The 115,343-nt window shown below is 51.9% G+C and carries 94 protein-coding genes, 3 tRNA genes and 1 rRNA gene (1 of these 98 running past the window's edge); 35 read left to right on the plus strand and 63 right to left on the minus strand.

The window, feature by feature from the left end:
• Together GW590_RS00005 and gmhB are read right to left on the minus strand one after the other, a co-directional pair.
• Nucleotides 1-199, minus strand: a 16S ribosomal RNA gene (locus GW590_RS00005); the annotation flags it as partial.
• Nucleotides 200-618: 419 nt separating this feature from the next.
• A complete protein-coding gene (gene gmhB, locus GW590_RS00010) occupies nt 619-1,185 on the minus strand; it encodes a D-glycero-beta-D-manno-heptose 1,7-bisphosphate 7-phosphatase (RefSeq protein WP_169400990.1) in 567 nt (188 codons plus the stop codon).
• 176 nt (nt 1,186-1,361) lie between these two features.
• On the opposite strand from gmhB, the gene metN reads away from it, so the two are divergent.
• The 6 genes from metN to proS all read left to right on the plus strand — a co-directional run bounded on the left by metN (nt 1,362) and on the right by proS (nt 7,256).
• Nucleotides 1,362-2,393, plus strand: a complete 1,032-nt coding sequence (metN, locus tag GW590_RS00015) for a methionine ABC transporter ATP-binding protein MetN (RefSeq protein ID WP_169400991.1) — start codon at nt 1,362-1,364, stop codon at nt 2,391-2,393.
• Nucleotides 2,386-3,039, plus strand: a complete 654-nt coding sequence (locus GW590_RS00020; protein WP_169400992.1) for a methionine ABC transporter permease MetI — start codon at nt 2,386-2,388, stop codon at nt 3,037-3,039. Before metN ends, GW590_RS00020 begins: the two co-directional genes overlap by 8 nt.
• Before the next feature lie 71 nt (nt 3,040-3,110).
• Complete coding sequence (locus GW590_RS00025; RefSeq protein ID WP_169400993.1) at nt 3,111-3,926, plus strand: MetQ/NlpA family lipoprotein; 816 nt, start codon at nt 3,111-3,113, stop codon at nt 3,924-3,926.
• A 329-nt stretch (nt 3,927-4,255) separates the two neighbouring features.
• The gene (rcsF, locus tag GW590_RS00030; RefSeq protein ID WP_169400994.1) at nt 4,256-4,663 is read left to right on the plus strand and encodes an Rcs stress response system protein RcsF; all 408 of its coding nucleotides are present in this window, start codon (nt 4,256-4,258) and stop codon (nt 4,661-4,663) included.
• Nucleotides 4,660-5,367: a tRNA (N6-threonylcarbamoyladenosine(37)-N6)-methyltransferase TrmO gene (gene tsaA, locus GW590_RS00035; protein ID WP_169400995.1), complete on the plus strand. Its 708-nt coding sequence runs from the start codon at nt 4,660-4,662 to the stop codon at nt 5,365-5,367. Before rcsF ends, tsaA begins: the two co-directional genes overlap by 4 nt.
• A 170-nt stretch (nt 5,368-5,537) precedes the next feature.
• Nucleotides 5,538-7,256, plus strand: coding sequence for a proline--tRNA ligase (gene proS / locus GW590_RS00040; protein WP_169400996.1), 1,719 nt, complete (start codon nt 5,538-5,540; stop codon nt 7,254-7,256).
• A gap of 73 nt (nt 7,257-7,329) precedes the next feature.
• On the opposite strand, the gene nlpE is transcribed toward proS, so the two are convergent.
• From nlpE to GW590_RS00055, 3 genes are read right to left on the minus strand one after another with little or no spacing between them, the layout of a single operon-like run.
• Nucleotides 7,330-8,007 (minus strand): envelope stress response activation lipoprotein NlpE, encoded by a 678-nt coding sequence (gene nlpE, locus GW590_RS00045; protein ID WP_169400997.1) that lies wholly within the window; start codon nt 8,005-8,007, stop codon nt 7,330-7,332.
• Between the two features lie 49 nt (nt 8,008-8,056).
• Entirely contained in the window at nt 8,057-8,473 is a 417-nt protein-coding gene (arfB, locus tag GW590_RS00050; protein WP_169400998.1) for an alternative ribosome rescue aminoacyl-tRNA hydrolase ArfB, read from the minus strand.
• Between the two features lie 2 nt (nt 8,474-8,475).
• Nucleotides 8,476-9,039, minus strand: a complete 564-nt coding sequence (locus tag GW590_RS00055; RefSeq protein ID WP_169400999.1) for a YaeQ family protein — start codon at nt 9,037-9,039, stop codon at nt 8,476-8,478.
• 270 nt (nt 9,040-9,309) lie between these two features.
• On the opposite strand from GW590_RS00055, the gene GW590_RS00060 reads away from it, so the two are divergent.
• Together GW590_RS00060 and rof are read left to right on the plus strand one after the other, a co-directional pair.
• Nucleotides 9,310-9,516 carry a YaeP family protein gene (locus tag GW590_RS00060; RefSeq protein ID WP_169401000.1) on the plus strand — a complete coding sequence of 69 codons (207 nt, stop codon included), beginning with the start codon at nt 9,310-9,312 and terminating at the stop codon, nt 9,514-9,516.
• A 240-nt stretch (nt 9,517-9,756) separates the two neighbouring features.
• A complete protein-coding gene (gene rof, locus GW590_RS00065) occupies nt 9,757-10,017 on the plus strand; it encodes a Rho-binding antiterminator (protein WP_169401001.1) in 261 nt (86 codons plus the stop codon).
• A 64-nt stretch (nt 10,018-10,081) separates the two neighbouring features.
• On the opposite strand, the gene GW590_RS00070 is transcribed toward rof, so the two are convergent.
• From GW590_RS00070 to rpsB, 21 genes are all read right to left on the minus strand, one after another.
• Nucleotides 10,082-10,408, minus strand: a complete 327-nt coding sequence (locus GW590_RS00070) for a c-type cytochrome (protein WP_169401002.1) — start codon at nt 10,406-10,408, stop codon at nt 10,082-10,084.
• Nucleotides 10,409-10,443: 35 nt separating this feature from the next.
• A complete protein-coding gene (gene tilS / locus GW590_RS00075; RefSeq protein ID WP_169401003.1) occupies nt 10,444-11,775 on the minus strand; it encodes a tRNA lysidine(34) synthetase TilS in 1,332 nt (443 codons plus the stop codon).
• A gap of 51 nt (nt 11,776-11,826) precedes the next feature.
• Entirely contained in the window at nt 11,827-12,219 is a 393-nt protein-coding gene (locus GW590_RS00080; protein WP_169401004.1) for a VOC family protein, read from the minus strand.
• Between the two features lie 67 nt (nt 12,220-12,286).
• Nucleotides 12,287-14,434, minus strand: coding sequence for a lysine decarboxylase LdcC (locus GW590_RS00085; RefSeq protein WP_169401005.1), 2,148 nt, complete (start codon nt 14,432-14,434; stop codon nt 12,287-12,289).
• 279 nt (nt 14,435-14,713) lie between these two features.
• Nucleotides 14,714-15,673: an acetyl-CoA carboxylase carboxyl transferase subunit alpha gene (accA, locus tag GW590_RS00090; RefSeq protein ID WP_169401006.1), complete on the minus strand. Its 960-nt coding sequence runs from the start codon at nt 15,671-15,673 to the stop codon at nt 14,714-14,716.
• A 12-nt stretch (nt 15,674-15,685) separates the two neighbouring features.
• On the minus strand, nt 15,686-19,168 hold the full coding sequence (gene dnaE, locus GW590_RS00095) for a DNA polymerase III subunit alpha (RefSeq protein WP_169401007.1): 3,483 nt from the start codon (nt 19,166-19,168) through the stop codon (nt 15,686-15,688).
• Nucleotides 19,169-19,344: 176 nt separating this feature from the next.
• A complete protein-coding gene (gene rnhB / locus GW590_RS00100; protein WP_169401008.1) occupies nt 19,345-19,953 on the minus strand; it encodes a ribonuclease HII in 609 nt (202 codons plus the stop codon).
• Complete coding sequence (gene lpxB, locus GW590_RS00105; RefSeq protein ID WP_169401009.1) at nt 19,950-21,098, minus strand: lipid-A-disaccharide synthase; 1,149 nt, start codon at nt 21,096-21,098, stop codon at nt 19,950-19,952. Before lpxB ends, rnhB begins: the two co-directional genes overlap by 4 nt.
• Before the next feature lie 41 nt (nt 21,099-21,139).
• Entirely contained in the window at nt 21,140-21,928 is a 789-nt protein-coding gene (gene lpxA, locus GW590_RS00110; RefSeq protein WP_169401010.1) for an acyl-ACP--UDP-N-acetylglucosamine O-acyltransferase, read from the minus strand.
• A gap of 3 nt (nt 21,929-21,931) precedes the next feature.
• Nucleotides 21,932-22,411: a 3-hydroxyacyl-ACP dehydratase FabZ gene (gene fabZ / locus GW590_RS00115; protein WP_235955816.1), complete on the minus strand. Its 480-nt coding sequence runs from the start codon at nt 22,409-22,411 to the stop codon at nt 21,932-21,934.
• Nucleotides 22,412-22,704: 293 nt separating this feature from the next.
• Nucleotides 22,705-23,727 (minus strand): UDP-3-O-(3-hydroxymyristoyl)glucosamine N-acyltransferase, encoded by a 1,023-nt coding sequence (lpxD, locus tag GW590_RS00120; protein ID WP_169401011.1) that lies wholly within the window; start codon nt 23,725-23,727, stop codon nt 22,705-22,707.
• 2 nt (nt 23,728-23,729) lie between these two features.
• Entirely contained in the window at nt 23,730-24,230 is a 501-nt protein-coding gene (gene skp / locus GW590_RS00125; protein ID WP_169401012.1) for a molecular chaperone Skp, read from the minus strand.
• A 153-nt stretch (nt 24,231-24,383) separates the two neighbouring features.
• On the minus strand, nt 24,384-26,807 hold the full coding sequence (gene bamA / locus GW590_RS00130) for an outer membrane protein assembly factor BamA (protein WP_169401013.1): 2,424 nt from the start codon (nt 26,805-26,807) through the stop codon (nt 24,384-24,386).
• Nucleotides 26,808-26,844: 37 nt separating this feature from the next.
• A complete protein-coding gene (gene rseP, locus GW590_RS00135) occupies nt 26,845-28,200 on the minus strand; it encodes a sigma E protease regulator RseP (protein WP_169401014.1) in 1,356 nt (451 codons plus the stop codon).
• A gap of 29 nt (nt 28,201-28,229) precedes the next feature.
• Nucleotides 28,230-29,078 (minus strand): phosphatidate cytidylyltransferase, encoded by an 849-nt coding sequence (gene cdsA / locus GW590_RS00140; RefSeq protein WP_169401015.1) that lies wholly within the window; start codon nt 29,076-29,078, stop codon nt 28,230-28,232.
• A 9-nt stretch (nt 29,079-29,087) separates the two neighbouring features.
• Nucleotides 29,088-29,846, minus strand: a complete 759-nt coding sequence (gene ispU / locus GW590_RS00145; RefSeq protein WP_169401016.1) for a (2E,6E)-farnesyl-diphosphate-specific ditrans,polycis-undecaprenyl-diphosphate synthase — start codon at nt 29,844-29,846, stop codon at nt 29,088-29,090.
• Nucleotides 29,847-30,084: 238 nt separating this feature from the next.
• Nucleotides 30,085-31,281: a 1-deoxy-D-xylulose-5-phosphate reductoisomerase gene (ispC, locus tag GW590_RS00150; RefSeq protein WP_169401017.1), complete on the minus strand. Its 1,197-nt coding sequence runs from the start codon at nt 31,279-31,281 to the stop codon at nt 30,085-30,087.
• A gap of 202 nt (nt 31,282-31,483) precedes the next feature.
• Nucleotides 31,484-32,041, minus strand: a complete 558-nt coding sequence (gene frr, locus GW590_RS00155; protein ID WP_169401018.1) for a ribosome recycling factor — start codon at nt 32,039-32,041, stop codon at nt 31,484-31,486.
• A gap of 199 nt (nt 32,042-32,240) precedes the next feature.
• Nucleotides 32,241-32,972 carry a UMP kinase gene (gene pyrH / locus GW590_RS00160; protein ID WP_169401019.1) on the minus strand — a complete coding sequence of 244 codons (732 nt, stop codon included), beginning with the start codon at nt 32,970-32,972 and terminating at the stop codon, nt 32,241-32,243.
• A gap of 184 nt (nt 32,973-33,156) precedes the next feature.
• Nucleotides 33,157-34,008: a translation elongation factor Ts gene (gene tsf / locus GW590_RS00165; RefSeq protein ID WP_169401020.1), complete on the minus strand. Its 852-nt coding sequence runs from the start codon at nt 34,006-34,008 to the stop codon at nt 33,157-33,159.
• Nucleotides 34,009-34,279: 271 nt separating this feature from the next.
• Complete coding sequence (gene rpsB / locus GW590_RS00170; RefSeq protein WP_169401021.1) at nt 34,280-35,005, minus strand: 30S ribosomal protein S2; 726 nt, start codon at nt 35,003-35,005, stop codon at nt 34,280-34,282.
• A gap of 471 nt (nt 35,006-35,476) precedes the next feature.
• Between rpsB and map the strand changes: the two genes are divergently transcribed.
• From map to GW590_RS00190, 4 genes are all read left to right on the plus strand, one after another.
• The gene (gene map / locus GW590_RS00175) at nt 35,477-36,283 is read left to right on the plus strand and encodes a type I methionyl aminopeptidase (protein ID WP_169401022.1); all 807 of its coding nucleotides are present in this window, start codon (nt 35,477-35,479) and stop codon (nt 36,281-36,283) included.
• A gap of 168 nt (nt 36,284-36,451) precedes the next feature.
• Nucleotides 36,452-39,148 carry a bifunctional uridylyltransferase/uridylyl-removing protein GlnD gene (gene glnD / locus GW590_RS00180; RefSeq protein ID WP_169401023.1) on the plus strand — a complete coding sequence of 899 codons (2,697 nt, stop codon included), beginning with the start codon at nt 36,452-36,454 and terminating at the stop codon, nt 39,146-39,148.
• A 150-nt stretch (nt 39,149-39,298) separates the two neighbouring features.
• Nucleotides 39,299-40,123, plus strand: a complete 825-nt coding sequence (gene dapD / locus GW590_RS00185; protein ID WP_169401024.1) for a 2,3,4,5-tetrahydropyridine-2,6-dicarboxylate N-succinyltransferase — start codon at nt 39,299-39,301, stop codon at nt 40,121-40,123.
• Nucleotides 40,124-40,346: 223 nt separating this feature from the next.
• Entirely contained in the window at nt 40,347-40,736 is a 390-nt protein-coding gene (locus GW590_RS00190; RefSeq protein WP_169401025.1) for a DUF3461 family protein, read from the plus strand.
• A gap of 135 nt (nt 40,737-40,871) precedes the next feature.
• On the opposite strand, the gene GW590_RS00195 is transcribed toward GW590_RS00190, so the two are convergent.
• Genes GW590_RS00195 through GW590_RS00205 form a run of 3 tightly spaced genes read right to left on the minus strand, consistent with a single transcriptional unit; the run spans nt 40,872 to nt 42,441 of the window.
• Entirely contained in the window at nt 40,872-41,321 is a 450-nt protein-coding gene (locus GW590_RS00195; RefSeq protein ID WP_169401026.1) for a flavodoxin, read from the minus strand.
• An 18-nt stretch (nt 41,322-41,339) separates the two neighbouring features.
• Entirely contained in the window at nt 41,340-42,125 is a 786-nt protein-coding gene (gene truC, locus GW590_RS00200) for a tRNA pseudouridine(65) synthase TruC (protein WP_169401027.1), read from the minus strand.
• Nucleotide 42,126: 1 nt separating this feature from the next.
• Entirely contained in the window at nt 42,127-42,441 is a 315-nt protein-coding gene (locus GW590_RS00205; protein ID WP_169401028.1) for a YqcC family protein, read from the minus strand.
• Between the two features lie 225 nt (nt 42,442-42,666).
• Here GW590_RS00205 and GW590_RS00210 point away from each other — a divergent pair, with 225 nt between their 5' ends.
• A complete protein-coding gene (locus GW590_RS00210; protein WP_169401029.1) occupies nt 42,667-43,914 on the plus strand; it encodes an MFS transporter in 1,248 nt (415 codons plus the stop codon).
• A gap of 622 nt (nt 43,915-44,536) precedes the next feature.
• Here GW590_RS00210 and syd read toward each other — a convergent pair.
• A complete protein-coding gene (gene syd / locus GW590_RS00215; protein WP_169401030.1) occupies nt 44,537-45,085 on the minus strand; it encodes a SecY-interacting protein in 549 nt (182 codons plus the stop codon).
• An 82-nt stretch (nt 45,086-45,167) separates the two neighbouring features.
• On the opposite strand from syd, the gene queF reads away from it, so the two are divergent.
• From queF to xni, 3 genes are all read left to right on the plus strand, one after another.
• Nucleotides 45,168-46,016, plus strand: coding sequence for an NADPH-dependent 7-cyano-7-deazaguanine reductase QueF (gene queF / locus GW590_RS00220; RefSeq protein WP_169401031.1), 849 nt, complete (start codon nt 45,168-45,170; stop codon nt 46,014-46,016).
• 240 nt (nt 46,017-46,256) lie between these two features.
• Nucleotides 46,257-47,621: a nucleotide 5'-monophosphate nucleosidase PpnN gene (ppnN, locus tag GW590_RS00225; RefSeq protein ID WP_169401619.1), complete on the plus strand. Its 1,365-nt coding sequence runs from the start codon at nt 46,257-46,259 to the stop codon at nt 47,619-47,621.
• 85 nt (nt 47,622-47,706) lie between these two features.
• Nucleotides 47,707-48,462 carry a flap endonuclease Xni gene (gene xni / locus GW590_RS00230; protein ID WP_169401032.1) on the plus strand — a complete coding sequence of 252 codons (756 nt, stop codon included), beginning with the start codon at nt 47,707-47,709 and terminating at the stop codon, nt 48,460-48,462.
• 51 nt (nt 48,463-48,513) lie between these two features.
• Here xni and rlmM read toward each other — a convergent pair whose 3' ends face one another.
• The 4 genes from rlmM to GW590_RS00250 all read right to left on the minus strand — a co-directional run bounded on the left by rlmM (nt 48,514) and on the right by GW590_RS00250 (nt 51,696).
• Nucleotides 48,514-49,620: a 23S rRNA (cytidine(2498)-2'-O)-methyltransferase RlmM gene (gene rlmM, locus GW590_RS00235; protein WP_169401033.1), complete on the minus strand. Its 1,107-nt coding sequence runs from the start codon at nt 49,618-49,620 to the stop codon at nt 48,514-48,516.
• Nucleotides 49,613-50,008, minus strand: a complete 396-nt coding sequence (locus GW590_RS00240) for a DUF423 domain-containing protein (protein ID WP_211186573.1) — start codon at nt 50,006-50,008, stop codon at nt 49,613-49,615. The genes rlmM and GW590_RS00240 overlap by 8 nt, the downstream gene beginning before the upstream one ends.
• Before the next feature lie 82 nt (nt 50,009-50,090).
• On the minus strand, nt 50,091-51,017 hold the full coding sequence (locus tag GW590_RS00245) for a transcriptional regulator GcvA (protein WP_169401034.1): 927 nt from the start codon (nt 51,015-51,017) through the stop codon (nt 50,091-50,093).
• 457 nt (nt 51,018-51,474) lie between these two features.
• On the minus strand, nt 51,475-51,696 hold the full coding sequence (locus GW590_RS00250; protein WP_169401035.1) for a YgdI/YgdR family lipoprotein: 222 nt from the start codon (nt 51,694-51,696) through the stop codon (nt 51,475-51,477).
• Between the two features lie 174 nt (nt 51,697-51,870).
• Here GW590_RS00250 and csdA point away from each other — a divergent pair, with 174 nt between their 5' ends.
• Together csdA and csdE are read left to right on the plus strand one after the other, a co-directional pair.
• Nucleotides 51,871-53,088, plus strand: a complete 1,218-nt coding sequence (csdA, locus tag GW590_RS00255) for a cysteine desulfurase CsdA (RefSeq protein ID WP_169401036.1) — start codon at nt 51,871-51,873, stop codon at nt 53,086-53,088.
• Nucleotides 53,089-53,121: 33 nt separating this feature from the next.
• Nucleotides 53,122-53,556 carry a cysteine desulfurase sulfur acceptor subunit CsdE gene (gene csdE / locus GW590_RS00260; RefSeq protein ID WP_169401037.1) on the plus strand — a complete coding sequence of 145 codons (435 nt, stop codon included), beginning with the start codon at nt 53,122-53,124 and terminating at the stop codon, nt 53,554-53,556.
• Between the two features lie 19 nt (nt 53,557-53,575).
• On the opposite strand, the gene tcdA is transcribed toward csdE, so the two are convergent.
• Both tcdA and mltA read right to left on the minus strand, forming a co-directional pair.
• Nucleotides 53,576-54,415 carry a tRNA cyclic N6-threonylcarbamoyladenosine(37) synthase TcdA gene (gene tcdA, locus GW590_RS00265; protein ID WP_169401038.1) on the minus strand — a complete coding sequence of 280 codons (840 nt, stop codon included), beginning with the start codon at nt 54,413-54,415 and terminating at the stop codon, nt 53,576-53,578.
• Between the two features lie 83 nt (nt 54,416-54,498).
• On the minus strand, nt 54,499-55,608 hold the full coding sequence (mltA, locus tag GW590_RS00270) for a murein transglycosylase A (RefSeq protein WP_169401039.1): 1,110 nt from the start codon (nt 55,606-55,608) through the stop codon (nt 54,499-54,501).
• Nucleotides 55,609-55,956: 348 nt separating this feature from the next.
• On the opposite strand from mltA, the gene GW590_RS00275 reads away from it, so the two are divergent.
• The 3 genes from GW590_RS00275 (at nt 55,957) to GW590_RS00285 (ending at nt 56,347) form a co-directional block, all read left to right on the plus strand.
• Nucleotides 55,957-56,033: transfer RNA gene (locus GW590_RS00275), tRNA-Met, on the plus strand.
• 83 nt (nt 56,034-56,116) lie between these two features.
• Nucleotides 56,117-56,193 (plus strand) — tRNA-Met (locus GW590_RS00280).
• 77 nt (nt 56,194-56,270) lie between these two features.
• A tRNA-Met gene (locus tag GW590_RS00285) sits at nt 56,271-56,347 on the plus strand.
• A gap of 73 nt (nt 56,348-56,420) precedes the next feature.
• Here the strand turns inward: GW590_RS00285 and amiC are convergent.
• Nucleotides 56,421-57,671 (minus strand): N-acetylmuramoyl-L-alanine amidase AmiC, encoded by a 1,251-nt coding sequence (gene amiC / locus GW590_RS00290; protein ID WP_169401040.1) that lies wholly within the window; start codon nt 57,669-57,671, stop codon nt 56,421-56,423.
• Between the two features lie 321 nt (nt 57,672-57,992).
• Here amiC and GW590_RS00295 point away from each other — a divergent pair, with 321 nt between their 5' ends.
• Together GW590_RS00295 and argA are read left to right on the plus strand one after the other, a co-directional pair.
• Nucleotides 57,993-58,409, plus strand: a complete 417-nt coding sequence (locus GW590_RS00295) for a cupin domain-containing protein (RefSeq protein WP_235955817.1) — start codon at nt 57,993-57,995, stop codon at nt 58,407-58,409.
• 168 nt (nt 58,410-58,577) lie between these two features.
• Nucleotides 58,578-59,903 (plus strand): amino-acid N-acetyltransferase, encoded by a 1,326-nt coding sequence (argA, locus tag GW590_RS00300; RefSeq protein WP_169401042.1) that lies wholly within the window; start codon nt 58,578-58,580, stop codon nt 59,901-59,903.
• 96 nt (nt 59,904-59,999) lie between these two features.
• Here argA and recD read toward each other — a convergent pair whose 3' ends face one another.
• The 12 genes from recD to rppH form a co-directional block, all read right to left on the minus strand.
• Nucleotides 60,000-61,877, minus strand: a complete 1,878-nt coding sequence (gene recD, locus GW590_RS00305; RefSeq protein WP_169401043.1) for an exodeoxyribonuclease V subunit alpha — start codon at nt 61,875-61,877, stop codon at nt 60,000-60,002.
• The gene (gene recB / locus GW590_RS00310) at nt 61,874-65,446 is read right to left on the minus strand and encodes an exodeoxyribonuclease V subunit beta (RefSeq protein ID WP_169401044.1); all 3,573 of its coding nucleotides are present in this window, start codon (nt 65,444-65,446) and stop codon (nt 61,874-61,876) included. The genes recD and recB overlap by 4 nt, the downstream gene beginning before the upstream one ends.
• A complete protein-coding gene (gene ptrA / locus GW590_RS00315; RefSeq protein ID WP_169401045.1) occupies nt 65,446-68,331 on the minus strand; it encodes a pitrilysin in 2,886 nt (961 codons plus the stop codon). Before ptrA ends, recB begins: the two co-directional genes overlap by 1 nt.
• A gap of 201 nt (nt 68,332-68,532) precedes the next feature.
• A complete protein-coding gene (recC, locus tag GW590_RS00320) occupies nt 68,533-71,904 on the minus strand; it encodes an exodeoxyribonuclease V subunit gamma (RefSeq protein ID WP_169401046.1) in 3,372 nt (1,123 codons plus the stop codon).
• Nucleotides 71,905-72,098: 194 nt separating this feature from the next.
• On the minus strand, nt 72,099-72,452 hold the full coding sequence (locus tag GW590_RS00325) for a prepilin-type N-terminal cleavage/methylation domain-containing protein (protein WP_408014894.1): 354 nt from the start codon (nt 72,450-72,452) through the stop codon (nt 72,099-72,101).
• The gene (locus GW590_RS00330) at nt 72,445-73,035 is read right to left on the minus strand and encodes a YgdB family protein (RefSeq protein ID WP_169401048.1); all 591 of its coding nucleotides are present in this window, start codon (nt 73,033-73,035) and stop codon (nt 72,445-72,447) included. Before GW590_RS00330 ends, GW590_RS00325 begins: the two co-directional genes overlap by 8 nt.
• A gap of 20 nt (nt 73,036-73,055) precedes the next feature.
• Nucleotides 73,056-73,655 carry a prepilin peptidase-dependent protein gene (locus GW590_RS00335; protein WP_235955818.1) on the minus strand — a complete coding sequence of 200 codons (600 nt, stop codon included), beginning with the start codon at nt 73,653-73,655 and terminating at the stop codon, nt 73,056-73,058.
• On the minus strand, nt 73,649-74,140 hold the full coding sequence (locus tag GW590_RS00340) for a prepilin peptidase-dependent protein (protein ID WP_169401049.1): 492 nt from the start codon (nt 74,138-74,140) through the stop codon (nt 73,649-73,651). Before GW590_RS00340 ends, GW590_RS00335 begins: the two co-directional genes overlap by 7 nt.
• A 253-nt stretch (nt 74,141-74,393) precedes the next feature.
• On the minus strand, nt 74,394-75,188 hold the full coding sequence (gene thyA, locus GW590_RS00345) for a thymidylate synthase (protein WP_169401050.1): 795 nt from the start codon (nt 75,186-75,188) through the stop codon (nt 74,394-74,396).
• Between the two features lie 6 nt (nt 75,189-75,194).
• Entirely contained in the window at nt 75,195-76,064 is an 870-nt protein-coding gene (lgt, locus tag GW590_RS00350; protein WP_169401051.1) for a prolipoprotein diacylglyceryl transferase, read from the minus strand.
• Nucleotides 76,065-76,258: 194 nt separating this feature from the next.
• Nucleotides 76,259-78,505 (minus strand): phosphoenolpyruvate--protein phosphotransferase, encoded by a 2,247-nt coding sequence (ptsP, locus tag GW590_RS00355; RefSeq protein ID WP_169401052.1) that lies wholly within the window; start codon nt 78,503-78,505, stop codon nt 76,259-76,261.
• Nucleotides 78,506-78,516: 11 nt separating this feature from the next.
• Nucleotides 78,517-79,044 (minus strand): RNA pyrophosphohydrolase, encoded by a 528-nt coding sequence (rppH, locus tag GW590_RS00360; RefSeq protein WP_169401053.1) that lies wholly within the window; start codon nt 79,042-79,044, stop codon nt 78,517-78,519.
• Nucleotides 79,045-79,739: 695 nt separating this feature from the next.
• On the opposite strand from rppH, the gene mutH reads away from it, so the two are divergent.
• Both mutH and GW590_RS00370 read left to right on the plus strand, forming a co-directional pair.
• Entirely contained in the window at nt 79,740-80,426 is a 687-nt protein-coding gene (mutH, locus tag GW590_RS00365; RefSeq protein ID WP_169401054.1) for a DNA mismatch repair endonuclease MutH, read from the plus strand.
• A 92-nt stretch (nt 80,427-80,518) separates the two neighbouring features.
• Nucleotides 80,519-80,737 carry a YgdI/YgdR family lipoprotein gene (locus GW590_RS00370; RefSeq protein ID WP_169401055.1) on the plus strand — a complete coding sequence of 73 codons (219 nt, stop codon included), beginning with the start codon at nt 80,519-80,521 and terminating at the stop codon, nt 80,735-80,737.
• Between the two features lie 30 nt (nt 80,738-80,767).
• Here the strand turns inward: GW590_RS00370 and GW590_RS00375 are convergent, their stop codons facing one another.
• Genes GW590_RS00375 through GW590_RS00385 form a run of 3 tightly spaced genes read right to left on the minus strand, consistent with a single transcriptional unit; the run spans nt 80,768 to nt 83,897 of the window.
• Nucleotides 80,768-81,952: an MFS transporter gene (locus tag GW590_RS00375; protein WP_169401622.1), complete on the minus strand. Its 1,185-nt coding sequence runs from the start codon at nt 81,950-81,952 to the stop codon at nt 80,768-80,770.
• 35 nt (nt 81,953-81,987) lie between these two features.
• On the minus strand, nt 81,988-83,154 hold the full coding sequence (locus GW590_RS00380) for a cysteine desulfurase family protein (protein WP_169401623.1): 1,167 nt from the start codon (nt 83,152-83,154) through the stop codon (nt 81,988-81,990).
• A 38-nt stretch (nt 83,155-83,192) separates the two neighbouring features.
• Complete coding sequence (locus GW590_RS00385; protein WP_169401056.1) at nt 83,193-83,897, minus strand: hypothetical protein; 705 nt, start codon at nt 83,895-83,897, stop codon at nt 83,193-83,195.
• Nucleotides 83,898-84,440: 543 nt separating this feature from the next.
• Between GW590_RS00385 and GW590_RS00390 the strand changes: the two genes are divergently transcribed.
• Nucleotides 84,441-85,481 carry an NADP(H)-dependent aldo-keto reductase gene (locus GW590_RS00390; protein WP_169401057.1) on the plus strand — a complete coding sequence of 347 codons (1,041 nt, stop codon included), beginning with the start codon at nt 84,441-84,443 and terminating at the stop codon, nt 85,479-85,481.
• A gap of 217 nt (nt 85,482-85,698) precedes the next feature.
• On the opposite strand, the gene lplT is transcribed toward GW590_RS00390, so the two are convergent.
• From lplT to GW590_RS00405, 3 genes are all read right to left on the minus strand, one after another.
• A complete protein-coding gene (gene lplT, locus GW590_RS00395; protein WP_169401058.1) occupies nt 85,699-86,913 on the minus strand; it encodes a lysophospholipid transporter LplT in 1,215 nt (404 codons plus the stop codon).
• On the minus strand, nt 86,910-89,078 hold the full coding sequence (gene aas, locus GW590_RS00400; protein ID WP_169401059.1) for a bifunctional acyl-ACP--phospholipid O-acyltransferase/long-chain-fatty-acid--ACP ligase: 2,169 nt from the start codon (nt 89,076-89,078) through the stop codon (nt 86,910-86,912). The genes lplT and aas overlap by 4 nt, the downstream gene beginning before the upstream one ends.
• A 537-nt stretch (nt 89,079-89,615) precedes the next feature.
• Nucleotides 89,616-91,874 (minus strand): molybdopterin guanine dinucleotide-containing S/N-oxide reductase, encoded by a 2,259-nt coding sequence (locus tag GW590_RS00405; protein WP_169401060.1) that lies wholly within the window; start codon nt 91,872-91,874, stop codon nt 89,616-89,618.
• 393 nt (nt 91,875-92,267) lie between these two features.
• Here GW590_RS00405 and galR point away from each other — a divergent pair, with 393 nt between their 5' ends.
• A complete protein-coding gene (galR, locus tag GW590_RS00410; RefSeq protein ID WP_169401061.1) occupies nt 92,268-93,272 on the plus strand; it encodes an HTH-type transcriptional regulator GalR in 1,005 nt (334 codons plus the stop codon).
• 418 nt (nt 93,273-93,690) lie between these two features.
• Here galR and GW590_RS00415 read toward each other — a convergent pair whose 3' ends face one another.
• The 5 genes from GW590_RS00415 to GW590_RS00435 form a co-directional block, all read right to left on the minus strand.
• Nucleotides 93,691-94,149 carry a GNAT family N-acetyltransferase gene (locus tag GW590_RS00415; RefSeq protein ID WP_169401062.1) on the minus strand — a complete coding sequence of 153 codons (459 nt, stop codon included), beginning with the start codon at nt 94,147-94,149 and terminating at the stop codon, nt 93,691-93,693.
• Nucleotides 94,150-94,153: 4 nt separating this feature from the next.
• Nucleotides 94,154-94,927, minus strand: coding sequence for an FCD domain-containing protein (locus GW590_RS00420; protein ID WP_169401063.1), 774 nt, complete (start codon nt 94,925-94,927; stop codon nt 94,154-94,156).
• An 84-nt stretch (nt 94,928-95,011) separates the two neighbouring features.
• Nucleotides 95,012-95,329 (minus strand): PTS sugar transporter subunit IIB, encoded by a 318-nt coding sequence (locus GW590_RS00425; protein WP_169401064.1) that lies wholly within the window; start codon nt 95,327-95,329, stop codon nt 95,012-95,014.
• A 14-nt stretch (nt 95,330-95,343) separates the two neighbouring features.
• Nucleotides 95,344-96,780, minus strand: coding sequence for a glycoside hydrolase family 1 protein (locus GW590_RS00430; protein WP_169401065.1), 1,437 nt, complete (start codon nt 96,778-96,780; stop codon nt 95,344-95,346).
• A 20-nt stretch (nt 96,781-96,800) separates the two neighbouring features.
• Nucleotides 96,801-98,147 carry a PTS sugar transporter subunit IIC gene (locus GW590_RS00435; protein WP_169401066.1) on the minus strand — a complete coding sequence of 449 codons (1,347 nt, stop codon included), beginning with the start codon at nt 98,145-98,147 and terminating at the stop codon, nt 96,801-96,803.
• Between the two features lie 269 nt (nt 98,148-98,416).
• Here GW590_RS00435 and GW590_RS00440 point away from each other — a divergent pair, with 269 nt between their 5' ends.
• Nucleotides 98,417-98,788: a PTS lactose/cellobiose transporter subunit IIA gene (locus GW590_RS00440; protein ID WP_169401067.1), complete on the plus strand. Its 372-nt coding sequence runs from the start codon at nt 98,417-98,419 to the stop codon at nt 98,786-98,788.
• Nucleotides 98,789-98,912: 124 nt separating this feature from the next.
• On the opposite strand, the gene lysA is transcribed toward GW590_RS00440, so the two are convergent.
• Nucleotides 98,913-100,184 (minus strand): diaminopimelate decarboxylase, encoded by a 1,272-nt coding sequence (gene lysA / locus GW590_RS00445; RefSeq protein ID WP_169401068.1) that lies wholly within the window; start codon nt 100,182-100,184, stop codon nt 98,913-98,915.
• A gap of 162 nt (nt 100,185-100,346) precedes the next feature.
• On the opposite strand from lysA, the gene GW590_RS00450 reads away from it, so the two are divergent.
• Nucleotides 100,347-101,288, plus strand: coding sequence for a LysR family transcriptional regulator (locus tag GW590_RS00450; RefSeq protein WP_169401069.1), 942 nt, complete (start codon nt 100,347-100,349; stop codon nt 101,286-101,288).
• Nucleotides 101,289-101,306: 18 nt separating this feature from the next.
• Here GW590_RS00450 and GW590_RS00455 read toward each other — a convergent pair whose 3' ends face one another.
• A complete protein-coding gene (locus GW590_RS00455) occupies nt 101,307-102,026 on the minus strand; it encodes a tetratricopeptide repeat protein (RefSeq protein ID WP_169401624.1) in 720 nt (239 codons plus the stop codon).
• Between the two features lie 161 nt (nt 102,027-102,187).
• On the opposite strand from GW590_RS00455, the gene GW590_RS00460 reads away from it, so the two are divergent.
• The 3 genes from GW590_RS00460 (at nt 102,188) to GW590_RS00470 (ending at nt 108,546) form a co-directional block, all read left to right on the plus strand.
• Complete coding sequence (locus GW590_RS00460; protein ID WP_169401070.1) at nt 102,188-103,918, plus strand: ABC transporter ATP-binding protein/permease; 1,731 nt, start codon at nt 102,188-102,190, stop codon at nt 103,916-103,918.
• A gap of 785 nt (nt 103,919-104,703) precedes the next feature.
• On the plus strand, nt 104,704-107,553 hold the full coding sequence (locus GW590_RS00465; RefSeq protein ID WP_169401071.1) for a hypothetical protein: 2,850 nt from the start codon (nt 104,704-104,706) through the stop codon (nt 107,551-107,553).
• Between the two features lie 258 nt (nt 107,554-107,811).
• Nucleotides 107,812-108,546 (plus strand): GntR family transcriptional regulator, encoded by a 735-nt coding sequence (locus tag GW590_RS00470; protein ID WP_169401072.1) that lies wholly within the window; start codon nt 107,812-107,814, stop codon nt 108,544-108,546.
• Here the strand turns inward: GW590_RS00470 and GW590_RS00475 are convergent.
• On the minus strand, nt 108,543-110,138 hold the full coding sequence (locus GW590_RS00475) for a PTS transporter subunit EIIC (protein ID WP_169401073.1): 1,596 nt from the start codon (nt 110,136-110,138) through the stop codon (nt 108,543-108,545). The genes GW590_RS00470 and GW590_RS00475 overlap by 4 nt on opposite strands.
• Nucleotides 110,139-110,800: 662 nt before the next feature.
• On the opposite strand from GW590_RS00475, the gene GW590_RS00480 reads away from it, so the two are divergent.
• The 3 genes in view from GW590_RS00480 to GW590_RS00490 are tightly spaced (at most 10 nt apart) and all read left to right on the plus strand, a layout consistent with a single transcriptional unit that may run on beyond the window.
• Nucleotides 110,801-111,937: an efflux RND transporter periplasmic adaptor subunit gene (locus GW590_RS00480; RefSeq protein ID WP_169401074.1), complete on the plus strand. Its 1,137-nt coding sequence runs from the start codon at nt 110,801-110,803 to the stop codon at nt 111,935-111,937.
• Nucleotides 111,938-111,947: 10 nt separating this feature from the next.
• Complete coding sequence (locus tag GW590_RS00485; RefSeq protein WP_169401075.1) at nt 111,948-115,097, plus strand: efflux RND transporter permease subunit; 3,150 nt, start codon at nt 111,948-111,950, stop codon at nt 115,095-115,097.
• A protein-coding gene (locus GW590_RS00490; protein ID WP_169401076.1) for an efflux transporter outer membrane subunit crosses the window boundary here: on the plus strand, nt 115,090-115,343 show its 5' portion. It continues 1,159 nt past the right edge of the window; only the first 254 of its 1,413 coding nucleotides appear in the window; it begins with the start codon at nt 115,090-115,092; its stop codon lies beyond the right edge, outside the window. The genes GW590_RS00485 and GW590_RS00490 overlap by 8 nt, the downstream gene beginning before the upstream one ends.

Consider the following 115,343-nt stretch of genomic DNA (forward strand, 5'->3'; position numbering starts at 1 on the left):
ACTTTGCTCTTGCGAGGTCATGCGGTATTAGCTACCGTTTCCAGTAGTTATCCCCCTCCATCAGGCAGTTTCCCAGACATTACTCACCCGTCCGCCGCTCGCCGGCAAAGTAGCAAGCTACTTTCCGCTGCCGCTCGACTTGCATGTGTTAGGCCTGCCGCCAGCGTTCAATCTGAGCCATGATCAAACTCTTCAATTAAAAGTTCGATTTGCTTAAACAAGTTAAGCGATGCTCAAAGTTACTTCACATCATTCATAATGAATTACTGCTTGGTCACTCTAAGACTTGATATATTTTTTGCCACCGAAATGGCTGATATCGTCTTGTGAGTGCCCACACAGATTGTCTGATAAATTGTTAAAGAGCGTTCGTTACTGGACTATTTATCCGGTAACGTGGGAGGCAGATAATACGCTTTCCCACTGAAGAGTCAAGTCTTTTTCTCTTACGAGACGCGGTGTTTTCACCGGACTAACTCTTCACTGCCTGGCGACTTGGTTCTCGTTAGAGGAGTCGTTGTTCCCGGTCAGTGGAGGCGCATTATAGGGACCTGGCCGGGAATGGCAAGCGAATAAATACAGTTTTATTCTGTTTGCCTAGTTTTCAATCATAACGCTCTATTTAACGCCTTTTTTAATCGCATCCGGCAGCTGGGCCAGACTATCGAGAACCGCGTCCGCCAAGGCTTCACCCTCGCTAGTGACCGGTTTACCACTGCGCACAAGAATTTTGGTTCCTACGCCTGCATTGATTGCCGCCTGCATATCTTCAAGTTTGTCGCCTACCATATAAGAGGCGGCCATATCGATATTGAGCTCTTCTTTAGCAGTAAAGAACATCCCAGGCTGTGGTTTACGGCAATCACACACCTGCTTGTACTCTTCTACTACTGCTTCTGGGTGATGAGGACAGAAATAGATACCGTCAAGGTCAACGCCGCGATCGGCAAGTGACCAATCCATCCATTCGGTTAAACGGAAAAATTGATCTTCAGTGAATTTGCCGCGGGCAATGCCCGACTGGTTGGTGACCAGCACCAGAAGAAAGCCCATTTCTTTTAATTTAAGACAGGCTTCAATTGCGCCTTCAATAAACTCGAAGTTATCAATTTCATGAACATAGCCGTGATCGACATTAAGGGTACCGTCGCGGTCTAGAAATATTGCTGGAACTGTTTGTGCCACGTATTCGCTCCTGATGGCTGGATGACGCCCCAGTATCGCATGTTTTTACGGGCAGTGAGAATGCTAACCTGGTTGACTTAGACGTCTAGACGCCTTAGCATCCACGCCATGTTCTGGATCTCGCTCCGGAAAGTGACTTTTTATACGTTACGACAGCAAAACCACATAAGAAAAATATGATCAAACTTTCTAACATTAGCAAAGTGTTCAAGCAGGGCCAGCGCAATATCACAGCGCTGTCCAACGTGAGCCTTCACGTGCCTGCGGGACAAATATATGGTGTCATCGGCGCTTCCGGTGCAGGTAAAAGTACGCTGATTCGCTGCGTCAACCTGCTCGAACGTCCAACAGAAGGCACAGTTCTGGTCGATGGCCAGGATTTAACGGCTTTTTCAGAAAAAGCCCTGACCCGTGCCCGTCGCCAAATTGGCATGATCTTCCAGCACTTTAATTTGCTCTCATCCCGTACGGTGTCCGGCAATATCGCTCTGCCGTTAGAGCTGGACAACCTGTCAGGCAACGAAATCAAGCAGCGCGTCGGCGAGTTGTTAAAGCTGGTTGGTCTGGAAGATAAACAAGACGCCTACCCGGCCAACCTTTCGGGTGGACAGAAACAGCGTGTGGCCATTGCCCGTGCGCTGGCCAGCAATCCTAAAGTATTGCTATGCGACGAAGCCACCAGCGCGCTCGATCCGGCCACGACCCGCTCGATTCTTGAATTGCTGAAAGACATTAACCGTCGTCTCGGCCTGACCATTTTGCTGATCACCCATGAAATGGACGTGGTAAAGCGTATTTGCGATCAGGTTGCCGTGATCAGCGATGGCCAACTGATTGAACAAGATAAAGTCAGCGAAATGTTTTCACATCCAAAAACGCCGCTGGCCCAGCAATTTATTCAGTCAACGTTGCATCTGGATATTCCGGATGACTACGCCCAGCGCTTGCAAGCAGAACAGTCGCCTGGAAGCGTACCTTTATTGCGTCTGGAATTTACCGGTCAATCGGTTGATGCGCCTCTGTTATCGCAGGCAGTACGCCAGTTTAACATCAACAACAATATTATCAGTGCGCAGATGGATTATGCCGGCGGCGTGAAGTTCGGCATTATGCTGACCGAAATGCACGGCAGCGCCGCTGAAACTCAGGCAGCGATCCAGTTCTTGCATGAGAATCAAGTCAAGGTAGAGGTACTCGGTTATGTCTGAGGCAATGATGTGGTTAATGGGCCGGGGCATTTGGGAAACCGTGATAATGACCCTGACCTCAGGCTTTTTTGGTTTTGTACTGGGGCTGCCGATTGGCGTATTGCTCTACGTCACTCGCCCGGGCCAGATTGTGGAGAATAAAAAGGTTTATCGCACCATATCGGCGATGGTGAATATTTTCCGTTCTATTCCTTTTATTATTCTGCTGGTCTGGATGATCCCCTTTACCCGTATTCTCGTCGGCACCTCCATTGGTCTGCAGGCGGCGATTGTTCCCCTGACTGTCGGTGCAGCGCCCTTTATTGCCCGTATGGTAGAAAATGCGCTGCTGGAGATCCCCAGTGGTCTGGTGGAAGCAGCTCGCGCCATGGGTGCCACGCCAATGCAAATTATCCGCAAGGTGCTGTTGCCAGAAGCCTTGCCAGGTCTGGTTAACGCCGCCACTATTACCCTGATCACGCTGGTTGGCTACTCGGCAATGGGCGGCGCCGTCGGTGCCGGTGGCCTTGGCCAGATTGGCTATCAGTATGGCTATATCGGTTATAACGCCACGGTAATGAACACGGTATTGATATTATTGGTAGTATTGGTGTACTTGATTCAACTTTGTGGCGATCGCCTGGTTAAAGCGGTGACGCATAAGTAAAGCAACAAGGGCGACAAAGTTTTGCCGTCGCCTATAATTAATTTCGATAAAAAATGTATAGAGGAAAGGACATGTCCATCAAATTTAAATCTCTTGCAGTAACGGGTGTACTTCTGGGAACGCTGGCTGTTGTGGCTTGTGGTCCGAAGAAAGAAGATGTTAACCATATCAAGGTAGGTGTTATCGTCGGCGCAGAGCAACAGGTTGCCGAAGTCGCACAAAAAGTAGCAAAAGAGAAATACGGCCTGGATGTTGAGCTGGTGACCTTTAACGATTATGTGCTGCCAAACGAAGCGTTAAGCAAAGGCGACCTCGATGTTAACGCCTTCCAGCACAAACCTTACCTCGATCAGCAAATCAAGGATCGCGGCTATAAACTGGTTCCAGTCGGCAATACCTTTGTTTACCCGATTGCCGGTTACTCTAAAAAAATCAAGTCGATCACTGAGCTGAAAGATGGCGACCAGATTGCACTGCCAAATGACCCGACTAACCTGGGTCGTTCTTTGCTGCTGCTGCAAAAACAGGATCTGATTAAACTGAAAGACGGTGTCGGCCTGCTGCCAACCGTGCTGGATGTCACTGCCAATCCAAAAAATCTGAAACTGGTTGAGCTTGAAGCACCACAGTTGCCACGTTCTTTAGATGATAACAAGATTGCGTTGGCGATCATCAACACCACCTATGCTAGCCAAATTGGTCTGACGCCTGCGAAAGACGGTATTTTCGTTGAAGACAAAAACTCACCTTACGTGAACCTGATTGTTGCCCGTGAAAACAATAAAGATGCTGAAAACGTGCAGAAATTCGTCAAAGCTTACGAGTCTGACGATGTTAACGCTGCAGCCAACAAAATCTTTAACGGCGGTGCAGTTAAAGGCTGGTAAGTCGGCTTAAGTAGTAAAAATCGGTTTAATTTTATCCTGCGGTGATAACTGCAACGTAACTGGCAACATGTTGGTTACAGATAAAGCGCAATAAACCGATTCTTACATAATTTAATTATAAGGCGGGCTTATGCCCGCCTTGTTATTTGTTCAATACCTTGCTTCAATAACGCCTCTTTCTTTCACTAAATATACCCAAAAGCATTCATAATGCCGTAGGCAGCCACTGAGTGGATCCGCAGTGACTTACCAAAATAAGTTATCTGGATGAATAAACCGGTCAAGCCACGCATACTGAAGGATGAAGGGTATAGAGCAGAGGACATATTATGCGTGCCTTACCTCTCTGTTTGTTAGCCCTTTTGCTAGCTGGATGTTCCGCGCCTCATAAAACGCAGCCCATCATTACCGAAAGCCCGACACCAGAACCTCCTAAACCGGTTAAAGCGAAACCTGTTGCCGTTCGTGCTGCCCCGGTCAAACTTTATAAAAATGCCGAAGCCCTGGTGGGAAAACCTTTCCGCGACCTGGGTGAAGTGTCCGGTGAGTCTTGCCAGGCTACCGCTGACGATAATGCGCCAAATATGGCCAGCGCACGTAAAAGAATGCTGGCGCATGCTTCCAGCATGAAGGCTAACGCTGTATTGCTGCATCAGTGCCAGATTGTCTCTGGCGTAGCGGGATGCTATCAGCAGGCGCAATGCCAGGGCTCTGCACTTAACGTCAGTAGTAAATGACCACCTATACCTTTAATGAAATAGGGATAATCCACTCTCCCTATAAAGAAAAATTCGCCGTTCCTCGTCAACCGGGTCTGGTGGACGACGGCGGCGGAGAGCTGCATTTACTGCCTCCCTATAACCAACCCGAAGCCGTGCGCGGTTTGGAAGACTTTAGTCACCTGTGGGTGATGTTTATCTTTCATCAAACCATGGCGGGTGGATGGCGGCCAACAGTGCGTCCCCCGCGACTGGGGGGCAATGCCCGCGTCGGCGTGTTTGCCACGCGTTCGACCTTCCGCCCCAACCCGCTGGGTATGTCGCTGGTTGAGCTGAAAGGGATACGTTGTCAGGGCAAAGACGTGATTTTGCAGCTCGGCAGCCTGGATTTGGTTGACGGTACGCCGGTGGTGGATATCAAGCCTTATCTGCCTTTTGCCGAAAGCCAACCGCAGGCGCTGGCAAGTTTTGCCCAGTATGCCCCGCAGGCGGATATGCCGGTCATCTTTTCGCCGTTGGCCGAAAGCCAGTTAGCAGCCAATTTGACTCGCTATCCGCACCTTCGCCGCTTTATTAGTCAGGTGTTAGGGCAAGATCCACGCCCAGCCTATCGCAAGGGCGAAGATATCGAGCGGGATTACGCGGTGCGTCTGCTCGATTTCAACGTACGCTGGCGCGTAGTCGGCGATCAAAACCAGGTTATTGCCCTCGAAGCGGACTAAAATTCGGCTGCTTCTCTTTTGACTCTGGTCGCTCACTGGTAAACTAGTGCGCCGCAGGCTATAGAGATCAAGCATAGTCGCGGGTGACGACCGATTATTCGATAATTTTCACGTCCTGGCAGACCAACGGGTCGACGGACGATTTGCAGTGCTAACGGAATCAACACATCATGCGTACAACACAATATCTGCTCTCCACCCTGAAAGAGACGCCAGCCGACGCCGAAGTTATCAGCCATCAGTTGATGCTGCGCGCTGGTATGATCCGCAAACTGGCTTCAGGTCTCTATACCTGGATGCCAACCGGTCTGCGTGTGCTTAAGAAAGTCGAAAACATCGTGCGCGAAGAAATGAACAACGCCTGCGCGATCGAAGTCTCCATGCCGGTGGTGCAACCCGCCGACCTGTGGCAGGAGAGCGGACGTTGGGAACAGTATGGTCCGGAGTTACTGCGTTTTGTCGATCGCGGCGAACGTGCTTTCGTCCTCGGCCCAACGCATGAAGAAGTCATTACTGATTTAATGCGCACAGAAATTAGCTCATACAAACAGCTGCCGCTGAATTTCTTCCAGATCCAGACCAAATTCCGTGACGAAGTGCGCCCACGCTTTGGCGTTATGCGCTCCCGCGAGTTCCTGATGAAAGACGCCTACTCTTTCCACACCACTCAGGAATCGCTGCAGGAAACTTACGACACCATGTACGGGGCCTACAGTAAAATCTTTAGCCGTATGGGTCTCGATTTCCGTGCGGTACTTGCCGACACCGGTTCTATTGGCGGCAGTGCCTCCCATGAATTCCAGGTACTGGCTTCCAGCGGCGAAGACGATGTGGTGTTCTCTACCGATTCCGATTATGCCGCCAATATCGAATTTGCTGAAGCTGTGGCTCCGTCAACCCCGCGCGCTGCACCAGGCGAAGAGATGCGTCTGATCGACACGCCAAACGCCAAAACTATCGCTGAGCTGGTTGAGCAATTCCAGTTGCCAATCGAGAAAACCGTCAAAACCCTGATGGTTCACGCCAGCGAAGGCAGTTCACACGCGCTGGTTGCCCTGCTGGTTCGCGGCGATCATGAGCTGAACGAAATCAAGGCCGAGAAACTGCCGCAGGTTGCCGCGCCGTTAACCTTCGCTACCGAAGCGGAAATTCGCGAGCTGGTTAACGCCGGTCCGGGTTCTTTGGGTCCGGTCAATCTGGCCATGCCAGTGGTGGTTGACCGCAGCGTCGCCGTTATGAGCGATTTCAGTGCCGGTGCCAATATCGACGGTAAACACTACCTGGGCATTAACTGGGAACGCGATCTGCCACTGCCGCAAGTTGCCGACCTGCGTAACGTGGTCAACGGCGACGTCAGCCCGGATGGTAAAGGTACGCTGCTAATCAAGCGCGGTATCGAAGTGGGTCATATCTTCCAGCTGGGGACCAAGTACTCACAGGCGATGAACGCCACCGTTCAGGGCGAAGATGGTCGTAACCAGGTGATGACTATGGGTTGCTACGGTATCGGTATTACCCGCGTTGTTGCCGCCTCCATTGAACAGAATCACGACGATCGTGGCATTATTTGGCCAGATGCTATCGCACCTTTCCAGGTGGCGATCCTGCCAATGAATATGCATAAATCATTCCGCGTAAAAGACGCCGCTGAAGAGTTGTATCAAACCCTGCGTGCCAAAGGCATTGATGTGATCCTCGACGATCGTAAAGAGCGTCCGGGTGTGATGTTTGCGGATATGGAACTGATTGGTGTGCCGCATCAGGTGGTGATCGGCGATCGCAATCTTGATGCCGAAGAGCTGGAATACAAAAACCGCCGTAGCGGAGAAAAACAGATGATCAAACAGAGCGATATCGTGGACTATCTGCTAAGCCAGATCCCACGCTAAACCCTCCGCGGGCAACGCCCGCGATGATCACTGCCCGCCCTTGCAGCACTGCATCGGCGGGCATTTTTTTAGGCTACTGACAGCCCTTGTTGGCATCAAGCAAAATATGCCCATCGGCCACCAGCAGCTTTTTGCCCTCATTGCTGTCACCACTCGGCTCCAGGGTAAAGTGCCCGTCCATAGAAACAAACAGCAACTGGTCAGGGGTAGTACGCATAGCCGTATACTCTTTTTGTAATTTGCTGCTGGTAGCCATCGGCGTGATCTTGCCGGTGACACAGTCGGTAAATAACAGCGTATCCGCCTGATAGCGCACCATACCGCTTAAGGTCATCGGCGTTTGCGGCATAGGTTGTTCCACCGGTTTCAACTGATATCTGGCCGGTATATGCAGCCGATTACCGTGCAGATCCAGCATCTCCAGATTATCCCCTAGCGGGCGGAAATAGCGTTTCTCGCCTCCGGCGGCGGTCAGCACCAGTTTATCGGCGGTACGCGCCCATTTGCCATAGTAGGCATAGGTCATTTGGCCCTGGGGTTTGACCTGATACACTTCGCGCAGAATATAAGTGCCGTCTTGTTGTAAAAACAGCGACGTCTCAATCCCCCCGCAGTCGGCACAAGGCAGCACACCTTTATAACTCTGCTGCATGGCCTCAAAAGGTTGCTCTTGAGCAAAAATTTTATTGTGACAACCAATCAGTGACAACAGGCTGAAAGTCAGCCCCATAACAATCATTATTTTTTTCACAGCTTTCTCCCACTGCGTTTTAATTCTCGTTGCGCCCTGCCCCTGTATGTCAGGATTGACGAATTTTCCCGCGCAATGCTTTAGTGGTCCCTTTGCGAACCTTGCTTTCTACCCGGCGGATCTTCGAGCCTCGGGTCGGTTTGGTTGCCCGGCGCGGCTTTTCGATGATCATCGCCTGGTCGATCAATGCCGATAATCGCGCCAATGCCGCTTCGCGGTTTTGTTCCTGGCTGCGGTATTCCTGCGCTTTAATGATCACCACGCCGTCCGCAGTGATTAAATGATTTTTAAATGCCAACAGGCGTTGCTGATAATATTCCGGCAAACTCGAGGCTTTAATATCAAAACGCAGGTGGATCGCCGTGGAGGTTTTATTAACATTTTGCCCCCCGGCCCCCTGCGCACGAATGGCAGTAAGTTCAATTTCGCCGTCTGGGATCTCCAGTCTGCCGGATAAGATCAACACCGTTATTGTCCCGCCTGTTTCCAGCCGCCGTCCTGCCACTCCTGGAAATGGATCTCCAGATTATTTCCGGCATCGGACAACCAGATGGCATCATCCTGCAATGTCGCCTGCAGCACCATATTGCGCTGGCCAAAAGCCACCAGTTGCGTCAGTAATTCATCGTCAATATAACGTACACTCAGATTGGCAAAGCCACTGACTTTGTTTTGCAGCTGTGACCACCAGACTTTTGCAGCTCGCTCACCATACGCGTAAAGCACCACAGTGCGCGACTGGTTGCAGGCTTTTTTCAGACGCTTCTCATCCGGTAAACCCAGTTCGATCCACAGCTCAATACCGTTGTGATCGTTTTTACGCCAAATTTCCGGTTCATCTTCCGCGCTCAGGCCACGGGTAAAGCTTAAACGTTCATGAGCATGGCAAATCCAGGCCAGCAAACGCAGCATCATTCGCTGCTCTGTTTCCGAAGGATGCTGGGCAAGCGTCAGGTTGGCATCGTAGAAGAAGTTACGATCCATATCGGCAATATTCACTGCGGCTTTATAAATTGTTGCTTTTAACGCCATGGGAAACCTCTAATTAATGGACGTCCATTGTACTTGATAATGGCGAAACTCTCGCGGCTTAAGCAAGGCACAGCGCTCAATTAGCTTATTGCAGAAATCGTCCAAAGCTTGATTACACTGCGGACCTATGCCGGTCGCTCGTGTTATAGTCTTTGAATATCCACAGGTTATCGGGAAATACCCGGCCATAGTGATAGGCAAGAGGACCCAGCAGCCGCCACCGCGACTCAGTCCATAAGAAAAGTCCCCCACCCTGAGACAGGAGGAATGATGCAACAATATTCTGAATTGGTTCGCCGTAAGTATTCTGAGATTGGCAGTGGCGATCTGGGTTATATGCCCAATGCCCTGGAGTGTGTACTCAAGGCATTGGACGATGTGGCCGCCAATACTGAACTCCCCGTTGCCGTCAGGGAAAACGCAGCCTATGCCGCTGCCAATTTGTTGATGAGCGATTATGCGGATGATGTGAAATAACCCTGGGACAGGTTGTCGGGATGGTTCAGGCATCAGTCTGATGCGGCAAGTCCATGAACTGCATAAAATTCAACACATCAACTCTATGAAATTAAATGCATATGTTCATCACTGGGGTTTATTCCTAATTTAGAGTACATTATCAACATAGAAGGACATCGACTATACTGTAGGGAATGGGAGATTAGGGCAAGCCAAGCTAAGTGATTGAATTTATAGCTACTTATTTTAGGAGACATTATGTCGATGAATGATGAGTACCAACCCATCAATTGCGATGACTACGATAATCTCGAGCTTGCCTGTCAGGACAACCTGGTTCTGACGCTGAAAATGCGCAATGGGGAGCTTGTTGAAGCCAAAGCCAAAGATCTGTTGATGCGGAAAAAAGTAGAATACCTCATTGCTGAGGCTGGTGGTCAACAGTTAGAACTGCGGCTCGACTATATTGAAAGCTTCAGTAACCCAAAGATTGGCACCGTGGTTGTCAGCGTAGAATAGTCTCAGGCTATCATCGCGCTGCTGACGGGCAATCCCCAGGATTGCCCGTTTTTATTGGCTGCTATCAAGGCTTTTGGCTGGCATAGTACGCCGAGAGATCGCTGATATCCTGATCGGACAGTGCTGAAGTAAACGCCTGCATAATCCCCGCCTGCCCTCCGCTTCTGCCGCCCTTTTTGTAATCATGCAACGCCAACGCCAGATAAGCGGCATTTTGCCCGGCCAGATTGGGATAAAGCGCGTTGTTGGCCTTACCGGTCGCCCCATGGCAAGCGGCACAGCTGGCCGATTTGGCCTGGCCATCGGCCACGTTCCCTTCTGCCATCACCGGCAGACTGATCACACCACACAGCAGGGTAAAACCCGCTGCACAGTTTTTCCAATAATGCATCACCACTCCCAAACCGGTTTATGCCGGTAAACAGATTAATTATTTTTGTGGGACCACTGTAACCACCAGGTGGCTTCCTGCCCATCGCTGCTCAGAGCTTCACGGGTAATAAACAGTCCCGCAGCGGCAATCAACTGCTGATTGTAAAAAATCAGCGGGATACGATCGCGCTGCCATGGGGGAATATTCAGCTCTTGCCACAGTTTTTTTATCGGTCTGCGGCGATCGCGTCCAACTTTGTGTACGTCACCGCTGGCGTGAAATCGCACGGTAACGGTTTCATCGGCGCGCGGTTGTCGTAGCTGCAATCCTTCAGCCGAGGATGTAACAAAACGCAGGCTACCGAGACCGTCCGGCAAACTCAGGGGTTCAACGCCGGACCAGGCAATGACCCGATCGCCAAGAGCCTGCATCGGCGGCAACCAGTACAGCCGCTGACGAAAACGCCGCACGCTGAAAGCTCCCAGTTGCAACCGGGGTTCGGCATCGTCACGGCTAAGCGCCACCTCGTCCCATAGCCGCTGCAGCTGCTGGCGGGAAGGCATTTGTGCGCCACAGTTGGCCAGCCAGCGGCGCAGCAGCGCGGATCGCCGTGGCGCAGACAGCCCTTGCAGACCGTCGATCGATAGGCTGTTCTGTTGATCGGTCAGCGCCGCCAGCGACTCTTGCAACAATTCATCCAGCAGGGCTTCCTGTTCAGCGCAAAGCTCGGCGCTGCGCGCCGTGGCGGCGGCAAAATGCGGCCAGCGCTGATAGAGCAGCGGCAACACCTCAAGGCGCAGGAAATTGCGATCAAAACGCGCGTCCTGGTTGCTGTCGTCATCTATCCATTGCAACTGATGCTGAAGGGCATAGGCCTCCAGCTGTGGCCGCGACAACGACAATAAAGGGCGCAGCCAGGAGTGACCGGCAAGCTGCGTACTGGCGGCCATGGCAGAAAGCCCGGCCGGGCCGCTGCCGCGTTTAAGCGCCAGCATAAAAGTTTCGCACTGATCGTTGAGATGCTGTGCCGTCAGCAAGGTTTCCCCGGCCAGCAGTTGCGCAGCCAGTGCCTGGTAGCGGGCGCTGCGTGCCGCGGCTTCGATACCGCCTTGACTGGCATCGACGCTGACGGTCAGCGGCAGAAACGCCACCTGCCAAAGCTGGCAAAGCGCCTGACAGTGGGCCGTCCAGCCATGGGCAAAGGCGCTCAAACCGTGATTGACATGTATCGCCCGCAGCTGCAAATCGGGCAATCGGCTGGCGCGCAGTTGCAGCAATGCATGCAGCAGTACGGTGGAGTCGAGGCCACCGCTAAAGGCAACGCATAACTGGCGTTTCTCACCCAGTTGCGCCAGCAGATGGTCCGGCAAGCTAAGTGCAGACATCAGCGAGCTCTCCGAGACCAGGTCAGCGGCGGGCATTGCTCACCGTCGAGATTAAGCAATTTCATAAAGCTCTAAAGGCAAATGATCAGGATCGGCAAAGAAGGTAAATTTTTTGCCGGTGTAAGGGTCAATCCGTACCGGTTCACAGACGACGCCCGCCGCCGTTAAACTGGCTATCGCTTCATTGATATCCTCTACGCTAAAGGCCAGATGGCGCAGGCCGCAGGCTTCTGGCTGGCTTACCCGTGCGGGTGGTGCCACAAAGCTGAACAGTTCAATCTGGTACAGGCCATTGATGGCCAAATCGGCCTTCCAGGATTGCCGCGCCTCGCGATAAACCTCGGACAACAGCGTAAAGCCCAAAATATCGCAATAAAACTTTTTGCTGGCCTGATAGTCGCTGGCGATAATGGCGATATGGTGAATGTTAGCTAATTTAAGCATAGTGAACTCCTGTTTTGTCGGCCCAGCGGGGTCACGGCGATCGCTTAACGGGCCGCCCCCCTTGCGGCTATGGCTGCTCGGGCAGTTTCAAGACTTTAACCAGATATTTCCCTTCGTCCGTCAGCCTGGCGCCATGAATATCGGTTTCAAAACCGGGGAAATGTTCGCCAATGGAACAGAGCATCAGCAGAAAATCCAATACTGGCCGGCTTTGTTCGGTGATCATTTCCCCCGGCATCACCACCGGCACTCCCGGTGGGTAAGGCAGGAGCATATTGGCGGCAACTTTACCTACCAGTTGATCGATGGAACACTCTTCAATATGCCCGCGCACCTGGTGCTGAAACATTTCATAGGGGGTCATCTTCATCTCTGGCAAGACGTCAAACGCCCTGAGCATTAACGTCGGCAGATCGTGATGGACGATCAGCTTATGGATCCCCTGCGCCAGATCCTGAATACGCATATGACGATAAAAATCCGGATCTTCGGCATAGAGATCCGGCAGCATATTCTTGACCCGTAAATTAAGATCGTAGGCGCGTTTAAAATCGGTCAGCCCGCGCATCAGGCTCATTGACTTGGTTTTGTCGATGCCAATACTGAACAGGAACAGCAGATTATAAGGCCCGGTTTTTTCGACAACCACCCCGCGCTCATCGAGAAATTTGGCAACCAGCGCCGCAGGAATGCCTTCCGCCGCCAGATTGCCATTTTCATCCATACCGGGCGTGAGGATCGTTACCTTGATGGGATCAAGGAACATATGATTGCTGTCAGCGTTGGCAAAACCGTGCCAGTTGTCATCCGGGTTGAGCGGCCAACATTCCGCTTCGTCAATCACCGCCGGTTGCCAGATATCATAAAACCAGCCATCGGTTTCGGCGCGCAGCCGCTGGATCTCTTTACGGAAATGCAGCGCACGTTCAACCGAACGGTTGATCAATCTACGCCCCGGATTACCACGCAGCATAGCGGCTGCGGTTTCTGCCGAGGCGACAATGCCGTAATTGGGTGAAGTGGTGGTGTGCATCATATAGGCTTCGTTAAAGGTGTTTTCGTTATAGTCCCCTTTAATATGGATCATCGATGCCTGGGAGAAGGCCGCCAGCAGCTTGTGCGTCGACTGGGTTTCATAGAATACCTTGCCGGGGATGCGCTCGCCGCTCATACCGCTTTTACCGTCATAAATCGGGTGGAAATTGGTATAAGGCACCCAGGCAGAGTCAAAATGAATAGACGGCACATCCAGCGTGGTTTTAATAAAGTCGGTGTTATACAACAGACCGTCATAGGTGGAGTTGGTGATCACCGCATGGACCGGCCAACTGGCATTTTCCGTCTGCGCAACTTTTTGCGCAATGCTTTCGCGGGCAAATTCACTGCGCGGGATACCGCCCAAAATACCGTAGGCGTTGCGCAACGGCCGCAGATAAACAGGGATAATATTGGTCATCATCATCAGATGCGCCAATGATTTATGACAGTTTCTGTCGATAAGCACCGTGCTGCCCGCCGGTGCAGCATACATACCAACAATTTTATTGGCGGTTGAGGTGCCGTTGGTGACGATATAACTCTGCTCGGCACCGAAGGTTCGCGCAATATACTCCTCGGCTTCGAGGTGAGGTCCGGTATGGTCAAGCAAGGAACCCAGTTCGGTGACCGAAATCGACACATCGGCTTTCAGGGTCTTGGCACCAAAAAAATCATAAAACAGCGTGCCTACCGGGCTTTTTAGAAAAGCCGTGCCGGCCATATGCCCTGGCGTACAGAAGGTGTACTTGCCTTCTTCGACATATTTGAATAAGGCCTTGGTCAACGGCGGAGTAATGTTATCAATGTATTCGTCAGTATATTGGCGAATGCGTTTAGCAATATCTTCGGCGGCGTTCAGGGCATACTCAAAAAAGTACAGCACCATGCGCATATCATGCACGCTGACGTCCATCGTCGAATGGGTATTGATAAAGGCATAAAGCGGAAGATATTCATTCAGCTCGTTGATATCGACACAGAGCGCGGTGCTGTGCTGATCCCAGTCAAAAATCACGCCACAGATACGGGCATTATTTTCGATCAGCTTTAACAGGTCGGCGCGGTCACGCGGGTAAATAATCTTGAAACCCAATATCTCAAGAGCCGTATCCAGCTCGCGGACAGGTTCTTCTTTGTAATAGACCCCTTCCGGTCGCATCAGGGCAATAATATTCATCGGACAAATCCTTGAGGTTGCTTGAGGCACAGATTATCGGCCTTAGCGCATTGAAACAATAAAAAAGGGCAGTCCATAGACTGCCCTTCAGACTGCTGACAAAGTCCGTTATTAGGGAGAGTGCACCGTTGGGGTCGTAGCGGGCTTGCCCGCCGGAGCGCCCCTAGGTGTGCTATGCCGGGTATCTCGATCATCAAGACAACTTGGTCATCAAACTCAAGGGCAGTCCTTAGACTGCCCTTCCCAGAGAATACGCCAAGACATACAAGATGCCGGGTATCAGCAATAACCGTAGTTCATCAGACGTTGATAACGGCGGTTACGTAGTTCATCCAGACTCAAGGTATCCAGATCGGCAAGATCGGCCTCAAGCTGGGCGCGCAGAGATGCGGCCATTGCCGGCACGTCACGATGCGCGCCACCCAGAGGTTCCGGGATCACCGAATCGATCAGTTTCAGCTCTTTCAGACGCGGGGCGATAATACCCATTGCCTCAGCTGCCAGCGGCGCTTTATCTGCGCTTTTCCACAGAATAGACGCACAGCCTTCTGGTGAAATCACCGAGTAGGTGCTGTATTGCAGCATATTGACTTTGTCACCCACGCCGATCGCCAATGCGCCGCCTGAACCGCCTTCGCCGATCACGGTACAAATGACCGGAACGTTAAGACGGGACATTTCACGCAGGTTACGGGCGATAGCTTCTGACTGACCACGCTCTTCAGCGCCGACGCCAGGATAGGCTCCCGGGGTGTCAATAAAGGTCAGAATTGGCAGTTTGAAACGTTCAGCCATTTCCATCAGACGCAGCGCTTTACGATAACCTTCAGGCGCAGGCATACCAAAGTTGCGACGGATCTTCTCTTTGGTTTCACGGCCTTTCTGATGACCGATGATCATCACCGCACGGCCACCAAAACGCGCAATGCCGCCAACGATAGCTTTATCGTCAGCATAGGCACGGTCGCCCGCCAGTTCATCAAAATCGGTGAAAACATGTTTGATGTAATCCAGCGTATAAGGACGACGAGGATGACGCGCCAACTGCGCGATCTGCCAGGCACCCAAATCCGAGAAAATTTTACGGGTCAGTTCGACGCTTTTCTCACGTAGGCGTTCGACTTCTTCGTCCAGATTAATATCTAATTTTTCGTCTTGACGGCTGACTGCAGTCAGCGAGTCAATTTTCGCTTCCAGCTCCGCAATCGGCTGTTCAAAATCAAGAAAATTCAGACTCATAGCATTCCTATTTTAGTCAAATTCCAGTTCCACCTGTTCTGTACCCACCAGAGAACGTAAATCCAGCAGCAGACGGTCGGTTGGCGTTACACGCCAGGTCGCACCGAATCGCAGCCGGGCTCGCGCGTTCTCCCGTTGATAATAGAGATGCACTGGTATCGTCCCGGATCGATGAGGTTCCAACGATTCGCGCAGACGGTTCAAAAGCTGGTCATCAATTTGCCTGTCAGTCAGCGATATAGCAAGACCGCGAGCGTATTTTTCACGCGCTTCACTGATGTCCATTAAATCGCGGGCCATCATTTTAAGCCCGCCGTTGAAGTCATCAAAGCTGACCTGTCCTGTCGCTATCAGGATACGGTCTTTTTCCAACAAATGCTGAAATTTTTCCAAAGCTTCGGTAAACAACATCACTTCCAGACGACCTGAACGGTCATCAAGCGTACAAAGACCAATACGGTTGCCCCGCTTGGTCGTCATCACCTTCGCAGCGACCACTAATCCCACTGCGATGGTCATTTTTCCCCGGTCGGTCGGGTGCATATCTTTCAGACGCTGGCCACCGCCGTAACGTTCGATCTCTTTCAGATATTGCGTGATGGGGTGCCCGGTCAGATAAAGCCCCAGGGTTTCACGTTCGCCGTCCAACACCTTCTGTTCTTGCCACGGCGTAACGCTGGCATAGGACTTCTCAACCTGTTCCGGCTCTTCGGCCAGCACGCCAAACATATCCACCTGGCCAATGGCCTCGGCTTTGGCATGCTGATCGGCCGCTTTAAGCGCGTCACCCAACGAGTGCATCAAGGCTGCACGGTGCGGGCCAAGACGGTCAAAGGCACCGGACATAATCAGTTTTTCTAAAATACGGCGATTAAGCTTTTTGGTATCTGACCGCGCACAGAGATCAAACAGCTCTTTAAAGTAACCACCCTGATTACGCGCTTCAATAATGGCTTCAATCGGGCCTTCACCCACGCCTTTAATGGCACCAATACCGTAAACGATCTCGCCGTCATCATTAACGTGAAAATGGTAAAGACCGCTGTTGATGTCCGGCGGCAGGATTTTCAGCCCCATGCGCCAGCATTCGTCCACCAGGCCAACAACTTTATCGGTGTTGTCCATATCGGCGGTCATTACCGCCGCCATAAATTCTGCCGGGTAGTGCGCCTTCAGCCATAGCGTCTGGTATGAAACCAGCGCATAGGCGGCGGAGTGCGATTTGTTAAAACCATAACCGGCGAATTTTTCTACCAGGTCAAAGATTTTAATCGCCAATTCGCCGTCAATACCGCGATCTTTGGCACCGCTTTCAAAACCGCCGCGCTGCTTGGCCATCTCCACCGGGTTCTTTTTACCCATGGCACGACGCAGCATATCCGCGCCGCCGAGGGAGTAACCCGCCAGCACCTGGGCGATCTGCATAACCTGTTCCTGGTAGAGGATAATGCCGTAAGTCGGCTCCAATACCGGTTTCAGCGATTCATGCTGCCATTGGATATCAGGATAAGACAGCTCTTCTCGCCCGTGTTTACGGTCGATAAAGTTATCCACCATGCCGGACTGCAGAGGTCCGGGACGGAACAAGGCCACCAAGGCGATCATATCTTCGAAACTGTCGGGCTTCAGGCGTTTTATCAAATCCTTCATGCCGCGGGATTCAAGCTGGAAGACCGCGGTGGTCTCCGAGCGTTGCAGCATATCAAAGCTTTTCTTGTCATCTAACGGAATGGCGGCAATATCCAGCGGAGCCAGTCCGGTTTTGGCGCGCCGGGCGTTGATCATCTCCAGCGCCCAGTCAATGATGGTCAGCGTACGCAGCCCGAGGAAGTCAAACTTGACCAGCCCGGCATATTCCACATCGTTTTTATCAAACTGGGTGACCGGGTTATTACCCTCGGCATCGCAGTAGAGTGGCGCAAAGTCGGTAATTTTGGTGGGCGCAATCACCACACCACCGGCATGTTTACCGGCGTTACGTGTCACCCCTTCCAGCTTGCGCGCCATATCGATCAAGGCGCGGACCTCTTCGTCGGCCTCGTAAATCTCGGGCAACTGCGGTTCGGCCAAAAAGGCTTTCTCCAGCGTCATGCCCGGATCCGGCGGCACCAGCTTGGAGATGCGATCAACAAAGCCATAAGGGTGACCCAGCACACGGCCGACGTCACGGATCACCGCCTTGGCCGCCATGGTACCGAAAGTGATAATCTGCGATACCGCCTCGCGGCCATACATCTCGGCGACGTGCTCTATAACCCGATCGCGTTTTTCCATGCAGAAGTCGACGTCAAAGTCAGGCATGGAGACACGTTCCGGGTTAAGGAAGCGTTCGAACAGCAGATCGAATTCCAACGGGTCAAGATCGGTAATTTTTAACGCGTAGGCCACCAGTGAACCGGCACCGGAACCACGACCAGGCCCGACCGGTACGCCATTATCTTTCGACCACTGGATAAACTCCATGACGATCAGGAAGTAGCCAGGGAAGCCCATCTGGTTGATAACTTTCAGTTCAATTTCGAGGCGTTCGTCATATTCCGCACGCTTTTCCACTCTTACTGCCGGGTCGGGGAACAGAAACGCCAGGCGATCTTCCAGCCCCTGTTTGGCGCGGGTGACCAGAAAATCCTCGGTGGACATTTCGCCGGTCGGGAACTGCGGCAGAAAATACTCGCCCAGGCGAATAGTGACATTACAGCGTTTGGCAATCTCTACGCTATTTTGCAGCGCCTCCGGGATGTCGGCGAACAGCTCACACATCTCGTCTTCACTGCGCATATATTGCTGCGCGGTATAATTTTTAGGACGTTTCGGATCGTCGAGGGTAAAGCCGTCGTGGATGGCAACGCGGATCTCGTGAGCATCAAAATCGCCCTCCACCAGAAAACGCACGTCGTTGGTAGCCACCACCGGTAAACCCACCTCACCGGCCAGTGCAATGGCGGCATGCAGGTAGTTTTCTTCGTCGATGCGTCCGGTGCGGATCAGCTCCAGATAGTAACGATCGGGAAAATATTGCTGATAAAATTCGATGCATTGCTCAACCTGCAGCTGGTTGGAGCGGATCAGAAACTTGCCGACGTCGCCATGGCGCGCACCAGAGAGCAGCAGCAGGCCTTCGTTAAGCTCTGCCAGCCATTCCCGTTCAATGGTCGGTCCGGCGGCACCATAGCCCCGTTGGTAGGCTTTGGAAATCAGCAGGGTCAGGTTTTGGTAGCCCTGATTGTTCATCGCCAGCACCGTCAGCTGCGCCAGCTCATCACCCAACATCTCGCTATGCACATGTAAATCGGCACCGATCAGCGGTTTGATACCCGCGCCATGCGCTGCACCGTAAAACTTCACCAAACCACAGAGGTTGGTAAAATCGGTCAGTCCCAGCGCCGGCATGCCAAGGGCAGCCGCTCGTTTCACCAACGGGCCGACTTTGGCTAACCCATCAACCATGGAGTAGTCGCTGTGGACGCGCAGATGAATAAAACGAGGTTCAGCCATATTCAGATACCAGACAGAGAAGAGTTGCAATTATATACCCGTCGCAGAAAAACGGCAGCTGTCGGCGTAAGACACCATGGACCAACTGGCACATGGCGATCCTCACACATTCAGCAATGCCAATTCCTGGGGTATAGAAACTGTGTATATTGTGTTTGGCACTCGCCCACCCGCCGTCAGTTAGACGATAGCGCGGCGTCTAATGCTCGTCTGACCGGAGCAAAACTGCGTCGGTGATGCACAGTAGCACCAAAACGCGCAAGTTGTGCCAGATGTACGGCGGTCGGATAGCCTTTATGTTGGGCAAAACCGTACTCCGGAAACGCCAAATCCAGCTCGACCATTTCACGATCGCGGGTCACTTTCGCCAGAATAGAAGCCGCACTGATTTCGGCAACGCGGCTGTCGCCCTTGACTATCGCCTGTGCGGCCATAGGTAACTGCGGGCAGCGGTTGCCGTCAATGAGCACCATATCAGGAACGATCGCCAGCCCAGCGACTGCCCTCTGCATCGCCAACATAGTGGCGTGCAAAATATTGAGTTGGTCAATCTCTTCCGGCTCTGCGCGACCCAGACTCCAGGCCAGAGCCTTTTCTTTTATCTCGGCATAGAGATACTCGCGACGTTTTTCGCTAAGTTTTTTCGAATCGGCCAGCCCGGCAATCGGCTTTGCCGGGTCGAGGATCACTGCGGCGGTCACTACTGCGCCCACCAACGGGCCCCGTCCGACTTCATCAACCCCGGCAATCAGATTTGCCTGAGGATATACAAAAAGTTCTGTCATTGATTGGCCAGCTCCATCACTGCCTGTGCCGCCTGTTCATCCGCGTCACAGCGAATGCTTTCATGTAGCTGCAGGAAGGTCTGTTTTAATTGCTGACTGGTTTCGCCACCCGCCAGCAAAGGCAAAAGGGCCGCCGACAGCCTGGCAGGCACACACTCTTCCTGCAGCAATTCGGTGACAATTTCGCGACCGGCCAGCAAGTTGGGCAGCGAGACGTAAGGGGTTTTCACCAGACGTTTTGCCAGCCAAAAAGTGAATGGCTTCATACGATAACCGACTACCATCGGGCATTTCGCCAGCATGCATTCCAGAGCGGCGGTGCCTGACGCCAATAACGCCGCATCACTGGCGATCATGGCATTACGTGCCTGACCATCGAGCAAGTGGGCGGGAAGATCGGGGGCAATCTCGGCTTTGATACGTTCAAACTGCTCGCGGCGCCGGGCATTAACCAGGGGCACCACAATATGCAAATCGGCATAGCGCTCACGCAGTAACAGTGCGGTTTTCAGAAAATCGGCGCTAAGCATTTCAACTTCGGCATGGCGACTGCCGGGCAACAATGCCAGACAATGGACATCCTGCGGAATGCCAAGTGCACTGCGCGCCTGGGCTTTATTGGGGTTCAGTGGCATGGAATCTGCCATGGTATGGCCGATAAAGCGACAGGGAACGTTGAATTTGTCATAAAACGCTTTTTCAAAAGGCAAGAAAGCCAACACCATGTTGGTGGCCTTACCAATTTTGAAAACGCGTTTTTGCCGCCAGGCCCAAACCGAAGGGCTGACATAGTGAATAGTGGGAATACCGCGTTGCTTTAAACGCCCTTCGAGGGTGATATTAAAATCAGGTGCATCAATGCCGACAAAAACGTCAGGCTTCAGCTCGCTAAAGCGTTGAGTGAGTTCTTTACGGATTTTCAACAGGCGTGGCAGACGCCCAAGCACCTCCACCACGCCCATTACCGCCAGTTCTTCCATTTCGAACCAGGTTTCACATCCTTCAGCCTGCATCAGCGGACCGGCGACGCCAACAAAACGAGCGTCAGGATGATGACTTTTCAGTGCCCGGATCAAGCCCGCGCCCAAAATATCACCGGATGTTTCGCCGGCAACCAGGCCGATGGTCAGAACGGGCTTTTCCATTTCTATCAAATCCAGTTAAGAAGCTAAATCAGCGAATTAAATTAACGAATAATGCCGCGGGTTGAACGGGCAAAGAAATCGCTGAAAGGCTGTACCGCCGGGAACTCTGCCGCAATAGCCGCAATTTCGGGCTGCGACTCCTCGAGGGTTTTACCGCTACGATACAGGATTTTATAGGCATTACGGATCGCATGAAGAGACGGTTTGTCAAAACCACGACGTTTTAACCCTTCGATATTAATCCCGAAAGGTGTTGCATGGTTACCTTGCGCGATAACAAAAGGCGGCACATCCTGGGCAACGCCGGAGCAGCCCCCGACCATGACATGAGCACCAATCACACAGAACTGATGCACTGCCGTCATGCCACCGATAATGGCATAGTCGTCAACTTCAACGTGACCACCCAGCGTAGCGTTGTTGGCCAGAATACAACGATTGCCAATCACACAGTCATGGGCAATATGCGCATTGACCATCAGCAGGTTATCATCACCGACTTTAGTCAACCCACCGCCTTGAACGGTACCACGATGAATGGTCACGCTCTCACGAATATTGTTGCGATCGCCTACTTCTACACGCGTTGGCTCACCGGCATATTTCAGATCCTGGTTAATTTCACCAATGGAAACGAACTGGAAGATGCGGTTATCACGACCAATTTTGGTCACGCCATTTAACACCACGTGTGATTTAAGCTCGGTGCCTTCGCCAATCTCGACCTGTGAGCCGATATAACAGAAAGGCCCGACGCGAACGCCGGCACCAATAATCGCGCCTTCTTCAATAACGGCGCTAGGGTGAATAAAGGCGGTTTGATCAATCACGTATTATTTCTCCTGGCTACGGGCGCACATCATCTGAGCTTCGCACACTACATTGCCATCAACGGTAGCAACGCCAGTAAACCAGGTCACACCACGACGGGTTTTCAGGAACTTGACGTCCAGGGTCATGGTATCACCCGGTACTACGGGACGCTTAAAGCGTGCACTATCGATACCAGCAAAATAGTAAAGCTCGCCGGGTTCAAGTTTGCCAACGCTTTTAAACGCCAGCAGGCCGGTAGCTTGCGCCATGGCTTCAAGAATCAATACGCCAGGGAAGATCGGTTTACTTGGGAAATGTCCCTGGAAACACGGCTCGTTAAAAGAGACGTTTTTAATCGCTTTTAACGTTTTGTGTGGGGTATATTCGATAACCCGGTCTACCAACAAAAACGGAAAACGGTGCGGAAGCAGCTCAAGTATTTCTCCAATACCAAAACCTTCTATGCTGACTTCTTGATCGTTATGAGTAGGAGTGCTCAAAATACTCGTCCTGTCTAAAATACTGATATCATCAATAGCACGGCCTGCGTGTCCCTCAAAGAGGAACATTAAGCAGGCCGCAAATAGGGACTAAAAATCATTAACGCAATGATATATATAAATTTCCCACAAAATGCCGATGGACTCGCCTTCCTTCTCCCCCTGTTAAGCCGGTACTGCCAGCTCGGAGGATCCGTTTAGTTGCCCCCCGTAAATACATTTTGAATGCATTGGGTATATCAAGCAAAAACACTGCGTTACTTATTGATTATTAGTAGTTTGTTGTTGGCAAATTACTCTTCTTTGATTTTACGCTCTACGGCTTTCAAGCGCTTGTTCATCTCATCGATGTTCATCACCAACGCGGCGGTCTTACGCCAAACTTTGTTTGTCTGCAACGGAATGCCTGAGGAGTATATCCCAGGTTCGGTAATGGGTCGCATGACCATACCCATTCCTGTGACCACGGCTTTGTCACAAATTTCCATATGACCATTAATGACGCTGGCACCACCAATTTGGCAATAACGGCCAATTTTCAGGCTACCTGCCATAATGACACCACCGGCAACCGCCGTATTGTCTCCAATCACGACGTTGTGTGCAATCTGACATTGGTTATCGATGATAACGCCATTGCCGATTTGCGTGTCATCAAGCGCGCCGCGATCGATGGTGGTACAGGCACCAATCTCAACGGAATCACCGATAATCACCGTACCCAGCTGGGGAATTTTAACCCAGTTGCCACGATCGTTAGCATAACCAAAACCATCAGCCCCGATAACCGTCCCGGACTGAATCAGACATTTCTGACCAATCTCAACGCGATGGTAAATGGAAACATTGGCCCAAATGCGGGTGCCGGCACCAATTTTGGCATCTTTACCGATAAAACAGCCCGCACCGATAATAACGCCGTCGCCTAATTCCACACCGGATTCAATGACCGCATTCGCGCCAACTGAAACCTGTTTACCGAGTTTTGCCAGCGGCGAAATAACCGCGCCAGGGGCAATATCCTGTGCAGGGGCGGGAGTGGTATCAAGTATCTGAGCCATACGCGCATACGTCAGGTAAGGGTTTTTAACCACTAATGCCGAACTCTGGCAAAATGGCAGATCCGCTTCCGTCAACACTACGGCACCGGCTTTGCAGGTGGCCAACTGTTCACGGTAACGACTGTTTGATAAAAACGTGATTTGCTCAGAGTGTGCGGAATGCATTGAAGCAATGCCGGTGATGGCTATATTGCCATCACCGTGCACTTGTGCATCCAACTGCTGTGCGAGATCAGCCAGTCGAATTGAAGACATGTTTATTTAACCTGTTTCAGCACGTCATCAGTGATGTCTTTTGCATCTGGAGATGCATAAGCCACAGCATTGCCGTCAATGACGAGGTCATAACCTGCTTTGCTGGCAACAGCTTTCACTGCATCCTGAATACGACCAAGGATCTTGTTGCGTTCTTCACCCTGACGACGACGATTATCCTGGTCAAAAGCCTGAGCTTTAGCAGAGAAATCTTCGCGGTTGGCCATAACTTGTTTTTCAAGTTTTGCACGTTCAGCAGGCTTCATGGTTGACGCGTTCTGTTGCAGGTTTTGCATCTGGGACTGCAGAGCAGTTTCCTGAGCTTGCAACGCCGTCGCGCGGCCTTTGAATTCGTTTTCCAGTTGTTTAGCAACTGCATCACGCGCAGGCATTTTTTGGAAAACTTCTTGAACGTTTACAACAGCAATTTTATCAGCAGCCTGAACGCTAGCTGAAGCAGCCATGACTAATCCGAGGCCTGCGGCGTATAACCACTTTTTCACTATAAACTCCTTCCATCACCCGTTTGTGCCATCTGGCACAGTAAATTACACAAATAGCATAAGTCCAAAAACAATCTACGGGGATACTCCCCGTAGAATGTTTTCGCTCAAGCCTTTGCGATCCTGCTGAAAAGGCTCAGTAGCCGGAACAGATTACCACGTTTTACCAATGTTAAATTGGAACTGTTCGGCTTTGTCGCCATCATATTTCTTCATTGGCTGTGCGTAGGAGAATGACAAAGGCCCCAACGGAGACTGCCACTGCAACGCCACACCCGATGAAACACGCAAATTACCAATCTTGCTATAGTCAGGAACGCCTGCGGCTTCGGTCTCTGCAGTGTTCTGCCATTTGGTATCCCAAACGGTACCACTGTCCACAAACAGCGAGGTACGCAGGGAGTTGGCATACTTGTCCCCGACAAACGGTGTCGGCACAATCAGTTCGGCACTCATCAGACCCATGGCGTTACCGCCGACTGCGTCATTCGAGTTATTGATTGGGCAACCATTATAAGAGGCGGCACCGGCAGCACAATTATAATAGGCCGCTTTTGGACCAATTGTATTCGATTGGAAACCACGCACGCTGCTGGAACCACCGGCATAGAAGTTGTCGTAGAACGGCACTTCCTTGCCACCCAGACCGTCGGCATAACCGGCACGGGCACGTCCCATCAGCACCCAGCTGTGGCTTTCGCTCAGCGGCAGGTAGCTGGTGGCATCAAAGGTGATTTTGTAATATTCGTTGGTTGACCCAGGAACGGTAACTTTACCGCTCAAACTGGCTTTGCTCCCCGAAGTTGGGAAGAAACCACGGTCAAGGTTGTTATAACCCCAGCCCAGTGTCAGGAAGAAGTCATTGGCGCTGAAGTCGGCATCGGACGTATTGCTGCCTGCAACGACGCTTGGGTTCAGACCTACTGAATTCAGATAGCGGAACATAGCAACCTGAGGTTCCATATTGGACAGGTCGTTACGTACGTAATCCAGGCCCAGACGCAATGAGTTATTCTCGTTGACCGGGAAGCTCAGGGTCGAACCGATACCGTAGCTTTTGTTGGTATATTCCGACAGATCGGCGTTATTGGCCTTAAAGTCGTTATAGAAGATACGGCCGCCCAAACTGACACCATCAACGGTGAAGTAAGGGTTGGTAGCGGTTAACTCGGCATAGGTCTGGTAATCGTTTTTGGTACCACTGATACCGACGCTATTACCGGTGCCTAACCAGTTATCCTGTTGAACGCCGACCTGGAAGCTAACGCCACTTTCCGAGCCGTAGCCGACACCAAAGTTAAAGGTCCCGGTATTACGTTCTTTGACTTTATAAACCACGTCAACCTGATCGGTGGTACCAGGAACACGTTGAGTGTCAACATCCACGCTATCGAAGTAACCAAGACGGTTTAAACGTTCTTTACCTTTATCAACCTGGTCACTGCCTAACCATGCACCTTCCATCTGACGCATTTCACGGCGCAAGACCACGTCTTTACTGGTGTCGTTGCCTTCAAAGCGAACATGGCGCACGTAGAAACGGTTACCGGCATCGACGCTGACGTGCAGAATAACGGTTTTATCTTTATCGTTAATTTCTGGCTGCGTGGCAACGCGCGGATAGGCGTAACCATAACGGCCCAACATCGCTTTGATGTCGTTCTCGATTTTGGTCACTTTAGCGCCGCTATACAGCTCGCCATTGTTGATTTTGCTCAGGCTTTCGACTTCTGCCGAGTGGCCGGCCATATTGCCCGTCACCTGCACACCGGTCACTTTATACTGATCGCCTTCGTGGAGATTAAGGGTGATATAAATCCCTTTTTTATCCGGCGTCAGACTGACCTGAGTGGAGTCGATGTTAAAACGCGCATAGCCACGGTCAAGATAGTAGCTGCGCAAAGTTTCGAGGTCGCCCGAAAGTTTCTGTTTCTGGTATTTACGATCGCCAACCAGATTCCACCAAGGCACCTCATCACGCAGTTGGAACTGCGCAACCAGTTTTTCGGTGCTGAAGGCATGGTTGCCGACGATGTTGATCTGCTGAATTTGTGCAGAGACACCTTCGGTAAAGACCAGTTTCAGGTCGACACGGTTACGGGGTAAAGGGGTGACCACAGCTTTCACTGAAGCACTGTATTTACCGACGCTGTAGTAGAAGTCTTCCAGTCCCTTTTCAATATTGGAAACTGTTGTACGGTCAAGCGCTTCGCCAACCCGGATGCCAGAGGCTTCAAGGTTTTCTTTCAGCATGTCCTCTTTCACGGCTTTGTTGCCGGAAAAAGTGATGCTGGCGATAGTAGGACGCTCTTTGACTTGAACAATCAGCGTATTACCATCGCGCATGACGCGAACGTCCTCAAAGTTGCCAGTGGCAAACAATGCACGGATGGTATTACTGATATCATCGTCAGTGACCGTATCCCCTACGCGAACCGGCATATTGAGTAACGCCGCACCGACGGCAACGCGCTGCAGGCCTTCGAAATGAATGTCCTTCACTACGAATCCATCTGCACCGTATACGGTTGCGCTGCCAAACAGCAGCGACGCTATGAGCAACTTTTTGATCGCCATCGTTGTTATGCGTTCTTCCTAACCTAATCCCCAGCCCTTACAGACGGGAGAAATCATTGAAAAGTGCAAGCCCCATCAACAACACCAGCAATACTGAGCCAATGCGGTAACTGAAGTCCTGAACTCGCTCGGAAACTGGCCCACCTTTAAGCTTTTCTATTGCCAGAAACAGCAGGTGTCCACCATCTAACACCGGTAATGGGAACAAATTGATAATACCGAGATTGACACTTATCAATGCCAAAAACATCAGGTAGTACACCAATCCGTATTCAGCTGACATACCGGCACCCTGCGCGATGGAGATAGGGCCACTCAGATTGTTCAGCTTCACATCACCGGTTATTAACTTGCCCAGCATATTGACCGTTAATTTCATCAGTTGCCAGGTTTTATCCCCGGCCTCATAAAACGCCACAAACGGTCCATACTGGCGAATCGTTTTATACTCGTCTGGCAGTGGGATAATTTTAGGCACCACGCCGGCAAAACCCTGCGCCTGGCCTTTCCCCACCGTTTTAGTGTCTGGTATTAACGTTAAGTTCAAAGACGTTCCGCTGCGTTCAATATCCAACGCCATCGGCTTGCCCGGATTATCGCGTACCTGACTGGCAAATGCTTGCCAACTTACCAAAACCTGACCATCAACTTTAACGATGCGGTCACCGGCTTGTAAACCCGCCTTTTGCGCTGCCGACTTTTCCTGCACCTGGGCCAGCACGGACTCAATCTGCGGACCACGGGGAATAATCCCCAGGGCGACAACAGGGTCCTGCTTTTCCGGGTCAAAATGCCAGGCTTTAAGATCAAGCTGTTTTTCAACGACCTGAGAGGAACCAAAAGGTGCCACTCCGACAGTAGTGTGATCGTCACCAATTTCGCCAACTAACGCCATGCGAACTGAATCCCAATCAGGCGTTTCGATACCGGCAACCGACTTAAGTTCCATTCCGGCTAAAATATTGGATTGCGCAGCAACCGACTGCGGGGTGATTTCACCCACAACAGGACGCACGCTGGGGACGCCGATGACAAACACCAGCCAGTAGGCAAAAATTGCAAAGATGAAGTTGGCAATGGGACCGGCACTGATAATCGCCGCACGTTGCCAGACGGTTTTGTTGTTAAAGGATAAATGACGATATTGAGGATCGACGGCTTCAACACGCTCATCGAGCATCTTGACGTAGCCGCCGAGCGGGATCAGCGCCAGCACGTATTCCGTTCCCTGTTTGTCAGTGCGGCGAAAAAGTGCGCGCCCAAAACCGACAGAGAAGCGTTCCACGCGAACACCGCAGCGACGAGCAACCCAGAAATGGCCAAATTCGTGCACGGTGATCAGCACCCCTAATGCAACGATAAAGGCGGCCAGGCTCCAGAGTATGTTCATCATAATCCTAACTATTCCTTAAAAACTGCCCATTAATACACTAACAGCATCAGGCAGGCGAAGACAGGTACCGCAGCAGTCAAACTGTCAATACGATCCATAATCCCACCGTGACCCGGTATTAAATTCCCGCTGTCTTTGATCCCGGCTTCTCGCTTAAACATACTTTCGGTCAAATCCCCCAGCACGGATGCCAATGCGGCAACAATCGAGCAGACCAACAGGGTCGAAGGGACAACGTCAAGTGGTGCGTAGCGACCAAACAACCATGATATCAGAGCCGAGGTCAACAAACCGCCAATTAATCCTTCCCAGGTTTTTCCTGGCGAAACTCGCGGGGCCAGTTTGTGCTTGCCAAACAACTTGCCAAACAGATAGGCACCAGAGTCTGCCCCCCACACCAGCAGCATCACATACAGCAGCCACCAGGCGCCATTGTAATGGTTTTCTGCATAGCCGTAGGTACGCAACGATATCATGCCCCAGAAGAAAGGCACGATAGTCAATAATCCAAATACCAGTCTCAATATACGGGAATGGCGCCATAGCGCAGCTGAGGACGGGTAAAATATCACCAGAACAAATGCCAGTAGCCACCAGCAAAGTGATAACCAGAGTGAGCCCTTGACCTGTAAAAGTTGTACCGACTGCTGATAGGCCGGCAGGCTAAGCATCATGGCCGCCAGCAAAAAACCGCAGAGAATAGCCAACCACACGCGCTGCGTGCGTGACGTAAATCCGGAAAACTGTCCCCACTCCCAGGCCGCCAGCATACAGACAATAACGGTAACGACGGCAAAGCCAACCGGTGGCAGTAAAAACAGTGCTGCGATAACAATCGGAATCAAAATCAAAGCTGTGATAATGCGATACTTCAGCAAAAGTTCTCCCTAGGACGCATCGGCGTCGATAGGTGTAGTCCCCCCGAAGCGACGCTCGCGTTGTGCAAAAGCATTCAGCGCACCTTCAAAGACAATTTCATCAAAATCAGGCCAGAGGACGTCAGTAAAATAGAGCTCGGCATAGGCAATCTGCCACAGCAAAAAGTTACTTATTCGATGTTCCCCACCGGTTCTGATCACCAGGTCGACAGGTGCCAGTTCGCTCATACAGATTGAGGCATCGAGCACCTCTTCCGTGATTTGCTCCGCCCGCAGTGTACCAGCTTCGATCTGACCTGCCAGCTTCTTTACGCCCTGGATAATATCCCATCGTCCGCCGTAATTGGCAGCAATGTTAAGCGTAAGGCCATCGTTATTTTCTGTAAGTGCTTCTGAACGACGGATCCTTTCCTGCAAACGGGCACTAAAACGACTGACATCGCCAATAATCCGCAATCTGACATTATGTTTATGCAGATTTTTTACTTCACTATCCAACGCGCGGACAAAAAGCTCCATCAATGCCGAAACTTCCTGAACCGGACGGTTCCAGTTTTCACTGCTAAAGGCATAAAGCGTGAGCGCATCAAGGTGATGGCTTGCAGCAAAGCTTACCGCTTTACGAACGGACTTTACTCCCGCTTTATGACCAAAGACCCGCATTTTTCCCTGACGTTTCGCCCAGCGTCCATTCCCATCCATAATAATGGCAACATGACGCGGTGGCGGACAAGTTGTATCAGTCATTTGTTGATTCTCGAGCGACATAACCCGTACTCATATCCTTCAGCCAGAATTAACGACGTCACCTGGTGATCAGCATTATCATGATGAAGCGTGCGCGTAAAAAAGCCGTGAACCCTACCAGGCACGGCTTCACCTGACTACCTAACGTACTTTAAAACGACAAGTACGGCCGTAAAACGCAGAATGCGTCGTCAGGAGGCGCAGACTATATCATTTCAACGTTGTTCGAACAAATGGCCTCATTCACAGATGCATAATTTTACAGAGCAAATGACTGTAATAACAAGCGCGCAGACGCTCTCGCCGTACGATCAATCGCTAAAACTTCTTCGACACTGGCTGGTTCACCCGGCAGCGTTTTTTCCATCACCTGGCTGTTCAGCGCCGCGATATCGGTAAAACGCAGCCTGCCAGCAAGGAAGGCTGCCACTGATACTTCATTGGCGGCATTGAGTGCGGTAGTGGCCGCCTGCCCGGTACGACTGGCTTCGATCGCCAGTTTCAGACATGGATAACGGACATAATCGGGCTCACTAAAGGTCAATGCCCCCATTTTACAGAAATCCAGCGCCTCGACCCCGGCCACCACGCGCTGCGGATAGGCCATGGCATGGGCAATAGGCGTACGCATATCCGGCGAGCCAAGCTGCGCCAATACGCTGCCATCAATATATCGCACCATCGAGTGGATCATCGACTGCGGGTGAATGATCACTTCCATCTGTTGCGCCGAAGCATTAAACAGCCAGCGAGCTTCGATATACTCGAGGCCTTTGTTCATCATGGTGGCAGAATCGACAGAAATTTTTCTGCCCATTGACCAGTTAGGATGGGCACAGGCCTGATCCGGCGTAACACCGGCGAAATCGCCTAACGGCAGTTGACGGAACGGGCCACCGGAGCCGGTGAGGATAATGCGGGATACGCCGTTATCTTGCAGTGAAGCATAGCCCAACTGCTGCTGGACCTTTTCGGGGAGACTTTGAAAGATGGCGTTATGTTCGCTGTCGATGGGTAGCAGCTGACTTTGGCTTTCGCGGACGGCATCCATAAAGATGCGCCCACAGGTCACCAGCGACTCTTTATTGGCCAGCAGCACACTTTTACCGGCTTTTACCGCCGCCAGGGTGGGCAACAAGCCGGCGGCACCGACAATGGCCGACATCACCTGATTGACATCATCAAGTGCCGCCAGCTCACAGGCGGCAGGCATGCCTGACATCACCTCTGTTTTACTCCCCTGCTCGCGCAGCAGGCGTCGCAAGGCGACGGCAGAGGTTTCATCGCTCATGGCCGCATATTGCGGCGCAAACTCAAGACATTGCTCCGCCATCTTCTGCACATTGGTACCCGCGACCAATGCACGAACCGCAAAGGCCTGCGGATTTGCGCGCACCACGGCAAGCGTGCTGGTGCCAACGGAACCGGTGGAGCCAAGAATAGTCAGTTGCTTCATGAAGGTACTCAATGCAATTTAGCGATAGTCAGTATCAAAGTGACACAGTCTGTAACTCATCGGGTTGGTTGTCTATCAGATTCCGCCCGACCTGAGTGCAAAATTATTTTCTGCCGCATCAATTGAATAATTAATAAATTTTTAATGCCACAAAAAACAAAGCGCCGCATAAGCGACGCTCCAGGTAACACGCAAGCAGCAATCAGAAATCCATCAATTCGGTTTCTTTATCGCTTAAGGCCTGATCGACTTTCTTGATAAAGATATCAGTCATCTTCTGGATCTCGTCCTGAGAACGACGATCTTCGTCTTCGCTGATCTCTTTGTCTTTCAGCAGTGCCTTGAGTTTATCGTTGGCATCGCGACGTACGTTACGCACGGAAACACGACCCTGCTCAGCTTCACCGCGAACGATCTTGATCAGATCCTTACGACGCTCTTCGGTCAGTGCAGGCAAAGGCACACGGATTGTGCTGCCGGCAGACATCGGGTTTAAGCCGAGGTCAGAAGCCATAATCGCCTTTTCGACGGCGGCGCTGATAGAGCGGTCAAACACGGTAATAGCCAGTGTGCGCGCATCTTCGGCAACCACACTCGCCAGCTGACGCAGCGGTGTTGATGAACCGTAGTAATCAACCTGAATACTGTCGAGAATGCTTGGTGATGCACGGCCGGTGCGAATTTTACTGATATTGGTTTTGAATGCTTCTACGCTTTTTTCCATGCGTACTTCGGCATCTTTTCTGATTTCATTTATCACGTTGCGAACCTTTGGAAACGGGTTACTTGGCAGACCATAAGATGATTATAGTCCGTGAATATTCAAACCTGCTATCCCCGTCATCAGGCAATGATGACGGATGCGCGGGTTGTGCGCCTGATTCTAAGGTCGCAGCTGGCATCATTTTAGCAGGATGCCAGGCGACAAAAAGGCGCCAGGGACAGCAAAAAACGACCGGTTATTCGTCTTTGGAGATCAACGTACCTTCGTTCTCACCCATCACCACGCGGCGCAGGGCGCCAGGTTTGTTCATATTGAAAACGCGAATCGGCAGATTGTGGTCACGGGCCAGGGTAAAGGCGGCCAGGTCCATCACTTTCAATTCTTTTTCAAGCACATCCTGATAATTCAAGTGCTCAAACATGGTGGCATCCGGATGTTTAACCGGATCGGCAGAGAAAACACCGTCTACTTTGGTGGCTTTCAGCACCACATCGGCTTCAATTTCAATCCCGCGCAAGCAGGCGGCGGAATCGGTGGTAAAAAATGGATTGCCGGTACCGGCAGCAAAAATCACGACGCGGTTATTACGCAGCAAGCTGATGGCTTCAGCCCAGCTGTAGTTGTCACAGACGCCATTAAGCGGAATAGCAGACATCAGGCGTGCATTCACATAGGCGCGGTGCAGCGCATCACGCATTGCCAGGCCATTCATTACCGTGGCCAGCATTCCCATGTGGTCACCCACTACGCGGTTCATTCCTGCCTGAGCAAGACCGGCACCGCGGAACAAGTTGCCGCCGCCAATCACTACCCCTACCTGGATACCTAATTCAACCAGCTCTTTCACTTCCTGTGCCATGCGATCCAAAACGCTCGCATCGATACCAAAACCTTCACTGCCTTGCAGGGCTTCGCCACTGAGTTTTAGCAGGATACGCTGATAAACGGGTTTCGCATTGGTAGCCATGGTGTCTGTCCTAAGAAGCAATGTGTCGTGTTGGGATTGTCGTTTTTTTTGCATCACAAATCCTGTGATGGCATCAGGCACTCATAATGCTATCTACCTGACGTAAATACTATGGGATATTACTTAGGCCGGATAAAAAGGAACCGCCAATTTCAGCGGTTCCTTTTTTTGCATCAATCCAGCATTAAGACTGTTTGCTCATTGCTGCAACTTCAGCAGCAAAGTCAGTCTCAACTTTCACGATGCCTTCGCCAACTTCAAAGCGAATGAAGTTAATCACGTCAGCGTTGTGCTCTTTCAGCACCTGAGCAACTGTCTTGCTCGGTTCGATAACGAAAGGCTGACCAGTCAGAGAAACTTCGCCGGTGAATTTCTTCATGCGGCCTTCAACCATTTTCTCTGCGATTTCTTTTGGCTTGCCAGACTGCATGGCGATGTCCAGCTGAACCTGGTACTCTTTTTCTACTACTTCAGCAGACACATCTTCCGGCTTAACGAATTCTGGTTTGCTTGCTGCAACGTGCATAGCAAGGTGTTTAACCAGCTCTTCGTCAGCGCCTTTAGCGGCAACCAGAACACCGATGCGAGCACCGTGCAGGTAGCTACCCAATACATCGCCTTCCAGTGAAGTAATACGGCGAATGTTGATGTTCTCACCGATTTTAGCGACCAGCGCTACACGTTCTTCTTCGAACTGGGCTTTCAGCACTTCAACATCAGTGATTTTGCCAGCAAAAGCGGTATCCAGCACTTTGTTGGCGAATGCCTGGAAACCACCATCTTTAGCAACGAAGTCAGTCTGGCAGTTAACTTCCAGAATCAGACCATAGTTACCTTCGATCTTGGTTTTGATCACGCCATCAGCAGCAACGTTGCCTGCTTTCTTGGCCGCTTTGATCGCGCCAGATTTACGCATGTTTTCAATGGACAGCTCGATGTCGCCGTTAGCTTCAACCAGAGCTTTCTTACAATCCATCATGCCAGCGCCGGTACGTTCGCGCAGTTCTTTTACCAGGGCAGCGGTAATTTCAGCCATTGTATTTTCCTCGATTATCCCAGTGCAAAAAGGCTTTTTGCGGTGAGATATTTCTCGCATTTAAGATAAGCAAAGGGGGCCAATTAAGGCCCCCTAACCAACATATTCAATACCTGGTTAATAAGGGCTGCTTACCCGTCATCATTCAATTTGCATGTGCGTTGGCTGCCCTCGCTCACTCCAGTCACTTAACGAGGTAAGTTCCGGGGGATTCGTTCAGTTGCCGCCTTACTGCACCTTGAAATCTTTTGGGGTATCTGAGCCTTCCTTATTATTCAGCTTCTACGAAGCTTTCTTCTGCCTGAACAGCCAGGTCTTGCGAACGGCCTTCACGAACAGTGGCAGCAACAGCGCTCAGGTACAGGTTTACTGCACGGATTGCGTCATCGTTACCAGGGATAATAAAGTCAACGCCATCTGGATCGGAGTTGGTATCAACAATAGCGAATACCGGGATACCCAGGTTGTTAGCTTCTTTGATAGCGATATGTTCGTGGTCGGCATCGACAACAAACAGTGCATCAGGAAGACCGCCCATATCCTTGATACCACCCAGGCTATTTTCCAGCTTCGCAAGCTCACGAGTACGCATCAGAGCTTCTTTCTTGGTCAGCTTTTCGAAAGTGCCGTCTTGGGACTGGATTTCCAGATCTTTCAGACGCTTGATAGACTGACGAACGGTTTTCCAGTTAGTCAGCATACCGCCCAACCAGCGATGGTTCACGAAGAACTGGTCGCAGTTGTGTGCAGCGTCTTTTACCGCTTCGCTTGCTGCGCGTTTGGTACCAACAAACAGGATCTTGCCTTTACGAGCAGAGATCTTGGTCAATTCAGCCAGAGCTTCATTGAACATTGGTACAGTTTTCTCAAGGTTGATGATGTGAACTTTGTTGCGTGAACCGAAGATGAATGGCTTCATTTTCGGGTTCCAGTAACGGGTCTGGTGACCGAAGTGAACACCGGCCTTGAGCATGTCGCGCATGGAAACAGTTGCCATGATAAAACCTCTATAGTAAATGTTGGGGTTATGCCTCCACGTATCCCGTGCTACCGACCCCGTAGAAAACCTTCCGAAGAAAGTATTCCCAGAGCACCCCGGCGCAGGTGTCGATACGTGTGTGTTATTACTTATTAAACGAATAAGTACACAATTTGAGTGAGTATTTGGCTTATCCTCTGCATATCTGCAAAGACAATACAGTGATTGCCGGCGCGCTTTATACCATAATTCCGCACCAGACACCAATAAAAGTTAACCCGCCGCGCCAGGAGAAAATGATAATTTGGCAGGCCAGAACAGGGCTGATACCATATAGCCTGTGCCCCGCAAGGCTTGATGTCGACGTCGCTATCCAGCAACCCTTGCCGGGCAAAACCTACAGGCTAATTATTGACGACCGGCGGGAATTTAGCCAAATATGGCATAAATTTTAGGTCGCCAACAAACAGGACACAGCAGGATTCTTTCATGGCAATCTCAATCAAAACACCGCAAGACATCGAAAAAATGCGCGTTGCCGGACGCCTGGCCGCAGAAGTGCTGGAAATTATTGAACCCTACGTGAAACCCGGGATCAGCACCGGTGAGCTCGACCGCATCTGTCACGACCATATTACCAACAAGCAGCAGGCCATTTCCGCATGCCTGGGCTATCACGGCTTTCCCAAATCAGTGTGTATCTCCATTAACGAGGTGGTCTGCCACGGTATTCCCACTGATGAACGCATTCTGAAAGACGGCGATATCGTCAATATCGACGTCACCGTTATTAAAGACGGCTTTCACGGCGACACCTCAACCATGTTTATCGTCGGCAAACCGACCATCCTTGGCGAGCGCCTGTGTCGCGTTACCCAGCAGAGCCTCTATCTGGCCCTGAAAATGATCAGGCCGGGGATCCGCTTGCGCACGCTGGGCAAAGCCATCCAGCAATTTGTTGAAGCCGAGAACTTCTCTGTGGTTCGCGAATACTGCGGTCATGGCATTGGTGAAGGTTTCCATGAAGACCCTCAGGTGCTGCACTATGATGCCGATGACGGTGGCGTGGTGCTGCAGACTGGCATGGCGTTTACCGTTGAGCCGATGGTTAACGCCGGCGACTATCGCATTCGCAGCATGAAAGATGGCTGGACAGTGAAAACCAAAGATCGCAGCCTGTCGGCACAATATGAACATACTATTGTGGTCACCGAGAATGGCTGTGAGATCATGACACTGCGCAAAGAGGAAACTATCCCCAATATCCTCACTCCCGATACTGTCAGCGCAAACTAAGCGTGATAGATTGGTTGCTACAAGCCGGCTCTTGCCGGCTTTATGCTTTCAAGGGGGCCGCTGCGCCAGGCACATTACCGCGTCTTACTGCGCCGTGAACGATTTTTCTGCTTTATCATCTTTGCCAAACAGCGTTTTGTCATCTATTTATCAATAGGCTGCGCACTTATGTCTGATTCGTTTCTGTCTAAAAATCTGGTTCATTTGGCTCTGCCGCATCAGGTAGAGATCACCCGTGCCTTCCCGGAACCGCCTGCGTCGCCCATCAGCTATCCCGATGAGGATCTTAATCGTCAATCGCTTAAACAGCATATGGACGAATTTCAACTCTGGCTGGCAGATGCCTTTAACTGTGGACAAAGCGTAGAGGAGTTGGTCGCCGCACGTTCGCTGTATATTGACCATATGCTGCAACGGCTGTGGGTGTTTTACGGTTTTGACAAGATCCCGGAAACCGCCATGGTGGCCGTTGGCGGTTATGGTCGCGGCGAGCTGCATCCGCTCTCCGATATCGATGTGCTGGTGTTGAGCCAAAAACGACTCGGTGACGAGCAAGCGCAGCGCGTGGGTGAACTGATCACTCTGTTATGGGATCTGCGACTGGAAGTCGGCCATAGCGTACGAACCCTGGAAGAGTGCCTGCTTGAAGGCCTGGCGGATTTGACCGTCGCCACCAATATGATTGAGTCACGGCTGATTTGCGGCGATGTGGCGCTGTTCCTGAATATGCAAAAACATATTTTCAGCGACGGCTTCTGGCCCTCCCCTACCTTCTTTCGTGCCAAAATTGCCGAGCAGCAGGAGCGCCATCTGCGCTATCACGGCACCAGTTATAATCTTGAGCCGGATATTAAAAGCAGCCCCGGTGGCCTGCGCGATATCCATACCCTGTTATGGGTCGCCCGTCGCCATTTTGGTGCCACCTCCCTGGACGAGATGGTTCGCTTCGGCTTTCTGACCAAAGCAGAACGCAATGAAATCAATGAATGCCAAAGCTTTCTGTGGCGCATTCGCTTTGCGCTGCACCTGATCCTGCCCCGTTATGACAACCGCTTGCTGTTCGATCGCCAACTGAATGTGGCGCAACTGCTGCAATATCAGGGCGAAGGCAATCAGCCGGTTGAACGCATGATGAAAGATTTCTATCGCATGACGCGCCGCGTTGGCGAATTAAATCAGATGTTGCTGCAGCTGTTTGACGAAGCCATTTTGGCGATTGGTCCCAATGAAAAACCACGCCCGCTGGATGACAACTTCCAACTGCGTGGCGACCTGATTGACGTCCGCGACGAGACGCTGTTTACCCGTCAGCCGGAAGCCATTCTCAGCATGTTTTATCTGATGGCGCGCCACCCGGAAATCACCGGTATTTATTCCACCACCGTCCGTTTGTTGCGTCATACCCGCCGTCATTTGCAAACACCGCTGTGCACCATCCCGCAGGCTCGCGATATTTTTATGGCTATCTTGCGTCACCCCGGTGCCGTTAGCCGTGCGCTGGTGCCGATGCATCGCCATAGCGTACTCTGGGCCTATATGCCGCAGTGGGGGCTGATTGTCGGCCAGATGCAGTTCGATCTGTTCCATGCCTATACTGTTGATGAACATACCGTTCGCGTGCTGCAAAAACTGGAGAGCTTTGCCGACGAAGAGACGCGGCCAAGTCATCCGCTGTGCGTGGATCTCTACTCGCGCCTGCCGCAGCCGGAATTACTGCTGATGGCGGCACTGTTCCACGATATTGCCAAAGGGCGAGGCGGTGACCACTCAATACTTGGTGCCCACGATGCCCAGGAGTTTGCCGAGCTGCACGGGCTGAACTCCAACGAAAGCCAACTGGTTTCCTGGCTGGTGCGCTGTCACCTGCTGTTGTCGGTTACCGCTCAGCGTCGCGATATTCAGGACCCGACCGAAATACAGCAATTCGCCACCGAAATGCAGAATGAAAACCGGCTGCGTTATCTGGTCTGTCTGACCGTCGCCGATATCTGCGCCACCAATGAAACGCTGTGGAACAGCTGGAAGCAGAGCCTGATACGCGAACTCTACTTCGCTACCGAAAAACAGTTGCGTCGCGGTATGCAAAATACCCCCGACCTGCGCGAAAAAGTTCGTCATCACCGCCTGCAGGCCCTGGCTCTGCTGCGCATGGACAATATCGACGAAGAGGCACTGCACAAAATCTGGGGCCGTTGCCGCTCGGATTATTTTCTGCGCCACACGCCAAATCAGCTGGCCTGGCATGCCCGCCATTTGCTCGACCATGACTTCAGCAAACCGCTGGTACTGATCAGCCGTCAGCCGACGCGCGGCGGCACCGAGATTTTTATCTGCAGCCGGGATAAACCCTACCTGTTTGCGGCGGTGGCCGGGGAACTGGACAGGCGCAATCTAAGCATTCACGACGCGCAGATCTTTACCAACCGCGACGGCATGGCGATGGATACCTTTATCGTGCTGGAACCGGACGGTCAACCGCTGGCCGCGGATCGTCATGAAACTACGCGTTTTGCGCTGGAGCAGGCCATACTTCAGGCTTATCAACCGCCACGCGCCCGTCGGCCCTCCTCCAAGTTGCGCAATTTCAGCGTACCGACCGAGGTCAGTTTCCTGCCGACGCATACCGATCGCCGCACCTATATGGAACTGGTGGCCCTCGATCAGCCCGGCCTGTTGGCCCGCGTCGGTGAAGTGTTGGCCGACCTTGGCGTCTCGCTGCATGGTGCGCGCATCTCTACCATCGGCGAACGGGTAGAAGACTTGTTTATCCTCGCCAACAGTGAGCGTCGGGCGCTGGATAAACAGACCCGCGAGGAAATTGAGCACAGATTAACTGCGGTGCTCAACCCCTTCGATAAAATATGATACAAGTAAGCTTTGGCATTTAACTTTCAACATCACAACCCAACGTGATTGAGGTGACAGCCCGGCGGCAACCCGCAAATGCTGCGGTAAGGGTGCAGACCGGTGACTGTAGCGTCAAGAACCGAGGTTTTATCAGGTAAAGAGAACTTTATGCAGCAACTACAAACCGTTATTGAACAAGCCTTCGAGCGCCGTGCAGATATCACTCCGGCTAACGTTGACAGCGCAACGCGCGACGCGATTAACCAGGTCATCAACAAAATCGACAGCGGCGAACTGCGCGTAGCTGAAAAGATTAACGGTGAATGGGTAACCCATCAGTGGCTGAAGATGGCGGTACTTCTCTCTTTCAGAATCAATGACAATCAGGTGATGGAAGGGGCAGAAAACCGCTTCTACGACAAAGTACCCATGAAATTCGCCGACTACGACGAAGAGCGCTTCAAACGTGAAGGCTTCCGCGTTGTGCCTCCGGCCGCGGTACGTAAAGGCTCGTTTATCGGCCGTAACGTAGTACTGATGCCTTCTTACGTCAATATCGGCGCTTACGTCGACGAAGGCACCATGGTTGATACCTGGGCCACCGTAGGTTCTTGTGCGCAGATTGGTAAAAACGTGCACCTGTCTGGCGGCGTGGGTATCGGCGGCGTGCTGGAACCGCTGCAGGCCAACCCGACCATCATCGGCGACAACTGCTTTATCGGCGCACGCTCCGAGATCGTTGAAGGTGTTATCGTTGAAGACGGCTGCGTGATTTCCATGGGCGTCTATATTGGTCAGAGCACCAAGATTTATGACCGTGAAACCGGTGAAGTTCACTATGGCCGCGTACCTGCCGGCTCTGTGGTGGTTTCAGGTAACCTGCCTTCTAAAGATGGCAAATACAGCCTGTATTGTGCAGTGATCGTCAAAAAGGTTGATGCCAAGACATTAGGCAAAACCGGTCTTAATGAGTTATTGCGCTCTATCGACTAAACTAGGAAAGCGGGTGATTACCCGCTTTTTTGGCAGTATGACGGCGCTTACCCCCGCCAGATTTCAAGGGATAGTCAGCTGGCAGATCGTGCAGCCAACCCACCTGTAATTTGAAAGATGATGGCTAAACATGGCATACGTCAACAATTAGGATCGCCGTTGAGTTCATCATGTTTTCAGATAGCAATAATTTCGCGTATAAACTAAATATAAAGGTGCCGCTATGTATGACAACCTGAAAAGCTTGGGTATTAGTAATCCTGATGACGTGGATCGTTACAGCCTGCGTCAGGAGGCAAATAACGACATTCTGAAGATTTATTTCCGCAAAGATAAAGGTGAGTTTTTTGCCAAAAGCGTAAAATTCAAATACCCGCGTCAACGTAAAACCATTGCCGCCGACAATGCAGGCCAGGGCTATAAAGAGATCAACGAAATCAGCCCTAACCTTCGTTACGTTATTGATGAACTAGATAAAATCTGTCAGCACGAACAGGTTGAAGTCGATCTGAAACGCAAGATCCTTGACGATCTGCGCCATCTTGAATCTGTGGTTGCCAACAAGATTTCCGAGATTGAATCCGATCTGGAAAAACTGACCAGCGGTCGCTAAACGGCCTGAAAAGATAAGCGATGGGCGGCCATATCAGCCGCAAAAAAATGGATCCCCAGTCGCCGCTGTAACCAGTGACTGGGGTGACACAGCAAGAGCCATTATTCCGACCGCGTCTGTCGGTCAATAACACCGTTAAACCAGCTGAGTTGCCCACTTCTCCACCCAAGGAAGTGCCACGGTTTCAGGTTCCGGCTGTTCAATAGCGTCAATTTCCAGCATATCTCCCATCCGCATCGCTCCCTGTTCCTGCAACAGATCGTCAATCTTATGACCTCCGCCGCAGAAGAAATCGTAGCTGCTGTCACCCAGTGCAATAATGCCGTAGCGCAGCTCAGGTTGATAACCGACCTGATCGCGAATGGCGGTATATAACGGCACTATGCTGTCAGGTAAATCCCCCTGACCGGTACTTGAGGTAATAAGCAATACAAAGTGGTGGCGATAATATTGCCAGGCCTCCAGTGTGCCCTCCTCAAAAAGCTTAACCTGATGCCCTTTTCCCTTTAGCAGAGTCTCTGCTTCTTCAGCCACCAGCAATGCATTGCCATAGACGGTACCCACAAAAATGCCAATTTCTGCCATGCGGTTCACTCCCTCGGGTTACCCAAATATTGTCTGGCTATCCTGACCGGAGTTCAGGGGAAACTCAACCCTTTCCAACTCACTGACTGCTCCCTGCCAGGCAAAACGTTCAATCAGTTGCTGCCAACGACTGTCCCAGCGCGCACGGATGGTTAGCATCTCGCCGGTCACAGGATGAGGTAGCTGTAACTGGCTGGCGTGCAGCATTAATCCGGGACAGCCAAAGTGTTGCACCATGCCGCGATTTTGTTTTAAATCGCCGTGGGCGCTGTCGCCAATAATCGGATGGCGCAGATGCGACATATGGCGACGCAGCTGATGCTTGCGTCCGGTTTGCGGGGTCAGTTCAACCAGGCTATAGCGTGCGCTGTCATAACGCCCGATGGCCACCGGCATCTCTTGCCTGGCAAGTACCCGATAGTGGCTGACCGCAGGCTGAGGTGCCTTGTCGATATCGGCAAATTTATCGGCAATTTTATCGCGCTCTTCCGTCAGCGCGTAATCGACAATCCCGTCTTCCAGAACAAAGCCACGCACCACCGCATGGTAAACCTTGGTCATCTGGTGCTGTTCAAGCTGTTGTGACAGCAGGCGTGCCACCTCGCTGGATAACGCCAGCAGCAGTACCCCGGAGGTAGGCTTGTCGAGGCGATGAACGGTAAATACATGCTGCCCAATCTGATCACGCAATGTCTGCATCACAAAAACGGTTTCATGCCGGTCCAGCCAACTGCGATGCACCAGCATACCGGCTGGCTTGTTGACCGCAATCAGGTGTTCATCCTGATACAAAATTTCCAGCATTTCAGTCTTCTATATTCAGTAAATCGTCAAGGCGTTGCAGCACATTATGCAGACGAACGACGCCTGGCATGGCCACTTCATAATAAGGCGTAATGGCAAAACGGGTGGGTAACGGGGCTTCTGCTGCCAACAGCGCATACATACGCGGAATAAGGATCCACTGTAGCCACTGTTCTGCCGACATAGTATCCACGGCAAAAGGCTCGCTGCTGTCAAAGGCATCCGGCTCTGGCGGCATAGACTGCCATAAAGCCAATTCATGCATAACCTGCTCAATATCCTGCAATATTTCGCGGACCTGGTTCTCTGTACTCATCAATAACTCTCTGCATTGGACATGTTCGGGGTAGCTATGCCGCGCTGAAAAGGGGCAAAGCATAACATTGAAGCCACAGCGGCCCAAATTCTGCCGTTCAGATGATATTCCTTCAGTTATCTTTATTAAGCATAGCGGCTTTAGCTCAGCCATCAGTTTTTCGTAGTGGTACAGCGAACCAACTGCGGGCAGAATAAGCCCACTTTACACAAACTGATTTTAACCATGCCTGCAAACTCGCTCGCCCCACATAAAAAATACGCCACCCCGGCTAAAGCCATGATCGCCTGTGTCTCTGGCTATGCCATGGATGGCTTTGATCTGTTAATTCTTGGTTTTATGCTGCCAGTGATCGCCAGTGAATTAGGCCTTAATGCCTCACAAAGCGGTTCGTTGGTCACCTGGACACTGATCGGTGCCGTACTCGGCGGCGTGATTTTTGGACCGATCAGCGACCGCTTTGGCCGCATCCGCATCCTGACCCTGACGATTCTGATCTTCTCGCTGTTTACCGGTCTTTGCGCCACCGCGCAAGGATACTGGGACTTGCTAACCTATCGCACACTGGCCGGTGTCGGACTTGGCGGCGAATTTGGTATTGGTATGGCATTGATTGCCGAGGCCTGGCCGCTGGAAAAACGCAATCGCGCCTCGGCCTATGTGGGCATGGGTTGGCAATTAGGGGTACTGCTGGCCGCCTTTCTGACGCCATTACTGCTTGGCACCATTGGCTGGCGTGGCATGTTTTTGGTCGGGCTGGTCCCGGCACTGGCCTCGTTTCTTATCCGTCGCACCATGGGTGAACCGCAAGCCTTTGCGCACCAGTCCAACAGTCAACAGCATCTGCCCTTGCTGACCCGCCTTCGCCTGCTGTTTAAAGACCGGGCAACCAGCAAATGCAGTCTGGGCATTCTGATCCTCTGCTCGGTGCAGAACTTTGGTTATTACGGCCTGATGATCTGGATGCCCAGTTATCTTTCCAAAAACTTTGGCTTCTCGCTGACCAAATCCGGGATGTGGACCGCAGTCACGGTGATCGGCATGACCTTCGGCATCTGGCTGTTTGGCGTGCTTTCTGACCGCTTTGCACGCTGGAAAATTTTTCTGATTTATCAGGCAGGGGCAGTGGTGATGGTGCTGTGCTATGCGCAGCTTAAAGATCCCGTGATGATGCTGATTGCCGGCGCGGTGATGGGTATGTTTGTCAACGGCATGATTGGCGGCTATGGCGGATTGATCTCGGATAGTTACCCGGTCAATGTTCGCGCCACCGCGCAGAATGTATTGTTTAACCTCGGGCGCGGTGTCGGCGGTTTTGGTCCTCTGGTCATTGGCCTGCTGGCCTCGCAGATTGCCTTTAGCGCCGCCATTAGCCTGCTGGCGGGGATTTATTTACTGGATATCTTGGCGACGCTGTTTTTGCTGCCAAAAACGCAGAGTCAGGCCGAGGACAGTCTGGGAGCTATTGGTTAGACGGGATAGTCAAAGCAGAATGCAGCCGCTGGCTGCCAGCAAAAAGTTGGGGGTACTGTTTGCACAGTACCCCCGGTTCGTTTTATAGCAATCCAGCTACCTGTGTGCTCCCTGCTCAATCCCTGAAAACTTTTCCTATGGTTATCCTAACCAGCCATCCTTTGCATCGTCCTACTTTCATCCTGACGTATCATCCTGGTCATCCTGACGATCATCCTTTAGTCTTCCTGACCCGCCAAACTTCCTGTTTTGGCTCTCAATCTCCGTCCTGGAGGTGTCCCTTGTTTCGTCCTGAAACATCCTGGCAAGTTCCTCTGCCGTCCTGACTCATCCTGAGCCTTTCCCCTTCTTGATGAAATCGCCATCATCCTAATGTTCGATTTCATGCCTTCCCTGCGGCAAGTTAAGAATCGTCGATTTTGCCCCTTAAGACAAGGCATCCTACAAGGCTTACAACATTGACAAAGACTCAATAAAGGCAACGAATTGATATAACATTATAATATTATTGCTATTTATTAATTCAAAAAGAAACGATAAAAGGGAAATTAACGAGATCTCTTACAGCTTTTGTGAGAGATCTCTTACACGCACGTAAGCCAAATTTCCCGGGGAGGAACGGTCAGAAAATTGCGGGGGAGGACATTGTAAGAAATTCGGCCAGCGATGACGAGAGGATCGTCCTTTTTTTACTGCCAAATTGTTCCAGCACCACTTCACCGCTCAGGTTACATAACGAAATCAGCATTAACTCGGAATCGGTGGTTGCCAGAAACAGCGTGGGCGACAGCTTAAGACGCTTTTGGGTGATCAAGTGGCCAATCAGGTTTTCCTGCAGACGCAGAAAGTCCTCCTCACTCCAGACCTGGACCAATGTAAAATCATGATCGAGAAAACGGGCGGTCATATCACCGGCAAACTGAGTGGTGTAAAACGCATGAGCCTCAGGCCGCAGCTGTAGATCGAGGGCACGTTCAACATTGTCCAGCGTTGACTGTGGAGTAAATGGCTGGGGCAGCCAAAAAACCTGATCATCACTGCTGCTTTGCGCGCAAGGTGACGCCACGCCAAACAGTGATTCGCTGCCGGGCGCACGGCCCGTTTCCTGCTGCCAGAGGTCTACATAGCGTCGGGTAAATCCCCGCAGGGCATCAGAAACATTAAGGTCCATATTTTTTCTCATCTTCAGGCTAAGCTGTACGGTAAACTAGTGGCATATTTCCATTGTACCTTTCTCTTATCAAGGTGACAGCATGTCTTCTTATCAGGATAACCCCGCTCTTTCGCAACTGACCCTCGGCAAGGCGACCCCTTATCGCGATCAGTATGATGCCAGCTTGCTACAGGCGGTTCCGCGTAGTATGAACCGCGAACCCCTGGGTCTATATCCCGACGCCCTGCCTTTTCACGGGGCGGATATCTGGACGCTGTATGAACTCTCTTGGCTGAATGCTCGCGGTCTGCCACAGGTGGCAGTGGGCGAAATCAGTTTGCAGGCCGACAGCATCAATCTGATCGAGTCCAAAAGTTTTAAACTCTATCTCAACAGCTTTAATCAAACAAAATTTGCTGACTGGGCCAGCGTACAGCAGACACTGGAAAAGGATCTTGCTGCCTGCGCGCAAGGCCGGGTCAGCGTCAGCCTGCACAAATTGCAGGAGGTGGAAGACTCGCGTATTGGCCGCTTTGCCGGCATTTGCATCGACGAGCAGGATATCGAGATCAGTGATTATGCCTTTAGCACCGACCCGCTACTGAACGCCGCCGATAAAGATCACATTGTCGACGAAACCCTGGTCAGTCATTTGCTGAAATCAAACTGTTTGATCACCCATCAGCCCGACTGGGGTTCGGTGCAAATTCACTACCGCGGCCCGGCGATCAACCGCGAAGCACTGCTGCGCTATCTGGTGTCATTCCGCAATCACAATGAATTCCATGAGCAGTGCGTCGAGCGCATTTTTAATGATCTGCTGCGTTTTTGCCAGCCCGCGACCCTCGCCGTCTACGCGCGTTATACCCGCCGTGGTGGCCTGGATATCAATCCATGGCGTGCCAATTACCTGTTTGAACCGGCTACCGCACGACTTGTTCGCCAATAACCCGCCACTTTGCTCAATAACTAAGCTAACGGTTAGCGAGCAATGGTAAAAGCGCAGGGACAGGGTTACTGTTAAATCATTACCCGTAGACCCTGCGGCTTTCACCATAATAATGTATCCCTGATGACCACTGACAGCGGCAATGCGGCTTGCCAACGGACTCGCGACTTGAGTACGGAAGTCGGCCAAAGCATCGCTGACGCCAGAAGGCAGATGGGGATAGGGATAAAAGGAGCAACCTTGATTACACATATCAGCCCATTGGGTGCAATGGATTTGTTGTCGCAGTTAGAAGTGGACATGCTCAAGCGCACGGCAAGCAGCGACTTGTATCGCCTGTTTCGCAATTGCTCTTTGGCGGTGCTTAACAGCGGCAGCCAGACTGACAGCAGCAAAGAGCTGCTGGAACGCTATGAAAGCTTTGATATCAATGTATTACGCCGTGAACGTGGCGTAAAACTTGAGCTGGTCAATCCACCGGAAGACGCCTTTGTTGATGGCCGCATTATCCGTTCGCTGCAGGCAAATCTGTTTGCCGTGCTGCGCGACATTCTGTTTGTTAATGCACAAATCAGCAGCGCCGGTCGTTATCAGCATCTGGATAAGGAAAACTCTGCCCATTTAACCAACCTGGTATTCTCCATCCTGCGTAATGCCCGCACGCTGCACCTGGATGAAGATCCGAATATGGTGGTGTGCTGGGGCGGCCATTCCATTAATGAAATTGAATATCAATATGCGCGCAACGTTGGTAGCCAGTTAGGGCTGCGCGAACTGAATATTTGCACCGGTTGCGGTCCGGGAGCGATGGAAGCGCCAATGAAAGGTGCTGCGGTGGGCCACGCGCAGCAGCGCTACAAATCAGGGCGCTTTATCGGTATGACCGAGCCGTCGATTATTGCCGCCGAGCCGCCTAATCCGCTGGTCAATGAGCTGGTGATCATGCCGGATATTGAAAAACGCCTTGAGGCCTTTGTGCGTATTGCTCATGGCATCATTATCTTCCCCGGTGGTGTGGGCACCGCCGAAGAGCTGCTCTATCTGCTGGGCATCTTGATGGATCCGCAAAACAGCGATCAGGTTTTACCACTGATCCTCACCGGGCCAAAAGAGAGTGCCGACTACTTTAAGGTGCTTGACGCCTTTATCCGCGACACCCTCGGCGACGAAGCGCAAAAACACTACAGCATTATTATTGACGATGCGACGGAAGTGGCGCGCCAGCTCAAGCGTGCCATGCCATTGGTTAAAGAAAACCGTCGCAACAGCGGTGATGCCTACAGCTTCAACTGGTCAATCCGCATTGCGCCCGATCTGCAACTGCCATTTGAGCCAAACCATGAAAATATGGCCAATCTCAATTTGCATCTTGACCAGCCGCCAGAGCAGCTTGCTGCCGCCTTGCGTCGTGCCTTCTCGGGTATTGTCGCCGGTAATGTGAAAGAAGGCGGCATTCTGGCCATCGAGCAACATGGTCGCTTTAAGTTGCATGGCGATCCGCAGTTGATGACCAAGATGGACAGCCTGCTGCAAGGCTTTGTGGCCCAGCACCGGATGAAGCTGCCGGGGACCGCCTATATCCCTTGCTATGAAATCTGTTCCTGACAAATTTTCGAGTTATCCCGCATTTTTTCATCTCCACAAGGGGCAGCGCTTGCTGCTCCTTTTCTTTTGCTGTTACCCTTAACCCATGAAAATTCATCTACTTATTATTGACGCGCTCAATTTGATCCGTCGAATTCATGCTGTTCAAGGCTCCCCTTGCGTGGTGGCTTGCCAGCATGCGGTCAATCAGTTGATCCAACACTCGCAGCCCAGCCATGCGGTGGCAGTGTTTGATGAAGACGATCGTCACGACAGTTGGCGACATCAATGCCTGCCTGACTACAAGGCCGGGCGCTCGCCCATGCCGGATAATTTGTTTGCCGAACTGCCGGAACTGAAAGCCGCTTTTGCCAGCCAGGGGATTGCCAGTTGGCATGCCGTCGGCCAGGAAGCCGACGATCTTGCTGCCACCTTGAGCGCCAAAGTGACCGGTGCCGGGCATCAGGTCACTATTGTCTCCACCGACAAAGGCTATTGCCAGCTACTGGCTCCCGAGGTACAGATCCGTGATTACTTTCAAAAACGCTGGCTGGATATGCCTTTTGTGCAGTCGAGTTTTGGCGTGCTGCCTGCGCAACTGACGGACTATTGGGGACTGGCGGGGATCAGCAGTAGCAAAATTCCGGGCGTACCGGGGATTGGCCCGAAAACGGCGGCAATTTTACTGAATCAGTACCCCACGCTGGAGGTGCTTTATCAGCATCTGGATGAGGTACCGGAAAAGTGGCGAGGAAAACTGCGCGAACACCAGGAGATGGCCTATTGCTGCCGCCGTGTGGCAACGCTGCAAACGGACGTGGTACTGAAAGGCAACTTACAGCAGTTGCGGCTCAAACCCTGAGCCGCACCCCTCGGCCAGCGCTAATATCAGCGTCTGGCCAATCAGAGACAATTAAGAACGTTCGTCACGACGGCCAGGCACTGCCGCCCAGAAACGACGAATATGCACCGTCACTTCTTCGCGGTCGTGATAGAGCTGCTTGGCGAACACTTCAACATTAATATGATTTTCTGCCATACGTTCTTTAATGCGCTCAAGAATTTGCGCCACTTCTTCATAGCGTTTTTTCATTGGCAGCTTAAGGTTGAAAATGGCTTCGCGACACCAGCCGTTGACCAGCCAGTCACACATCAGCGACGCGACCTTGGCCGGCACTTCCACCATATCGCACACCAGCCAGTAAATATTGGTGCGGGTCGGCTTATATTTAAAACCGTCTTCACGATGATGGGTTACCTGTCCGGTTTCCATTAGGCTCGGCGCCATTGGCCCATTATCGATGGCATCGACCATCATGCTGCGTTGCACCAGTTGATAGGTCCAGCCGCCCGGGCAAGCGCCGAGATCAACCGCATACATACCACTGGCCAGACGCTCTTCCCACTCATCGGCCGGAATAAAGACATGAAAAGCCTCTTCCAGTTTCAGCGTTGAACGGCTTGGCGCTTCGGAAGGAAACTTGAGTCGCGGAATACCCATATAAAACGGCGAGTTGTTATTGCTATAGGAATAGCCGACATAACAGCAGCCGGAGGCAATAAAGAAGACGTGCACCACCGGGCGCAGCGCATTCTCTTTTCTGCCCAGAATACGACGTTCACGCAAGGCAGAACGCAGCGGCACCGTCAGTTTGCGACAGAACTTGGTCAGTTCCTTGCTTTCGTTGGTATCCGGTACTTCAACGCGCAGCTCCCCGCCGTTGCTGATCACCCCCTGCAACATACCGACAATAGGCGTCACCCGGTCTTCCGGCGGCAAGTCTTTTAACAGCTCACCCACCACGATCATCTGACGAGCAAAAATCAGTTCACGGAAGGGAATTTCTTTCGCCAGGCGGTCGGCATCTTCCAGTTGATAGCACTCAAACAAGACATAACCGCTGTCTTCTTTCACGCGAGCAAAACCGAAAATTTCCAGCGCTGCCGCTTTGGCAGTGATTTCCGCGGCGCATTCTTTTTCAAAACCCGAGCGGCAGTAGAGTGCAACTTTATTATTCATGGCGTTGTGCCTTTTTTCCCAGACGCAGCGCGCCGACTAACATCAAAATCCAACCGATCAAAAAGAAGGTTCCGCCGATCGGAGTAACAAAGACCCATAACTTGAGTCCGGACAGCGCCAGGCAATACAGGCTGCCGCTGAATAAAACGGTGCCCAGAGCCAGACAGGCGCCGCTCCAGTAAAACCAAAAGCTGCTGTGACGCTGCATGGCAACGCCCAGCGCCAGCACTGCCAGCGTATGAATACTCTGGTAGTTTAATCCGGTCTGGATCCAGGCCATTTCGGCCGATCCCAGAGACTGGCTTAATACATGCGCACCAAATGCGCCGAATGCAACATAGACAAAGCCGCTGATGGCGGCAAAGATCAACATTGAACGACTGGTCATTAACGTTACCTGTTATCGTTGTTATTAGGTATCAACTCTACCCTGTCCGCAGCCCGTTGCCGACGCAACCACTGGCTGCGGGTTATACCTGCGCCTGATCGAAACGAAAGCGCAGTTTTTCTTGTTCGCTGGCAGCGCGGGCGAGGATCCACTGACGAAAGGCGGCTATTTTACCCAGTTCTGCCTGACTGTCATGACAAACCAGATAAAAAGCATTTTTACTGATTAAAACTTCATTAAACGGACAAACTAACCGCCCCGCTTCAATTTCGGTTTGCGCCATCACGTTGTTCGCCAGGGCCACGCCCTGACCATGCACCGCAGCCTGTACTACCATCGCGCTATGGCTGAAGATCGGCCCCTGCTGGACATTAATATGCTGTAATCCCAGTTGGCGCGTATAGGCCAGCCAGTCTCGTCGTGAGGCATCATGCAATAAAGTGTGTTTTGCCAGATCCTCAGGGGTCTTGAGGGCATTATCTCCCATCAACAGGGACGGTGCACAAACCGGCAACAAATATTCGGCATACAGACGTTCAGTGCGTAGTCCCGGCCAGTTGCCACGACCGTGGAAAATGGCGACATCCACGTCATCGGACAATTTATCTTCTTCGCGATCGACCGCCTGGATACGCACATCGATCCCCGGATAAGCTGCATTAAAGCTGGACAGGCGCGGTACCAGCCATTGAATGGCAAAGCTTGGCGGCAAACTGACGGTTAACGCCCCCTTGGCACTGCGCGCCTGCAGCTTGCGCGTTGCTTCATTGAGCGCCGAAAAAATTTCTTTAATATCGAGATAATAGCTTTGTCCCTCTTCGGTCAGTAACAACGAGCGGTTACGCCGACGAAACAATTTCAAGCCTAAAAAGTCCTCAAGTGACTTGATCTGATGGCTTACGGCCGCCTGGGTAACAAAAAGCTCCTCGGCCGCCTTGGTAAAGCTCAGGTGCCGGGCCGCCGCGTCGAATACACGCAATGCGTTAAGTGGAGGTAATCGTTTTGACATGAAATGGATACTTCTTATTCAAGCTGCGGATCAAAGAGCCGAGCGCAAGTTTAGTTATTAGTTTTTTTAATCCGAGACATTATAAATTGTCCCTTGAGGATGTACAGGCAAAAACCTATAGTTGCGCCACTTCCAGTAGCCGGAACGAAAAGTTGAGTGGTATGAGGATGCCGTGATGCTTTTGGCTTGTGGTGGTGATGTTGTGTTTGTATTGTCTGGCAATCCAGACCGGTAGCGTAACGCGCTACAAATTTTCACTTCCTGTACATTACCCTGTCTGTCCAAAGTGATTTTTCAGCACCGCAATTTGCGGTGCTTTTTTTTATCTGCAGGATCTGGAAGCAACAGTTGGCCGGGAACGGCCGGAAGGGTAAAACGCGAGCGGTTATTGCTGCCAGACTACGCCTGAACGTAGCAAATACGGTGCTTCCCGCCCTGGAAAGACACCGATGATGGATTATTTACCTTCAGCCATCTCTTTTACATCTGACTTATTGATCTGCTGTTTGTTACCATAGGCGTCAGTATAGCTGATCATACCGGTATCACTGTCGGTGCTGGGTTTGCCTTGGGCGACGATAGTACGGCCATCGTTGGTATGCATCACATAGTTGCTTGAACAAGCAGCCAGCGTACCGGCCAGTAAAACAGCTGAAACTACGGCGAAGATCTTCTTCATAATTAACTCCTGTGGATTAAAATGCTTGTATTAACGAATAAACGATTCGTTAAAATTTCGCAGACATCGTAATTCAGCATAACAAGCTTCTGGTATATTTCCAGGTAAGCATTCCTAAAATGGATATAGACACCACATCGTGCATTCCACTACCGTCGGTCAGACAGGACTACTATGACGCCTTTTGATTTCACCGATTTTCGCCGCCATTTCCCGGCGTTGTGCACAGATGACGCGTCGCCTTGGTGCTATCTGGACAGCGCAGCAACGGCGCTTACCCCGCAGAAAGTGATCGACGCCACGGTGAACTATTACCAGCATACGGCAGCAACGGTGCATCGCAGTCAGCACAAGGCAGCACAATCCCTGACCCAGGACTACGAGGACGCCCGGCAGCGAGTGGCGGAATTTATCCATGCGCCCCAGGCGGCGGATATTGTCTGGACCCGCGGCACCACCGAGTCGATAAATCTGGTGGCGCAAAGCTATCTGCGTCCGCGGCTGCAACCCGGCGATGAAATCATCGTCAGTCAGGGTGAACATCATGCCAATCTGATCCCCTGGCTGATGGTGGCGGAGCAATGTCAGGCCAGAGTAGTCACCTTACCGCTGAATCAGGATTTTTTGCCGGATCTGCAGGCGCTGCCCGCGCTGCTCAATTCCCGCAGCCGCTTGCTGGCCATTAGTCAAATGTCCAACGTTACCGGCGGGCAACCCGACCTCGCCACGGCTATCGCCCTGTGTCATGCCAATCACACGCCGGTACTGGTCGACGGTGCGCAGGGAGTGGTACATGCCCCCGCAAACGTGCAAGCCCTGGATATCGACTTTTACGCCTTTTCCGGGCACAAACTTTATGGCCCTACCGGCATTGGCGTGCTGTACGGCAAAAGTGCGTTGCTGGAGTCGATGTCTCCCTGGCACGGTGGCGGGAAAATGCTCACCCAGGCGACAATGCAAGGCTTTGTCGCGCAAAAGGTGCCGCATCGCTTTGAAGCAGGCACCCCCAATATTGCCGGGGTGCTGGGTTTAGCCGCCGCGCTGGACTGGCTGGCTGGTTTTGATCTGTCGGCAGCAGAAAACTACTGCGCACAACTGGCAACGCTTGCCGAAAACAGACTCAGCCAGTTGCCCGGATTTCGCAGTTTTCGCCGCAGCAACGCCTCCATTCTGGCCTTCGCGATTGCCGGTGTTCATGCCAGCGATATCATTGCCCTGTTGGCGGAGAAAGGGGTGGCGCTACGCGCCGGTCAGCACTGCGCGCAACCGCTGACCGAAGCGCTGGGGGTGAGCGGGACCCTGCGCGCGTCCTTTGCCCCCTATAATAGCGAAGAAGACGTTACCCGCCTGGTGCAGGCGGTTGAGTTCGCCCTTGAGTTGTTGGCAGACTAAAGGTCGCGCTGACTGTTGATAAAGAGAGAGAATATGTTAGCCCCACACCCCTTTGGTTATGATATTACCCCACAGTCGCTAAGCGAAAAATTCGCCGCCTTCCGCCAATGGGAAGACCGCTATCGTCAGTTGATCCTGTTGGCTAAAATGTTGCCGGCGCTCGATCCGGCGCTGAAAACCGCCGATATTGAGCTATCTGGCTGTGAAAATCGCGTTTGGCTGGGCTATGAAAAACTACCTACCGGCGGGATTCATTTCTATGGAGATAGTGAGGGACGCATCGTTAAAGGATTGCTGGCAGTGTTGTTGACCGGTGTAGAAGGAAAAACGCCGCAGGCGATCCTGGCACAGGATCCGTTGGCGTTATTTGATGACTTACAGCTACGCGATCAACTCAGCAGCAGTCGCGCCAGCGGGCTGGCAGCATTATCCCAGGCGGTGCTTAATATTGCCCGCCAGTTGAGTTAACTGACAACCGTCTACAGGCTCAGGCGGTAGTCGCCGCTGATTTTGCCGCTTCTGTCGCTTCGCGCTGCGACTTGGCGATCATTTTTTTCAGCACATGGGAAACGGCCACAAAACCAAAGGTGGCAGTTACCATGGTGGCAGCGCCAAATCCCGAGGCACAGTCCATCTTTTTCGGGCCTTCTGCCGTTGCCCGCGAGGCACAGACGGAGCCGTCCGCTTGCGGATACATCAGCGGCTCACTGGAAAATACGCAATCAATCCCCAGCTTGCCCTTATTGTTTTTCGTCACGCCAAAATCATTTTTCAGTCGCTCGCGCAGCTTGGCGGCCAGCGGATCCTGGATCGTCTTGGCTAAATCCACCACCTCGATACGCGTCGGGTCAATTTGACCGCCTGCACCGCCGGTAGTGACCACCGGGATTTTATAACGGCGGCAATAAGAGAGCAGCGCCGCCTTCGGACGCACGCTGTCTATGGCATCGATCACATAGCTGTAATGACGATCGAGCATCTCAGCCACGTTATCCGGGGTGATAAAATCGTCAATGCAGGTCACCTGGCATTCCGGGTTAATTGCCAGAATGCGCTGCGCCATCACTTCCGTTTTCGATTGCCCGACGTTTTCACGTAATGCATGGATCTGCCGATTGGTATTGGTGACACAGACATCATCCATATCAATCAGCGTGATGGCGCCAATACCGGTACGCGCCAGCGCCTCGGCTGCCCAAGAGCCCACCCCACCGATACCGATCACACAGACATGGGCAGCAGAAAACAGCGCCAGGGCCTGCTGACCATATAAACGGGCAGTACCGCCAAAACGTTGTTGATAAGCCTCAGAGTAGCCTGCTGCCATGAAATCTGTCCTCTCTCTACAATAAATGGGGGTCTGCAATAGTATGCAGACCTTAGCGACCAGGATATTACACCGCCAGGCCGTTACTCCTGATTGGCGGTAAATAGCGGCTTAGCGCTTTGCGCCGATTTTAACACCCATACGCGCCCATAGTGATTATAAAATCCGGCGGCATGTCCGGCGTCGGCACCAATGCCCTGATACATATCAAAATGTTGTCCTTTGATCGCGCCACCGACATCCAGCGCGACCATCAGGCGTAAATGATATTTGCCGGTAAATTTGCCGTTATTGTCCAGTTCGGGGACTTCGGCCAGCAACGTGGTACCTGACGGGATCAGCGAACGGTCAGAGGCGACAGAAGCCTTGGCCACCAGTGGAACCCCCGCCGCACCGCGCACCGGCGCAAAAGGCTGCGGTTTAAAGAAGACGTAAGACGGGTTCTGCTCCAGCAGCTCCAACACCTCTGCCGGGCTATGGGTATCAGCCCAGTGACGGATCGCCTGCATCGACATATCCTGTCGCGCCACTTCGCCACGGTCGATCAACACCTTGCCTATGCTGCGATAGGCATGACCATTTTTGCCGGCGTAGCTAAAGAACATCATTGGACGCCCGTCGCCATAGTCAACATAGCCGCTGCCCTGCACTTCCATCATAAAGTTATCCATCAGCGAGTTGGTATAGGCGATGGCCAGATTGCTGCTCAGCGCACCGGCATAGATGGCAGTACGATCGGGTAAGCGGCCATGCCCCTTGGATGGCATGCGATACAGCGGATACTGGAACTCGCCCTGTGGCGTATAACGGGCCTGCACCACTGGCGTATAGTAGCCGGTGAACTGCACGTTACCGAAATTGTCTGCGCCTTCCATCTGATAGGCACTGATACCGTATTGCGCCAGGTTGCGTGTATCGGCTCCCGAACGCACCCACTGCTCAACGGCGTTAAAGGTATCGTTATTGCGACTATAGAGAGAGCCAGAGGCATACTGCACCTCCAAAACCTGATCGACATAATCCTTGGCATTTACCGGCTTGCCGGTAGCATTGGGTTCGTTGACATACTCAAGCGCATTATCCAGCCTGCCATCTTTATATTGCTGACCACGATCGGTAGGGCGTGAAGAACAGCCCGCCAACACAGCGATCACTACGCCAGTCAGCAAATATTTGGTCCATCGTCCGTTCATTAATGCACTCTCTTGCTCAGGGATAAAGATAAAATCCGTACCCTGTCGATTTCAGGATGCAGCAAGGCGGCAACCAAATGGATCCGTGGGTGCGTAGTCTACTCACTGACCGGAATGAATAAGGGAAGCCAATGCCGCTGCAATCTGAATGATGAAGGGTATTCGCGTGAAACGATAACAAAGGGGGAATCAGAAGGGAATTGTGGCGAACAAAAAAAACTTTAACGGGAAATGGCAGGAATAAGCAGCGTAATGAACAAAAATAGAGCAATAAACTGCTTTATGTCAATCAAATACAAAAAGAGGTTGCAACAATTCTCACGCAGAGTATAGTTCGCCTCCATCGGACGCGGGGTGGAGCAGCCTGGTAGCTCGTCGGGCTCATAACCCGAAGGTCGTCGGTTCAAATCCGGCCCCCGCAACCAATTCGATATGCTGCGGCACGAATTGAATAGCGCGTTCGATAAGTAAGTGTTTTAACTGATGAAGTAATAGAGTAGTATACGGACGCGGGGTGGAGCAGCCTGGTAGCTCGTCGGGCTCATAACCCGAAGGTCGTCGGTTCAAATCCGGCCCCCGCAACCAACTTGTTTGTTCATGGTTTACCGTGAAAACAAAGCGGTTAAAGCGTACGTAAGTAAAACAGAAAATAGTAAGACGGACGCGGGGTGGAGCAGCCTGGTAGCTCGTCGGGCTCATAACCCGAAGGTCGTCGGTTCAAATCCGGCCCCCGCAACCAATCTTATGATCGTGTTAAAAACAAGCACCCATCAGGGTGTTTTTTTTTGCCTGCTATTTAGCCTTTTCTCAGATTATCTTCTGGCCAACATGCCGCCATCGGCGAAATAGGCTTTTATCCCCGCCAGTATCGACTCAGCCACCTGTTGCTGAAAATGCGCAGTGCGCAGTTTGCGTTCCTCGCTGATATTGCTGATAAAGGCCGTTTCAACCAGGATTGACGGAATATCCGGTGCCTTCAATACCGCGAACCCTGCCTGATCCACCTGATGTTTGTGTAAATGATTCACCTTACCCATGCGCGTCAGCACTTCATGACCAAATTTCAGGCTGTCATTAACGGTCGCGGTCTGTACCAAATCAAATAAGGTATGATCGAGATAGCGGTCGCCGCTTTTACTGACCCCACCGATGTTATCCGCCTCATTTTGCGTATGCGCCAGAAAACGCGCCGCCGCGCTGGTTGCGCCTTTGGTCGATAGTGCAAACACCGAGGAACCCCGTGCGGCAGGGCTGGTAAAGGCATCGGCATGAATAGAGATAAACAGATCGGCGCGCTGCTTGCGGGCTTTGGCTACGCGCACCTTGAGGGGGATAAAAATATCCTCGTTGCGGGTCATAAACACCGCCATATTGGGTTGTTGCTTAATCAGCCGCTGCAAGCGCCTGGCAATTTGCAGCACAACGTCTTTCTCGCGGGTTTTATATTTGCCAATAGCACCGGGATCTTCACCACCGTGGCCCGGATCCAACATAATAACAATGGGCCGTTCATGTCCGGCCTTGCCGTCTTTGGCTTGCTCCGGGGGTAAGGTGCGCGCGACATCCCCACGGTTATAATCTTCCAGCAGCGCCAGCAAGGGATCGTCCTGTTCGCCACCACGATTTTGCTCCGGATAAAGATCGATCACCAGCCGATGACGAAACTCCGCCACCGGTGGCAGCCTGAACAGATGTGGGCTGATAGTCTGCTTGAGCTCAATCACCAGCCGCAACGTGGTTTTGGTGAACTGGCCGACGCGCAGTTGTTTGATATAGGGATCGCTGGCGCTGATTTTGCCGCCCAGACCTTTGAGCACCGAATTAAGCTGTACACCGGCAATGTCCACCACCACCCGCGCAGGGTTAGACAAAATAAGCTGTTGGTAATTGAGCGGCGAGTTCGATTCGAGGGTAATACGGGTATAGGTAGAGGAAGGCCAGACACGAACGGCAACAATCTGCGGGCCGGCAGCCAAACCCACGCCACTGACGCTTAACAACCAGGTTGCTGCTGCGCTTTGTAAAAGACGGCGTCGGCCAGAGTTATGTCGTTGGTCAGGCATAAAAGCTCAATCTATCCAAAAAGATCAACAAAAGTAACCTATTACAATAAGAGAAACTTTACCCAATCTCTGGCTGACTGTCACCCCATGGCCTCAAGAAAACCCTCGTTGCCATGCGATAACGCCACGTAAATCTATAAAAATGCCCGGTTTTCAGGTCCGTTTCTTTGTCGACAAGAATGACCGAAGTCCTCCGGTTATTAAATGAGATATAAAATTAATACCATATAAACAAAGAGTTAATTAATAACAGAACCTGTACCGACATAAAAACAGAGAGGGTATGCTTCTTCTCCAGCCAATAAATTGATGAGGTCAATAATGAAAAAAGTAAAAATAGCCCTGCTGTTAGTGATGGCCTGTTGGACAACGGGGGTAATGGCACAAGAGCAGGTAAAACAGGAGGTACTGCTAAAAACCTCCCAGTCGTGGGATGGCGTGGCCTATAAAGGTTATCCAGCAGGAGAACCGGAAATCACCGTGCTAAAAATCATCATCCCTCCTAACACGTCATTACCCTGGCATACCCATCCGATGCCAAATGCAGCCTATGTCCTTGCCGGTGAACTGACGGTCGAGAAAAAACAGGACGGTAGCAAACGTCAGCTACATGCGGGTGAAACCCTGCCAGAAATGGTCGACGCCCTGCATCGGGGCTATACCGGCAAAGATGGCGCCACCTTGATTGTGTTTTATGCGGGCAGTAAAGGACAAGCGCTCAGCCATAAGCAACCCTGAGTCACAGAGATAACCCTGGACAGTTTTGCCTTCAATTCTCGGCCCTTACCCACTTTGAGTCTTTTAAATTGAATTGAATGTCAAAAACAGAGATTTCCTACTTGCCACGCAGCCATAAAAGAATAAAAATACGAAAATTACGAATAAAAATGCAAAAGAGGTTTTGCCGTGAAGGAACGAAGCACTGAACTGGTCCAGGGTTTTCGCCACTCAGTTCCCTATATTAATGCTCACCGGGGTAAGACTTTCGTTATCATGCTCAGTGGTGAAGCTATTGAACATGAGAATTTCACAAATATAGTCAATGATATCGGGCTGTTACACAGTCTCGGCATCCGGCTGGTTGTGGTTTATGGCGCCCGTCCACAAATCGACAGCAATCTGTCTGAACATGACTATCAACCGATTTATCACAAAAATACCCGCGTCACCGATGCCAGAACCCTGGAACTGGTGAAACAGGCCGCCGGTTTATTGCAGCTGGATATTACCGCTCGCCTTTCTATGAGCCTTAATAATACGCCACTGCAGGGCGCGCATATTAACGTAGTCAGCGGTAACTTTATTATCGCTCAGCCATTGGGCGTGGATGACGGCGTCGACTATTGCCACAGTGGTCGTATTCGCCGTATTGACGAAGAGGCGATCCATCGTCAACTCGACAGCAATGCCATTGTGCTGCTTGGCCCGGTTGCCGTCTCGGTTACTGGCGAAAGTTTCAATCTGGTCTCTGAAGAAGTGGCCACCCAACTTGCCATCAAATTAAAAGCCGAGAAGATGATTGGTTTTTCTTCTGCGCAAGGGGTTATTGATAACCAGGGCAAAATTATCTCCGAGCTGTTCCCTAACGATGCACAAGACCGCATTGAGGCCATGGAACAGCAGGATGATTACCAGTCGGAAACCGTGCGCTTTCTGCGCGGGGCGGTTAAAGCCTGCCGCAGCGGCGTGCGCCGTAGTCACTTGATCAGTTATCAGGAAGACGGTGCCTTGATCCAGGAACTGTTCTCCCGTGACGGTATCGGCACCCAGGTGGTGATGGAGAGCGCCGAGCAGGTTCGTCGCGCGACCATTAATGATATTGGCGGTATTCTTGAGCTGATCCGCCCGCTGGAACAGCAGGGGATCCTGGTTCGTCGTTCCCGTGAACAGCTGGAAATCGAAATCGACAAGTTCACCATTATCGAACGCGATAACCTGACCATTGCCTGCGCGGCACTCTATCCTTTCCTTGATGAAAAGATTGGTGAAATGGCCTGCGTGGCGGTTCATCCGGATTATCGCAGCTCGTCTCGTGGTGAAATGCTGTTAAAACGCGTGGCCAGTCATGCCAGACAAATGGGGCTAACTCGGCTGTTTGTGCTGACCACCCGCAGCATTCACTGGTTCCAGGAACGCGGCTTTCAGCCAGCCGAAGTGGACGTTTTGCCGATCCAGAAACAAGAGATGTACAACTATCAGCGACGTTCAAAGATTCTGATCGCTGACCTGTGATCCAGGCGGCAATTCAGCAGCCAGTCGGCGGTAAAACGCCGACTGGCTGGCAGCGACTATTGATTTAGCGCTGAACAGCCTGCTCCGCCCTGCCCTTTACCCCGCCACCAACCGTTCCACCAGACCACTGCGCCTTTGCGTTGGCGTACGAATAGACTGGCTTAACACCTTTTCACTGCAATAGAGCGACAGCTGCCGTTTGGCACGCGTCATCGCCGTATAAACCAGTTCACGCGTCAATACCGGCAAAAAATGGTTGGGTAAAACCAACAGCGTATGCTCGAACTCCGAGCCCTGGGACTTGTGCACCGTCATGGCATAGGCGGTATCATGCACCGGTAAGCGACTCGGCTGCACCGATTTGATTTGGCCATCGGGCAGTTGAAAATAGACGCGCAACTCTCCCAACTCATTATGCAGCGCAATACCAATATCGCCGTTAAACAGGCCAAGTGCGCTGTCATTGCGGCTGATCATCACCGGGCGGCCAACGTACCAGCGTCCGCCGAATGCCGTAGCGCCACGGATCAGCCCCTGCCGTTGCAGCATCTGCTCAATACGCTCATTTAAGCCGCTTAAACCAAATGGCCCTTCACGCAAGGCACACAGCACCTGAAAAGCACCGAACGCCCGCAGAATATCAGCAGGATCCTCCCCGCGCGCAACCGCCTGCAAGTAGGGGCGATAACCCGCCGTGCAGGCATCGAGCAAGGATTTAAAATCGTCAGTTTCGTTAAGCGGGAAGCAGCTGACATCGCTCAGGTCTTGTGACAACAATCGCCGCACCGCCTGACTGTCTCCGCTATTGACTGCCGTTGCCAGTCGACCAATACCGGAACTGGCGTCAAAGCGATAGCTTTTGCGCAGCAGACATAAGGAATCGCGTACACTGGAGGAGTGAGCCATCTCAGTGCCGACAATGGCACAGCCGGTTAATCGCGCTAACTGAGCGGCGCGTGCCGGGCTGTACCCCTGCTCGGCAAAACGGCAGATATCCCCCAACACCGCGCCCGCTTCTACGGAAGCCAACTGGTCGCGATCACCAAGAAAAATTACTCTGGCCTGCGCCGGCAGTGCGGCAATCAATCTGGCCATCATCGGCAGGTCAACCATTGAGGCTTCATCAACCACCAGCACGTCCAGATGCAGCGGATTGCCCTGGTGATAACGCATGCGTTGGCTGTGCGGCTGTGCACCAAGCAGACGGTGCAACGTTGAGGCCTCTTCCGGAAACAGCGCGCGCTGCTCCTCGGTCAATGGCAGTTTTCGACTCGCCTGCCCCAGTGATTCCGTTAATCTTGCCGCGGCCTTGCCGGTTGGTGCCGCCAGTTGGATCCGCAAACGGCTGTCCGGTTGCAACTGCACCAGTGCAGCCAATAGCCTGGCGACAGTGGTGGTTTTTCCGGTACCCGGACCGCCGGAGATAATGGCAATACGCCGGGTGACCGCTACCGCCGCCGCGACTTTTTGCCAGTTAATCTCATTGCTATCACCGGACCCAAAGAGCTGGTCGAGGATCTCGCGCAGTCGCGACTCATCGACGTCCATTTCACTATTTTGCTGGTCCAGCGCCAGCAGCTGTGCGGCATCTGCAATAAAAAAGTCGGCTACTTGCCCTTCGTCCTGCCACATTCGCTGTAAATATAAACGCTGCTGTTGCAATACCAGCGGCGTGGCCTGTTGGCCGTCCCCCACTGCCGGATGCGCCGTCAGCAATGCCAACCATGCGGCCTCATCAGGCTCGCCCGCCGCTTGCCACATGGCCTGCGCCAGAGCGGGAAAACGTCCTTCAAACAGCAGCTCAGGCTGTAACTCTGCCAGGCGCAGACAGACATGTCCGCGTCCGGCCTCGGCACTCAGGCAGGCAGCGGCCAGCATGATGGCAGGTTGATCGGCGGCCAGCATGCGTGCAAACTGCACGTCCAGCGCGCGCAGCGCCCCCAGCGCCATCGCCTGTTCACAAAGGGCAATCATGGCAGGCTCTCCTCTGCGGACAATAATCCCGGCGGCGAGGCAGCTTCACCTTTAAACAACTGATCCAGCGAGCTGACCAGGGCTTCATCCGGTCGATGGCAGAATACCCCCTGTTGTGGATGCTCTGCATCAATGCCACGTAAAAACAGATAGATAACACCACCGAAGTGTTCTTCATAGCGGTATCCCGCCAGTCGATGGCGCAAATAGCGGTGCAAGGCCAGGGTATAGAGCTGATATTGCAGATCGTAGCGATGCAAAGCCATGGCATTTTCCATGGCAGATTGGGTATAAGCGCTACCGTCTTCCCCCAGCCAGTTAGACTTATAGTCCAGCAGGTAATAACGTCCCTGCCAGCAATAGACCAGATCGATAAAACCTTTTAACATGCCTCGCACCTGGCGAAAATCCAGTGGCGGACAACGGGCCGACAAGGGATCGTAATGCCTGATCAACGCGTCCAACTGCGGCGCCTGCAACAAGTCATCGATGGGCAGATAGAATTGCAGCTCAGACTGATGCTGCCCCGGTTGCAGCGCGCCAAGACTCATACCGCTATCATCCAGCGGCGTGCTCAGCACGTTACTTAGCCAGGCGTGCAATACTGGCAGCCAGTCGCTGCTATAACCTTGTGCCTCCAGCTGTTCACCCAACCAATCGCTATCTATCGGCTGGCTAAAGTCAATTTCCTCAAACAGACTATGCAAAAAGGTCCCCGGACCCGCGCCGCGCGGAAAACTGTGTGGCGTCATTTGCGGCTCACTGTCCTGCGGCTGCTCACCGGCGGCTTCGACGTCAAGTTTCGGCAGGAGATCCTGCGCCAACGCTGAACCATGTTGTTGCAGGCCGGAGTAGCTGGTGACTCGCCAGAAATCGGCAATGGTACGGCTCATCTGTGCCGCGGCCAGCGGCAGCGCGGCAACTTCGGGCGCAATCCACGGATTTTGCTCCAGGGCATTAACTGGCGTCACGGCAATATCATCGCTGACCAGCTCGGCTAAACACTGTGCCAGCAAAGCGGCATCGCCGGCCTGCCCCTGCTGGATCAAATAGCCCAGCGCACTGTGGTGAAGGTCGGTCTCCCCCTGTTTTTTACGACTGCCCTGGATCAGCGGTGCAATCCCCAGGCTACAGTGATAAACCGAACGCGTCAGTGCAACATACAGCAGGCGTAAATCCTCGGCCAAACGCTCTTCTTCGGCAAGTTCGATACTTTGCTCATCCTCGCTCAAATCAAGCAAGGCGGCGAAATTTTGTCGATCGTGATACAGCCCGCGCTGCTGCGCACGGAAGTTGCTGATAAATGGCAGCCAAACCAGCGGATACTCCAACCCTTTGGATTTATGGATGGTCACCACTTTAACCAGATGCTTATCACTCTCCAGACGCAGCTGTTGGCTTTGCGACTGACTGTCGGGTTGGGCAATTTGCTGTGCCAGCCAGCGCACCAGTGCGTGCTCACTATCGAGTTGCACCGCCGCCTCTTGCAGCAGCTCGCCCAGATGCAGCAGATCGGTAAGTCGTCGCTCACCGCCGGGATTGGCCAGCAGATCTTCGGCAATATGCCGCTGCATAATCAGATTTTTAAGCATCGGCAAAACGCCGCGTTGCATCCAGCGCTGGCGATAACCATCAAATTCATCAACCAGTTTATCCCAGGCCAGTTCATCCTGACTGAGGGCATCTAGGGTCAAGGCATCCAGTCCCATCAGGCCGGTAGCCATGGCACTGCGCAATGTTCTTTCGTGTTCAGGGGTTAATACTGCCTGCAGCAGCCACAGCAGATCCAGGGCTTCGGCGGTAGCAAACACGCTATCGCGATTCGACAGATAGACCGAAGGAATATGCAATACGCTAAGCGCATCGCGGATCAGCGCCGCTTCCCGGCGGCTGCGGATCAGAATGGTAATATCCGACGCCTGTACCGGTCGACGATCTTCCCCTTCGCCAAGCCAGGCCTGCTGTTGCTGCCCGGCGGTCAGCCAGTCACGGATCTGTGACGCACAGTGTTGCGCCATAAACTGCTGATAATCGTTAACGCCAACCCCTTCTCCTGGCTGTAACCAGCACTGCAGACCCGGCTGGGTTTGCCCATGCAACTCAAAACGCAGCGTCGCATTTTTAGTTGCGGAAGAGACGGCAAGAAAGGGGATTTGCGAGAATAAAAACGGTGACGGCAAACGTGAAAACAGTTGATTGACGCTTTGTACCATTGACGCTGCGGAGCGCCAGTTGGTTTCCATTGTGTAGTGAGCACTGACTTCAGAACGCGCGCGCATATAGGTAAAAATATCCGCGCCGCGAAAAGCATAAATCGCCTGTTTGGGGTCGCCAATCAGTAACAGGCCGCATTCTGGCTGGTTGCCATACAGGCAGTGGAAAATACGGTATTGCTGCGGGTCCGTATCCTGAAACTCATCGATCATCGCCAACGGATAACGTTGACGGATGGCTTGTGCCAGCAGTTCACCGGCAGGTTGCTGTAAGGCACTATCAAGACGGCTAAGCAGATCGTCAAACCCCAGCTCGGCGTGCTGGCGTTTCTCTTCGGCAACCGAACGGCGGATCTCAACCAGCGCGCGGGCAATCACCAGATCGCGGATCGAGCGTGGCGCAGCGTATAGCGCATCAATGGCATCGAAAACCGTATGCCGGGGCGGCTCGCCCTTTTTGGTTTTATCTAATAGAACCGATTGTCGAAAGCGCTCCAGCTCTTTCGGCAAACGATAGCTTTCGGTAGCCTGCATCGCCCAGTCGCCAATCGTCGCCAGCCAGACCGGCAGAAAACGGCTGCTATAGCTGCGCTTATCCACGCCCGACTGGTTGATTTCATTGGCGATATCGCTTGCCGCCGCCATCCACTGCTGCTTGATCTCATCAATATGCGCCACAATGCGCTGATGCCGATGCTGCAGAGTTTCGTCATTATCTGGCGGGAAACGCAGCTGCGGTGCTTCACCGTGCAGATAAGAGGAGAGATCGGCCAGCAAGGCCTCAGGACCACTCCACTCCTGTGCCACCACGCGCGCAATATTCAACGGCAGCGGATAGCAGTAGCGGCGCCAAAAATCGGCGCAGGCCTGACGTCGCAGCGGCAGTTCATCCTGGATCAGCGTTTGCTCAAACAGGATCCCGGACTCAAAAGCATTATGCATCAGCATACGCTGGCAAAAACCGTGAATGGTATAAATTGCCGCCTCATCCATCTGACGCTCGGCGGCCAGCAAGGTTGCCGCTGCTGTAGATAAATCGGTGATTTCGGTCATTAACGCGGCCAGCATCGGGTTACCACTTTCACGACGAATGCAGGCCAGACGAAGCTCATGAATATTGCTGCGAATACGCCCGCGCAGCTCTTCTGTTGCCGCTTCGGTAAAGGTCACCACCAGGATCTCTTCAACGGTCAATGGGCGCGTAAAGGCGGCTTGCTGCCCCAGGCCAAGCAGCAGCCGCAGATAAAGTAGCGCCAGCGTAAAGGTTTTACCTGTACCCGCAGAAGCCTCGATCAGCCGCTCACCAGATAACGGCAACGTCAGGGGGTCAAGCTTGTGCGGGATGCTGTCTGTCATTATTTATTAACCTGATGTGGAAAGGTTTTTTGCAAACTGGAGGTCGTAGCATAGGTTTTCCAGCCAGCGGGGGCCGCATAGTGTGGCGTTTTGCTGTCATTCCCCGAGACCTGGGAAAGCATGCTAAAACCGGTCTGGGCAATCACTGCCTGATGATAGAAATCAGCCAGCTGTTTCTGTGTCAGCCCCTGGATCACGGCGATCACCTGATCTCGGGTGGTAAACTGTGCATTGCCACGGTCAAAATCTTCGTTAAAACGTCCGACTTCCTCGCCCATGGTTTGCGGCCGCTGCTGCAATTCATTTAACAAGCCTTGCTTATACTGGTTAAATTCACTGTCTTTCATGCCACGCAAACGCTTTTCAGCCTGGGGATAAAACGCCAGATAGCGCTGGTAAAGGTAAGCCGGTTGCTTGCTGTTACTTTGCAGCAGAAAGCCCAGCCCCCACTGCTTGCCCACAGGTATCGGGAAGGCAAACACCGCATAACCCAGTTGTTCCTGAGTACGCAGTTGGCTATAGAACCAGGGTTGGATAATTTGCCCGAGCAGCGAGCTGTAGGCCATGCTGTGAATTTCATCAAAGCCAACGGGTACATAGACCGCAGCAAGGGCCGAATCGGTGGAGGTGCCGACGCGCTGCATATTTACCTTTTGCGGTTTGCGGATCACAATAGTGCTGCCACGCCACCATTGGCTACCGGCAGGTTTCACCTTTTCTCTGATCCCCGCTACCATTTTCTCGACCTGAGGGGCGGTCATATTGCCCACCACCATCACTTCGAGCGCGCCTTTGGCAATCAGCTTTTGTCGATACTCGATCACCTGTTGCAGGGTAATGCCAGCGACCAATTTTTCCCGCACTTCGCGCTCACTGTAAGGCAGGCGAGAGATCAGTTGTACAGGCTGTAGCGCCAGCTCAAAGGCTTTGCCTTTATCTGCCGAGGCCAACCGCTCCAGATACCACGATTTCGCCTGTGCAAGCTGCTCGGCCGTTGGTACTACTTTGGGATATTCATCCACCAGCTCGCTGAGTAAGTCAGGCAGATGATCGGTGAAGCCATTGGCATTAAACTCCAGGCCATGATCCGGCGAAGTGGCAAAGCTGATACCGCCAATGGAGGCCTGATAGCTCAACTGGTCAAACGCCACCCCGGTCAGATAATCATTAAGACCGTAGAGCACCTGATTTTGGGCGGAATCCAGCGCCTGCTCACTGCGAAAAGCCAGAGTGACATCGGCTTTCGGTTCAGAAGAGAAGTAGCGGCTGGGCATATAAAAAACCCGCAAATCCGGTTGATTGACAAGCAACGCGGGACGCGTCTGATTATCATTTTTCGTCACTACGTCAAGATTTTCAGGAATATAAGGATTAAGCGTTGGTAAAGAGAGACTGATCTGCCCGGCTAACTGATGCCAGCGGCTAAAATCATCGACGGGGACTTTATCGACCTGATAGGGGGCATCAACAAAATAGGCCATTTTATTATGCGGTTCATTCGGGCTGATAAACCAGAATCGCGCATTCTCAGGAGTAAGCGCCGCCAGGCGATTATCGATGGCCTGGGGATCAAAGCGATCGGTAATATATGGCGAGTCCAGCACATGCTCCACCGGCACCCGCATCATGGTATCCACCAGCCACTCGACATAACCCATATCGCGAGTTACCGCGGGATAACGGAAATCCAGCGCCATAACATGGGCAATTTCGTTGAAATACTCTTTTGTTACCCCCTGAGCACGCATTAGTGACAGATAGTTAAAGATGGCGGCAATCACCTTATCCTTGTCCGCCAATCCTTTATCAGTCAGCGAAACCGAAATGGCAAAAATGCCCTGGTTGCGCTGCACCATGGGATCGGCACCGGCGCTGATACCATCGGCCAGCCCCTGTTTTTGCAACCAGTCCGACAAAGTATTCTTGCTGCGATTACCGATCAGGTAACTGATATAGGTATCGGTTTTACTGCGAAAATCAGCGCTGTTATTGTCGATGGCAAACTCAACGCGCAGCTGCTTGCGAGGTTCAGCAGGTACATAGTGGATCATAATCCCCTGCTGCTCAGGCGTGACGCTAGGCACGGTGATCGGCGGCACAACAGCATCATGATTGGCAATTTTGCCAAAAGTATCGGACGCAATCTGCGCCAGCTCTGGCAATGGTTTGTTACTGTAGATCACCCCAACCATCAAATTGGCAGAATAATAACGCTGATAAAAAGCGACCAGGGCATCGTGCAAGGTACTTTCGGGCTTATCTTTCAGGGTATCGAGATTGCCGCCGGCATAGCGCGAGCCGGGGTGGGCGGGATTGAGCGTTTCTGCTCTGACCTGCCCCATACGCATGCCGTCTCTGGAACGCGCCATAGTCAGTTCGGCATTGACCGCATTACGCTCTTTATCGGCGTACATCGGATCCAGCAACGGTTCACCCACGGCATCGGCCAGGCGATCTACCGCCTCTTTTAAGGCATCATTCTCTACCTCAAGGTAAAAAGCCGTGCGGTAAGAAGCGGTGCTGCCGTTATGGCTGCCGCCGTGCATCTTAAGGAATTCAGACAGGCTCTCAGGTTTTGGGTACTTCTTTGAACCCATAAGCAGCATATGTTCGGTGAAATGCGCCAGGCCTAGTTGCGCATCCGGATCCTGCAAGGAACCCACGGATACCGCCAGCGCCGCCAGAGACTTACTGGCGTCGCTATCCGACACCAGCAGCACCGTCATACCATTGGCCAATTTTATCGCCTGATACAGACGGGGGTCATTCTGACTTTTATGTATTGTTTCTGCAATTGGTTGCCAGTCTGTCGCCGACCAGACTGCGGGGGCCCAAAACGTCAACAACAACAGTAACCCGCTCATTCGGGTAAGCTGTTTCAACATTACTTGTCTCCCTTAATATAAGTAAGTTGCCCAAGAGGCAATTTGCCAGCATGACCCTGGCTTAAAAAGGTCGGCATTATCCGCACCTGAAATAATAATGACTCAACTCAGACCCCACGACAGACAGATAGTTGTCTTGTCACTGCTCGTTTACCCTGGTACAACGCCTGCACCGCGCAGTATAACCATCGGCACTGATGACTATGCCAGATTATGCTGGATAACAGGCAAAAGAAAACGCACCGATTCAGCAGTGATTGCCGCAATGTTTACTTGATCCAGTTGGCGCATAACCCGCTGTACGTAAGGATCCTCCCCCTCGCCCGGCACACGGCCATCTCCCTGCCATATCTGGATCAGTTTATTCTGCCCTTTGGCGAGCAATTCGGCATCGCTGCTCAACATGCCGCTCTGGCGATCGTAACAACTGTCTAACCACGCCCAACCGCTTTTGCTTAACAGCATCAATGGCGAGCTTAAGCCTTGGCGATAGCCGATGATCAGTTCCCCGAGATAGCGCATCGCGACATCAGGGGGGAGATTGGCAAAGCGAAATGCGGTACCGCTACGGCCAAACATTCTGCTTTCACCACTGCCACCGCTGGCACAATAAACGACATGCTCAATCCACAGTAGCAGACCATCGCGAGCCAGCAAGGCGGCAGGTCGCCAACGCAGCAGCCCGTCAGCCTGTACCTGATGCATCCAGCCGGTAAGTTGTACATCGCCAACCTCAAGGGCAAGTTCCATGCTGCCCGCCTCGCCGCGCGCCTCACGCACCTGGTCGGCTAATTCGCTCATCTCCTCACACTGCTTGCTCCAGAAAATTTCACCGAAGGCACCATAAGGCAGACCGCCAGAAGCTTTTACATGGTTAAACAAAACGGCAGGATCCTGCTGTTCAATCAAGGTATTCAGCAACTGGGTATTAAGCTGATAACGATTAAGGTTATCGACAATAAACGGCTCTTCATCCGAGAGCTCGGTTTCTTCCAGGGTAAAACTGACATTCAGTCGCATTTGAAAAAAAGCTTTGATCGGATGACGATAAAAACGCAGCAGACTATCCAGCGAGATTTCCGTCAAAGGCAGCTCGCTTAGCGGCTGATTAAAATCACTGATCGCGGTCCCTTGGCCACCCGCGGCGGGCAGCCATTCAGCGGCATAACTGCAGGCTTCATTACCGCCATCAAAATTGCCGGCATCAAAGGGGGTGCGCGAATGCCACTGCGCCAAATGGTCGCGCACGCGGATTTCGCTATCGTCGGCGCTAAGCTGGCGATCCTGTTCCAGACAATAACTCTGGCCGATATATTCCATCAGTTCACTGACCAGCACCGAAGGGTAACGCAGGCTATTGTCCTGAATAGAACGACCAATATAGCTGATATACAGCTGCTCCTGTGCCGACAGTATCGCCTCCAGGAACAGATAGCGGTCATCGTCACGACGACTGCGGTCACCACGTTTAATTTGCCGAGCCATCAGGTCAAAGCCTAGTGGCGGCAACGTGCGCGGATAAACCCCGTCATTCATACCCAACAGACAGACGACTTTGAACGGGATCGAACGCATTGGCATCAGTGTACAAAAGTTAATTGGCCCGGCCAGGAAGCGCTGGCTGATGCGTTCCTGGTCAAGACGCGAAGCCAGCTCATCACGCAATATCGATAAGGGGACATCATCGGGATAGCGCGAAGTGACGCCCTGATTAATCACTTTTTGCCACTGCTGTTCTATCAGTGCCAGCGCCACTTCTGTCTCCCCTTCTGGTGAAAAGAAGGTGGCAAGCAGCTCATGGCAAATGGGCAACCAGTCATTGAGTTTACGCGACTGGGCAAGGCGGATACGCCATTGGCTGAGTTGCATCAGTAGTTCAGCCAGGTGTCCGGCCAGTTCTGCCGCCAGTCCGGTCGACTCGTCGTAAGGCAGAACTCCCTGCCAGTCCCCTGCTCGGCTATCCATGGCATAACCAAGCAGCATGCGGGTCAAACCAAAGTGCCAGGTATGTTGACCAGTGGCGGGCAAAGCAAGCTCGCGGACGTTGTCATCATCCAATCCCCAGCGAATACCCGACTCGCCGACCCATTGGCGCAATAGTCTCAGACCTTCTTCATCAATGGAGAAACGGCTGGCCAGCGCCGGGACTTCCAGCAGCGCCAACACCTGTTCGGAGGTAAAACGGCTTAACGGCAGGTCGAGCAGCGAAATAAAAGCCTGTAGCGCCGGGTGCGACTGGCTGGCTTTGCGGTCAGAAATTGAAAATGGCAGATAACGGTCTGGCGAAGCATTACCAAATACCGCCTGAATATAGGGGGCATAGCTGTCAATATCTGCCACCATCACAATAATATCGCGCGGACTCAGTTGTGGATCCTGGTCCATCATCGCCAACAGGTTATCGTGTAATACTTCCACTTCACGCTGAGGGCTGTGGCAAATATGCACACTAATTGAGCGATCGCTCGCCTGCAACACCCGCTTGCTTTCACTGCTGTTGAGGGTTTCCGGAGTCATACCGACTACCGCATAATCTTCGAGATCGAGCATATCCTGCTGGATAGCATGCAGCAGGTTATCGTGGCCGACATCGACAAAAGCGTGCACTTCCTGGATCGCATCCACCTGGGATAACAGGAACATATGGTCGCGTCCCAGTTTACCCCAGGAGGCCAGCAACGGATTACTCAGGTTCTGCTCACCCTCCTGGTTAAACAACTGTTCGGCCTGCTCGGGATCGCGAAACAGCGACGACTCGCCAGCCTCGAGATAGTGACGGCGTTTGCGGCTTTGCAGACGCGCCAGAAAAGCATAATTCTGGATATCCCCCCAATAATAGCGGCAGGGATTGGTAAACATCAGATGGATATCAATATGCTGACCCAGGGCTTGCAGCGCCTGTAGATAAACCGGCGGCAATGCCGAAATACCGCAAATAAAGACCCTTTGCGGCAAATCAGCCGGACAGCTGCTGGCACCGTCGAGCGCCTGAATAAAGTGTTCATAAAGATTGGCACGGTGCCATTTTGGCTGCTGGAGTTCTTCGGTGTAGTCACACAGCGCTCGCCAAAGCGGTGCCTGCCAGTGTTGTGAGTCCTCCAGCCCCTCAACCAATTGCCCCTGCTGCCAACTCTTTAGCCATTCAGGTCGATAAACCAGATATTGGTCAAACAAATCGGCAACGCGTGAGGCCAACTGGTGGATCTTTCTTTTATCACCGTCGTCAGTTAGATAGTGCTGAAGAGCGGCAAACTCAGGCTCCGTCAGCTTGCCGGGTAATAGCCACATCAGTTTCCAGGTCATGGCATCTTTACTGAATGCACTCTCCTTGGGGATGCCGGGCAGCACTTTGGTGAACATATCCCAAATAAAGGTCGCCGGTAGCGGAAACGCGATATTGGCAGCAATACCAAAAGAGTGGGCCAGCTCCATTTGCAGCCACTGCGCCATTCCGGGGCTTTGTACCAGTATCACTTCCTGCTGAAAGGGCCCCGCCAACGGACGGCCTTCAATAAGCCGCGTTGTCAGTATTTTCAGCAAATCCAACTGGTTGGAATGGTAAACAGTAAACATATCTTTTTCCTTGAGGCGCAAAAGCGACATCAGCAAAGAGGCAAAGGGTGGCGTATTATGCTGTAAATCCCTTGGCGGCAAATTGACAGCCATTTATATTAAGCACTTGGCTACAGAGGTTGCTACTTTACCCACCGACCGCGCTAATGCAAAGCCGCCAGGTCAACATCATGAATATTTACCCTTTTTTCCTCTCACCCATCGTCAGCAACGGGCTGGCAGAGCCAGCGACTGAGGGTACTCTTATAACCGAGAGGGGTGACCACACTGGCGGTTATCCGCTGACAACCCGGGGTAGTTGCCTGCTGAGTGATCGCTGCCTGCCAGCCAGGCAGAGACAACACTTTACCTTTGCCTGTTGCTGCGTAACTTTCCAGTTGCTCATGAGCTTCCTGCCAGGCCTGACGCATCTGCCATTGGCGACTAAAACCCTGCCCCAGAAATTGGTAATACTGCAGCAAACCCAGCACCGAGACCGAGAGCAGCAGGGTAGCCAAAAGCACCTCCGGTAAACTAAAGCCCTGTTGCTGGTTCACCACGTTATTCACCGCTTTGTTCCTCCTGGCATTGCAGCTCATCCCGGAATGGGCAGAAATCCAGCCATCCGTTATCCAGCGCCTTAAAACGTAACCGTTCCCACTCATCGCCCTGCCGGATCGCCCGTTGATATAAAAACACCGGCAAAGTCCCCCTCTTATCTTGCCCTTCGCCTCTTAATATATAGAGATCGACAAGCTCTGCGGGTTTGACACAGCTTGTCAGGCGTTGGCGCGAAGCACCGGCTTCTGTTACTGGTTCTGCATAGGTGGCACATTGCCAACCGCCAGCAGTAAAAGGCTCCCAACTACGACTGAGTCCCCAATTAAGCGATGAGGCAGCAAGCTCCCAGGCGACCCAATATCCCTGCTCACTACGCGTTAGCGCCAAAGCCGAATCCAGATACTGATTTACCTTGTTAAGCGCCAGCAGACCAAGAGTCATCATCATCATAATACTCAAAATTAATGCATTACCCTGCGCCAGCCGCCGCGATCTTTCAGATTGACAGGCAACAGTGCCAAAGACTGAGACGGTGGAACGGCCCAAATCATGCCATACCTTTAACCGGCACAGGGTTTTGTCCTTTGTCATGATGTTTATTGACTGTATGTTCATTGCCCTTGCACCACTACCTCAAGCCGATTGTTTACCGTGGGATACTTCAGCCAATGAGCTGCAAGTTGTAAAACATAACGCGTTTTACCGCTTGCCCCTTTCTCGGCCGACAGTTGAAAGCGGCTCAGGAAAACCTCGGAGGGATCCAGCAGACGCTCCCAGCCGACACTATTACACTGCGTTACGCCGCGCTGGCTTTCCAACATGCCATCACGCAAACGGTAGCCAAAGAACTCTGACTCAGAGTGTTCTGCCGGTTCCCAGCGACCGTTGCGATTCAGATCATAGGCCAGGATAACGCATGAGTTTTCAGCCTCGCCGCTGGCGTGGGAAATCACCACCGCCTTGCCGGGGCAACTTCCGGCACAAAAGCCTGCGCGACGAAGGTCTTTGGTCAGTGTCTGCGTTGTTTGCCGTAAAAGTTGGTCCAGTTGATAATGCTGGCTAAGCAGCTGTGTTCTTTGCCTGAGTAGGGGAAAGATCTGCATGGCACCCAGTATCAACATACTGCCAATGCCCAGCGCCATCATCGCCTCCGGCAGAGTAAAACCTTTGGCCATTTTTATCGACATTGCGCAGCGCACGCTAATTAACATAGTGCTATCCCCGCCATGGGTTGTGCTTCACTGCATAACCGCAGCCGTCCTCTGGCCGACAGTATCAACCGCACCTTGCCGGCAGCATTACTCAGGGTAATATGCCCGGCCTGCGCCATATTCCTTCGGCCATAAAAACCCATAATTTTCTCGGAATATGCCGCAAGAGTCATATCTTGATAGGCAAGCTGGAAAGAAGCGGCTCCGGCCTGCAAACAGGTTGCCGGTTTTACGCCACTGCCCACGCAGCCGCCCGGTCCATCGATAATCCACAGCAGGCGCGTCTGGTTATACTGGTAGGCAGTGACCTGCAACTGCGTAAGATAAATACGCAATTGCTGAACCTGTTGTTCAAGCTGCAAACGTTGCTGATAAGCTTGCCATCCGCTTAATGACCAAAGACTGAACATGGCAATCAGTGCCAGCACCAGCATGATTTCTATCAGGGTCATTCCCTGCTCTCCTGCCAAAGAATACGTTTTCATCGGGCAAGTGTAGTTCGCCTGGCGCTGGCTACCAGCGACAAAAATTCAGGTTTCGCTAAGCCTCGCAAAAAAAATTGCTGACATGCAAAAACTGACATAACCGCCTGGAGATATCTCCCAACAGTATGAATGGACTATAAAAAATGGTGACAGCACAAGCTGATTGGCTTAACAATAAAAGGCGTGAAGGGGAACAGCGGGAGCGAAGAGAAAGGGGTACCGCCCGGCAACAACACCGGACGGTTGGCAGCTATCAGATAGCAACTGGCGCTTTGATCGCCGGATGCGGATCGTAGCCTTCGATATCAAAATCTTCAAAATGGTAATCAAATAGCGAGGCCGGCTTACGTTTGATAATCAGTTTTGGCAGGGCACGAGGTTCACGGCTCAGCTGCAAATGCGTCTGTTCCATATGATTGCTGTAAAGGTGCGTATCGCCACCGGTCCAGACAAAGTCACCGACTTCCAGGTCGCACTGTTGCGCCATCATATGCACCAATAATGCGTAGCTGGCGATATTAAATGGCAAACCGAGGAATACATCGCATGAACGTTGATACAGCTGACAGGAGAGTTTACCGTCTGCCACATAGAACTGGAAAAACGCGTGGCAAGGGGCCAACGCCATCTGATCAAGCTCGCCCACATTCCACGCCGAAACAATAATACGTCGTGAGTTAGGGTCCTGCTTGAGTTGCTCCACCACATTGGCAAGCTGGTCGATCTGCTTACCGTCAGCAGTGCCCCAGGCGCGCCATTGCTTACCATATACTGGACCAAGGGAACCCTGTTCATCAGCCCATTCGTCCCAGATAGTGACCTTGTTTTCACGCAGGTAGGCAATATTGGTGTCGCCTTTCAGGAACCACAACAGCTCATGAATGATCGAGCGCAGATGGCAGCGCTTGGTGGTCACCAGCGGGAAACCCTCTTGCAGATTGAAACGCATCTGATGACCGAAAATTGACACTGTACCCGTACCGGTACGGTCGCCTTTGGGTGTGCCTTCAGCAAGCACTTTTTGCATTAATTCCAGATACTGTTTCATATTACCTCAAGACAATGATTTCTGTGGGCGACGGTAAGCCCAGATAAACATGATGACACCAAAGACAATCATAGGGATAGAGAGGATCTGACCCATGCTGATGATGCCGTCAAACAGACCCAGCTGCGCATCGGGCTGACGGAAATGTTCGACAATAATACGGAACGCGCCGTAAAAAATCAGGAACAGGCCAGAGACGCTGCCCATGGGGCGCGGTTTGCGAATAAACAGATTCAGAATGATAAACAGCACCACACCTTCGAGCAGCAACTCATAAATCTGCGAAGGATGGCGCGGCAGGACACCATACTGATTGAGCAAAGATTGCCATTTGGGATCGGCGGCGGCAATAGCAATATCTTCCTGGCGTGAACCCGGGAATAACATTGCCCATGGAGCATCAGTAGTGACACGCCCCCACAGTTCACCATTGATAAAGTTGCCTAATCGGCCAGCGCCTAACCCAAAAGGGATCAACGGAGCAATAAAGTCGGAAACCTGAAAGAAGTTGCGTTTGGTGCGGTGGGCAAACCACAGCATTACCGCAATTACGCCAAGCAATCCACCGTGGAATGACATGCCGCCATCCCAGACTTTAAACAAATACAACGGGTTATCGAGAAACAGTGGCAGGTTGTAGAACAGGACATAGCCTACGCGCCCACCGATAAACACCCCAAGAAAACCTGCATACAGCAGATTCTCGACTTCTTCTTTATTCCAGCCGCTGCCGGGTTTATTGGCACGGCGCACAGCCAGCCACATGGCAAAGACAAACCCCACCAGATACATCAGACCGTACCAGTGAAGTGAAATAGGTCCTAGCGAGAAAATGACCGGATCAAACTGGGGAAACGCCAGATAGCTGTTACTCATCTATCACCACAAATTGTTTGTTGTTGTGGGCCCGAAAACATATGACTTAAGGCCAGAGGGGGCAAATCATAGCATAAGAGAGGTGAGGTCTGGTGCCGCCGGGCGGGAAAAGTTCTGTAAAAAAAAGTCTCGTCATACTGCAAGCCAGTAAAAAAACGAGACTTTTTTGCCTGTCGAAAAGCGGCAGGTCAGCACTATTTGCCGCCGCGCACCAAGCCGCCGAGGCCACGACGTTCCATAAATGCCGCAGTCATATGGCGAACATCAGAGGTGAACTGCGCCTGCAAAGCGCGCTCGGCCAACTCTTGCGCGTCGGTAATATCTATTTGCCGTAACAGATACTTAACCCTGGCAACGCTACGCCCGTTCATGCTGAGATTGCGATAGCCCATGCCCGTCAGCAACAGTGCTCCCATAGGATCACCGGCCATTTCACCACACAGGCTGAGATCCAGACCGGCGGTTGCGGCGTCGCTGGCAATTTGTTTGAGCACTCGCAGCATGGCGGGATGCAGACTGTCATACAGTCCGGCCACGCGGGTATTATTGCGATCCACGGCCAGCAGATATTGTGTCAGATCGTTGGTGCCCACCGAAATAAAATCGACCCGCCCAGCCAGTGAAGGCAGCATAAAGATCATTGATGGCACTTCGATCATCACACCGATACGCGGTTTAGGCTGGGTATAACCGAGGGCTTCTTCAACCTCACGGCCGGCACGGTCGATCAGTCGGCGCGCTTCATCGATCTCTTCCAGGCTGGTGATCATCGGCAACAGAATACCAAGGTTACCGGTGGCCGCATTGGCTCGCAGCATGGCTCTCACCTGGATGAGGAATATTTCCGGCTGATCGAGGGTAATACGAATGCCGCGCCATCCCAGACAAGGATTTTCCTCGCTGATCGGCATATAAGGCAACTGCTTGTCCGCGCCGATATCCAGCGTACGCAGCGTCACCGGCTTGGCCGGGAACAGCTGTAACATGCCCTGGTACTGCGCCACCTGCTCTTCTTCGGATGGAAAACCGCTTTGCAACATAAACGGTATTTCGGTGCGGTACAGACCAATGCCATCGACCCGGCTACCAAATAGCTTCTCGTGATCGGCGCTTAAACCGGCATTAAGCATCACCTGTACCCGCTCGCCACTTTGCATTTTGGCGGGTTGTTCCACATCGCTTTCGGCGCGTTCACTCAGCTCCATCTCTTCGCTGATTAAACGGCGGTACTCATTGACCAGCACCGGCTCAGGATCGATCAGCAATTCACCGCGATAACCGTCAACAATCAGCTGGCGCTGATTTAACAGCGAAGGCTGAATATCAGCACCCATTACCGTCGGCACGCCCATGGCCCGTACCAGGATAGCCGCATGCGAGTTGGCGGCACCGTCGCGGACCACTACGCCGCGCAGGCGTTCCTGGGGCACCTCAGCCAATAAGGTGGCAGTGAGTTCATCGGCGACCAGAATAAAGTTCTCCGGCCACTGGGTAACCCCTTGCGCTGTATCGTCGAGGTGAAAAACCAGCCGCTGCCCCAGCGCGCGCAAGTCACTGCCCCGCTCACGCAGGTAGGTATCTTGCAGACTGGCAAACTGGGCGGCAAATTTCTCCACCACTTTTTTTACCGCCCACTCAGCTACCGCGCCCTGATCGATTTCGGCAAATAGCTCGCGCTTGAGCCTGGCATCGTTAAGCAGATGGGAATAGAGATCGAAAATGGCTGCGCTTTCTTTTTGCGCCGTGGCATTAAAGCGTTTACTGAAGCGACGGAACTCGGCACCAGCGTCCTCCAGCGCCCGGGTCAAACGCCCGCGCTCACGAACCGGATCCAGCGTAGATGCCATATAGACATTATCGAGGGACGGCTGATTGCTATCTTGCCAGCCGGTACCAATAGCGACACCCGGCGAAGCCGCCAGCGCCTTGACGCGGGTCTGACGGAAGCGGCCATACAGAACATTAAGCTGCGCCTGCGAAAGGATCGCCGCCATCTGGGTAGCCAGCGTGACCATGAAGGACTCTTCACTTTCGTCAAACTGGCGATGCTCACGTTGCTGTATAACCAAAACGCCCAATAACTGGCGGCGATGGATCACCGGCACCCCAAGAAAAGAGCGGAACAGATCTTCTTTTACCTGAGGGATATATTTAAAGCTGGGGTGACTTTGCGCATCCGCCAGGTTGATAGGCTCAGCCAGACGGCCGACCAACCCGACAATGCCTTCATCAAAAGCGAGGGTGATGGTGCGCCCGCGAGGTTTTTTCAAACCTCGCGTCGCCATCAGGTAATAACAACGACGATCATTGTCAGCCAAATAGATAGAACACACTTCGGTGTTCATCGCCTGGCAGGTTTCATTGACCAGCTCGTCCAGCGCTTCATTCAGGCTGGACGCCATTGCTACCTTCTCAACTATTTCTCGCAATCGCGTGAGCATTTCTTCGTGACTTAGCCTCTTTTCCGGCGATAGGCAGGAGGAGTGCGGTTAACCGGCACTTCCTGCATCGGCATCACAGTGGTGGAAAACTCTTTCATGACCCGGCGATAGACATCACGTTTAAACGAAACAACCTGACGCACCGGATACCAAAAACTCACCCAGCGCCACCCGTCAAACTCGGGCGTACTGCTGCGTTGCATATTGATGTCTGCATCATTACACATGAGCTGTAACAGAAACCATTTTTGCTTTTGGCCGATACAGACCGGCTTTGTATCCCAACGCACCAAACGTTTTGGCAATTTATAACGTAACCAGTTACGGGTAGCGGCCAGGATACGCACATCCTTACGGCTTAAACCCACTTCCTCAAACAGTTCACGATACATGGCTTGCTCGGCCGTTTCGCCAGGGTTGATGCCGCCCTGTGGAAACTGCCAGGAGTGCTGTCCATATCGACGGGCCCACAAGACTTGACCCTGTTTGTCACAGATTACGATACCAACATTCGGGCGGTAGCCATCATCATCGATCACCGGACTACCTCAATAGCTTAAAATGCATAGATACACTGATTGTTTCATACTACCAACAGGTGGTAAACCACTGGTTACGCTTGAGTTGAAATGGATAAAAGCGGGATAACTTATGCAAAACCTCAAAGTTATAAACAGCCCACGACATTTTCCGGCAATTTTATTCACTTTTTCTGTGGATAGATATGTGAAGAACATAAGAGTAAGAGGGGTAAAACTAATTTAAACCCGCTTGTCCTCGAAAAAGAACACAAAATTTACCCCATTTAAAACAACAAATTAAAATTCTACCCACAGGTTCTCCCCTTAGATAATCCCCGCTGTATTTCAGCAGAGATCTGTCGGTGGCGAAAGATCGCGCAATATTGTTTTTATCCACAGATAATGACCAATAACGGGTTACATATGGCACAAAACCTCAGGAAAACGCCCTCGTCAAGCCTGTAAATCAAACCAGTGATCGCAAATACTGCGGGTTATCCCACAAATCTGTGGATAACCAGGTGGAAGATCCTGTTCATTGTGGCCGTCAACAGGTGATCAACTTAAAAAACCACCAGGCTAAAACTGACGACAGGCAAAAAAAAACCATGCCAAATCATGCTATTATTCAGGTTACTCACTGGGTGGATATTTAATTTTCGCACCGCCGCCACATGAGTATAATTTTTAACCAAAATAAATGAGAATTTTTTATGTCGATCCCTTTGCCCACTACCCTGCCACCCCAGGACGCACAAACCTTGCTTGAGCGTGCAAAGTCCCTGTCTGGATTTACCCTGGGTGAATTAGCGCAACGGGCAGGTTTGACGATCCCGCCTGATTTGAAACGCGAGAAGGGTTGGGTGGGCATGCTGCTTGAGGTTTATCTCGGTGCCAGCGCGGGCAGCAAACCGGAGCAGGATTTTCCAGAAATTGGCGTTGAATTAAAAACAATCCCCATCGACCATAGCGGAAACCCGCTGGAAACCACCTTTGTTTGCGTGGCACCGTTAACCGGCAATAGCGGCGTTACCTGGGAGAGTAGCCACGTTCGGCACAAGCTGACTCGCGTGTTGTGGATACCGGTTGAAGGCGAGCGACAAATTCCCCTTGCGACGCGTCGTATTGGTACCCCATTGCTGTGGAGCCCTAATGCCGAGGAAGATGAGCAACTGCGTCAGGATTGGGAAGAGTTAATGGATCTTATTGTTCTGGGCAAAGTTGAAAGCATTACGGCACGTCATGGCGAAGTGTTACAGCTGCGCCCCAAGGCGGCCAATAACAAGGCCAGAACCGAGGCTATTGGCGAAAAAGGCCAACCTATCATGACCTTGCCTCGGGGGTTCTATTTAAAGAAAAGCTTTACCCGGCAACTGCTTGCCCGCCATTTCTTGTTATAGCCCGCTTATCAAGCCTCCCCTGCTCTGGGTTTTTCGCCATTCTTTGCTAATCTTATCGGGGATCTGTCCAGACTGAATTACAGGGAGCAACAATGAGAAATAGATGCAGACTTTTCGCCGCGCTGGTTCTGGCATTCGCCCTGGCCGGGTGCGCCAGTGATTACGTGATCGCCACCAAAGATGGCAATATGATTTTAACCAACGGTAAGCCCGAGCTGGATAAAAGCACCGGACTGATCCGCTATGAAGATACCCAAGGGAATGCACGTCAGATCAACAGCGATCAAGTTTCCCAGATGATGAAGCGTTAACCGCGCACTCAAGGCCAAGCTGTTGGCCTCTTAATTTAACGGCTTTGGCGCTTCTTCCATGGCACTACAACGCTGTCTGCCGAGTAGCGCCACCCAGAGTTCCAGACTGGCTATTGCAGCCAGCACAACAATAAACCAGCTTTTGCCTGCCGCTACCAATATCCAGCCCCCTATCGCCGGAAACCCAAAAATACCAATAAAATAGGCCACCACAAACCAGGTCAAAGCCGCATGCCGATCCTCAGTTGCCGAGTCATTTATCGCCCAGGTCTGGATCAACGGATACACCAGTCCATAGCCGATACCTGTCATTACGGCGGCAGTAATCTGGAATACAGGATGGAACGGCACCCCCAGCAAGGACAAAAGGCCGACAATCAGACATAACATCAATGCAGCAACTAACGGAATGCGCGGCAGAGAGGATAAATAGCGAGCCAGTAACAATCTTGATAGCACTACTGTCACGGCATGCACCGCAAAAAATGTACTGGCATTGGCGCGGGTTCCGGCCACTAATGAACCTTGAAATGACATCATGCCAGAGAATATACAGCCGCCTAAACCTACCATAACAATGGGATAGATCGCCCTGCTGGTCGCCAGGCCGGTTATTTTTTTCACCCAGGGTCTGAACGCACACTCCCTTTTTCCCTGCTGCTCTCTGAGACCAAAAGTCAGCAACAGCAGTGAAGCAATAATGCCCGACAGACTCACGGCCATAAAGGTAGTACCGACCGGTATATCAAATCGATCAGCCAGCATGGACAGAAGGATAGGGCTGCCGCAAATCCCGGCCATCTGAAAAGCACTAAAGCGAGTAAACCAGTGGCTTCGCTCGGCATCAGAGATACGCTCAGACAGAGCCATTGGCCCGCTGATATAGAACATTCCCCAGCCAAGGCCAATCAAAAATGCTGCAATAAAGGTCACTCCTTGCTGCTCACCATTGATTGCCGCAAATAGCAGATACCCCATGGACATAGCCAACGCAGCGATAGCGGCAAGTATTGCTGCCTCTATTCTGCCGGCAAACCAACCCACCAGCGGTACGCCAGTCAAAGTACCGACCAGTGCAAATCCCAGGGTAATGCCGGTATCAATATCACTGCCTCCCTGCCCGCGAAAATAGGCAGAAATCAGAAAGGTGGCACCATATCCTCCGGCAGTGAACAAGGTGGCAAACAGCAGAAAAAACGCCGAGGTCGTTCGCATAGTTGTTACTCTCATGTTTTTAATTACCATCAGCATTACCTGGGAGTCATTGACCTTAACTTTTTTACCGCTTCGACCACACGCCGGCACACATAGCGGATCTCATCCTGGCTGTTAAATCTGCCAACACCGAAACGCACACTACCCTGTGACTGGCCATTAGTGGCTCCAATAGCCTTAAGTACATGAGAGGGTGCACGTTGTGCGGAAGTACAGGCTGAGCCAGAAGAGAGTGCAATATCGGCCAGTTCCAATAAAAGCGAATCGGCATCTACATCATTAAATGAGACATTTAGTAAACCGGGTAGGCAATCAGTCATATGGCCATTGATACGAATATCGCTCAAATTTTCCAGCATATGTTCGCGGAGTAACGACTTTAGATACGTTAACCTCTGAGACTCAACGGTCATATTTTTAACCGCAATTTCCACGGCACGCCCAAAACCGACGATCCCGGGAACGTTAAGAGTGCCGGAACGCATACCTCGTTCATGCCCACCGCCAAGGACAAGCGGTGTCAGAGTGATATTTTTATTACCCGAGTTGAGGTAAAGTGCCCCAACCCCTTTAGGACCATATATTTTATGAGCAGAAAAGGAGGCAAGACCAATATTCATCCGCTGCATATCAAGTTCTATTTTGCCGAGCGCCTGAGTGGCATCTGTATGAAAAACAATGTCATGATCGTTACAAATCCTTCCTATCTGTTCAATTTTTTGTATTGTGCCAATTTCATTGTTGGCCGCCATAATAGAAACCAGATAGGTTTCGGCTTTGAGCGCACTAGATACCAGCGCTGGCGAGATAACCCCATCACTGTCTGGTGGTAAATAAGTAACCTCTATTCCATTAGCTTCCAGCCTGGCACAACAATCAAGGACTGATTTATGCTCTATCATGGAGGTGATGACATGCTTTTTATTACTGCGGCCTTGTAGCCCTATCATGGCCAGATTAATTGATTCGGTAGCTCCAGAGGTAAAAATCATATCCCGAGAATGGGGCGCATTTATCGATTCGGATATGGTTTGACGGGCATAATCTACAGCCTGCATGGCTTCCCAGCCAAAGGAATGGCTTTGACTGGCAGCATTTCCGTAATGGTCGGTAAAATAAGGCATCATTGCAGCAATAACTTCGGGGTCTAATACCGTGGTGGCGATGTTATCCAGATATATTGGACGGATTACTTTGTGCATCATGTTCTACCTTGAATAAATCAAATGACGATGGATTTTCATTGCCCGACCCTTATTATTTCACCCCGGCTTACCCCATTTTCTCCATTGACCAGATTAAGGCGGATACTCGCGGACACCCCGAGCATATGGCTGAGTTGTATGCCGCGCACATAGATCAGACGGTTTGACCAAGCGCTCTCTTCAAAAAAAACTTCCAACACATCATCTCTTCCTTTCTGCTTACCTGCGGCTCTTTCAAAATATTCTTTGGTAATCGCAGCACAAGTGAGTTTATGGGGCGAGGCTTGGCAAAACGAGCCGACTTGCTGCGCTCCGTTGTCAGCAGACAGCATTCGTCTGGTTAGCGCCTGAGGAATGTGCTCAGACGCAAGGATGTGGACGATATGCTGCCTGGCTGAATCTTCATGAATAACGTGTATATCGCTGAGAGCTATTTGATATTTTTCCGCAATGGGCAAGAATACTCGCTGTATGACAGCATGCAGGTGATTTAAACGCGGGTTGCGTTGTTGAGAATTAGTTAGCTTGCTTCTAAGAAACTGTAATCGGAATATGCCATGATGATCAAAAGCTACGGATATTCTAGGTAGCCATCCGTGTTTATTTTGATAATCTCGGGCAAAACTCAATGCAGTGTCGAAGGCTTTATCTTGTGCCTCCACCGTTATTTTACCATCTTCATCAAGATAAACCCTTGAGTTTCCAGCCAATATACTGACCTGACCATCCTGTTCACTCATGGCTATGTTACCCTTATTAATCAGTGCATTGAATAAAATAAAAACAACACCATTATATTATCAACCGAAAATACTTCTACTGGCGTCAATTAAAAATATATATCAGGACAAACATATTCTGTAAAGGCCCCTATGACAGTTATTTTAACTCGCACTATCATTAACTATCTAAATCATTAACCAGTACAATTAAACCTTAACCCCAACTAATATATAGACTTAAAATCATTCATAATAAATATATTCAAACGCAACTACCTGATAGTTGAAAGCTTTCATTATTAATAATGATTTCCATTATAAACTTAACAAGAAAAATAATAATTAATGACAGTATTTAAAGCGTTCGGTAAGTAAATGCCCGTGAGAAAAAACGGCGGAGATGGCCTAAAAATGCGTGCACACCCCCTTTCCTCTTCCCCCTCTGGCATCCCTTGTATATAGTCAGTAAGGCGTGGCTGCTGCAACGCGCGCTTGTTTGCAACTTTTCACCATCCATTTAAGCGCCAGCCAGACATTCTCAGACACTAAGGAAGATCGGCAATGCAATATCACCGTATACCCCACAGTTCTTTAGAAGTGAGCGTACTGGGACTGGGCACCATGACCTATGGTGAACAGAACAGTGAAGCCGAAGCTCACCAACAGCTCGATTATGCCCTCGCGGCGGGTATCAATCTGATTGATACTGCAGAAATGTACCCGGTTCCGCCTCGCCCGGAAACCCAGGGATTGACCGAAAGCTATATCGGTAGCTGGATCAAAGCCCGTGGCAATCGTGAAAAAATCATTCTGGCCAGTAAAGTCGCCGGGCCATCACGCGGTAATGATAATTCGATCCGACCGGGACAGGTTTTGGATCGTAAAAATATTCGCGCCGCATTAGACGCCAGCCTGAAAAGGTTGAATACCGACTATCTCGACCTGTATCAGCTGCACTGGCCACAGCGCCCGACCAATTTCTTCGGCAAGCTGGGTTACACTTACAGCGAAGATGCCTCACCGGTAACGCTGCTGGAAACTCTGGAAGCACTGAATGAACAGGTGCGCGCCGGTAAAATTCGCTATATCGGCGTCTCCAACGAAACGCCATGGGGTGTGATGCGTTATCTGCAACTGGCGGAAAAGCACGATCTGCCGCGCATAGTCTCCATTCAAAACCCCTACAGTCTGCTTAACCGCAGTTTTGAAATCGGACTGGCGGAAATCAGTCAGCATGAAGGCGTGGAACTGCTGGCCTACTCCAGTCTGGCATTCGGTACACTGAGTGGCAAATATCTCAACGGTGCCAAACCCGCAGGTGCGCGTAATACGCTATTCAGCCGATTTACCCGTTACTCTTCTGCCCAGTCAGAAGCGGCGATCGCTGAATATGTTGGCCTGGCCAAAAAACTGAATCTCGACCCGTCGCAAATGGCGCTGGCGTTTGTGCGTCAACAGCCGTTCGTTGCCAGCACCCTGCTTGGTGCCACCACCATGGAACAGCTGAAAATCAACATCGACAGTCAGGATCTAACGCTGGATGCCGACGTGATTAACGCGCTGGAAGAGATCCATAAACGCTTTACCATTCCGGCTCCTTAATTTGTGGCCAGTATATGGATCGACAAAGGGCGCTATCTGCGCCCTGAGTTTGATGACAAAGTCGTCTTGATGATCGAGATACCCGGGCATAGCACACCTAGGGGCGCTCCGGCGGGCAAGCCCGCTACGACCCCAACGGTGCACTCTCCCTAATAACGAACTTTGTCAGCAGTCTGAGGGCGCTATCTGCGCCCTTTTTAATGTCTACACCCACGAATTAACTGCGACTCAGGCGTTTCTTCTGTTTAATCTTCCACAGCCAAAGCACCGTAATTGCCAGCGCAAATACCACGCCAAAACCGACGCCGATAGCAATAATCGGCAGACCTACGCTGACCGCCAGCGAATAGAGGCCCAGCATCAGCAACATCGCGGTATTCTCACCGAGATTCTGTACTGCTATGGCGTTACCGGCACCTACGGTATTTTTGCCCAAATGCTGCAACAAGGCGTTGAGTGGCACGACAAAAAAACCACCCAACAGGCCGATCAGTGCCAGCAGCGCATAGGCATTAAGCATGCTGTGTTGCAAGGCAAAAAATACCACAGCGACACCGATACCAATACCGGCAGGCAAGCAGCGCTGTACCGTTTTCAACGTGATCAACTTTGCCGCCGCGCCGGCACCGAATACAATGCCCACCGCTACCATGGCATTAAGCAGCGTCGGCGTGGTGTTATCTGTGATCCCCAAAGCAACCGGCACCCACAGCACCAACAGAAAACGCAGCGTCACACCGGCCCCCCAGAACAAACTGGTGCCTACCAATGAAAAACGTGTGTCGCCATCGGCCCACAGGGTACGGCAAGCGCTGAAAAACGTAGCTGACATGCGACGTGGGTTCCAGGAGCCGCCTGGCCGCGCCGCCGCGAGTTTAGGAATAAAGGTATTGGCCGCTACCGCCCCCGCATAGGCCAGTACGCATACCAACAATGCTGCCAGTATATGCCAGTCCGCCAGCGCGCCACCGGCAACGGATCCCAGCAGGATAGCCGCAATGGTCGACGACTCCATTAGGCCATTGGCCTTGACCAACTGCTCACCCGAGGTAATTTCGCCGAGAATGCCGTACTTGGCGGGAGAATAGGCCGCGGCGCCGACGCCCACCAGCCCATAGCCGAGAAAGGGGTTAAAACCGACGCAGATAACCAGTGCGCCGAGTAACTTCAAGCCGTTGGCAAACATCATTACCCGGCCCTTGGCAAAGCTGTCGGCAACCTGTCCGACAAAGGGCGCAAGAATAATATAAGCGGCGACAAACGCCATTTGCAGCACTGGCTGGCTCCACTGTGGATACAGCAGTTGTTTAATCAGCGCCAGGGTGGCAAACAGCAGCGCATTATCGCCAAAGGCGGACAAAAACTGCGCAACGATCACTGCCGTCATACTGCGCGACATCAGGGGAGATGCATTCCCCACGGGCTGACTCATGCTTGATTCTCCGGTTTTTCTGCCATCTCGCGCAGGGTAACAAAATCAGGTTTTCCGCTGCCCAGCAGCGGCAGCGCTTTAAGTACGCGAATATCGCGCGGCACGGCAAGTTCAGGCACACCCAGCTCACGGGCGCTTTTGGCCAGTCCATCTCGTCCAAGGGTGGCATCGGTGGTAAATAAAACCAAAGCCTCACCTTTGGCCGGATCATGACGCGACGTAGCCGCATGCTGCCCCTCAGGAGAGGCATTGATGGCAATCTGCTCGACGCTTTCCAGCGACACCATCTCACCGGCCAGTTTGGCAAAACGTTTTACCCGACCGCGAATGGCGCAATAGCCTTGCTCATCAAAGGTGACAATATCGCCGGTATCGTACCAGCCAGATTCGATTTCACCCTGGGCATTTTCTGCCACCGGCAGTTCCAGCACCCCGGGGTTCTCCACCCGCAGATAGCCTTTCATAATATTGGGACCACGCAGCTGTAAGCGCCCGCCCTGCTCAATACCGGCAACGGGTAACAAACGCGAGTCCATGCCCGGCAGGATCTTGCCAACGGTATTGACGCGGGTCGCCATCGGCACGTTAATCGACACCACCGGCGCACACTCGGTTACGCCATAGCCTTCAAGGATGCGAATACCAAACTTGTTCTGCCAGAGTTCCTTGGTTTTATCAGCCAGTTTCTCCGCCCCGGCCACCACATAGCGCAAGCGCGCAAAATCATAAGGATGAGCAAAACGGCCGTAATTGCCCAAAAAGGTCGAGGTGCCAAACAGCACGGTGCAGTTTTGATCGTAAACCAGCTCAGGAACGATGCGGTAATGCAGCGGGCTTGGATAAAGGAAAACCCGCGCGCCGGTCATTAACGGGGTAAACAGCCCGACCGTTAAGCCAAAAGCGTGAAACAGCGGCAGCGACGACATAAAGCGGTCGCGCGGCGTAAAATCGGCAATAGTGCGGATCTGCTCTACGTTGGCCATCAGGCTGGCATGGGAGTGCACCACCCCTTTCGGATTGCCCTCAGAACCGGAAGTAAACAGCACCAGCGCGGCATCATCAGGCTGTTGCGGCAGCATGGCCTGTCGTGGAAACAGCAGATGAAAGAGGATCCACAGTTTATCTTTGCCGGTCACCGTATCTTTCAGATCTTCGAGATAGACCCATTTCGCTTCACTGACCTGCTCGGGCAACTGGGTCAATTTGCCTTTTTCCAGGAACTGTCTTGAGGTAACAATAGTTTCAATCTGCGCCGCTTTGATGGCACTTTTCAGCCCCTTGGCCCCGGAGGTGTAATTGAGCATGGCCGGGATCCGGTTGCGCATGGAGGCACCAAAAATAGCCGCTGCGGTAATGGTCGCATTGGGCAGCAGCATCCCGACATGCTCACCTTCGCGGGTAAAGCGTTGCAAAATACGGCTGACACCGAGGGATTTTTTTAGCAAGCCCTGGTAGCTGTCCTCTTTAAAGGCAATATCGGCGATACAGGGTTTACGACGGCCATAACGCGTTTGCGCCGACAACAGCGCCTGATACAGGGTTTCTGCCGGTCGCGTGGCCATGCGCGCTGTCATCATAATGTCATGCAGCATTTCCCCCGCCAGCAGGCGGCGATCGCGCGAACGCGCGGCCTCAGGCATCGGCAGCTTTTGCGGCGGCAAAATGCTGATGGATATTTTGGGAAACCAGCGCAGCTTAAAGCTGCCAAACAGGCGACCAAAAACGGTGTATTCCGCGCCGTCGATACGAATTGGGATCAGCGTTGCCTGAGATTTTGCCGCGACAAAAGCCGCGCCGTCATAGATTTTCATCAACGAACCGGTGACGGTGATACGTCCTTCAGGAAAGACCACCACCGGGCGTCCTTTCTCTATGGCACGTACCAGATGTTTGATCGCCATCGGCTTGGTGGGATCGAGGGGAACAAAATCCACGTAGGGCTTAAGCCAGCGCATATACCAGCTTTCGGTGATATTGGAGTAAACGGCAAACACTGGTTTGATCGGCAAAAAGAGTACCAGCAGCATACCGTCGATAAAAGAGACATGATTAGGGGTCAGTAACATCTTGGGGTAATCGAACCTGATATCCGCAGGTGTCACTGTGATACGGAAGATGACTTTAAACAGTACGCGAAAAAACGCGTGTAAAAACCGGTAGAGCATTCCCTTATCCTCTTAAGTTGACCCCTATCCGAATAAGAACAGGCAGTTAAGGAGGTTAGCATAGCCGGGTAAGGCTTGACGACTGCTCAACGGGAGTTTGAGAAAAAATGACGGGCAAAAAAAAACCTACGCATCTGCGTAGGTTGGTGCAAATTTAATCGGTATCCCCATGCAAAACATAGTGGATGACTCACCAATCAATACCTCTGGGACCACCAACTTTAGAGATAGCTAACGAAATGCACTACTTTTCAATCGCAAGAGTTATGCGCAAAATGCAACCAAGTGTAAAATTGACACAATGGATGTAAGGATGCGGTGTTTTTATCGGACGCGGCAGTGCAATGCGGATGGCGGGCAAAAAAAAAACCTACGCATCCGCGTAGGTTGGTGCAAGTTCAATCGGTATCAACACACAGGGTGTGCTGATGATCCACCAATCAATACCTCTGGGACTGTTAATGTAGCCGCTGGCGCCTTGTCGCCACCAGCAGGCAATCGCAACATTGATTGGCAAAGTGTAACCAGCAGTGAGGATCAGGCAGCCGATACGTCAACCAGACAACTCATGGCATTGGGACCCTGGGTCAGTCTTGAGGTACCAATATCCAACGTCAGGACATTGGGATTACCTGACTGCTCGGTTTCCTGCCATTGCTGACCAAAACCGGGATCAAACCAGGCACCGGTGGACATCAACACCACGCCGCGGGTGATACCGTCGCTAAAGGAGACCCCGGCCAGACAGCTGCCGCGCGCGTTGCTCACCTTGATGCGGTCGCCGTCCTGCAGACAACGATCGGCAGCATCGAGGGGGTGCATATATAAGGTCTCTTTGCCGGCAGTTTTATTACTTTGCACCAATGGCGTCTGATCCAGCTGACTGTGCAGACGATCTTTCGGCTGAATCGAAATCAGATGCAGCGGCCACTGTTTCGCCGTCTCGGCCCCCAGCCATTCGACAGGCGGCTGCCATTGCGGATGCGGCGCAAAGTCTTCGTATTGATAATCGGCAATCTTCTGGCTGAACAACTCGATCTTGCCACTTGGCGTACTGAGCGGATTAACCCGTGGACTCTTGCGGAAAGATTCAAAGAAAACATAATCTTTTTGCGGCGTGGGCAGTTCGACAAAGCCGCGCTGCCAGAAGGTAGCAAAGTCAGGCCACTCTACGCCGGTCCCTTGCTGCGCCTCACCGCATTGCTTATAGATATGCTGCAGCCAGCTCGCTTCATCGCGGCCCTGAGTAAAGGTGTCGCGATAACCGAGACGGTCGGCCAGCTCGGCAAAAATATCGTAATCGTTACGCGCCTGATGCTGTGGAGCGATGGCCTGATGCATGGCCAATACAAAACGGTCACGGGAAGAGCCGCCGATATCATTACGTTCCAGCGAAGTGGTGGCAGGCAATACGATATCAGCCATCTGCGCCGCCGAGGTCCAGACATTGTCCTGCACGATCACCGTATCGGGACGCTGCCAGCCTTCAACCAGACGGTTCAATTGCTGATGGTGGTGGAAAGGATTGCCACCCGCCCAGTGCACCAGATGGATATCGGGATAGTTGAGCGTCTCGCCCTGAAATTCATACGGCTGTCCGGGGTTGAGCAGCATATCGCTGATCCGCGCCACCGGGATCGACAAACCAGAGGGATTGGGTCCGGTACTGACCGCTGGTCCCGGCGTGTCAAAGCGCGGATTGCCGACGCTGTTCATTGAGCCATGACCAAAGGAGAAGCCGCCGCCCGGCAGACCCACCTGTCCCAACATGGCCGACAACGCAATCATCATCCAGTAAGGCTGCTCGCCGCGATGGGCACGCTGAACCGAATAGGAACAGGTAATAAAACTGCGCACGCCAATCAACTGGTCAGCAAGGCGGGCAATGCGCTCGGCAGGCACGCCGGTAATGGCGCTGGCCCACTCAGGAGTTTTGGCAACACCGTCTTTGACACCACGCAAATAGTCGGCCAATTGTGGATAGCCGACACAGTGGCTGGCAAGAAACGCCTGATCATGTGCTTCCTTACGCTGGATTTCAAAGGCCAGCGCCAACATCAAGGCCGCATCGGTATTGGGACGAATGGGGATCCACTCCGCATTGACAAACGCCGGGCAATCATCGCGCATCGGGCTGATATTAATCACCGGCGTGCCTTTTTTGGCCAACTGCTCCAGTGCCGGTTTGAGCGTGTGCTCTACCGCACCGCCGGAGGCAACCTGGGCATTTTTTAGCGCCAGTCCGCCAAAGGCCAGCAAAATATCACAATGCTCTACCACGCTGGGCCAGGAGGTCACGCGTCCGGTTAACGGCGTAAAGGTGCCGATCACATAGGGCAGGAAAAACTGCGCCGCCCCCCAGCTATAGTTGCCCTGTTGGTCCACGCCACCACCACCGGCAAAGTAGAAACGCCGCACCAGTGAGCGCGCATGGTGTAAACGTCCGGCAGAAGACCAGCCGTAAGAGCCGGTAAAAATCCCCGATGCGCCATAACGATCGCGCACCCGGCGATTTTCTTCCGCCACCAGATCGAGCGCCACATCCCAGTCCACTTCCACAAAATCTTCGCGTCCGCGCAGGGTTCGGTCACTGTTTTCTCGTTTCTGCAGCCAGGAGCGACGGATTGCCGGTTTACGGATGCGCTTGTCTGAATAGACCAGTTGCGGGATGGAGTCGAGCATTGGCGAGGGATCGGCATCAGCAGAATAAGGCTCACAACGAATCAGGCGGCCATCTTCAACAACGGCAGTATAGGCACCCCAATGGGCCAGTTGCGGGTAGCGTTTTATTGACATGAGTCTCTCTGTGCAGGTGTTTTCAATAAAAAAGCCTGCCGCCCCTGGCCATGCCGGAGCGACAATCATTATGAGCCATAAAATAGCATCCTCAGTCGCGCAGACTCAAAGCACAAATTGAGATAAAGCAAACGAATCCGACGCTATAGCGCCAAAGGGGAGGCGATTGGCAGCACAATACGGCGGCCATCTTGCTTATCAGCCTGGCGGGTATTTTGCTGATTAGCGCCACTTCCCTTTAAAACACTTAATTTACTGACAACGGATAGGTATTATTCGCCGTTTTCTGGCCGTTGCTTTGCAAAGTTGCGATCGCCATCCCTTGCGGCTGGCGGCATTTTCCGCAAGACTGACCGGTGTAAACGCTTACCCTCAATACGTTGGATACTGATTATGGCTACGATTAAGGATGTCGCAAGACTGGCGGGTGTTTCTGTGGCAACAGTTTCACGCGTGATTAACCACTCCCCTAAAGCCAGCGAAAGCTCGCGCGATGCCGTGCTGAGCGCGATGCAACATCTGCAATATCATCCTAATGCCAACGCCCGCGCACTGGCGCAGCAGGCAACGGAAACACTAGGGCTGATTGTTGCCGACGTTTCCGACCCCTTTTTTGGTGCCATGGTGAAAGCCGTTGAGCAAGTGGCCTATGCCACCGGAAATTTTCTGCTAATTGGTAACGGTTACCATAATGTGGAGAAAGAGCGGCAGGCTATCGAACAATTGATCCGCCATCGCTGTGCGGCGCTGGTGGTGCATGCCAAAATGCTGCCGGAAGATGAATTAAGCAGTCTGATGCAACAGATCCCCGGTATGGTGTTGATCAACCGGACACTGCCCGAGTTTGCCCACCGCTGCGTAGCGCTGGATGACCGTTATGGTGCCTGGCTGGCGACGCGCCACCTGATTCAATCCGGCCACCAGCGCATTGCTATTCTCTGCTCCAATCATGATATCTCCGACGCCCGCGATCGCCTGCAAGGCTACCTGGATGCACTGAGCGAACACGGTATTGCGGTTGACGAGCGTTTGATTATTGCCGCCGAACCCGACGAAATTGGCGGCGAGCAGGCGATTACCGAGCTATTGGGCCACGGCAAAAACTTTACGGCGGTGACCTGCTATAACGATTCGATGGCCGCAGGCGCGCTGTCGGTGCTTAGCGATAACGGTATTGATGTGCCGGGAGATATCTCGTTGGTGGGCTTTGATGATGTGTTGATTTCGCGCTATCTGCGCCCGCGATTGACCACCATTCGCTATCCGGTGGTGGCCATGGCCACCCAGGCCGCCCAGTTGGCACTGGCCTTGGCAAAGGGGCAACAGCTACCAGAGACCACCAATATGTTTAGCCCAACGCTGGTACGTCGTCATTCGGTCAGTAATCTGGGTCACTAAGTGATTCCGCTGAGCGAAGACAGCCAACGCCGCCACGGCGTCAAGAACGCAGGGTGTCCCGCCCAAAGCCATTGGCGTTGTGGCAAGGCGGCAACTGAATGAATCCCGATGAGCTTAGACCGCTAAGTGATTCGGGTGAGTGAAGGCAGCCAACGCCGTCACGGCGTCAAGAACGCAGGATGTCCCACCCAAAGCCATTGGCGTTGTGGCAAGGCGGCAACTGAATGAATCCCGATGAGCTTAGACCGCTAAGTGATTCGGGTGAGTGAAGGCAGCCAACGCCGCCACGGCGTCAAGAACGCAGGGTGTCCCACCCAAAGCCATTGGCGTTGTGGCAAGGCGGCAACTGAATGAATCCCGATGAGCTTAGACCACTAAGTGATTCGGGTGAGTGAAGGCAGCCAACGCCGCCACGGCGTCAAGGGCGCAGGGTGCGGTGATAGAGCCGTACCTCCTTGTCCGGATACTCCACTCCCTCCCCAATATACCGCCAGCCATGCTGTTCGTAGTAGCCAGAGAAGGTTGCCCATAAATAGAGCTCATGAAAGCCTGCTGACTGACTGTATTGGCTAACGAAATGCTGCAGCTGTCTGCCCAAACCGCGCGACCGCCAGGCTTTATCGACATAGAGCGCGGCCAGCCAGGGCGTCAGATCCTGGCGGCTGATCAAATCACAACGCCAGAGCCCGACGGTGCCAACGATTTTTTCTTTCTCCAGCGCGATAAATGTCAGCGGTAAATCGGCGGTGGACAGGCTGCTGTCGACCACGCTGGCAAAAAATGCCCGGCTATTGTCGCTGCCAAACGCCTGCCACAACCAGTCAATTACCTGCTGGCGGTGCTGTGGAAAGTCGCGCAAATTTTCAATAGTGATCATGGCGTTATACCAACTTGCCCTGAAAAATAGGTACCGACTCAAACAGGTAGCCGTCAAACTCGGGGGCATCGACGTCGGAGAGTTCCATCAGGGTATTTTTGACATTTTCCATATGCTGCCACATGGCCTGGTAAGATCCCATCACATCGCGGCGGCGCAGGGCGGCGAGGATATTCTGGTGATCGGCAAGCCACTTTAAGCGGTAACCCCGGGTGGCAATATGGCTGTGCAGCTGTTTCCACAACGGACTCGAGTCACGATGCATCCAGATATTATTGACCGAATCGAGCAACATCTGGTTTTGTGTCGCCCCGGCAATCAGCAGATGAAACAGCTTATCGTTGTCGCCGCTTTCATCGTTGGCCACAATGGCGCTTTGCTCTTGCTCCAGCGTGCGGCGCATATTTTCAATATCGTTTTTGGTGGCCATTTTGGCTGCAAAAGCAGCGATATTGCTTTCAAGCAACTGGCGCGCCTGCAGGATTTCAAACGGGCCGATCTGCCCCTGATACAGCGACTCGTCTTGCCCCTCTTCCGCCGAGGGAATGCGCACCACATAAACACCCGACCCCTGACGAATATCGACAATGCCTTCCAGCTCAAGCATCAGCAGCGCTTCACGAACGATAGTGCGGCTTACACCGTAGGTTTCAGCCATATTCCTTTCTGGCGGCAGACGGGTAGCCATTGCGAAATGTCCCTGTTTGATTTTCTCACGCAGGTCATGCCCTATTTCCTGATATTGTTTTTTTTCCTGGGAAACGACGGCCTTATCCACTTTGTCACCTTAACAGCGGCAGCAACCGCAAAATATGTCCCGTGAAAAGAGGACGTGCGCCAGGCAAGCCCTCCTCGTTACGGCCTAGTCTACCAAACCCAGCGCCTGATCGAGTACCTTTGCGCCATTTAAGGTGCCATAGGCTACAGAATCAATCACCGCGATGGGGATCTGGTAATGATCGGTCAGTTTTTTATTCTCGGTCAGTTTAAAACGTACCTGCGGCCCAAGTAATACGGCGATAACCTCTGCGCCATAGGCCTCCAGTTCATCGCGCAGGTTTTGTTCGGCAATGGCATAAATTTTATATTCCAAACCGCGGGCCGCCGCCTCTTTTTCCATTTTGGTAACCACCAGGGAAGTCGACATACCGGCGGAACAGGCTAATACAATGCGTTTCATGCAATCTCTCCGGGTTATTTATCTTCGTCGTCGAGGGTTAATGCCAGGCGACGTGTGGTGGCCAGGGTATTAAACCAATGGGATGATTTTTTCTGGCGACGCTGCAAGCTGTTTTCTAAATCTATTTCGATTAATCCGTAACGGTTTTTAAAGGCATTCATCGGGGAAACATTATCGGTAAAGGCCCACAGCATATACCCCTGGCAATTGGCACCGTCCTCGCGGGCTTTTAACGCCCAGTAAATATGTTCGGCGATAAATTCAATACGATAATCATCCTGAATTTCGCCATTTTCGGCGCTGCGAAAACGGCCTTCGTCTTCTATGCCCATACCATTCTCAGAGATAAACCAGGGGATATTGCCGTATTCGCTTTTTATGCGCATCGCCATATCGTAAACAATTTTTGGATAGATCTCCCAGCCGCGAGACTTGTTCATACGACGGCCAGGCAGTTCGAAATGTTCGTAATAACACGCAGGATGGAAAGGCGTGTTTTTATTCCATTGGTGACTCGGCGCTTTTACCCGATGCGGGTAATAAAGATTAATGCCCACCTCATCGACGGTATTGTCACGGATCAGCGCCAGCTCTTCTTCGTTACAGGCAAAGTCCACCTGATGTTTGGCCAGTAAATCGAGTAACTCGTGCGGATACTCTCCCTTGATTAAGGGGTCGAGAAACACGCGGTTATAAAACAGATCGTAAAGATGGGCGGCCTGTAGGTCATGGGGCGCACTGGAACGTGGATAGGTGACTTCCGGGTTAAGGATCACGCCAATGCTGCCATTGCGGGAATAACCCCGCTGACGAAACAGCGCCACGACCTTTGCCGTCGCCAGAACTTTATAATGATTCCACTGCATCCACTTGCCGGTATTTTGTTCGTAGGGCCAGCGCAGAGCATCCAGATAAACGCGGGTCTGCACCACAATCGGCTCGTTAAAACTAAACCAGCGGGTCACCTTGCCGGCAAAACGCGCGAAGGCTTTTTCAGCATAGAGAACAAACAGCTCAACGACTTTTTTGGAACTCCAGCCATCATATTTTTCAAGCAGATAAGCGGGCAGCTCATAGTGTTCCAGACAGAGCATCGGCTCAATGCCCTGGCGATGTAGCTCGTCAATCACTGCATCAAGATAACTGGCGTACTCCTCATCGACGGTGGCATTTTCATAATCAAGCAAAAAACGAGACCAGTTAATCGACGTGCGAAAATGCGTCAGACCACTGGCTTTCATCAGGGCAATATCTTCTTGATAACGGTGGATAAAATCGGTGGCCTTCGCAGGCCCGTAACCGTTATGCCAGACATGGCGATCGTGTTTATACCACAGGTCGAGATAGGAATCCTGACCCGCTTTTTTCCCACTCCAGCCTTCTGTCTGCCAGGCGGAAGCCGCCGCCCCAAGGATAAAATCTTGCGGAATTGCGAGAGAAACCTTGCTCATGACTTACCTCTTTTTAGGATTCAGATCGGACGCTGTACCGCCGCAGATGACTCCTGCCTGGCTTCTTTCTGCGCCTGTTCGGCACGACGAGAGGCCACTTTGACAAATGGCAGGTAAATGGTTGTGGCTACGGCAATACACAGCAGTTGCGTCACCACCGCGCCCATGGAACCGGCGGTGGAGAGCCAGGCATTGATCACCGGTGGCGTGGTCCAGGGCACCATCACCACCGCGCGCCCGGCAAAACCGAGGCTGGTGGCGAAATAGCCGATAGTGCCGGTGATCAGCGGGGTAATGATAAAGGGAATGGCAAGGATCGGGTTGAGCATGATCGGCATACCAAAAATCACCGGCTCATTGATATTAAAGAAGCTTGGCCCGAGTGAAAGCTTGGCAATCTCTTTCATCTCTTTACGCCGCGTGGCCACTAGCACCGCCAGCAACAGCCCTATGGTGCAACCGGAACCGCCAATGCTCATATAGACGTCCCAGAACGGCATGGTAATAATATTGGGGATCTCTTTGCCCTGCTCAAAGGCGGTCATATTGACCATAATCGCCCCCAGCAGCAGAGGTTCGCGGATCGGTTTAATCATCTGGTTGCCGTGAATGCCAATCACCCAGAACAGCTGCGCCACGAACATCAGCAGCAGGATCCCCGGCAAACTTTGCATCACCGACTCCAGCGGACGCTGGATCACCTGATAGACCGCATCGTAGAGATAGATACCGGTTAGCTGATGAAAGACAAAGCCAAAGGTAGCCACCACCACAACGGTAATAATCGCCGGGATTAGCGCGGAAAAGGAGGCTGAGACATTAGGCGGCACACTTTCCGGCATTTTTATACGCAGGCGGTCAAAGGATTCGAGTTTGCAATAAATCTCCACCGACAAAATGGCAATAAACATGCCCAGAAACAGACTTTTGGTATCTGAGAACTGTTTGGCCAGTACGTCTTTGACCTCCTGCATCTGACCATTCACCATCATATCCAGCGTGGTCGGCGTTACGGCAATAAAGCAGATCACCGCCAACAGACCGGGAAATAACGAGCGAGAACCATTAATTTTCCCCAGTTCAATACCAATTAAAAATACCGCACCGATAGTCAGAAAACTCAGCGTGGCATAATTAATGCTGGTCATAATCGGCTTCAGGCTGGCAAGAAAGGCAAACCACTCAAAATGCGCCAGACCATTTTTCGGATCCATCACCATATTGGAAATAAGCACCGAGAATGCGCCAACAATAATAACCGGCATCAAGGTTATAAAAGCGGCCTTAATAGCCATTATATAACGCAGGCTGTTAAAGGTATTAGCAAAGCCCCCGAGGGAATCGATCAAACGGTCTTTAAAGGACATGACAGCACCTCTGTTTATAGCATCATTATGTTGTCTCGTGCGCCATACGGCTGCCGAAACAAGATGTTATGGATCTAGCTGGTCTGATGTAGGGTTAACGTCCATGCATGATGCCTCCTTTTGCCAGAAAAATTTATTAACCAATCATCTGGCATACCAAAAAATAGCCTGATTTGGCTTATTTTCTGTGATCTTATTCTCAGAAGCGAATATTGGAATTCCAATATAGTGAGTTACACCAATTTTGGTATGCCAATATGGATTTCGCGATGAGCATAGACCTGGAACAGACCATGATGGAACTGCTGATTAATGCGGGAGAAGCGCGCTCTTGCGCCATGCTGGCCATTCAGAGCGCGCGCAAACAGGCGTGGGAAGAAGCAGATCAACAGTTGGCTGCCTCGCAACAGGCTGCGCGCGAGGCGCACAAAGTGCAAACGCAATTGATTGGACTCGATGAGGGTAGCGGTAAAATTCCCATCACACTGATTATGGTGCATGCACAGGATCACTTGATGACCGCGATATTATGCCGTGATCTGGCTGAAGAGATGGTAATGCTAAGAAAGGAGATGTATGCGGGGGCGGCACATAGAGGTCCTCACCTCCTGGACCATGCGGTGCAAGGATCAGACTGCTGACAAAGCCCGTTTTAAGGGAGAGTGCACCCTTGGGGTGGTAGCGGGCTTACCCGCCGGAGCGCCCCTGGGTGCACTATGCCCGTGTATCTCGATCATCAGGACGACTTTGTCATCCGGGGACAATTCAGATAAGTTCCAGGGCCAGTAACTCATCAATGGTCTGACGGCGGCGGATCAAGCGCGGGATGCCATCTTCAAACAGCACTTCCGGCAGCAGCGGACGGCTATTGTAGTTGGAAGACATGGAGGCACCGTAAGCACCGGTGTCGTGGAACACCAGATAGTCGCCAATTTCTGCCTGCGGCAAATGACGGGTTTCGACACCGCCACCGGCCTGTTGCGTAAAGACATCGCCGGATTCACATAAGGGTCCGGCAATCACTGATTCGCGCAGCGGTAGCTGGCTGATATCGCGGCCATCGGCTGGTAGCAGTGAAATATGATGATAGCTGCCATACATTGACGGACGCATCAGGTCGTTAAAACCGGCGTCGACCAGCACAAAGTGACGGCTGCCCATCCCCTTGGCGGCGCGGATCTGCGCCACCAGCACACCAGACTCAGCCACCAGAAAACGCCCGGGTTCAATTTCCAGCGCCACCGGATGGCCGAGATGTGCGGCAATCTGCTCACGGGCGCGGTTCCACAAACCAAAATAGTGGTGGGTATCAATCGACTCTTCACCAAACTGGTAAGGGATCGACAAACCGCCGCCAGCGGAAATCGCCTCAATATCCTGCCCAAGTTCAATCACCTGGCGCACCATGGCATCGCACACCTGCTCCAGGTGCTGATAGTCCACACCGGAACCAATATGCATATGGATACCGACCAGTTTTAGCTGATAAGCCTGAATTTTTGCCAGTGCCTGCGGCAGATCGGCGTACCAGATACCGTGTTTGCTGTTTTCGCCACCGGTATTGGTTTTCTGGCTATGGCCATGACCAAAACCGGGGTTAACGCGCAGCCACACCGGATGACCCGGCTTTTGGCGACCGATCTGCTCGAGCATATCAATCGATCCGGCATTGACCGGGATCGACAGTTCCGTCACCCGATCCAGCGTTGCCTGGTCGATCAAATCGGCGGTAAACACGATTTCGCTGGCTTCACCGGACTTAAATCCCGGTTTAAAACCGGCATGCAGCGCACGCTCGATTTCGCCCAATGACACGGAATCGACCTTGACGCCTTGTTGCTGCATCAGGCGCAGAATATGAATATTGGAACAGGCTTTTTGGGCAAAACGGATAACATCAAACTGACGCAGTTGCGCAATACGCTGTTGAATAATCTGTGCGTCATAGGCCCAGACCGGACAGCCAAACTGTTGCACAACTTGCAGAAGATTGGCGCTGTTTAACGCCGTATTTCGATCATTGAGGGCAAATGGCATCAGGTTCTCCGTTGAGCACGCCGTCTTGATGACCGCAGACTCAGGCAATAGGGAAGTCAAGGTTATGACGCTATTATGGCGCGGCAAACATCGGGGATAAAATATCTATTTCGCCGGAGTCTATTCATTTATGATATACCTTTGCCGCATAAAGGAGCGATCATGTCAGCCCTGTCACTACGCCATATAGAAATCTTTCATGCGGTGATGACCACCGGCAATCTCACCGAAGCGGCAGCGCTGTTGCAAACCTCGCAGCCGACGGTCAGTCGCGAACTGGCCCGATGTGAAAAGCTGCTTAATCTGCAACTGTTTCAGCGTCTGCGAGGACGGCTGTTTCCTACCGCGCAAGGTTTAAGATTGTTTGAAGAAGTGCAGCGCTCCTATTACGGCCTCGATCGCATTATTAATGCCGCCGCGGGGATCCGCCAGTTTGAACAGGCGCAGCTGTCGATCGTCTGCCTGCCGGTATTTAGCCAGTCATTGCTGCCGGCGATCTGTCAGCCATTTTTGGCGCATTATCCGGAAGCCAGTTTTAATATTGTGCCGCAGGAATCGCCGCTGCTGGAAGAGTGGCTGTCGGCCCAACGCCATGATCTGGGCATTACCGAAAACCCGCATACGCCAGCGGGCACCGACAGGCAGACATTGCTAACGCTTAATGAAGTCTGCGTATTACCGGTGGATCACCCGCTGGCGGAAAAGGCCAGCCTGACGCCGCAGGACTTTCAGGGAGTGAATTTTATCAGCCTGTCGGCGACGGATAGCTATCGCCAACTGTTGGATACGCTGTTTAGTGAACAGGGGGTTGTGCGACGCCTGGTAATGGAAACCCACAGCGCCGCCTCGGTATGCAGTATGGTGGCCCAGGGCATCGGCGTTTCTATCGTTAACCCGCTCACCGCGCTGGAGTATGCACAGCCGGAGCGCGAGGGGGCCGGAAGAGTGGTGATCCGTCCTTTCAGTGAGTCAGTGCCCTTTACGGTTAGTCTGATCCGCCCACAGCATCGCCCTGCTTCAACGCTTGTCGATACCTTTATCGACTATTGCCACCAGCAGGCGACCCGCTTTCCGCTGCGGCTGGCTAACGCCCTTAGCCGCTAAAAAACTGGCACGCGGCGCTTATTCGCTCACACGCTGAAAAGTGCCCGCTGCCGACACATTGTGACCAAAGCCGCAATCGCCAACCGTGTTCAGCACAGCGCTTTGCCTGGAGAAATTCATGGTTACGCGACAATCCGCGCCCCCTGCGTTCTCATCGTTTATCCCCTGATAAACTGCCTGCTGATCTTTGATCGTCGTCACCGTGGAAAATTCGCCGGTATTGGGGCCGTAGTACAACGACATGGCCCCCATCGACAAGCCGCTAAAATGGATCACAAACTGGCTTCCTTCCGGTTTGACCTCAAGGGTGTTCCAACTGCCCTGCCCGGCATATTGCCAGTAGAGACCTGTCGGCCCTTCTGCCAGCGGCTTAAGCGCCAGTTTGCTCTGCACCTGCGCCAGATTAACTCGGGTTTTCTGGTCCTGCTGCGACGCCAGACCAAGCCAGGCCAACGCCTTGCCATATTGCCCCAGATGCAGATAGGTCAGGGCAATATTGTTATAGGCCACGGACGTAGCGCTGGCGGGCAAATGACAGAATTCACTCCAGGCAACCTGATCGCGAAACAGCTCCTGCGCTTTGGCATAATCTCCCTGTTGGTAAGCGACTTTTCCCGCAGAAGCATAGATGCCGGTTTTTAAACAATCCGCTTTAATATCAGGTTCATCAATTTTTGCCCAAGCCGACGGGCATAAAAAACATCCTGCGACTAAGCACGCAGGTAGCCAGACTTTCATCATTTTCCCCTTTGTCTCGCTGGCCAATTGGCCAAAATCAAGGTGTGTCATTGTGCTTAAGGAAAAACATCCTTACAAGTCAGGCATTGCTCTCTCGCATATGGTCACTCATTCTGTGATGATTAGGCACTACCGCTTATTACTTTTTTATATGGCTATTTATGACTCAAAAACCTGGGAAATCGGCACGCTGGCGTGCTGTCTGGCAGTTGATTAAGCCTTATTGGCAGTCCGAAGAAAAGTGGAAAGCCTGGGGCATGTTGGCCGCAATCGTCATTCTCTCCCTCTCCTCTGTCTACCTCAGCGTACAGTTCAATGAATGGAACAGGGTGTTTTATGATGCGCTGCAAAACAAAAACTTCCCGATATTTAAGCAACAATTATTTAAATTCAGCTGGTTGGCACTGATTTTTATTGTTGTCAGTATCTACAAGGTCTATCTGACCCAGGGGCTGCAAATGAGCTGGCGGCGCTGGATGACCAACGAGTATATGAATAAGTGGTTAAGCAATCACGCCTATTACTATACCGAACATCAGCATCAGGTGGATAACCCCGATCAGCGTATTGCCGCCGATCTCAATGCCCTGACCTCCGGTACCCTGTCATTGACGCTGGGACTGCTTTCCAGCCTGGTGACCCTGTTCTCTTTTATCACCATTTTGTGGTCGGTCAGCGGGCCAATCAGCTTTATGCTTGGCGCACAGCAGATCACCATTCCCGGCTATATGCTGTGGTTCGCCCTGCTGTATGCGCTGATCGGATCGCTGGTTGTCGGCCTGATTGGCCGTCCGCTGGTAAAACTGAGCTTTAACCAGGAATGGTTTGAGGCAAACTTCCGTTTCGGACTGATCCGTATCCGTGAAAACAGTGATGCCATTGCCCTCTACCACGGTGAACAAAGCGAGAAACAACAGTTAACCGACAACTTTGAAGCCATTCGCTCCAACTGGTGGTCAATTATGCGACTTAGCCGTCGTCTTAATTTTGCCAGTTCGTTTTATGGTCAGTTTGCCATCATCTTCCCAATCCTGGTGGCGGCACCGCGCTATTTCTCCGGCGCTATCCAGATGGGCCTGCTAATGCAGATTTCCTCGGCCTTTGGTCAGGTACAGGACTCCTTATCCTGGTTTATCAATGCATTTAGTGATTTAGCCAGCTGGAAAGCCTGCGTTAACCGTCTGGCAGGCTTTAATGCCGCCATTGATCAGGTTAATGAGCAACCGCGTGGCATTGCGCTGGGTCATAGCCAGGAACATGACCTGCAGTTGCATAATCTGACGCTTAATCTGCCCAACGGCAATCCGCTGTTCTCGGCGGTCAGTGCTTCGCTGGCGGCTGGCGGTCGGGTGCTGATAGCCGGTCCTTCCGGCTGCGGCAAGTCAACCCTGCTACGCGCCATTGCCGGTGTCTGGCCCTATGGGGCTGGTGAGATTAAAACGGCGGACAGCAAGAAGCAGCTGTTTCTGCCACAGCGCAGCTATATTCCTATTGGCTCGCTGCGCGAAGGACTGAGCTATCCGGAAGAGAGCGCCAATCATAGCGATGAGCGGTTGTGTGAGGTGCTTGAGGCCTGTTGCCTGAGCCATCTGCAACCGGCGCTTGAGCAATATGCCAACTGGAGCCAGCGTCTTTCTCCGGGCGAACAACAGCGTCTGGCCTTTGCCCGCGCAATGTTGATTAAACCGGATATCCTGTATCTCGATGAAGCCACCAGCGCCCTCGACGACGATACAGAACAACGCATGTACCAGTTGTTACTGGAAAAACTGCCGCACACGAGTGTGATCAGCGTGGCGCACCGCAATAGCGTGGCGAAATATCATCAGCATTGCTGGCGCTTTACCCAGCAGGATGATGGTCAGTGTAATATGACGGCAACCGTTCTCTAGCGCAAAGCAAGCTCGCGGGTTTACAAAAAGTTTGGGGTCACCATCGACCTCAAACTTTTATTTTTGCCCGAGGTGTTTTTAGCAGCAGTCATTTTAGGCGTTTAAAAAACTTTAGATTTTCACAATATATTATAAATATTAAAACCATCATCTACTTATCCAATCAAAAAACAGAAATCATTCAGCATATTTAATTTATCGACAATCGATTACCTCAAGTCAATTTAAATATATATTTTAATGTGGTTATATTAATACGTATTAAATACATCAGCCACAGTAAATACTGTATCTATATTGACTTATATAATAAGGAATGGTTAACTATTTCCCGAATACCCCTGTTATTAAGTAAGGACACTTAAATGAAATACAGACTAACCTGTCTGGCGATAGCCATTTCTATCGCATCTACGGCTAACGCTACCAACCAAAAAACCTTAACGATTCCCTCTTCTTCCCAGCAATCTGAAGTCAAAACTGAAAACTTTGCAATGCTTCCAGTAGAGAAACCCTCTGACCGAACAGGGAGTTATTCCTTTGAAAAAGGATATACTCTTGTCGGTTCTGCAAGCAATGATCGACTTATTTACCTCGCATTATTTAATTCAGATAAATATTTATCAAAACTTACTGTATTAAGCAATGACACTAAAAATCTATTATTTTCCACAGAAATAAAAGGCAAGGTTGTTGCTGCTCCCCTGTTAAATCATGAGCAAAGACTCGCCATTCTGCAATTCACAGAAAACAGCGCCCAAGGGGGATTCACTAGAATAATTTCCGTGAATACTTCTACGGGAAAAATTGCTGATACTTATGTTAGCTATGATGATTATACGCCCGCGGGTTTGGCAACTATCAGCGATCCTGCCGGAAATACCGTATTGTTCTATGGCAAAAATCATAAAAAAGATAATAACAGTCAATTGGTAATGCGTATCCCTACCGACAATGTGGCTAAAGTAGCCGCCTTCAATGAACCTATTGTCGGACAACCAGTGGTCTTGGTCAGCCCGCAACAAACAAAAAGTAATAGTCGGTTTGCCGGCAAGATCTATATCACAACCAAAACGTCATTACATGCCCTGACATTTGGCCCCCGCGAGATCACTCCCCTGTGGAGCTTCCCCCTGCCTTTTAGCAGTGATGAAATCTCCAACGCCGGGATGGCTATCGATGGCGATGGCGCCATTATTATCAGCAGCAAACAAAATGGGTTGGTCGCCGTCACCCCACAGGGTGAACAAAAATGGGTGGAGCATCGTCTTCCCTATCAGGGACAGTTTATGGGGTGCCAGCCGGTTATCGATGACAATGGTCTGATTTATTCTGCCCGTAGCAGCAAGCGTGCCGACAACAGTTTCACCTCTAGCCTGTTTGCCACAAACAGTAAAGACGGATCCTTTAAAGCCGAACTGTTCCCGATCAGTCAGTGGGCAATTCAGCCAGAATGTGAAAATATCACCCTCAGTGAGCAAGAGCGTATTAATCTGGTGGTCAGGGGGCAACCGAAAGGCCTTAAGCTGGATGCCATACAGGTTTCCTCCAGTAAACCGGTCACGCCTTTAACCGAAATACAGGATCATCAACTCCTTGACTGGAGCGCGTTACTTAATGATACACGCGGAAGCCTGGCTAAAAATGGCCCCGACTACAGTAACCTGATGATTACTCACTTAAGTGATCTGGCAGTGGGTACCGGCAGCGAGCTGGTTTATCTGCGTGGTAACGATGACGACGGCACTGCAGATAGAATTTGGCCAACTTACCAGTCGGATTTCGCCCGTTCCGGAGTACAAACTGAAGGGCAGAATAATGTTCCGCGCCCAATAATCAAAGCCGAAGGCAAACCGGAAGCCAATAAGCCCATGACACTGATCGGTAACCCGACAACAGGTTATGATGGGGAAAAATTAGCCACTCTCTGGAAACAATTATCCCAGTACGGTACTGAAACCAAGTTACCTGACTGGGCAGTCGCAGAAGGCAATAGACTTAAACTGACGCCCCCAGCCAATGTCTATGCGGCTGACTATCGCTTCCGTTTCAATGCTGGCGATAAGCTGGTGACACGTAGTACAGACTATAAAATCCAGGTCCCTGTTTATAGTAATGTGCCACAACCGGTTATCACCCCAGGCGGTGTCGCTGAGGGCGGTAAAACCATGACGCTGACCGGGACGCCGATCCAGGGTATTGATGGTTCAGACTTATCAATCAACTGGAAACAATTATCTCAATACGGCAGTGAAACCAACTTGCCAGATTGGGCAACCGTCGAAGGGAATAAACTCAAGCTGACGCTCCCGGCCTATACCTATGCCAATGAGTATAGCTTCCGTTTTTATGCTGGCGATAAGCTGGTGAAGCGTAGCGTGGACTATAAAATTCAAGTGCCAGGCTATACCAATGTGTCGCCACCGGTTATCACTCCAAGCGGTGTCGCTGAAGGCGGGAAAACCATGACGCTGACCGGCAGCCCGATCAAAGGCCTTGACGGGTCAAACTTGGCAACCACCTGGAAACAAGTAACGCAATACGGCAGTGAAATCAGCTTACCCAATTGGGCCACTGTAGAAGGTAATACCCTTAAACTGACCCTCCCGGCCTCTACCTATGCCAATGACTATAACTTCCGTTTTAAGGTCAGCGACAAACTGGTGTCGCGTGAAGTGGACTATCAGGTCAAATTGCCAGCCTATAGCAATATTGCGACACCGGTTATCACCCCGAGTGGCGCGGCGGAAGGCGGTAAAGAGATGATACTGACCGCCACTCCGACCGAGGGCGTGGATGGCAGCAAATTAACCATAGTGTGGAAAGAGATGTATTCGTCCAGTTATGAAGGCAGCTTACCCAAATGGGCTACAGCAGAAGGCAATAAGCTCAAGCTGCAACTCCCGCCGAGTGCCTATGCCAATGAGTTTACCTTCCGTGTTAAGGTCAGCGATAAGCTGGTAACACGCGATCAAGACTATAAAATTAAAGTACCGGTCTATGCTAATTTTCCAGAACCTACCGTCACCCCTTCCCAGGCTGGCGAAATCATGGGCGGGCAGGAAGTGTCACTCACGGGCATGCCCATTGTGGACATCAGCGGTACTGCTCTTTCCGTAGAATGGGGGTATTCAACCAGCGATACCTGTGGCAAATATGACGCCAAACTTCCCAGCTGGGCTACAGTTGAGAACAAAAATCAACTGAAACTGACGTTACCCCAGGGGAAAGGAAAACATATTTTCAATTTTCGGGTTAGCGATGGTCGCCTCGAACGTTGTGGCAGCTACACCGTAGATGTCCCGGCCTATACCAATATCGTCGCCCCAACCATCACCCCCAAAGGGACGCCGGCGGGTGGCAAGTTGATGGAGTTGATTGGCGCACCAACAAAAGGTTTAAATGGTCGCAACTTAAAACTGGTATGGTCGTATATTGATTATTTTGGCAATAAACAATCCTTGCCAGAATGGGCTGTGCCGGTCAGTGAGGTATTAAAAATCACACCACCGGTAAGTGAATTACTCAGTTCCTATACTTTCCAACTCGAGGTGTCTGAACCTTCATCGACTAAATCAGATGAAGGGAGACAACCGCGTACCGTTGAGTACAAAATTGATGTTCCAGCCAGTTAATCCGGCACCGTCCCATTGAAGGATCCCCCCAGAAGCACTACGGCATTCTGGGGGTTTTTAGCAGCAGACGCGCAACCGTCCCCATAAATCAACGGGGAAAACCTGCGATCGCACGTAACGATCAGTTTTTAATCATTTTCTGGGCGATAGTCCACAGAAATCAACACGGCACTTGGTCAATTGTATAGCTCACTATACAATTGTCAGAAGCTATATCTCATTATGGGTTGTGGCACTGCCTGCAATTCAGGAATGCCGATGAAAATTGATAAAAACTCGCTTATACCCTTCTATTTGCAAATAGAACAACAGCTTACCGAAAAAATAAGCTCCAAAGAACTTAAACCTGGCGACGCCATTCCCACCGAGGCAGCACTTTGCGAGATCTATGGCGTTTCGAGAATGACCGCCCGCAAGGCGGTTGACTATCTGGTCAGACAGGGACGGGTGGCGCGTTTTCGTGGCCGAGGCACTTTTGTTATCGACAATAGCGATAAGCAAAAAGCGGTATTACCCCTCGATCGCCATTTTAGCTCCACCGAAATTGCTGAAGAGTTGCATCTGGCCATTGAGAATCAGGTACTGGAGTTTTGCCAGGTTAGCGCCGAGGCGGAAATTGCCGCACTGCTTAATATCCCCGTCGGCAGCACGGTGTATTTTATGATCCGCCTGCGGATGCTCAATCAAAAACCTTTTGTTTATGAAAAAACCTGGATGCTTGCTGAGCCGTTCCCGGATCTGACCCGTGAAGCCCTTACCCAGTCAAAATATGCTTACCTGCGTGAACGCGGTTTCTCGCCCGCGGGTAGCACCAAACAGATTTCGGCAGAGTTACCGGCCAACAAGATCCGTCAGGCCCTTGATTTATCGCGTGATGAGCCAATTTTACATGCCCGCTCATTGGCGTTTTTTAGCGATAAGACACCTTTTGAGGTCTCTGATATTTACTATAACCAGCGCGATTATCGATTTAGCGTTGAGGCTCGCTGCTAACTGGCGAGTCGAGTTTTTACCTGGTTGGCAATCTGTTCGACCTGCGGTCCATAAATCACCTGTACATCGGTTTCCGTCACCCGCTTCACCCCCATCGCGCCGGTAGTCATCAGCGTTTTGTCCACCACCTGGGTCATATCTTTGACCTTGACTCTCAAGCGCGTGAAACAGCAGTCAACATCGACAATATTGCCTTCGCCACCCAAGCCTTTAATGATATTGGCGGTTTTGCCATCACTAGCCTGCGGATCGCTAGATGTCGTTTCAATATCGCTGTCATCTTCTCGCCCCGGCGTTTTCACCTGCATACGCAAGATCACCCAGAGAAAGGAAAAGTAGTACAGCGGCGCATAGATGATCCCCAGCATCAGCGGATACCACCAATGGGTTTTACTGCCACCGAGAATACCGAAAATTACCCAGTCAATAGCGCCCCCCTGCACATTGCCAATCATCACCTGCAGCAATTGCATCAGCACAAAAGAGAGACCGGTTAATACTGCGTGCAGCACATAGAGCACGGGCGAAACAAAAATAAAGCAGAATTCCAGCGGCTCAGTGATACCGGTGGTAAAAGAAGCCAGAGCACCGGCCAACATCAAGGCTTTGACCCTGCCCTTATGCTCGGGTTTGGCGCAGTGGTACATGGCCAGCGCCGCTGCAGGCAAGCCAAACATCATCACCGGAATTTTACCCTGCGCCAAAAAGCGCGTGGCCTGACGCGTAATATCATCACTGATGGCACCGGGATTAGACAAAGCGGCATTAAAAATATTTAGTGCACCGACCACGCTTTGATGATCCAGGGTCGTCACGCCACCGATGGGGGTAAAGCGCACGGTTTCATTAATAATATGGTGCAGACCGGTAGGGATAAGCAGGCGCTCCGAGGCGGCATAGATAAAGGTCCCTATCTCACCGGTACGGCCTATCAATTCGCCAACCCACTGGATCCCCAGCGCAATAGAAGGCCAGACCAGCGATAACAACACCCCGACTATCGGCAACACCAGGATGGTGATGATCGGCACAAAGCGGCGGCCACCAAAAAACGCAATCGCCGTCGGCAGCGTAATGGTATAGAAGCGATTATGCAGCCACATGGTGATCAGTCCTGCCAACACCCCACCCAGCACGCTCATATTGTAAGTAAAGATCCCCAGCGTATTGGTGAACTCCGCGGTATAGATCATTGCCTCACTGGCGGGCATGCCCTGAGCGGTAAGGTGCGCCACGCTGATGGTTGCCGGGGTAATATTTTGTGCCAGCAAACTGTAGTTAACGCCGATATGCAAACCAACAAAACCGATCACTGCGGAAAAGGCGGCGGTAGCCTTCTCTGCATTGGCCAGTCCCATGGCGGTGGCAACGGCAAAAAACAGCGGCAAATTGGCAAACAGCGCACCTGATACCTGACGGATAAAGCCGATCACCAGCTGCAATGACTTCATATGGGTGAAACTGTCGCCCATGATCGTCGGGTTCTGCAATGCCGAGGCCAGACCGAGAAAAATCCCCGCCGCCGCAATAACGGAAATAGGCGTCATCAGAGCCTTTCCCAAGTCGTGGATTTTGCTGCCTAATTTAATCATGTATTTTTTCCCTCAGGGTCAACGCATAAAAAATGTTGCTACTTGAGTAAAGGCAGAGAAGGTATAGCTGTATAGACATATAAGTCAGGACTATGAATCCGATCACATATTACCAACAAATCAGATACAATTTGGAAAAGACGTGCGCACCAGGAACCTCTGTATGGCACAGCGAAGAAGGGGGCAAAAAAAAAGCCCACATCGGACTGTGGGCATTGGGGCTGCGAGACACCGTGGTTGGTGATTACGGTTGCAACAAAGCAAATATGAGAACTGCTCGCTCTCGATAGATAACTTAACGGTATTCCTCTCCAACCTGCAGACTTTTCTCGTTAGTTCACTGTTAAAAAGTATGTGCTATTTTGATCCAGATCACACTCCTCTGGCGAAAATTTCAGCCAGTACAAACAGAATATCTTACTGCCAACAGCCAAAAAAGTAGTTTACTATGTTATTAATATCGTACTATTTGTTGTAAATTAACATAAAAACAGATAAACCTTACAGATAACACGGTTTAAGCATTATGAAATTCACCACCGTTATGAATTATTTTGACATATATCGTCACCAAATCCTTACAGAGGGAATGCGGCGGCTCTCGTATAGTGGGGGACTTATTGAGAACGATTGTTCTCAAGCCCATCAAGAGAGTGAATTCTATGCGCCTGAAGGTTCTTTCTATCAGTACAGTGGTACTGCTTTCTGCTTGCGATGGCTCTGCTGGTCCGGCGGCACAAGCGCCAGCCCAGGCACCGGCTGTTGAAGTCGTTACCCTGCAATCTCAACCTGTTACCCTGACCACCAGCTTGCCTGGTCGTACTTCTGCGGTCAGAACGGCGGAAGTCCGTCCACAGGTCAGCGGTGTTATCCTTAAACGTACTTTTGTCGAAGGTAGCGAAGTCAAAGCGGGTCAGCAGTTGTATCAGATTGACCCCGCCACCTATCAGGCTGCCTACGATAAAGCGATGGCCACCTGGAAAAGTGCTGCGGCAACCTCTACCCGCTACAAAGGTCTGGTGGAATCACAAGCCGTTAGCCGTCAGGTCTATGACAATGCGGTAGCCGCCACCGGTGAAGCTGCAGCCGACCTGGAAACCGCCCGCGTTAATCTGCAATACACCAAAGTGTATGCGCCAATTTCCGGGCATATTGGCCGCTCATCCGTAACCGAAGGGGCATTGGTCACCAGCGGGCAAACCACCGACCTTGCCACCATCGACCAACTGAATCCTATTTATGTCGATGTCAGTGAATCATCGCTGGATTTGTTGCGTCTGCGCCGGGCATTAGCGGAAGGCAAACTGACCTCGGCCGGGGCCAACGCTGCACAGGTTAGCCTGACACTGGAAGATGGTAGCCAATATCAGCTGCCGGGCAAACTGGAATTCTCCGAAGTTACCGTTAACCAGGGCACCGGCTCAGTAACCCTGCGCGCCTCCTTCCCTAACCCGAAAGACGTCTTGCTGCCAGGCATGTTCGTCCATGCCACACTAAGCCAGGCCGTAGAGGAGAACGGTATTCTGGTTCCTCAAGAAGCGATCATGCATGACAACAAGGGCAAACCTTATGTCTACGTAGTGAAAGCCGACAATACGGTAGAACAACGTACTATCACCACCGGTCAGATGATGTCTGGCAACTGGCTGGTGACGTCAGGCCTGAATGCCGGCGATAAAGTGATCGCCAATGGACTGCAAAATGTTCATGTCGGCGCCAAAGTTAACGCCAGCGAGCGCAAAGCAGCGGAAGCTAAAGTGGACTCAAATCTGTCAATGACTGACCCATCCGCGCAATAGAGGAATACAGATGTCGACTTTCTTTATCAACCGCCCGATTTTTGCCTGGGTGCTGGCGATTGTCATAATGATAGCCGGTGCGCTATCTATTATGAAATTGCCGGTCAATCAATATCCCAATATTGCCCCACCGGCGATTTCAGTGACCGTCACCTACCCCGGTGCTTCGGCGGAAACGGCGCAAAACACCGTGGTGCAGGTTATCGAGCAACAGCTTAATGGCCTCGATGGCTTGCGCTATATCGAATCGCAAAGTAACAGCGACGGTAGTGCCACCATTATCGTGACCTTTATTCAGGGGACCGACCCGGATATCGCCCAGGTCCAGGTACAGAACAAAGTGTCACTGTCCGAGTCTCAGTTGCCTACCGAAGTCGTCAACCAGGGGATCCGCGTTGCCAAGTATCAGCAAAACTTTATGCTGGTCGTTGGCCTGGCCTCTACCGACGGCAAGATGAGCAACTCCGACTTGGGTAACCTGCTGGTTACCAAGCTGGAAGACTCCATTGTGCGTACCAAAGGCGTGGGTGACTTCCAGGTATTTGGCTCTGAGTACGCCATGCGCATCTGGCTGGATCCCGCCAAACTGTATAAATACTCGCTGATCCCCAGTGATGTCTCCACCGCCATTGAGGCGCAAAACGTTCAGGTTTCTTCCGGGTCACTCGGCGGCCTGCCAACGGTAAAAGATTCCAAACTCAGCGCCACTATTATTGGTAAAACGCGTTTTGACAGCATCAAGCAATTTCAGAACGTACTGCTGAAAGTCAACGCCGACGGCTCGCAGGTGCGCCTGAAAGACGTGGCCAATATCGATTTAGGTCCGGAAAGCTACTCGATTTCCACCACCTATAACGGCAGCCCGTCGACGGGTATCGCCCTGCGCCTGGCTACCGGCGCTAACGTACTCGATACCGCCAACGCAGTAAAACAAACCATTGCCGGATTGCAGTCCTCTTTACCTGCCGGTGTGCAGGTGGTTTATCCGTATCAAACCTCACCGGTGGTCAGCGCCTCGATTCATGAAGTATTAAAAACGCTGATTGAAGCTATCGTACTGGTGTTCTTTGTGATGTTGCTGTTCCTGCAAAACTTGCGCGCCACCCTGGTTACGACCTTGGTTGTGCCGGTGGTATTGCTGGGTACCTTTGGGCTGCTGAATGCCTTTGGTTATTCCATCAATACCCTGACCATGTTCGGCATGGTGTTGGCCATCGGCCTGTTGGTGGATGACGCCATCGTGGTGGTGGAAAACGTCGAACGTGTGATGCACGAAGAGAAGCTGTCGCCAAAAGACGCCACCATCAAGTCAATGAAACAGATCCAGGGCGCATTGTTCGGTATTGCCCTGGTGTTGTCGGCAGTATTGGTGCCAATGGCCTTCTTTGGCGGTTCCACCGGGATTATCTATCGTCAGTTTTCGATAACCATCGTCTCCGCCATGGCGCTGTCGGTTATTATGGCGCTGGTTTTTACCCCGGCGCTGTGTGCCACTATTATCAAAAGCAGTGATGATGACAAAAAAACCACCGGATTTGCCGGCTGGTTTAACCGCAACTTTGATAAAGGTGCCGCCAAATATACGCAAAGCGTCGCCGGGGTAATTTCCCGTCGTCGTCTGTTTATGTGTATTTATCTGGTGATTGTCGTGGTGATGGGCTTTATGTTTACCCGCGTCCCTACCACCTTCCTGCCGGATGAAGACCAGGGGATTTTATTTGTCCAGGCGACGCTGCCAGCCAACGCCTCGGCGGAACGCACACAGCAGGTGCTGGATGAGGTTCGTGCCTATTTCCTGAAAAACGAAAGCGCGAACGTCAACTCGGTGTTTACCGCCAACGGCTTTAGCTTTGCCGGTCGCGGACAAAACGTCGGTATAGGTTTTATATCGTTAAAATCCTGGGAAGATCGTCCCGGTGCCGCCAATGGTGTCCAGGCTATTGCCGGTCGCGCCATGGGGCATTTTGCGCAGATCAGTGGTGCCCGAGTCTTTGCCTTTGTGCCGCCAGCGGTACTGGAATTGGGTAATGCCACCGGTTTTGACTTCTATCTGCAAGATACCAATGCGCAAGGTCATGCCGCGCTGATGGCAGCGCGTAACAAGTTCCTGATGCTGGCATCGCAGGACAAACGCCTGATGGCGGTGCGTCCAAATGGTATGGAAGATGAGCCTCAGTACCAACTGGAAATTGATGATGAACGTGCCCAGGCCCTGGGTCTGAGCCTGAGTGATATCAACAACACCTTGTCTGCGGTGTGGGGTTCCTCATACATCAACCAGTTTATGTACAATGATCGCGTGAAAAAAGTCTACATTCAGGGCCGTGCCGCTGCGCGCGTGACGCCGGAAGATTTAGGCAAATGGTATTTCCGCAACAGCAGTGGGCAAATGGTGCCATGGTCAGCCTTTGGTACCGGCAAATGGGTGTTTGGTTCGCCACGCTTCGAGCGCTTTAACGGTGTTTCTTCCGTCGAGGTTCTCGGTTCCCCTGCCCCTGGTCGCAGTACCGGTGATGCTACCCTGGCAGTTCTGGATATTGCCAAGCAGCTGCCACCTGGCTTTAACATTGCCTGGCACGGACTCTCTTATGAAGAGCAGCAATCAGGCTCGCAGACTCCGGCGCTTTATACCCTGTCAATTATCGTGGTGTTCCTGTGTCTGGCAGCACTATATGAGAGTTGGTCAATTCCATTCTCTGTCATGCTAGTGGTTCCACTGGGTATTCTCGGCACCATAGGTGCAGTATTACTGCGTGGATTGTCCAACGACGTCTTCTTCCAGGTAGGCCTGTTGACAACGGTGGGGCTGGCAGCCAAGAACGCCATCCTGATCGTTGAATTTGCCAAAGAACTACACGAAAAAGAGGGAATGTCGATCACTACGGCAGCCATCGAAGCAGCCAAGCTGCGTATCAGGCCAATTATTATGACCTCGATGGCGTTTATCCTCGGTGTGATACCGCTGACCATTTCTCATGGTGCAGGTTCCGGTAGTCAGCACTCGATTGGTACGGCAGTAGTGGGTGGGATGATAACGGCAACATTCCTGGCTATTTTCTTTGTTCCAATGTTCTACGTGGTCGTGGTTAACCTATTTACCCGTAAGTCACAAAAACAAGATAAGCCGCATTCAGATACTGAGGTTTCCAACCATGAATAAACCACGTTTTGCGCTGCCGTTCTTGTCGGCGCTGACACTGACCATTTTGGCCGGCTGTACCATGGAGCCAAAATACGATCGCCCGGCATTGCCGGTGGCCAGTGACTGGACCACCAGCAAGGGCGTGGACGCCGGTAAGGCACAGGACATCGGCTGGAGTCAGTTCTTTAACCAGCCAGAGATGAAACAGGTCATTGCCCTGGCACTGGATAACAACCGCGACCTGCGCGTTGCGGCGTTAAATGT

Origin of the sequence: Rouxiella aceris, assembly GCF_012933545.1 — a bacterium.
GTDB classification, from domain to species: Bacteria; Pseudomonadota; Gammaproteobacteria; order Enterobacterales; family Enterobacteriaceae; genus Rouxiella; species Rouxiella aceris.

Bases quoted from the DNA above. Each gene is read 5' to 3' on its own strand.
- metN (WP_169400991.1), top strand. From the start codon at position 1,362: ATGATCAAACTTTCTAACATTAGCAAAGTGTTCAAGCAGGGCCAGCGC.
- GW590_RS00020 (WP_169400992.1), top strand. From the start codon at position 2,386: ATGTCTGAGGCAATGATGTGGTTAATGGGCCGGGGCATTTGGGAAACC.
- GW590_RS00025 (WP_169400993.1), top strand. From the start codon at position 3,111: ATGTCCATCAAATTTAAATCTCTTGCAGTAACGGGTGTACTTCTGGGA.
- rcsF (WP_169400994.1), top strand. From the start codon at position 4,256: ATGCGTGCCTTACCTCTCTGTTTGTTAGCCCTTTTGCTAGCTGGATGT.
- tsaA (WP_169400995.1), top strand. From the start codon at position 4,660: ATGACCACCTATACCTTTAATGAAATAGGGATAATCCACTCTCCCTAT.
- proS (WP_169400996.1), top strand. From the start codon at position 5,538: ATGCGTACAACACAATATCTGCTCTCCACCCTGAAAGAGACGCCAGCC.
- GW590_RS00055 (WP_169400999.1), bottom strand. From the start codon at position 9,039: ATGGCGTTAAAAGCAACAATTTATAAAGCCGCAGTGAATATTGCCGAT.
- GW590_RS00060 (WP_169401000.1), top strand. From the start codon at position 9,310: ATGCAACAATATTCTGAATTGGTTCGCCGTAAGTATTCTGAGATTGGC.
- rof (WP_169401001.1), top strand. From the start codon at position 9,757: ATGTCGATGAATGATGAGTACCAACCCATCAATTGCGATGACTACGAT.
- GW590_RS00070 (WP_169401002.1), bottom strand. From the start codon at position 10,408: ATGCATTATTGGAAAAACTGTGCAGCGGGTTTTACCCTGCTGTGTGGT.
- tilS (WP_169401003.1), bottom strand. From the start codon at position 11,775: ATGTCTGCACTTAGCTTGCCGGACCATCTGCTGGCGCAACTGGGTGAG.
- GW590_RS00080 (WP_169401004.1), bottom strand. From the start codon at position 12,219: ATGCTTAAATTAGCTAACATTCACCATATCGCCATTATCGCCAGCGAC.
- GW590_RS00085 (WP_169401005.1), bottom strand. From the start codon at position 14,434: ATGAATATTATTGCCCTGATGCGACCGGAAGGGGTCTATTACAAAGAA.
- accA (WP_169401006.1), bottom strand. From the start codon at position 15,673: ATGAGTCTGAATTTTCTTGATTTTGAACAGCCGATTGCGGAGCTGGAA.
- dnaE (WP_169401007.1), bottom strand. From the start codon at position 19,168: ATGGCTGAACCTCGTTTTATTCATCTGCGCGTCCACAGCGACTACTCC.
- rnhB (WP_169401008.1), bottom strand. From the start codon at position 19,953: ATGACAGAACTTTTTGTATATCCTCAGGCAAATCTGATTGCCGGGGTT.
- lpxB (WP_169401009.1), bottom strand. From the start codon at position 21,098: ATGGAAAAGCCCGTTCTGACCATCGGCCTGGTTGCCGGCGAAACATCC.
- lpxD (WP_169401011.1), bottom strand. From the start codon at position 23,727: ATGTCTTCAATTCGACTGGCTGATCTCGCACAGCAGTTGGATGCACAA.
- bamA (WP_169401013.1), bottom strand. From the start codon at position 26,807: ATGGCGATCAAAAAGTTGCTCATAGCGTCGCTGCTGTTTGGCAGCGCA.
- rseP (WP_169401014.1), bottom strand. From the start codon at position 28,200: ATGATGAACATACTCTGGAGCCTGGCCGCCTTTATCGTTGCATTAGGG.
- ispU (WP_169401016.1), bottom strand. From the start codon at position 29,846: ATGTCGCTCGAGAATCAACAAATGACTGATACAACTTGTCCGCCACCG.
- ispC (WP_169401017.1), bottom strand. From the start codon at position 31,281: ATGAAGCAACTGACTATTCTTGGCTCCACCGGTTCCGTTGGCACCAGC.
- pyrH (WP_169401019.1), bottom strand. From the start codon at position 32,972: ATGGCTACCAATGCGAAACCCGTTTATCAGCGTATCCTGCTAAAACTC.
- tsf (WP_169401020.1), bottom strand. From the start codon at position 34,008: ATGGCTGAAATTACCGCTGCCCTGGTAAAAGAACTGCGCGAACGTACC.
- rpsB (WP_169401021.1), bottom strand. From the start codon at position 35,005: ATGGCAACTGTTTCCATGCGCGACATGCTCAAGGCCGGTGTTCACTTC.
- map (WP_169401022.1), top strand. From the start codon at position 35,477: ATGGCAATCTCAATCAAAACACCGCAAGACATCGAAAAAATGCGCGTT.
- glnD (WP_169401023.1), top strand. From the start codon at position 36,452: ATGTCTGATTCGTTTCTGTCTAAAAATCTGGTTCATTTGGCTCTGCCG.
- dapD (WP_169401024.1), top strand. From the start codon at position 39,299: ATGCAGCAACTACAAACCGTTATTGAACAAGCCTTCGAGCGCCGTGCA.
- GW590_RS00190 (WP_169401025.1), top strand. From the start codon at position 40,347: ATGTATGACAACCTGAAAAGCTTGGGTATTAGTAATCCTGATGACGTG.
- GW590_RS00195 (WP_169401026.1), bottom strand. From the start codon at position 41,321: ATGGCAGAAATTGGCATTTTTGTGGGTACCGTCTATGGCAATGCATTG.
- truC (WP_169401027.1), bottom strand. From the start codon at position 42,125: ATGCTGGAAATTTTGTATCAGGATGAACACCTGATTGCGGTCAACAAG.
- GW590_RS00205 (WP_169401028.1), bottom strand. From the start codon at position 42,441: ATGAGTACAGAGAACCAGGTCCGCGAAATATTGCAGGATATTGAGCAG.
- GW590_RS00210 (WP_169401029.1), top strand. From the start codon at position 42,667: ATGCCTGCAAACTCGCTCGCCCCACATAAAAAATACGCCACCCCGGCT.
- syd (WP_169401030.1), bottom strand. From the start codon at position 45,085: ATGGACCTTAATGTTTCTGATGCCCTGCGGGGATTTACCCGACGCTAT.
- queF (WP_169401031.1), top strand. From the start codon at position 45,168: ATGTCTTCTTATCAGGATAACCCCGCTCTTTCGCAACTGACCCTCGGC.
- xni (WP_169401032.1), top strand. From the start codon at position 47,707: ATGAAAATTCATCTACTTATTATTGACGCGCTCAATTTGATCCGTCGA.
- rlmM (WP_169401033.1), bottom strand. From the start codon at position 49,620: ATGAATAATAAAGTTGCACTCTACTGCCGCTCGGGTTTTGAAAAAGAA.
- GW590_RS00240 (WP_211186573.1), bottom strand. From the start codon at position 50,008: ATGACCAGTCGTTCAATGTTGATCTTTGCCGCCATCAGCGGCTTTGTC.
- GW590_RS00245 (WP_169401034.1), bottom strand. From the start codon at position 51,017: ATGTCAAAACGATTACCTCCACTTAACGCATTGCGTGTATTCGACGCG.
- GW590_RS00250 (WP_169401035.1), bottom strand. From the start codon at position 51,696: ATGAAGAAGATCTTCGCCGTAGTTTCAGCTGTTTTACTGGCCGGTACG.
- csdA (WP_169401036.1), top strand. From the start codon at position 51,871: ATGACGCCTTTTGATTTCACCGATTTTCGCCGCCATTTCCCGGCGTTG.
- csdE (WP_169401037.1), top strand. From the start codon at position 53,122: ATGTTAGCCCCACACCCCTTTGGTTATGATATTACCCCACAGTCGCTA.
- tcdA (WP_169401038.1), bottom strand. From the start codon at position 54,415: ATGGCAGCAGGCTACTCTGAGGCTTATCAACAACGTTTTGGCGGTACT.
- mltA (WP_169401039.1), bottom strand. From the start codon at position 55,608: ATGAACGGACGATGGACCAAATATTTGCTGACTGGCGTAGTGATCGCT.
- amiC (WP_169401040.1), bottom strand. From the start codon at position 57,671: ATGCCTGACCAACGACATAACTCTGGCCGACGCCGTCTTTTACAAAGC.
- GW590_RS00295 (WP_235955817.1), top strand. From the start codon at position 57,993: ATGAAAAAAGTAAAAATAGCCCTGCTGTTAGTGATGGCCTGTTGGACA.
- recD (WP_169401043.1), bottom strand. From the start codon at position 61,877: ATGATTGCCCTTTGTGAACAGGCGATGGCGCTGGGGGCGCTGCGCGCG.
- recB (WP_169401044.1), bottom strand. From the start codon at position 65,446: ATGACAGACAGCATCCCGCACAAGCTTGACCCCCTGACGTTGCCGTTA.
- ptrA (WP_169401045.1), bottom strand. From the start codon at position 68,331: ATGTTGAAACAGCTTACCCGAATGAGCGGGTTACTGTTGTTGTTGACG.
- recC (WP_169401046.1), bottom strand. From the start codon at position 71,904: ATGTTTACTGTTTACCATTCCAACCAGTTGGATTTGCTGAAAATACTG.
- GW590_RS00330 (WP_169401048.1), bottom strand. From the start codon at position 73,035: ATGACAAAGGACAAAACCCTGTGCCGGTTAAAGGTATGGCATGATTTG.
- GW590_RS00335 (WP_235955818.1), bottom strand. From the start codon at position 73,655: ATGTTAATTAGCGTGCGCTGCGCAATGTCGATAAAAATGGCCAAAGGT.
- GW590_RS00340 (WP_169401049.1), bottom strand. From the start codon at position 74,140: ATGAAAACGTATTCTTTGGCAGGAGAGCAGGGAATGACCCTGATAGAA.
- thyA (WP_169401050.1), bottom strand. From the start codon at position 75,188: ATGAAACAGTATCTGGAATTAATGCAAAAAGTGCTTGCTGAAGGCACA.
- lgt (WP_169401051.1), bottom strand. From the start codon at position 76,064: ATGAGTAACAGCTATCTGGCGTTTCCCCAGTTTGATCCGGTCATTTTC.
- ptsP (WP_169401052.1), bottom strand. From the start codon at position 78,505: ATGCTCACGCGATTGCGAGAAATAGTTGAGAAGGTAGCAATGGCGTCC.
- mutH (WP_169401054.1), top strand. From the start codon at position 79,740: ATGTCGATCCCTTTGCCCACTACCCTGCCACCCCAGGACGCACAAACC.
- GW590_RS00370 (WP_169401055.1), top strand. From the start codon at position 80,519: ATGAGAAATAGATGCAGACTTTTCGCCGCGCTGGTTCTGGCATTCGCC.
- GW590_RS00375 (WP_169401622.1), bottom strand. From the start codon at position 81,952: ATGCGAACGACCTCGGCGTTTTTTCTGCTGTTTGCCACCTTGTTCACT.
- GW590_RS00380 (WP_169401623.1), bottom strand. From the start codon at position 83,154: ATGCACAAAGTAATCCGTCCAATATATCTGGATAACATCGCCACCACG.
- GW590_RS00385 (WP_169401056.1), bottom strand. From the start codon at position 83,897: ATGAGTGAACAGGATGGTCAGGTCAGTATATTGGCTGGAAACTCAAGG.
- GW590_RS00390 (WP_169401057.1), top strand. From the start codon at position 84,441: ATGCAATATCACCGTATACCCCACAGTTCTTTAGAAGTGAGCGTACTG.
- lplT (WP_169401058.1), bottom strand. From the start codon at position 86,913: ATGAGTCAGCCCGTGGGGAATGCATCTCCCCTGATGTCGCGCAGTATG.
- aas (WP_169401059.1), bottom strand. From the start codon at position 89,078: ATGCTCTACCGGTTTTTACACGCGTTTTTTCGCGTACTGTTTAAAGTC.
- GW590_RS00405 (WP_169401060.1), bottom strand. From the start codon at position 91,874: ATGTCAATAAAACGCTACCCGCAACTGGCCCATTGGGGTGCCTATACT.
- galR (WP_169401061.1), top strand. From the start codon at position 92,268: ATGGCTACGATTAAGGATGTCGCAAGACTGGCGGGTGTTTCTGTGGCA.
- GW590_RS00415 (WP_169401062.1), bottom strand. From the start codon at position 94,149: ATGATCACTATTGAAAATTTGCGCGACTTTCCACAGCACCGCCAGCAG.
- GW590_RS00425 (WP_169401064.1), bottom strand. From the start codon at position 95,329: ATGAAACGCATTGTATTAGCCTGTTCCGCCGGTATGTCGACTTCCCTG.
- GW590_RS00430 (WP_169401065.1), bottom strand. From the start codon at position 96,780: ATGAGCAAGGTTTCTCTCGCAATTCCGCAAGATTTTATCCTTGGGGCG.
- GW590_RS00435 (WP_169401066.1), bottom strand. From the start codon at position 98,147: ATGTCCTTTAAAGACCGTTTGATCGATTCCCTCGGGGGCTTTGCTAAT.
- GW590_RS00440 (WP_169401067.1), top strand. From the start codon at position 98,417: ATGAGCATAGACCTGGAACAGACCATGATGGAACTGCTGATTAATGCG.
- lysA (WP_169401068.1), bottom strand. From the start codon at position 100,184: ATGCCATTTGCCCTCAATGATCGAAATACGGCGTTAAACAGCGCCAAT.
- GW590_RS00450 (WP_169401069.1), top strand. From the start codon at position 100,347: ATGTCAGCCCTGTCACTACGCCATATAGAAATCTTTCATGCGGTGATG.
- GW590_RS00455 (WP_169401624.1), bottom strand. From the start codon at position 102,026: ATGAAAGTCTGGCTACCTGCGTGCTTAGTCGCAGGATGTTTTTTATGC.
- GW590_RS00460 (WP_169401070.1), top strand. From the start codon at position 102,188: ATGACTCAAAAACCTGGGAAATCGGCACGCTGGCGTGCTGTCTGGCAG.
- GW590_RS00470 (WP_169401072.1), top strand. From the start codon at position 107,812: ATGAAAATTGATAAAAACTCGCTTATACCCTTCTATTTGCAAATAGAA.
- GW590_RS00475 (WP_169401073.1), bottom strand. From the start codon at position 110,138: ATGATTAAATTAGGCAGCAAAATCCACGACTTGGGAAAGGCTCTGATG.
- GW590_RS00480 (WP_169401074.1), top strand. From the start codon at position 110,801: ATGCGCCTGAAGGTTCTTTCTATCAGTACAGTGGTACTGCTTTCTGCT.
- GW590_RS00485 (WP_169401075.1), top strand. From the start codon at position 111,948: ATGTCGACTTTCTTTATCAACCGCCCGATTTTTGCCTGGGTGCTGGCG.